The organism is Bradyrhizobium sp. Mp27, assembly GCF_029953005.1.
Classification (GTDB): Bacteria; Pseudomonadota; Alphaproteobacteria; order Rhizobiales; family Xanthobacteraceae; genus Bradyrhizobium; species Bradyrhizobium barranii.
In genome coordinates this window covers 1-114,155 of sequence record NZ_JASAUS010000005.1, presented here as the reverse complement: position 1 = coordinate 114,155, position 114,155 = coordinate 1, and the positions used below count along the sequence as shown (strand labels likewise).

The following is a 114,155-nucleotide window of genomic DNA, read 5'->3' as shown; positions in this document are numbered from 1 at the left end:
ACGTCGTGTCCCAGATCAAGGTCGGCGAACACGGGCAGGCCTATGTGGTCGGCCCCGAGGGACGCCTGATCGCGCATCCCGACATCAGCCTGGTGCTGCGCAACACCGACATGTCGGGCCTCGCGCAGGTGCGCGCCGCGCAGGCCGGAGGCGGCACGATCTCCGACGCACTTCCTGAAGCGCGCAACATCCAGGGGCAGAAGGTGCTGACCGCATCGGCCCCGATCGAGCCGCTGCATTGGACCATGCTCGTCGAGCTGCCGGTCGAGGAGGCCTATGCGGCGCTCTATGCCTCGCTGCAGCGACTGGCGATCGTGCTGCTGGCAGCGTCGATCTTCGCGGTGCTCGCCGGGATTTTCCTCGCGCGCCGCATGGTCGGCCCGATCCAGGCGCTGCGCAGTGGCGCCGAGCGGATCGGCGGCGGAGACTTCTCCCAGCGCATCTCGATCCGCACCGGCGACGAGCTCGAAGGACTCGCCGACCAGTTCAACGACATGGGCGGGCGCTTGCAGGAATCCTATGCGGGCCTCGAGAACAAGGTCGAGCAGCGGACCGCAGAACTGCGGCAATCCCTGAACGATCTCCGCGCAGCACAGGATCGGCTGATCCAGACCGAGAAGCTCGCCTCCCTCGGTCAGCTCACGGCGGGGATTGCCCACGAGATCAAGAACCCGCTCAATTTCATCAACAATTTCTCCGCGGTCTCGACGGAATTGATCGACGAGCTCAATGAGACCCTGCAGTCGGTCTCTTTCGAAGGCAAGAGCAAGGAGGAGGTCGACGAGCTGACCGGCATGCTCAAGAGCAATCTCGAGAAGGTGGTGCAGCACGGCAAGCGCGCCGATTCCATCGTCAGGAACATGCTGCTGCATTCGCGCACGGGTTCCGGCGAGCATCGTCCCAGCGATATCAATGCCGTCGTCGAGGAAAGCCTCAATCTCGCCTATCACGGCGCGCGCGCGGAACGGCCCGCCTTCAACGTCACGCTCGAGCGCGAGTTCGATCCCGGGGCCGGGATGGTCGATGTCTATCCGCAGGAGATCGCGCGCGTCTTGCTCAATTTGATCTCGAACGGCTTCTATGCTGCGGCCAAGCGCAAGGAGAGCGCGGCGGATGGCTTCGAGCCCACCGTGAACGCGGCCACCAAAAACCTCGGCGACAAGGTCGAGATCCGGATCCGCGACAACGGCACAGGGATTCCGCCCGAGGTGAAGGCGAAACTGTTCAATCCGTTCTTCACCACCAAGCCGGCCGGCGAGGGCACCGGGCTTGGCCTGTCCATGAGTCATGACATCGTCGTGAAACAGCACGGCGGCACGATCGACGTGAACACCGAGCCCGGTGTATTCACCGAATTCATCATCACACTGCCGCGCAAGATGGCGGCGGACGACACTCCCGGAGGCAAGAGTTGAACGTTTACATCCTGGTCGTCGATGACGAGCCCGACGTGGAGGCGCTGTTCCGGCAGCAGTTCCGGCGTGACCTGCGCGCCGGACGCTTCCAGATGGAATTCGCGCCGTCCGCGTCCGATGCGCTCAGGCTCGCCTCCGAGGTGCGCGACCCCTCGTTGATCCTGATCCTGTCCGACATCAACATGCCCGGCATGAGCGGGCTCGACATGCTGCCCAAGGTGCGCGCCGAGCATCCGGACGTTCCCGTCATCATGATCACGGCCTATGGTGACGCCGAGACGCGCCGGAAGGCGATCGAGCGTGGCGCCATCGGGCTCCTCACCAAGCCGATCGATTTTGCGCTGCTGCGGCAGGAGATCGACACGAGGCTCGAGCAAGCCGCATGACTTCGACCATCCTCTTCGTCGATGACGAGCCAGACCTCGAGGCGCTGATCCTGCAAAAGTTCCGCAGGCAGATCCGCGACGGGCTCGTCGACATCATGTTTGCACGCGACGGCGTCGAGGCGCTGGAATCCCTCGAGCAGAACCCGCATGTCGACATGGTGGTCTCCGACATCAACATGCCGCGGATGGATGGGCTGTCGCTGCTGGCGAAGCTCCAGGAGGCCGAAGACAAGAAGTCGACCATCATCGTCTCGGCCTATGGCGACATGAGCAACATCCGCACCGCCATGAACCGCGGCGCGTTCGACTTCCTCACCAAACCGATCGACTTCGCCGACCTGGAAGCTACGATCGAGAAGACCATTCGCCATATCGAGATGCTACGGGAGGTGCGGCGCCGTCAGATGGAGGCGGAGCGGGCCCATGCCGCGCTGTCGCGCCATTTCTCGCCCGAACTCGCCAAGCGTCTGGTGGCGGGCGGCGAGGGTGAGGGGATCGAGGTGCAGTGGCGCGATGTCGCGACCATCTTCACCGATATCACCGGGTTCACCTCCCTGGTCGAGAGCGCGCCGCCCGAGATGCTGGGCGCGCTCCTCAACGAATATGTTGGCGGGATGACCGAAACCATCTTCGCGCATGAGGGGACGGTCGCAAAAATCATCGGCGATGCGATCCAGGTGCTCTTCAATGCGCCCGGCGATCAGCCGGACTATGCGACGCGTGCGGTCGCCTGCGCCCATGACCTCGATGCCTGGGCGCAGGATTTTTGCGCGCGCCAGAGGGCCGTGGGCGTGAATTTCGGCACCACCCGCATCGGCATTCACGCCGGGCCGGCTCTGGTCGGCAATTTCGGAGGCAACCGCTTCTTCGACTACACCGCGTATGGAGACACCATCAACATCGCCGCGCGGCTGGAGGCGGCGAACAAGCATCTGGGAACACGCATCTGCGCCAGTGCCAGCGTCGCCAAGGCGGCCGAGCATTTTCAAGGCCGTCCCGTCGGTGATCTGATCCTGCGCGGACGCAGCGAACCGCTGCGTGCGTTCGAACCGCTGCCGCAGGAAAAATTCGAAGCGCCAAGGACGGCGCAATATTCCGAGGCTTTTGCCAAGATGGAGGCCGGCGACGTCGCGGCCATGCCGGCATTTGCCGCGCTGGTCGGGGTGCACGCCGATGATTCCCTGGCCGGCTTTCACCTGAAGCGCCTGCTCAACGGTGCCAAGGGCGTCCGCATGAAACTGGAATAGGAGTTCGACATGATTGGTGATTTCTCCGCCGGCAACTATCGTTTCATTCCGTCCGTGTTCCAGTATTCGGCGGGTGCTGCCGCTGACGACGGCTACGAGATCGAGCGGGTTCGGTTCGACCGCCTGGTGCCGCTGGCCGAGGGATTTGCGCTCGCGGCGAAGTATATCCAGGAAGCAGGCCGGCCGCTGACGGCGTTCTGTGCCTGCGAGTTGCGCTCACCGGCGGCCTTCAGCGAGGAAGGCTTTCGCGCATTCAACCTGCATTATGTGAAGACGCTGTCGGAATGGGGCATCTTCGACGGCACCACCAATCCGGTGGCGCGCAGCAATGTCTGTCCGGAAATCGATCCGCCGTCTGAGCCGTCGTTCTATGCCTTCTCCTTCACGCGTCCGACAACCTCGAAGAGCCCGAGCTTCGCAATTGCCGGTGGCGCCGAGGCGCGCGAGGGCGGCGGGACCTATGTCGAGCGCACCGTGCGCTATCGCGACCTCAGTCAGGAGGGTCTTCGCGAGAAGGTGCGGTTCACCACGACGTCGCAGATGGAGAACCGGATGACGGCCTTCGGCTTCGGCTGGAAGGACACCACCGGCGTGCAGGCCTATTCCGTGCACGATTTCCACCACGCGCTGGTCGACGAACTGGTCCGCCGCGGCGCGCTGCGTTCCGGCCTGACCTGGCACTTTGCCCGGCCGCCGGTGGTCGACCTCGAATACGAGATGGATTGTCGACGGGTGCTGCGCGAGACGGTGATCTAGCGCTGGCGCGGGTCGAGCGCGTCGCGCAGGCCGTCGCCGAGCAGGTTCAGCGACAGCACCACGAGGAAGATCGCGAGCCCCGGCCAGATCGCCATCCACGGCGCCTGGGTCAGGAAGCGCTGCGCCGCGTTGAGCATGCTGCCCCAGGACGGTGCGGGCGGCTGCTGGCCGAGGCCGAGGAAGGACAGCGCGGCTTCGGCGATGATGGCGGCGGCGATAGACAGTGTGGCCTGCACCAGCAGCGCGGGCAGGATGTTCGGCAGGATATGCGAGAAGGCTATCCGCCATGGCGGATTGCCGAGCGCGCGCGCAGCCTCGACATAGTCTTCGGCCTTGACGCTCAAGACCTGCCCGCGCGTCAGACGGATGAAGATCGGCGTGGCCGAGATACCGATTGCGATCATGGCATTGCCGAGGCTGGGACCGAGGAAGGCTGCCAGCGCAATCGCGAGGATCAGGAACGGGCAGGCCAACATCGCATCGGTGATCCGGCTGATCAGCGCGTCGACAAATCCGCCGCGATACCCGGCGAGGAGACCAAGAGGGACACCGATCCCGAGCGCGATCGCGACCGAGATCAGACCCGCCATTAGCGAGGCCCGCGCGCCGTAGATGATGCGACTGAGGATGTCGCGGCCGAGATCGTCGGTGCCGAACCAGTGGGCGGCGGTGGGCGGCTTGCGCACCAGGCTCCAGCTCGTTGCTATGGGATCATAGGGCACGACCAGCGGCGCAAGGGCCGCAAGCAGGATGAAAGCCGTGATCACGACAAGCCCGAAGACCGCAGCCTTGCGCTTGAACAGGCGGCGCCGCGCACGGCGGGCCGGGCTGTCCAGCTCGTAGGCCTGGGTGGCGGGACTGGCTGGCAGTGCGGCGTCGGTCATCGTCTAACCTCGCAGCCGCGGATTGACGAGGACATAGGCGACGTCGGCGACGAGATTGAGCGTGATGTAGACCGTGGCCGTCACCAGTACCACGCCCTGCACCACCGCGTAGTCACGGTTGAAGACGGCATCCACGATCAGCTTGCCGAAGCCAGGAATGGAAAAGATCTGCTCGGTCAGCACCGCGCCCGACAACAGCGTGCCGAGCTCGAGCGCACCGAGGGTGATGATCGGCGTCAGCGCGTTGCGCATCGCGTGCTTGAGGATCACCGAGCGCTCGGAGAGACCTTTCGCGCGCGCGGTGCGGACATAGTCGCTCTCCAGAACCTGGAGCATGGCGCTGCGCGTGTGCCGCATCAGGACCGCCGAAATTGCGTTGCCAAGCACGAAGGCCGGCATGATGGTGGCGGCCAGGCTCGCGCGCCAGTCCTCGGTGAGCGGCACATAGCCCGAGGCCGGCAGCCAGCCCAGGTGAATCGAGAACAGGAAGATCATGAGGATTCCGAGCCAGAAATTCGGCGTCGAGATTCCCCAGAGCGCGAACAGATTGGCGCCATAGTCCCAAACCGTGCCCTTCTTCACCGCGGAGACGATGCCGGCGGGAATGCCGATGAGGAATGCGATCAGGATCGCCATTGAGCCGAGCTGGAGCGTCACCGGCAGTTTCTGTGCGATCAGCTCGCGCACCGGCATCTTGTTGCGCAGCGACTCGCCGAAATTGCCTGAGAGAACGCCCTTGAGCCAATAGACGTACTGTACGGGGATCGGCTGATCCAGCTTGTACTGCTGGCGGATCTGTTCGATCACGGCGGGATCGCGCTCCTCGCCGGCCATCACCAGCGCGGGATCGCCCGGCAGCAATTGCTGGAGCGAGAAGATCAGCACCGACACGAAGAAGAGTGTCGGCACGATCTGCGCGATTCGGTGGGCGAGGAAATTCAGCATGGCTCCACGCGTTTCCCGAGTGATGCCGCGATCACTTGAACTTCAGCCCGACCACGCGCACGAGGCCATCAGGCATCTGCCGGTAGCCCTCGAGCTTCTTCGTATGCGCGATCAGGAGCGTACGATGATAGATGTAGATGATCGGCAGGTCGTCGAGCAGGATCTTGGTCATCTTTTCGTAGATCGCCTTGCGCTCCTCGACGTTGGACGTCATGCGTCCATCTTCCATCAGCTTGTCGGCCTCGGGGTTCGCGTACACGCCGTCGTTTTGCGGCGCCTTGCTGCGCATGAAGATGTAGGAATTGCCGTCGGGATCGATGCGGCCGCTCCAGTTGATCTGGAAGATCTGGAACTCGCCGGCCTGGGCCTGCTTGAAGGTCGTCGCGAATTCGACCGCGCGGATCTTGATGTCAAAACCCGCTTCGGCGGCCATGGACTGGACGACCTGGGCGACGGCTTCGTTCTCCGCGCCCTTGGGGATCATGTAATCAACGGTCACTGGTGTGGTAACGCCGGCTTCCTTCAGCAGCGCCTTGGCCTTCGCGATGTCGCGACCGCGGACCGGGAATGCCTTCTGGTAATAGGGATGCTTCGGGCTGACCCACTGGTTGCCGGGCGTGAACTCGCCGTTGAAAACGACCTGGTTGAGGGCTTCGCGGTCGATCGAGAGATCGAGTGCCTGGCGGACCTTCGCCGACTGGCTCAGCGGCCCCTTGGTCTTGTCGTTTCCGATATTGACGGTCAGGCCGAGATAGCCGAGCTCCGGCGCGGTCGACAGCACGAGGCGGGAATCGGCACGCACGTCCTTGATATCGGTGGCGAGCACGCGCTCGATCAGATCGAGCCCGCCCGACTTCAGGTTCGCGAGCCGCACCGTCGCGTCGACAATCGGCAGGAACACGACGCGGTCGATATGGATGTTGTCCTTGTTCCAGTAGTCGGCAAACTTCTCGAACACCATGCGGTCCTGTTGGACGCGCTCGACGAATTTGTAGGGGCCGGCGCAGACCGGATGCAGGCCGAACTTGTCGCCGGCTTCCTTCGCCGCCTTCGGCGACACCATCATGCCGGAGCGGTCGGTGAGCTGGGCGATCAGTGGCGAGTAGGGCGTCTTGAGCACCAGCTTGATGGTCAGGGGATCGACCACCTCGACGTGGTCGACGCTGGCAAGCTCGGACTTCCGGAACGAGGTCGGCAGCGTCATGTGACGCTCGATCGAGAATTTTGCGGCTTCCGCGTCCAGCGGCTCACCGTCATGGAATTTGACGTTGGGCCGGAGCTTGATCGTCATCTCCTTGCCGTCGGCCGAAGTCTCGTAGGACAGCGCGAGCTGCGGCACGATGTTGAGCTTCTCGTCGATGTCGAACAGCTTGTCGCAGAAGGCGGAGAAGACGATGCGGCCGACATAGGTGCGGCCGATGCTGGGATCGAGGATATCGGGGTCTTCGGCGATGCCGATGCGAAGCGTGGTCTGAGCCTGGGCTGTGCCCACGAGCGACGTCAGCAGGGCCGACGCCAGGATTGTCAAACGCATGAAACTCATCGCTCTCAACCTCTGTTTTGCGGCTATGCCGGGTCCGTTCCCAATGAACTAACCCCGCTGCCGCGGACTGCTTCCGGGCCGCCGCTGAAAGCGGCGACCAATTTTTCAAGGACCGGCGAGAAGCCGCCGTCGGACGGGACGATCGCCGCGGAGGACGGCAGTTCCGACGTTCGGTGACAGGCCGTTGCATGTCCGATGCCATCCGGCACGAGCTGCGGCATTTCACTGCGGCAGCGGTCGATCACGTAGGGGCAGCGGGTGTGGAAGCGGCAACCCGGCGGCGGATTGAGCGCGCTCGGGATCTCTCCCTGCAGCACAATCCGGCTGCGCTTTGCCCGCGGTTTAGGCATGGGGATCGCGGACAGCAGCGCACGACTGTAGGGATGGCGGGGTGCCGCGAACAGGGCGTCCGCCTCGGCGGTCTCGACGATCTGGCCGAGATTCATCACGGCGACATGGTCGGCGATGTGCTTGACCACAGCCAGATCGTGCGAGACGAAGATGTAGGCCAGCCCAAGCCGGTCCTGCAGCTCGCGCAGGAGGTTGAGGATCTGCGAGCGGATCGAGACGTCCAGCGCCGAGACCGGCTCATCGCAGATGATCAGTTTTGGTTCGACCGCGAGCGCGCGAGCGATGGCGATGCGCTGGCGCTGGCCGCCGGAGAATTCGTGCGGATAACGCCGCTGGAGCCGCGGCTCGAGGCCGACCAGCCGCAAGATTTCCGCGACGCGCTCGCGCCGTTGCGCCGGCGGTACCAGATCGTGCAGCGCCAGCGGCTCGGTGAGAATCTGGCCGACCGTCATGCGCGGATTGAGCGAGGCGTAGGGGTCCTGGAAGATGATCTGCGCCTCGCGGCGGAAGGCGCGGAGCGCCCCGGCGTCCAGCGAGAGCAGGTCACGGCCAGCGAAACGCACCGTGCCTGCATCCGGCTCGATCAACCGCAGCACCAGGCGACTGACGGTGGATTTGCCGCAACCGGATTCGCCGACCAGGGCCAGCGTCTTGCCGGCGTCGAGAGAGAAGCTGACGCCATCGACCGCTTTGACATGCCCCAGTGCCCGACCGAACAGCGAGCGCCCGGCGACAAAATGCTTGACCAGGCCTTCGACCTCGAGGAGAGCGGTCATCGCTCGTGCTCTCCGCAAAACTCGGTCTCGTGTCCCGGGCGCGGCGCAGCGCGTAGTGTTGCGACGCTGAACCGGGACCCAGTCTGTCGCCGCATAGGCCCCGGTTCAGCAGCGCACCGCTGCGCTTCGCTTGTGCTGCGCTGCGCCCGGGGCACGAGAGGAGAGAACGAGGCCATCACGACACCAGAAGTTCGAGCGGTGCGCGGATGCAGCGCGAGAGGTGGCCGGGGCTGACCTCGACCAGCGGCGGCGGCGCCTCGGTGCAGGCGTCCAGCACGAAGGGGCAGCGCGCGGCGAAGCGGCAGCCGGCGGGTGGCTGCGCCATGTTCGGCACCATGCCCTCGATCGTGGCAAGCTGCTCGGCGCGGTGGTCGAGCCGCGGGATCGAGCCCAGCAGGCCGACGGTGTAGGGATGCTGCGGCATGGCGAACAGCTCGTCGACCGGCGCGCGCTCGACGATCTCGCCGGCATACATCACCGCGACCTCGTCGCAGACTTCGGCGACGACACCGAGATCGTGGGTGATCAGGATGATGGCGGCGCCGCTCGCCGCCTTCAGTTCGCGCATCAGCTCCAAAATCTGCGCCTGCAGGGTGACGTCGAGCGCGGTGGTCGGCTCGTCCGCGATCAGGAGTCGCGGGTCGCAGGCCAGCGCCATCGCGATCATCACGCGCTGGCGCATGCCGCCGGAGAGCTTGTGCGGATATTCGTCGATCCGCCGCTCGGGCGAGGGGATGTGAACGCGCCGCAGCAGCTCGACCGCCCGCTCGCGCGCGCTCTTCCGCGAGCCGCCACGGTGACGCAGGATCGTTTCGGTGATCTGGTCGCCGATGGTGAAGCTCGGATTGAGCGACGTCATAGGCTCCTGAAAAATCATCGCCAGCCGGTTGCCGCGGAGGTCGCGCAATGTCTGGTCAGGAGTCTTCAGCAGGTCGAAGCCGTCGAAGCGGATGGCGCCGGATATCTCGGCACTTTGTTTTGGCAGCAGTCCCATGATCGCCAGCGACGTCACGCTCTTGCCGCAACCGGATTCGCCGACGAGGCCGAGCGTCGCGCCATTGGCGACGCTGAGATCGACGCTGTCGACGGCGTGGGTCACGCGGCCGTCGTCGCCGTGGAAGCGGATGCGCAGATCCTTGATCTCGATGAGAGGGCTTGCGCTCATGATTGCCTTGCTCGGCTCGCAGCGATGCTGGCGTCGATGACGCTGCGATCGGTGTTGCCTGCCGGGTTCTGCCGCGTCGGCATGGAGGAGCGGAAATGCACCCAGAGTTCCTGACTGACGCGCTCCAGTCGTTCGAGCTCGCCCAGCGGGTCGGGATGATCGTCGGCGCGAATGTCCAGCGCCGGCCATTCCTCCTCGCCGTGGATCTGGAGTGCAGCGGATTGCTTGCCGCGCTTGTCGCCGCCGGCGGCCTCGCCCGCGCGCATGGCGGCGAGCAGGCGGCGCGGGAAGGGCAGGCTGTCATTGGCGATATAGGTCTTAGCGGTCTCGTCGAGCACGTCGGCGCCGGCCAGCATGTTGCCGGCGATGTGTCCGCACCAGTCGACGCAGTCGCGCCCGGTATGCGCGGCGATCGCGCCGCTGGCGTCCATGATGTGGATCTGGCGGCTCTCGCGGCCGTCGTCGGTCGCGAGCAAGGTGGCGAGAACGTCATGCGCGTTCAGGCCCTCGCGCAGCAGCTTGACGCCGTCGATGCCGTAATAGGGATTGACGAAGGCCTGGGTCGCGATGGCGCCGAGGCCGGCCGCGATGTAGGGCACGCGCGCGCCGACGGCGAAGAAACGGGTCGCTACCGCGATGCCGAACTGGCCGGTGGCAGGATCGCGCGCGATGATCGACCAGGTCATATGCTGCCTTCAGCGCCCTGCGGCGTAGCCCTGCATGCCGCGCGGGTTGGCGGCGGCGCGGCGGCGCACCCCGACGCGCGAGGCCGCGGTGAGGCGACCTTCCGACCAGTCGGGGCCGACCTCGACAATGTGTCCGCGCTCGCGAAGGTTCTCGATCGTCGCCTTCGGCACGCGGTTCTCGACCACGAGCACGCCGGGGCGCGCGGTGCGCGGCCAGAACGAGATCGGGAAATGCTCGGAGTGCCAGGCCGGCGCGTCGATCGCTTCCTGGAGATTGAGGTTGCAATGGACGTGGCGCAGGAAGAACTGCGTGATCCACTGATCCTGCTGGTCGCCGCCGGGCGAGCCCCAGGCGAGATACGGCTCGCCGTCGCGTAGCGCCATGGTCGGCGACAGCGTCGTGCGCGGCCGCTTGCCCGGCGCCAGCGCGGCGGGATGGTCTTCCTCCAGCCAGAACATCTGCGCGCGGCTGCCGAGGCAGAAGCCGAGCTCTGGAATGATCGGTGAGGATTGCAGCCAGCCGCCGGATGGCGTCGAGGACACCATGTTGCCGGCCTTGTCGATGATGTCGAAATGCACGGTGTCGCCGCGCACTTCGCCGAAGCGCCCGACTGTCGGCTCGCCCGCGCCAAGTGCGCCGACCGCCTCACGCTGCCCCTCGGCGCGGCGGAGCTTGACCACGCCGCCAAAACCTTCGACCGAACCGGGGAGGAAGTCGAGCGAGGCCTTGTCGGTGACAAGCTTGCGGCGCTCGTCGTTATAGGCGTCCGACAGCAGCGTCGCGATCGGGATCTCGCTGAACTTGGGATCGCCGTAGAATTTTTCGCGGTCGGCAAACGCGAGCTTGGCGCATTCGATCTGGAGGTGGATGAATTCCGGCCCGGTGGGATCGAGCCCGTCGAGCGCAAAGCCCTTGAGCAGCGCGAGCTGCTGGAGCGTCACCGGACCCTGGCTCCAGACGCCGGCCTTGCAGACGGTGTAGCGGCCATAGTCGTAGGTCAGCGGTGCCTCGATCGTCGGCTGCCAGCGCGCCATGTCGTCGGCCGAGAGCACGCCGCGATGCGGCGAGCCGCTGACATCCATCACTTCCTGGGTGCGGCAGAACTTGTCGATGGCTTCCGCAACGAAACCTTGCGACCAGGCCTTTCGCGCGCGCTCGATCTCGGCGTCGCGGTCACCGCGGCCGCTCTCGGCTTCGTTGAGAATGCGGGCGTAGGTCGCAGCCAGCGTCTTGTTGGTGAAGAGCGTGCCGGGCCTCGGCACTTCGCCATTGGGCAGATAGACCGCGGCCGAGGTCGGCCAATGCTTGCGGAACAGTCGACGGTCTGGATCGTGGCGCAGGCGCGCTCGACCAGCGGATAACCGTCGCGCGCGTAGGAGATCGCCGGCTCCAGCACGTCGCGCACGCGCATCGTGCCGTAGTCGCGCAGCAGCATCATCCAGGATTCGAACGTGCCGGGGACGCAGGCCGCGAGCAGGCCGGTGCCGGGCACCATGTCGAGGCCTTCGCTCTTATAATGCGCAATGGTGGCGCGCGCCGGCGCCGGGCCCTGGCCGCAGATCACCTCGGTGCGTGCGCGTTCGACGTCATGCACGATGATGGGCACGTCTCCGCCCGGGCCGTTCAAATGCGGCTCGACGACCTGGAGTGTGAACGCTGTGGCGACGCCGGCGTCGAAGGCATTGCCGCCCTTTTCCAGGATGGCCATGCCGACAGCGGTCGCGATCCAGTGTGTGGTGGCGACGACCCCGAATGTGCCCTCGATCTCGGGGCGCGTCGTGAAGGGATCGGGATTGACGTTGCTGGCCATGGGATTTCGCTACCTTATTTGTCGCGCGCGCAATTGATCACAGGCGATGCCGTGCCGCCAATGCGTGGACCGCATGGCACGCGCGCGTCACGCCGGGATCGGCGCGGTGTTCACCGCATGGCAGGCGACGCCGGCGATCAGTTCCGGGGCTTCCTTGCGGCAGAGATCGTACGCCAGCGGGCAGCGCGGATTGAAGGCGCAGCCGGGCGGCGGATTGATCGGGTTCGGAATCTCGCCCTTCACCGGAATGCGCTGGCGGCCCGACATTGCGAGATCGGGCACGGCGCCCAGCAGCATCTTGGTGTAGGGCATGCGCGGTCGGGCGAACAGCTCGCGTCCCTCTGCGATCTCGACGATGCGGCCGAGATACATCACGCCGACACGGCTCGCCATGTGGCGGACGACGGCGAGGTTGTGGCTGATGAACATGTAGGTCAGGCCGAACTTGTCCTGGAGGTCGCGCATCAGGTTCAGGATCTGCGCCTGCACGGAGACGTCGAGCGCCGAGGTCGGCTCGTCGCAGACGATGAACTCCGCATCGGAGGCGAGCGCTCGCGCGATCGCGATGCGCTGGCGCTGGCCACCGGAGAACTCGTGCGGAAATTTCAACCGGTCGTCGGGATGCAGACCCACAAGGCTGAGCAATTCGCCGACGCGCGCCTGGATATCGCGCTCGCCCTGGATAAGGTCGAAGGCGCGGATCGGCTCGGAGATGATGGCATCGACGCGGAAGCGCGGGTTCAGGCTCGCATAGGGATCCTGGAAGATCATCTGGATGCGGCGGCGCAGTTTTCGCCGCGCTTGCGCCTGCCGTGGATCGGTCATCGAGATGCCGTCGATCAGCACGTTGCCGGAGCTCGGCGGCAGCAGGCCGACGACCATCCGCGCCACCGTGGTCTTGCCCGAGCCGGACTCGCCGACCAGCGCAAAGGTCTCGCCCTTCCTGATGTCGAAGCTAACGTGATCGACAGCCTTGAGATATTCGAGATGCCCGCCTTCGAGCACGCGGTTGAGCCAGGGTTTTGAGACGTCGAAGACGCGGCGCAGATTTGTGGCTTGGACGAAGGGGGCGCTCATGCCGCGCTCTCCGCCGGCACGGTGTCGTAGAGATGGCAGGCAACGGATTGTGTGCCGCGCGATAGTGGCTCCGGCCGTTCAACCCGGCAACGATCGAAGGCGAAGGCGCAGCGCGGATTGAACGAGCAGCCGCGCGGGATCGCCGACAGGCGCGGCATGGAGCCGGGGATCTGCACCAGGCGCTTGTCGTCCCCGGCCAGCGTCGGGATCGCGCCCATCAGGCCCTTGGCGTAAGGGTGCAGCGGATTCCTGACGACGTCCTGTACCGGGCCGATCTCGGCGACGCGGCCGGCGTACATCACCGCGACGCGGTCGGAGGTCTCCGCGATCACGCCCATGTCGTGGGTCACCAGCATCACGGCGGTGCCGTGATCGCGCCCGAGCCGCTTGATCAGCGAGATGATCTGCGCCTGTACGGAGACATCGAGCGCGGTGGTCGGCTCGTCCGCGATGATCAGTTCGGGCTCGGCGCAGATCGCCAGCGCAATCACCACGCGCTGGCGCATGCCGCCGGAGAATTCGTGGGGATAGCCGTCGATGCGCTTTTCCGGTGCGGGAATGCCGACCTCGGCGAGCAGGTCGATGGCGCGACGGCGGGCGGCCGTCTCGGACAGGTTCAGGTGGGTTTTAATCGTCTCGATGATCTGGTCGCCGACGCGGTACAGCGGATTGAGCGAGGTGAGGGGATCCTGGAAGATCATGCCGATCCGTTTTCCCCGGATGCGGCGTATCTCCTCGGCGGGCAGATTGTCGATGCGCTGGCCGGCGAGACGAATCTCGCCGCCGGCGATGCGGCCGGGCGGATCGATCAGGCCGATCACCGCCAGGCCGGTGACGGACTTGCCGGCGCCGGATTCGCCAACCACGCCGAGCACCTCGCCCTTGGCGATGTCGAACGAGACGCCGTCGATCGCGCGCAGCGTGCCGCGGCGGGAGGCGAACTCGACCTGAAGATTGCGCACGGAGAGAACGGGTTCGGTCATCGGAGCTTTGGGTTGAGTGCGTCGCGCAGCCAGTCGCCGAGCAGGTTGATGGACAGGATCAGTGCGGCCAGCGCGATGCCGGGGAAAGCAACGATCCACCATTCGCCGGCGAACAGATAGTTGTTGCCGATGCGGATTAGCGTACCGAGCGATGGCATGGTCTCGGGCATGCCCGAACCGAGAAAGGACAGCGTCGCCTCGGTGATAATGGCGAGGGCGAGGTTGATGGTGGCGATCACGAGGATCGGCCCCATCGTGTTCGGCAGCACGTGGCGCAGCATGATCACGGGCGCCGGCAGGCCGATCAGCTGCGCGGCGGCCACATAATCCTTGTTCTTCTCGACCATCACCGAGCCGCGCACGGTGCGGGCATATTGTACCCAGAAGCTCAGGCCGATCGCGAATACCAGCACGCCCAGCATACTCATCTCGTCGAGCTTGTTGCCGAACACCGATTTGGCGATGCCGTTGATCAGGAGCGCGATCAGGATCGCAGGGAAAGAGAGTTGCACGTCGGCGATACGCATGATCAGGCCGTCGACGGCGCCGCCGAAATAGCCGGCCGTCAGCCCAAGCAGGATGCCGAGCGCGCCGGAGAAGACCACGCCGAGCACGCCGACCAGAAGCGAGATGCGCATGCCGTAGAGAATCGCGGACAGCACGTCGCGACCCTGTTCGTCGGTGCCGAGCAGGAACGGGCTCTGGCCGTCGGCGGTCCACAGCGGCGAGATGCGCGAATTCATCAGCTGAAGCTGCGCCGGATCGAACGGATTTTGCACCGACAGCAATGAGGCGAAGATCGCGAGCAGGAAGAACAGCAGCGTCACCGCGGCCGCGATCATGGTGATCTTGGAGCGGCGGAACGAGTAGAACAGATCGCTGTCGAGGGCGCGTTTGAACCAGCCCGGCGCGGCGTGCGCGCCGCGGGCTTCGACTTTGTGCGGAACGACGGCGTCGCTCATCTCTAATGCGCCCGGCTGACCGTCGAGCGCAGCCGCGGATCGACGATGGTGTAGAGGATATCAACCACGAGATTGATGGTGACGAAGATCAGGGACACCATCATCAGATAGGCCGCCATGATCGGGATATCGACGTTCTGAACGGCCTGCACGAACAGGAGGCCCATGCCCGGCCACTGGAATACGGTTTCGGTGATGATCGCGAATGCAATTACCGAGCCAAATTGCAAGCCGGCAACGGTGATCACGGGAATCAGCGTGTTGCGTAGCGCGTGGCCGAAATGGATTGCGCGGGTGGTGAGGCCACGGGCGCGGGCGAAGCGGATGTAGTCGGTCCGCATGACCTCCAGCATCTCGGCGCGGACGAGACGCATGATCAGCGTCATCTGAAAGAGGCCGAGCGTGATCGAGGGCATGATCAGCGCTTTCAATCCCGACAGCGTCAGCAAGCCCGTGGTCCACCAGCCGATACGCACGACATCGCCGCGGCCGAAGGACGGCAACCAGCCGAGCGTCACCGAGAACAGGTAGATCAGGAGGATGCCGATCAGGAAGGTCGGCAGCGAGATGCCGATCAGCGAGACTGCCTGGAAGACATGTGCGAGCCAGCTGTCGCGGCGCAGCGCGGAATAGACGCCCATCAGGATGCCGCTGACCATGGCGAAGATGGTGGCCACGATGGCCAACTCGAGCGTCGCCGGCATCCGTTCAATCAGCAGATTGGTGACCGGCAGGCGGAACTGGTAGGATACGCCGAACTTGAACTGCGCGGCGTTACCCATATAGCGGCCGAACTGCACGAGTACGGGATCGTCGAGGCCGAGCGACTTGCGGATCGCGGCGCGTTCGGCGCCGGAGGTATCCATCCCGACCATCTGGTTCACGGGATCGCCGGCGAAGCGGAACATCGAGAACGCGATGATCCCGACGGCGATCATGACACCGATGGCCTGGATTGCCCGGCGCAGTGTGAAAGCGAGCATCTGTTCCTTTCACATCTCTTCAACGGCACGCATCATCGCGTTAGCCCTAAACAACAAGTCCCGGAAGCCTTGGCTTCCGGGACTTCGCAACTTCTCAACAACCTACTCGTCCTGTTTGGTCGCCCAGTAGAGCAGGACCTGGTTGTCGGCGCGCTGGGTCAGTTTCACCTTCTTCGACACGCCCCAGGCGAGCGCCTGCTGATGCAGCGGAACGTAAGCGTAGTCCTTGATCGCAAGCTCGTAGGCCTGCTTGATCAACTGATCGCGCTTGGCCACATCCGGCTCAAGGAGGACCTTGTCGGCGAGCTCGTCGAACTGCTTGTTGCAATAGCCGGCGAGATTGGCTTCGCCGCGGTTCGGATCCTTGGGATCTTCGCGGCAGCCCATGATGTCGTGCATCACGTTGTGGGAGTCGAGCGTGTCCGGCGTCCAGCCGAGCATGAAGAACGAGGTCTTGTAGCCGCCGGGCTTCAGCACCTTGGCGAAATATTGTGCCTTGGGCTGCGCCAGCAGGTTCACCTTGATGCCGATGCGGGCGAGCATGCCGACGACGGCCTGGCAGATCGCGGCGTCGTTGACGTAGCGATCATTCGGGCAATCCATCGTCACCTCGAAGCCGTCGGGATAGCCGGCTTCGGCAAGGAGCTTCTTGGCAGCGTCGGAATCGGGCTTCGGCCGGGTGAAGTCCTTGGACAGCGGATAGAGCTCCGGTGCGATCATCAGCGCAGACGGCGTGGAGAGGCCGCGCATGACGCGGTTCTTGATCAGGTCGACGTCGATCGTCTTGTAGACGGCTTCGCGGACGCGGATGTCCTTGAACGGGTTCTTGCCCTTGATGTTCGAGTACAGGAGCTCGTCGCGCGACTGGTCCATGCCGACGAAGATGGTCCGTAGTTCGGGTCCCGTCAGCACGGTGGCATTCGGGCTCGAATTGACGCGCTGGATGTCCTGCACCGGAACCGGCTCGATCACATCCACCTCGCCCGACAGCAGGGCCGCGACGCGCGTGGCTTCGGATGCGATCGGCGTGAAGATGATCTCCTTCAGATTATGTTCCGGCTTGCGCCACCAGTTCGGATTGGCCTTGAAGACGGTCTTCACGCCCGGCTGATGGCTCTCGATCATGAAGGGGCCGGTGCCGTTTTCATGGAGCGAGGCGTAGCTTGGGGTCGTGGCGGCTGCCGGCGTCGGTGCCACCGCATCGTTCGCCTCTGCCCATTTCTTGTCCATGATGTACCAGGTCGCCCACAGCGCCGTCAGGATGGGATTGGGCGCGGTGAGGATGAAGTCAACGGTGTAATCGTCGACCTTGACGACCTTGGCATCGGCCGGAATACGGCTCAGCAGGTTCGAGCCCTTCGCGCGCACGCGCTCGGCCGAGAACACCACGTCATCAGCGGTGAAGGGGTCGCCGTTGTGGAACTTTACGCCCTTGCGCAGATGAAAGCGCCAGCGCGTCGGCTCCGGCGTCTCCCAGCTTTCGGCAAGCGCCGGGATGATCTTCAGGTCCTTGTCACGCGTGACGAGGCCTTCATAGACGTGGCCGAGATGCGCGTGAGTTGTCGACTCGTTCAGCGTGTAGGGGTCGAGCGATTTGAGCTCGCCCTGGTTGGCATAACGCAGCGTCTGGCTCGACGCCGGCGAAACCGCCAACGCAAGCGCACCGGCGAGCGTCACCGCAAACAGACTTCGTCCGACTGACATTCTTGACCCTCTCCACTCGCCCGCGCCGTCATTCTTGATTGTTCGGCGGGGCCGATCGATCCATGTTGCCCAGAGTTCTCGACCCGTGCAAGCGCCATTCCAGCAAGGAACGCGCCAAGTTGCACCGCTGTGCAGCAATGCTGACCGACAATTTAGGAGTGAGAGGCATGCCGGCGACATTCGACTTTCGACGGGCGGGGGGAATAAAAGCGGAAACGGCCCCGCAGGCTGCCCGGCGGAGCGATTTGATTGACCATGTCCGCCGATTGCGGAAGCCGGCTTCCAACCGCCTGTCTCAGGTCGCTTGCGTTGCACACCGTCTCGCGGTGATACTGCGACAGGCCGCTCGAATCTCATCTGGAGGGGACATGAAAGTTAATATCGAAATCGACTGCACCCCCCTCGAGGCCCGCCAGTTCTTCGGTTTGCCCGACGTGTCGCCGATGCAGACGGCGGTGATGGACAAGCTGCAGCAGCAGGTCCTGAGCAACATCGAGAAAGTCTCGCCGGAATCGCTGATCCAGAGCTGGTTCACCTTCGATCCCAAGATCGCCGAGCGGTTTCAGGACATGTTCGTCACCATGGCTGGCCTCGGCAGCCCGCGCAGCGGCGACAAGAAGAAATAAATGTCGCCCGGGCCGGACGAGCCGCAGGCGTCGGGCCGGCTTCGTCCGCCGAGCTTCGGCCTGCTGCTGGCCGAAGCCCGTGGACTTTTCGAATTCAACGCCAGCGTAATGCTGTCGCCGCTCCTGATGCGCGCGCCCAGGGGCGACGGCCATCCGGTGCTGACGCTGCCGGGCTTTCTCGCCAGCGATCTCTCCATGGTGCCGATGCGGCGCTATCTCAGCGAGCTCGGCTATGAGGCGCATGCCTGGCGGATGGGGCGCAATCTCGGTGGGCTGGGGCGGATGAGGGAGGCCTTGCGCACGCGCCTTGCCGAAATCCACGCCACGAGCGGACGCAAGGTCAGCCTGGTCGGTTGGAGTCTCGGCGGCGTCTATGCCCGCGATCTCGCGCTCCAGGCGCCCGAGATGGTCCGTTACGTCGTCACGCTCGGCAGCCCGTTTGCCAACGACGTGCGGGCGACCAACGCCACGCGGCTCTACGAAGCGTTGTCCGGCGATCGTGTCGAGGATTTTGCCGAACTGCGCGAGGCGATCGCCGGCGATCTGCCGGTGCCGGCGACGTCGATCTATTCGCGCGCCGACGGTGTCGTGAACTGGCGAACCTGTTTGTTGCGTCCCTCCGACCGTGCCGAGAACATCGAGGTGCACCTGGCGAGCCATATCGGGCTCGGCGTGAACCCCGCTGCGCTGTGGGCCGTGGCGGACCGCCTGGCCCAACCGGAGGGGGAATTCTGGCCGTTCGACCGGGCAGGGCCGTTTGCCATTGCATATGCCCCGCCGGAACGGGCAGTATCGGCCTGACGAGAAGCGCCGGCAAAGGCGCCCGTCAAAACGAGCGGAGGGAACTATGGCTGACGGTAAGAAGCTGTCGTCGCTGGACGCATCATTTCTCTATCTGGAAACGCCGGAGATGCCGATGCATGTCGGCAGCATGGCGATCTTTCGCCTGCCTGACGATTACAAGGGCGACTTCTTCGAAGACTTCAAGGCGATGATCGTCTCGCGCCTGCACATCGCGCCGATCCTGAAGGCGCGGCTGGAGAAGGCGCCGCTCGATATCGATCATCCCTCCTGGGTCGAGGACGACCAGTTCGACATCGACCGCCACATCTTCCGCGCCAGCCTGCCGCAGCCGCGCGACCGCGCCACGCTCGAACGCATCGTCGGCTGGATGCACGCCAAGCTCTTGAACCGCGCCCGGCCGCTCTGGGAGTTCTACGTGTTCGAGGGCATGAAGGACAACGAGGTCGGGCTCTATTCCAAGATGCACCATGCCGCCATCGACGGCGGCGCCGGGGCGGCGCTGACCAACATGATCTACGATATCTCGCCAACCCCGCGGAAGGTCGATCCGCCGACGGCGGGCAGCAAGCCCGGACAGGAGGCGCGCGACATCGCCGCCAACCTGCTCGATTCCTATCAGCAGCTCTTCACCCAGCCGCTCGATGCCTCGGCGGCCGCGAAGAACCTGCAGCTGCCGCGCACCGGCAAGAGCGACATCGGCTCGATCCTGTTCGACAATGCGATGTACCAGATCGAGAGCGCGGTGCGCTTCGCCGGCAACATCCCGACCATGGTCAAGAGCGTCTCCGACGTGCTCGGCAAGATCTCCGATCCGAAATCCCGGGAAAGCCTCGCCAGCATGGTGTCGCCGCCGACCATGCTGAACAAGACGATTTCCTCGGAACGCAGCTTTGCCGGCGTCTCGATCTCGCTGTCGCGTTCAAAGGCGCTCGCCAAGCAGGCCGGCGGCAAGCTCAACGACGTGGTGCTGGCGCTCGCCTCCGGCGTGGTCCGGCGCTACCTCCAGCAATATGGCACGCTGCCGGCGAAATCGCTGACCGCCGCCGTGCCGATCTCGCTGCGCGAGGAAGGCAACACCGAGGCCAACAACCAGGTGTTCGGCATGATCTGCTCGATCGCGACCAATATCGACGATCCCAAGGCGCGGCTGGAGGCGATCATCGCGCAGTCGACCAAGTCCAAGGAGATGTCGCATCCGTTGCGGGCCCTGATGCCGCAGATTTCCAACATCTCGATGCTGGGTGCGCCGATGATGGTGCAGGTTCTGGCGCTGCTCTACAGCCGCTCGAACCTGTCGGATGTGCTGCCGCCGGCGGCCAACATCACGGTGTCCAACGTGCCGGGGCCGCGGCAGACGCTCTATGCCGCCGGCGCGGAGCTGTTGCACATCTTCCCGGTGTCGATCTCGACGCATGGACAGGCGCTCAACATCACCGTGCAGAGCTATCGCGACCAGCTCGACTTCGGCTTCATCGTCGGCGCCAACATCATTCCGCACGTGCAGGTGATGTGCGACATGCTGCCGGAGGAGTTCGCCGCGCTGGAGGCGGCCTACGCGCCGCCGGCGGCCGACGTCAAGGGCGCCGCAGAGTAGGAATATTGCGATGATTGAGATGCCACCGCTCAAGTTCGTGCAGACGAACGGAATCCGCATGGGCTACTACGAGGCGGGCCCGGTCAGCGACAAGCCGCCGATGGTGCTGTGCCACGGTTGGCCGGAACTCGCCTTCTCCTGGCGTCACCAGATCAAGGCGCTGAGCGAGGCCGGCATCCGGGTGATCGCGCCGGACCAGCGCGGCTACGGCGCGACCGACCGGCCCGAGCCGGTCGAGGCCTACGACATCGAACATCTGACCGGCGACCTCGTCGGGCTCCTCGATCATCTCCAGATCGACAAGGCCATCTTCGTCGGTCACGACTGGGGCGGCTTCATCGTCTGGCAGATGCCGCTGCGGCACATCGACCGGGTTGCGGGGGTGGTCGGCATCAACACGCCTCATACCAACCGTGCCTGGGCCGATCCGATCGAGCTGCTGCGCGCTCGCTTCGGCGACAAGATGTACATCGTGCAGTTCCAGGATCCGGCGCGTGAACCCGACAGGATCTTCGGCAGCCGCGTCGAACAGACATTCGATGCGTTCATGCGCAAGCCGGCGCCGCGCCCGCCCGATGCGCCAGCAGAAGAAGTGATTGCCGGCGTGGGCGCTTCTCCGCGGGTGAATCTGGCGTTTCCGCAGATGATTGCGGCTTACGACGCGAAGCACGATCCGCGCACGCCGATCCTGTCGCCGGAAGAGAAAAAGGTGTTCGTCGACAATTTCACTCGAACGGGCTTCACCGGCGGCATCAACTGGTACCGCAACATGTCGCGCAACTGGACGCGCGCCGAAGGGCTCGATCATACGGTGCGCGTGCCGTCGCTGATGATCATGGCCGAGAACGACGCGGTATTGCCGCCGTCTTCCGCCGACGGCATGGACAAGCTGATTCCCGATCTCGAAAAATATCTGGTCCGCGACAGCGGCCATTGGACGCAGCAGGAGAAGCCGGAAGAGGTCAGCGCCAAGTTGATCGAATGGCGTAGAAGGCGGTTTGGTTAGCGCTCGTCGTTGCGAACTCGTCATTGCGAGGAGCGAAGCGACGAAGCAATCCAGACTGCCTCCGCGGATATATTCTGGATTGCTTCGCTTCGCTCGCAATGACGAACATTGAGGCAGGGGGACTACATTTAAATGTCATCCAAGAACCGTCTGGACCCGATTCCGCAGCCGCCGACCAAGCCGGTGGTCGGCAACATGCTGTCGCTGGATTCGGCCGCGCCGGTGCAGCACCTGACCCGGCTCGCCAAGGAACTCGGGCCGATCTTCTGGCTCGACATGATGGGCTCGCCGATCGTCGTCGTCTCCGGCCACGATCTCGTCGACGAGCTCTCCGACGAGAAGCGCTTCGACAAGACGGTGCGTGGTGCGCTGCGCCGCGTGCGCGCGGTCGGCGGCGACGGCCTTTTCACGGCCGACACCCGCGAGCCGAACTGGAGCAAGGCGCACAACATCCTGCTCCAACCGTTCGGCAACCGCGCCATGCAGTCCTATCACCCGAGCATGGTCGATATCGCCGAGCAGCTCGTCAACAAATGGGAACGGCTCAACGCCGACGACGAGATCGACGTCGTCCATGACATGACCGCGCTGACGCTGGACACGATCGGCCTGTGCGGCTTCGAGTACCGCTTCAATTCCTTCTACCGGCGCGACTACCATCCCTTCGTCGAGTCGCTGGTGCGCTCGCTCGAAACCATCATGATGACGCGCGGCCTGCCGTTCGAGCAGCTCTGGATGCAGAAGCGGCGCAAGACGCTCGCCGAGGACGTCGCCTTCATGAACAAGATGGTCGACGAGATCATCGCCGAGCGCCGCAAGAGCGCGGAAGGGATCGACGACAAGAAGGACATGCTCGCCGCGATGATGACCGGCGTCGACCGCTCGACCGGCGAGCAGCTTGACGACATCAACATCCGCTACCAGATCAACACGTTCCTGATCGCGGGCCACGAGACCACCAGCGGCCTGCTGTCCTACACGCTCTACGCTCTGCTCAAGCACCCGGACATTCTCAAGAAGGCCTATGACGAGGTCGACCGCGTCTTCGGCCCCGACGTCAATGCGAAGCCGACCTACCAGCAGGTGACGCAGCTCACCTACATCACGCAGATCCTCAAGGAAGCGCTGCGGCTGTGGCCGCCGGCGCCGGCCTATGGCATCTCGCCGCTGAACGACGAGACCGTCGGCGGCGGCAACTACAGGCTCAGGAAGGGCACCTTCATCACCATCCTGGTGACGGCGCTGCATCGCGATCCCTCGGTCTGGGGTCCAAATCCCGACGCGTTCAATCCCGAGAATTTCAGCCGCGAGGCGGAAGCCAAACGACCGGTCAATGCCTGGAAGCCGTTCGGCAACGGCCAGCGTGCCTGCATCGGACGCGGCTTCGCCATGCACGAAGCCGCGCTCGCGCTCGGCATGATCCTCCAGCGCTTCAAGCTGATCGACCACCAGCGCTATCAGATGCTTCTGAAGGAAACGCTGACGATGAAGCCGGAAGGCTTCAAGATCAAGGTACGTCCGCGCGCCGATCGCGAGCGCGGCGCCTATGGCGGCCCTGTCGCGGCTGCGTCCTCGGGCCCGCGGGCGCCTCGTAAGCCGACGACGCGGCCCGGCCACAATACGCCGATGCTGGTGCTATACGGCTCCAACCTCGGCACGGCCGAGGAGCTCGCGACGCGCATGGCCGACCTTGCCGAGATCAACGGCTTTGCCGTGCATCTCGGACCGCTCGACGATTACGTCGGCAAGCTGCCGCACGAGGGCGGCGTGCTGATCATCTGCGCCTCCTATAACGGTGCGCCGCCTGACAACGCGACGCAATTCGTCAAATGGCTCGGCGACGATCTGCCGAAGGATGCCTTTGCCAATGTGCGCTACGCCGTGTTCGGCTGCGGCAACAGCGATTGGGCGGCGACCTATCAATCGGTACCGCGCTTCATCGACGAGCAATTGTCGAAACATGGTGCGCGCGCGGTCTATCCGCGCGGCGAAGGCGATGCGCGCAGCGATCTCGACGGCCAGTTCCAGAAATGGTTCCCGGCGGCCGCCCAGGTCGCGACCCAGGAATTCGGCATCGACTGGAATTTCACCCGCACCGCGGAGGACGATCCGCTCTATGCGATCGAGCCTGTCGCAGTAACCGCCGTCAACACCATCGTCGCGCAGGGCGGTGCCGTCGCGATGAAGGTGCTGGTCAATGACGAACTTCAGAACAAGTCTGGCGCCAATCCGTCCGAGCGTTCGACGCGCCATATCGAGGTGCAGCTGCCGTCCAACATCACCTATCGGGTCGGCGATCACTTAAGCGTCGTTCCGCGCAACGATCCGACGCTGGTGGATTCGGTTGCCCGCCGCTTCGGCTTCCTGCCGGCTGACCAGATCAGGCTTCAGGTCGCCGAGGGCCGGCGCGCGCAGCTGCCGGTCGGCGATGCCGTCTCGGTCGGACGCCTGCTCAGCGAGTTCGTCGAGCTGCAGCAGGTGGCGACACGGAAGCAGATCCAGATCATGGCCGAGCACACCCGCTGCCCGGTCACCAAGCCGAAGCTGCTGGTCTTTGTTGGCGAGGAGGCCGAGCCGCTCGAGCGTTATCGCACCGAGATTCTGGCCAGGCGCAAATCGGTGTTCGACATGTTGCTCGAATATCCGGCCTGCGAACTGCCGTTCCACGTTTATCTGGAAATGCTCTCGCTGCTGGCGCCGCGTTACTACTCAATCTCCTCTTCGCCGTCGGTGGACCCGGCGCGGTGCAGCGTCACGGTCGGCGTGGTCGAAGGGCCGGCTGCCTCCGGACGCGGTGTCTACAAGGGCATCTGCTCGAACTATCTCTCCAATCGCCGCGCGGGCGATGCGGTCTATGCCACCGTGCGCGAGACCAAGGCCGGCTTCCGGCTCCCGGATGAGTCATCGGTGCCGATCATCATGATCGGCCCGGGCACCGGACTGGCGCCGTTCCGCGGCTTCCTCCAGGAGCGCGTCGCGCGCAAGGCGAAAGGCGCCGCCCTCGGTCCGGCCATGCTGTTCTTCGGCTGCCGCCATCCCGACCAGGATTTTCTCTACGCGGAGGAGCTGAAGGGGCTGGCGGCAAGCGGCATCACCGAGCTCTTCACGGCATTCTCGCGTGCAGATGGACCGAAGACCTATGTGCAGCACATGCTTGCCGCACAGAAGGACAGGGTCTGGCCGCTGATCGAGCAGGGCGCGATCATCTATGTCTGCGGCGATGGCGGCAAGATGGAGCCCGACGTGAAGGCCGCGCTCGTCGCGATCCATCGCGAGAAGAGCGGCAGCGATGCCGCCACGGCTGCGCGCTGGATCGAGGAGATGGGCGCGAAGAACCGGTATGTGCTGGACGTCTGGGCGGGAGGGTGATTGTCGTCCGATCGTGCTAAAGCTCTCGCATGATTCCCTGGGAAAAGATCGACACCGCCAAAATCCCCGGCTCCGACGAAGAGCTCCGCCTGATGCGGCGCGGCAAGGAGTTCTCCATCAAGCTCGGCACCAACGAGCTGATGAACAACCGCCTGTCGGGCTCTGAGGCCGCGCTCGCGACACTGGCGGCGAAGCAGATCGAGAAGGTCGCAAAGCCCGTTGTCCTCATCGGAGGTCTCGGGATGGGCTTTACGCTGCGCGCGGCGCTCACTGTGCTCGGGAGCAGGGCGAAGATCGTGGTCTCCGAGCTCGTGCCGGCAGTGGTCGCCTGGGCTCGGGGCCCGATGGCGGAGGTCTTCGGCGACAGCCTCGACGATGTCAGGGTGAAGATCCGGGAAACCGATGTCGGCGAAATCATCCGCGCGCAGCGGTCGGCCTTCGACGCCATTCTGCTCGACGTCGACAACGGGCCGGAGGGGCTGACCCGGAAGGGCAATGACGCACTCTACAATGCGAGCGGGTTGAAGGCGGCGAAGACGGCACTGCGGCCGGGCGGCGTGCTCGCCGTCTGGTCGTCGGGGCCCAACCCGGCCTTCACCAAGCGCCTTGGCAGCGCCGGCTTCGATGTGAACGAAGTCAATGTGCGCGCTACCGGACGAGGCGGCGCCGCGCGCCATGTGATCTGGATGGCGAGGAAGAACTAGGCGGCGATTTGTAGCCCGGATGGAGCGAAGCGAAATCCGGGGCGGTCGATCCGCAAAGAGTGGTCCCGGATTACGCTGCGCTCCATCCGGGCTACGGCTCTAGAACATCGTATTGTTGTTCGCCGGATTTTCCGGGATGTCCTGAACGACGTCCCAGTGCTCGACGATCTTGCCGTTCTCCAGCTTGAAGATATCCACGATCGCGCGGCCCCTGCTGCCGGGCTCGCGAACGGAGTGAACGTGCAGGATGACGAAGTCGCCATCGACGAATGAGCGCTTGATCTCGCTGTGCGAGTTCGGGAACTTTTCGCGCAGGAAGCCGATGAACTTGCGAAAGCCGTCCGGACCATCGGGCGCGTTTGGGTTGTGCTGGACATAACGGTTGCCGACATAGGCGAGGGCAGCGTCGGCGTCCTTCTGGTTGAGGCCCTTCTCGTAGAAGGCCAGCACGGCGGCGCGGTTGGCTTCTTCCTGCGCGCTGGCGGCCAGCGCAGCGCCGTTGCCGAGGGACAGCATGAAAGCCGCAATCATTGCGACGGACCGGACGATGAGATGCATGTGAGCTCCGAGAGGCCGCAGCCTCTGTCTTGCGATTGAGGAAGGCCTGTATAGCTTTCGCGCCGGCTTGCGTTAAGAGAGTAACCGGAAGCTCACATGGTCACCGCGAGGAGACCGGTCGCGTTTACGCCGCCTGCGCCGCTGCCCCATGAGCGTGCTTGTCGATGGCGCGGATGATCTCGGGCCAGAAGCGCATCGGCAGCGCATGGCCCATGCCGTCGATCATCAACAGCTTTGCGCCGGGAATCGACTCTGCGGTGTCCTTGCCGCCTTCGGGACGCACCAGCGGATCGACGGTGCCGTGAATGACCAGCGTCGGTGTTTTCACGCCATGCAGCCGCTCCTTGCGGCTGCCGGAGGCGAGTACGGCGCGGAGCTGGCGGCCGACGCCGGCCGGATTGAGGCCGCGTGCGAACACGCGCTCGGCACGATCAGGGTCGAGCGCTTCCTCTTCCGGAAAGGACCCGGCGCGCAGCACCTTCCAGGTCTCGCCGAAGCGGACGATGAACTCCTCCTTGCTGCGTGGCGGCGGTGCCATCAGCATCGCGGAGGCCTCGCGTGTCGGCGGCGGCACGCGCGGATTGCCTGTCGTCGACATGATCGAGGTGAGCGAGCGCACGCGCTCTGGAAACGACAGCGTCACCTCCTGCGCGATCATGCCGCCCATAGAGGCACCGACCAGATGCGCGGACTTGATGCCGAGCGCATCCATCAGGCCGACCGTGTCCTTCGCCATGTCGATCAACTTGTAGGTCGCGGCGACGGGAATCCTGAGAAAGCGCAGCTTCAGCAGCTCGAGCGGCGTCAGGCGTTTGCCGCCCGTCAGATGGCTCGACTTGCCGATGTCGCGATTGTCGAAGCGGATCACGCGAAAGCCATGCGCGGCGAGCTGCTCGCAGAACGCATCGTCCCAGTGGATCATCTGCGCCCCGAGCCCCATGATCAGCAGCAGCGGCTCGGCGTTGTCGTTGCCGAAAATCTCGTAGCAGATGGCGATGCCGTTGGCGCGGATGGTCTGGGGCGGCTGATGGGTGGTCACGGGCGCGTTCCCTTGGCTTCTGATCCATCGTGTATCGCATGGTTTCACGCCGCAAAGAAGCCGTGTGCGTCGCACTGAGCGACCTGCCGGTTGACCGGCATCGCGCAACGGTGTGGTATGGCCAAAAAGAAGGGCATCGCAGCTCTCGATACCAGGAGGACGCCGATGACCGACAAGATCAACGACCCCGTCGCCGTGTGGCAGAAGATGATGGGCGAGATGGAGAAGGGGTTCAACTCCTTCGCCAACCAGGCCATGTCGTCGCCCGAGTTTTCACAAGCGATGAATCGGGCCGGTGGCGTTGCTGCAGGTGCTCAGAAGCAGGTCGGCGAGCTCATGGAAAAATATCTGGTCTCCATGAACCTGCCCAGCCGCGAGCAGGTCACTGGCCTTGCCGAACGGTTGCAAGCCATCGAAGGCCAGATCGGTGAGATCAAGTGGATGCTGAGCCAGATGGCGGCAGGTTCCGGCGTATCCCAGGGCTTCGATACGGCATTGCGACCGCCGCGCACCAAGCGCCCGCCGTCCGAGGGCGGAGAGCAGACATGAATGCAGCCACCGGACTAGATTTCGCATCGATCCCGGATCGCATCCAGTCCGAGGTGCAGCGGGCCATCCAGCGCAGCATCAAGGGCGTCGAATATTTCTCGACTTCGGGCCCTTCGCTCGGCTCGACGCCAAAGGACGTGCTGCATTCGCGCGGCACCATGAGCCTCTATCACTACCGGCCGATGTCCGACGAGATCTACCGCGTGCCGGTCTTGATCGTGATGGCGACCACCAATCGCGGCTACATCCTCGATCTCGTGCCTGGTCAGAGCTTCATCGAGTTCCTGCTCAAGCGCGGCTACGACGTCTACATGCTGGACTGGAGCGCGCCGCGACCGGAGGAGAAGAGCCTGCGCATGGAGGACTATGTCCTCGACTTCATCCCGGATTGCGTCCGCCGCGTGCAAGCGGATTCCGGCGAGCAGGACGTCTCCGTGATCGGCTATTGCTTCGGCGGCGTGCTGTCGCTGCTCTACGGCTCGATCCACAAGGACGGGCCGATGAAGAACCTGATCTGCTTCACCACGCCGATCGACTTTCGCGAGATGAAGCTGTTCTCGAATTTCTCCGACCGCCGCTATTTCGACGTCGACCGTCTCGTCGACAGCGTCGGCAACGTGCCGCCGGAGATGATCCTGTCCTCGTTCGAGATGCTGCGGCCGGCCTCGCGCACGGTGAGCCAGATCCAGCTCTGGGAAAACATCTGGAACGATGAGTTCGTGAAGTCGTACCGCATGTTCGACCGCTGGGCGACCGACACGCTGCCGCTTGCGGGTGAGTATTTCCGCGCCATCACCAAGGATCTGATGTGGGACAACAAGCTGTTCAACGACACCATGTCGGTCGGCGGCCGCGCGGCGAAGCTCGAAGACATCAAGGTGCCGTTCCTGCATGCGGTCGCCGAGCACGATCACATCGTGCCCTATGACGCCGCAAAACACCTGATCGCCAAGATCGGGTCCGAGGACAAGGAAGAGGTGATGCTGAAGGGCGGTCACGTCTCGCTGGTCGCCGGCGCCAACGCGGTGAAGCGGCTGTGGCCGAAACTGGACTCCTGGCTGGGGAAGAGATCGACATGAGCGAGCAGCGTTCCTATCCGCGTCAGGTCAAGACCGACGCCGGCGATATCGAGATCCGCCTGATGTCGCCTGCGGACGAGGCCGCGATGCTGGCCTTCGGCAAGGGCCTGCCGACCCATGATCTGTTGTTCCTGCCGCGCAACATCAGCGAGCCGAAGGTGCTCTCGGCCTGGGTCAAGGAGATCGAGCGCGGCGCGATTACCAGCCTGCTCGCAGTCAGGGACGGCAAGGTCGTCGGCTGTGGCACGCTGGTGCGCGACCCGCACTCCTGGTCGCCCCATGTCGGCGAGATCCGGATGGTTGTTTCCCTCGACGTGCGCGGGAAGGGGGTCGGACGGGCGCTGTCGCAGGAGACCTTTGCGCTCGCGCTCGGCGCCGGCCTGGAAAAGCTTTCGGTCCAGATGACAGTCGACCAGCAGGCGGCGATCGCCCTGTTCGAGAGCCTCGGCTTCAAGGCCGAGGCCCTGCTGCGGGACCATGTCAGGGACGTTGACGGCAAGACCCATGACATCGTCGTGCTCGGGCACAATATTGAGCAGGTGCAGGCCCAGATGGAGGCTTATGGGTTGCCAGGCGCCGTCCAGCACTAAAAGTGCCGTCCAGCATTAGGCGCGGCCGGTTCGTTCTCCGGGAACCCGCCTGGCCAGGGAGGCGCCAAATTGCCTCCCATTAAGACTGTTCACGATGTCGTGATATCGCAGTGCAATACGAATATTGCATCGCACCATTAATTATGTCATGTAAGCCGTGCCCCGGGCCAATGAGGACGGGGTGAGCCCATAGCTCAACCCAATGAGGATGGAGAGAACCCCATGACCACCGAAACCAACACTGCCTTCGAGGGCTTCAAGGACGCTTTCAAGAACATCCAGAACCTGGAAGTTCCCGAGGCCGCCCGCGAGTTCGTCAAGAAGTCCGCCAACACCGCCAAGGACCGTGCTGCCGAGGTGTTCGCTGGCTCCGAGCGCGTGACCGCCGCCGTCGAGAACGCGGTGACCGAGTCCGTTACCGAGGCCGGCAAGATCAGCCGCAACATCCAGCAGGCGATCTACGAGGACGCCGAGGCGTTCTTCTCGGGCATCGACAAGCTCGCATCCGCCAAGTCGATCAGCGAAGCCGTCGAGATCCAGTCGAGCCTGCTCCGCGCCCGCGGCGAAGTCTTCGTCTCGCGCGCCAAGGCGACCGCCGACTATGTCGGCAAGCTCGCTGCCAACGGTGCGAAGTCCGCTCAGGACAACTTTGCCAACGTCTACACCAAGACCGCTTGATACGGCGCCCTGAGTACAAACTTAAATTTGAGGCCCGCTTCGGCGGGCCTTTGTTTTTTGCGCTGCCGTCATTGCGAGCGAAGCGAAGCGAAGCAATCCAGTTCGTCTCCGTGGAAAGACTCTGGATTGCTTCGCTTCGCTCGCAATGACGAGTAGGGTGATGCAGTGATGACCCCGCCCGCCACCTTCTCCTTCGACACCCCCGGTGACGCCGAACGCGCGGCGGAGCTTCGCCGCGTGAAAGCACTGGCGACGCTGGTGCTGGCCTCGACGCTTGCCCTGTTCGTCGTCGCGAAATGGCTTCTGCCAGTGCATCCCGTGTTCGGCTTCATCGCGGCCTTCGCGGAAGCGGCGACCATCGGCGGGCTCGCCGACTGGTACGCGGTGGTCGCGCTGTTCAAGCGGCCGCTCGGCCTTCCGATCCCGCACACCGCGATCATTCAGAGCAATCAGGCCCGAATCGCCGACAAGCTCGGCGAGTTCATCCAGGTGCATTTCCTCGAGGCCGGCCCCGTCGAGGCCAAGCTGAGGGAGATCGATTTCGGCTCTTTCGTCGCCGACTGGCTGCGCGACCGCAAACGCAGCGATGATCTCGCGCGTTTCGCGCTGCGCCTGCTGCCGGAGGCCGTCTCCGCGACGGAAAGCTCGGGTCTGATGACCTTCATCATTCGCCGCATGTCCTCGCAGCTCCAGGCGATCGACCTTGCGCCGCTCGCGGCCGGCACGCTGCGCGGCTTCGTCGCGGAGGGGCGGCATCAGATCCTGTTCGATGATCTCTTGCGCGTGATGCACGAGACACTGAACCAGAACGAGACCATGGCGATGATCCGCGAGAAGGTGCGCGCGGAGTTGCCGACCCTGCTCAGGCTCTATCGCGCCGACAAGTTTCTGGTGAACAAGATCGTGGCGTCCGCCACCGCTTTCTTCAATGAGGTGCGCAGCGATCCCAAACATCCGTTTCGCGGCGAATTCGATCGCATGGTGCTGGGCTTCGTCGATCGGCTCGGCACCGATCAGGCCTATATCGATCGTATCGACGGATTGAAGCGCGATCTGCTCGCCCGGCCCGAGCTTGCCGATCTCGCCCGCACCGTCTGGGCCAACATGCGCTCCTTCATCGAGCGCAGCGCGAGCGGCGAGACGCAGGTGCTGCAGCATCATCTTGCCGGCATGTTCGTCGCCGCGGGCGAGGCGCTCGCTGGCGATGCCGAGCTCCGCGGCGAGATCAACAAGGGCCTGGTGGCAGTGCTGCGCAGCTTCGTTGCGGATCAGAAGAGCGGTGTCTCGACCTTCATTTCCGACCAGGTCAAGGCGTGGGATATGGCGCAGCTGATTTCGCTGATTGAAATCAACATAGGCCGCGACCTGCAATACATTCGCTTCAACGGCTCGCTGATCGGCGGGCTCGCAGGTCTTGCGCTCTACTCCGTAGAATTCCTGCTTCGCTGGTTGTGACTTTTGCGTCACTGACGCTGGCATTCACGCGCGGGCCTATTGTCGCCTTGGGCTTCACCCGCTTGAATGTTCGGAACCGGTCGCCTAGCTGATTCATGCTGCGTTGCGGAACGTTCAAGAAGCCGGACTGTTGGAATTCATACCCATTTGCCGGCATCGCAACCGGTAGCCTTTTCAGCAATTCTGCCCAGGGGACCATTGATGACCGCTACTGCCCAGACGCTGCGTCCGCCGTCCCGTACCCTGATGTTCCTGGAAGGGCGTGCGATCCACGAGTTCGGCGCATTCCTCGGCGCGCTACCGCTGCTGAGCCTTGCGCCCCGCGGCGATGGGCATCCGGTGCTGGTGTTCCCGGGCCTCGTGGCCTCCGACGCGTCGACGCGCGCGCTGCGCTCGTTTCTGACCAGCAAGGGCTACGCGGCAAGCGGTTGGCGCCAGGGCCGCAACTACGGCCTGCGCGAGGGCGTGCAGCATGCGATGGTCGATCTCGTGCAGGAGCTCAGCGACAAGCATGGCTGTAAGATCAGCCTTGTCGGCTGGAGCCTCGGCGGTCTCTATGCGCGCCAGCTCGCCAAGATGATGCCGGCGCGCGTGCGCCAGGTGATCACGCTCGGCAGCCCCTTCGCTGGCGATCCCCGTTCGACCAATGCCTGGCGCGTTTATGAATGGGCGAGCGGGCGGAAGTCCGACGAGGTCGATCCGCAATTCGGCGGCGAGCTCGCAGTCCCGCCGCCGGTGCCGACCACCGCCATCTTCAGCCGCACCGACGGCGTCTGCGCCTGGCAGGGCTGTATGGAGAAGACGGGCGCGCAGACCGAAAGCATCGAGGTCGAGAGTAGCCATTGCGGTATGGGCCATCATCCCGCCGCCGTCTACGCGGTCGCCGACCGCCTCGCGCAGAAGGAAGGCCAGTGGCGGCCGTTCGACCGCAGCGGCTGGCGCAGCATGGTCTATCCCGATCCGCATCGGTAAGCGCTTCTTCACCTCGCCCCGCTTGCGGGGAGAGGTCGGATCGCATCGGAGATGCGATCCGGGTGAGGGGGACTCTCCGCGAGTCCGTCTATCACTGAGTTTGCTGATGCAGCCCCTCACCCCGACCCTCTCCCCGTAAGACGGGGAGAGGGGGAAGAACGTACGGTGCCCGCGAAAGCGTCGCGCCCGTCCATTGTCGCGCCCGCACCAAACGCGCTATGCCTCGCGCATGGCGCATCCATTGTCCCGCATCATCGACCTGCTCAAGCGTGAGCCGTCACGCACGGGCTCCATCGTCATCACCGTGTTTGGCGACGCCATCGTGCCGCGCGGCGGCTCGGTGTGGCTCGGCACGCTGTTGGAGTTCTTCGCGAGCCTGGACATCGATGCCGGCGTGGTCCGCACCGCGATGTCGCGCCTTGCTGCCGATGGTTGGCTGATGCGCGAAAAGGTTGGCCGTAACAGTTTTTATCGCCTGGCCGACAAAGGAAGTCAGACCTTCGAGGCCGCCGCGCGCCACATCTACGATCCGCCATCGTCGGACTGGACCGGGCGCTTCGAGCTGCTCCTGATCGGCAATGGCGAGGATCGCGACGTCTCGCGCGAAGCGCTGCGCAACGCCGGCTTCGGCAGTCCGCTGCCCGGCGTGTGGGTCGCGCCATCAGGCGTGCCGGTGCCGGATGAGGCTGCCGGAGCGATCCGTCTTGAAGTCTCGGCTGAGGATGACAGTGGCCGCCGTCTGCTCAGCGCGAGCTGGCCGTTGGACCGCACCGCCGACGCCTATCTGAAATTCATGAAGACGTTCGAGCCGTTCCGTGCCGCCATCGCGCGCGGTGCGGATCTGTCCGAGGCCGACGCCTTCACCGCGCGCATCCTGTTGATCCACTACTACCGCCGCGTCGTGTTGCGCGATCCGCTGCTGCCCGAGAGCTTACTGCCGGGCGACTGGCCTGGCAGGGCAGCACGTGAACTCTGCGGCGAGGTCTATCGCGCGCTGCTTGCGCCGTCTGAACAATGGCTTGATAGCCATGGAACCAATGAAAAGGGGCCACTGCCGCCGGCTCGAAAGCTCCTGGAGCGGAGGTTCGGGGCCTGATATATATATATATGTTACAGAAATATCTTGCATGAAGTAATTTATGTTATATATTGCCTCCCAATAAACGGGAGGATGCGCATGTATACCCAGGCGCTGAACACGGCCGAGACCGACGATCGCGGTCTTGAGGACGCGGCCAAGGCTGCGGAGTTCCAGGCCCGCATTGATGCCGAGGAGCGCATCGAGCCGAACGACTGGATGCCGGCGGCCTATCGCAAGACGCTCACCCGCCAGATCTCCCAGCACGCCCATTCCGAAATCGTCGGCATGCTGCCCGAAGGCAACTGGATCACGCGCGCGCCGACCCTGCGCCGCAAGGCCGCGCTGCTCGCCAAGGTGCAGGACGAGTGCGGCCACGGACTCTATCTCTACGCCGCCGCCGAAACGCTCGGCACGTCGCGCGAAGAGCTGGTCGACGCCATGCTTGCCGGCATGGCCAAATATTCCTCGATCTTCAACTATCCGACGCTGACCTGGGCCGATATCGGCACCATCGGCTGGCTGGTCGACGGCGCCGCGATCATGAACCAGATCCCGCTGTGTCGCTGCTCCTATGGCCCTTATGCGCGCGCGATGATCCGCGTCTGCAAGGAGGAGTCCTTCCACCAGCGCCAGGGCTACGAGATCATGCTAACGCTGTGCCGCGGCTCGGATGAGCAGAAGGCGATGGCACAGGATGCGCTGAACAGGTGGTGGTGGCCGGTGCTGATGATGTTCGGCCCGCCTGATGCCACGAGCCAGCACAGCGACACGTCGACGAAGTGGAAGATCAAGCGCTTCTCCAATGACGAGCTGCGCCAGAAGTTCGTCGATGCCACCGTGCCGCAGGCGCAATATCTCGGCCTCGCCATCCCCGATCCCGGCATGACGCAGGACGCCGAAGGGCACTGGCGCTACAGCGAGATCGACTGGACTGAATTCAAGCAGGTGCTCGCCGGCAACGGCCCGTGCAACCGCGATCGGCTTGCAGCGCGTCGCAAGGCGCACGATGAGGGCGCCTGGGTGCGCGAGGCGGCAGCCAGCTATGCCGCAAAGCGTGCGCAGCGTCAGACCGCACAAGCCGCGGAATAAGGAGATCACGATGGCCACGCCGAACACACCGCTGTGGGAAGTCTTTATTCGCAGCCGCAACGGGCTCGCGCACAAGCATGTCGGCTCGCTGCATGCGAATGACGCCACCATGGCGCTGCAGGCCGCGCGCGACATCTACACCCGCCGCGGCGAGGGCCTGTCGATCTGGGTCGTGCCGTCGACCGCGATCACCGCGAGCGATCCCGCCGAGAAGGGCATGATGTTCGAGCCGGCGGAATCGAAGATCTACCGGCATCCGACGTTCTACGAGGTGCCTGAGGAAGTGGGGCACATGTGATGCTTGTGGCCAACATCCAGGTCGCGGAAACACCGCTGGTGCTCTACGCGCTACGCCGCGCCGACGATGCGCTCATTCTCGGTCATCGTCTGTCGGAATGGTGCGGACATGCGCCGATGCTGGAAGAGGACATGGCGCTCTCCAACATCGCGCTCGATCTGATCGGCCAGGCGCGTGAACTCTACACCTACGCAGCCAAAGCCGAAGGCAAGGACAACAACGAGGACAAGCTCGCCTATTTGCGCGACGTCAGGCAGTACCGCAACCTGCTGCTGGTCGAGCAGCCGAACGGCGATTTCGCCCAGACCCTGGCGCGGCAGTTCTTCTATTCCGCCTTTGCCGACCTCTATTGGCGCGCGATGATGGCCTCGCGCGATACGACGCTCGCGGCCATTGCCGCCAAGTCCGAGAAGGAGAGCGCTTATCATCTGCGCCACGCCTCGGAATGGATCATTCGGCTCGGCGACGGCACCGGTGAGAGCCACGCCAGGGCGCAGGCCGCGATCGATCACCTCTGGGCCTTCACCGGTGAGATGTTCGCCGTCGATGACGGAGAACGCGCCCTGATCCATGCCGGTATCGCGATTGATCCCGGCAGCTTGCGCGGTCGCTGGCTGACGACGCTCTCCGATGTCGTCAGCGAAGCAACACTCACGCTGCCGCAAAATGACTGGATGCAGCAGGGCGGCCGCGCGGGCCGGCACAGCGAGCATCTCGGTCATCTCCTGTCCGAGCTTCAATCGATGCAGCGTACTTTTCCGGGGCAGACATGGTGACGGTGCTGGAGCGCGACAGTGAGCTGCGCCGGCGCGCCTGGGACGCCGCGGCGGGCGTCGTTGACCCCGAAATTCCAGTGCTGACCATCGCCGATCTCGGTGTGCTGCGCGACGTCGTTCTCGACGGCGATCATGTCGAGGTCGCGATCACCCCGACTTACTCGGGCTGCCCGGCCATGAACATGATCGCGTTCGAAATCGAGCTTGCGTTGGAACGCGCCGGTTTTCGCCAGCCGAAGGTCCGCACCGTGCTGTCGCCGGCCTGGACCACCGACTGGATGAGCGAGGAGGGGCGCCGGAAGCTGCACGCCTACGGCATCGCGCCACCGCAGGCGTCAAGCTCACGCCGCGCGCTGTTCGGCGAGCAAGCCGTCGCGTGCCCGCAATGCGGCTCTGACAAGGCCGAGCTACTGTCCGAATTCGGCTCGACCTCCTGCAAGGCGCTGTGGCGCTGCAAGGCCTGCCGCGAACCCTTCGATTATTTCAAGTGTCATTGATCATGTCCGCAGCGGCACCGCGCTTTCATCGCCTGACCGTCAACGACCTCCGCCGCGAGGCGGCCGACGCCGTGTCGATGACCTTTGCAGTCCCCGGCGAACTCGCGGGCGATTACGCTTTCGCGCCCGGCCAGTACCTCACGCTCCGCACCATGCTGGATGGCGAGGAAGTCCGGCGCTCCTATTCGATCTGCTCGGGTCCTGATGATGGCGAGATCCGCATTGCCGTGAAGAAGGTCGACGGCGGAGCATTTTCGAACTGGGCGGCGGACGAACTCAAATGCGGCGACGAGCTCGACGTCATGACGCCGACCGGACGCTTCGGCGTGATCCCGCCGGCAGATAGCGGACGCATCCATGTCGGCTTTGCCGCAGGCTCCGGCATCACGCCGATCCTGTCGATCGTCAAGGGCGTGCTCGCGCGCGAGCCGGACAGCCGCTTCTTCCTGTTCTACGGCAACCGCGCCACCGACAACATCATGTTCCTGGAGGCGCTCGAGGAGCTCAAGGATCGCTTCATCGATCGCCTCTCGATCTTCCACGTCATCTCCGGCGAGGAGCAGGACATCCCGATCCTGCATGGCCGGCTCGACGGCGACAAGGTGAGGGTGCTGCTGCGCTCCCTGGTGCCGGCGGCAAGCGTCGATCATGTCTTCATATGCGGCCCCCTTGGCATGAGCGAGGATATCGAGGCGACTTGCAGGGATATCGGCATCGCGGAGGAGCGCATCCACGTCGAGCGCTTCGTCTCCGAATTCGGCGGCAAGCCGCGACCGAAGAAGATCGTTGCACCCGACGCGCCGCCGAAGGCGATCGCCTCGCTGATCATCGACGGCAAGCGTCGCGACGTTCCGGTTGCCGAGGACGAGGCGATCCTCGATGCCGCGCTGCGCGCCGGCGTCGATCTGCCCTTCGCCTGCAAGGGCGGCATGTGCTCGACCTGCCGCGCCAAGCTGGTCGAGGGCGAGGCGCCGATGGACATCAACTATTCGCTGGAGCCCTGGGAATTGAAGGCCGGCTTCGTCCTGACCTGCCAGGCGAAGCCGTCGTCGGAGCGGGTCGTGGTCGATTACGATCACGTTTGACAGCTATGGCCAGGCAGCAGAGCATTATGGCCAAACATTTGGCCGGGAGAAGCGCGTGAACGTCAAAGCCAACCTGTTGCCCGAGGATATTGCCCGCGCCTGCGCCGACGCGATGTGGGCGGAGGACGATGCCTCCAAGGGTCTCGGCATGGAGATCGTCGAGATCGGTCCGGGCTTCGCGACGCTGGCGATGAACGTGCGGCCGGACATGGTCAACGGCCAGCGCATCGCCCATGGCGGCTTCATCTTCACGCTGGCCGATTCCGCCTTTGCCTTTGCCTGCAATTCGCACAATGAACGTGTCGTGGCGGCACAGGGCCAGATCACCTTCATCAAGCCGGGCAAGCTTGGTGACCGCCTCGTTGCAAAAGCGCGCGAGGTCAGCCGTGGCGGACGCTCAGGCATCTACGATGTGCGCGTGAGGGTGGGCGACACCGTCATTGCGGAATTCCGGGGGCATTCGCGTGTCATTCCCGGCACGTGGCTGCCGACGCAAGATCAATAAAAGAACCAAACAATAAAAAGAACCAACCAATGTGGGGAAACGAGCATGGCTCTGACGAGGCTCAAGGAAGGTGGCAACACCTATAGTGCCGAGATGGATGCTCATGAGCGCGCGTCGCGTGATGAGATCATGGCGCTGCAAAAGCAGCGGCTGGTCTGGTCGCTGAAGCATGCCTACGACAACGTCGCGCATTATCGCCAGGCCTTCGACAAGGCCGGCGTGCATCCGTCCGACTTTCGCGAACTCTCTGATCTCGCGAAATTCCCGTTCACCGTGAAGACGGATCTGCGCGACAATTATCCGTTCAACATGTTCGCCGTACCGCGTGAAAAGCTGGTGCGCGTGCATGCGTCGTCCGGCACCACGGGAAAGCCGATCGTGGTGGGCTATACGCAGCGCGACATCGACACCTGGTCGGAGGTGATGGCACGCTCGATTCGCGCCGCCGGCGGCCGCACCGGCATGATCATCCACAACGCCTATGGCTACGGCCTGTTTACGGGCGGATTGGGCGTGCACTATGGCGCCGAGAAACTTGGTTGCACCGTGGTGCCGATCTCCGGCGGCATGACCGAGCGGCAGGTGCAGCTCATCAACGATTTCCGGCCCGACATCATCACGGTGACGCCGAGCTACATGCTGGCGATCCTCGACGAGTTCAAGCGCCAGAAGCTCGACCCGCGCCAGTGCTCGCTCAAGGTCGGCATCTTCGGCGCCGAGCCCTGGACCAACGCGATGCGCGGCGAGATCGAAGAGGCCTTCGACATGGACGCGACCGACATCTATGGCCTCTCTGAAGTGATCGGCCCCGGCGTCGCGCAGGAATGCATCGAGACCAAGGATGGCCTGCACATCTGGGAGGACCATTTTTACCCCGAGGTGATCGACCCCGTGACCGGCGCTGTGCTGCCGGATGGCGAGAAGGGCGAGCTGGTGTTCACCTCGCTGACCAAGGAAGCCTTCCCGGTGATCCGCTATCGGACCCGCGACCTGACGCGGCTGCTGCCGGGCACGGCGCGGCCGGGCATGCGGCGGATGGAGAAGGTGACGGGCCGCTCCGACGACATGATCATCCTGCGCGGCGTCAATCTGTTCCCGACCCAGATCGAGGAGGTGTTGCTCGCGACCGACTGGTGCGGCGGGCATTTCATTCTTGAACTCACCCGCGAAGGCCGCATGGACGAGCTGACCATCATCGCCGAGGCGCGGCCGGAAAGCTGGGACGGCCGGGGGCTCGTCGATCACGCCGACCGCATCTCCACCCACATCAAGAACACCATCGGCATCAGCTCCAGGGTGCAGGTGGTCGCGCCCGCCACGCTGGAGCGCTCGCTGGGCAAGGCCAAGCGCCTCTACGACAAGCGGCCGAAGGACTAGCTGTTGCTCCTCATTGAGGAGCGCCGAAGGCGCGTCTCGAACCATGAAGGCCCGGATGCTGCAGCGCGGGCCTGCATCCTTCGAGACGCCGCTCGCGCGGCTCCTCAGGATGAGGGGAGGCAGTTGACTTGACCGGGCCCAAAGGCGACAAGGCCCGCGAGAAATCGTGGGTCTTTCGATGTCATCAGCCGATCGCAAAACCGTCGAAGCGCGTTGCGTCCGCCTCAATGCCAAGGCCGATAATGCTGCGGCGATCGCGCCGCTGATCGAGCGTTATCTACTCACGCGCGGTCCGAAGGATCTCCTGATCGAGATAAGGGCCGCCGCCGTCAACCCCTCCGATGTGAAGGCTGCGACCGGGCTGATGCCCTATGCCGTCTTCCCCCGCACGCCCGGCCGCGATTATGCCGGCGTGGTGATTGACGGGCCGGCCGATACGATCGGCCGCGAGGTGTTCGGCTCCTCCGGAGATCTCGGCATCCGCCGCGACGGCACCCACGCCAGCCATCTCGTCGTCGAAGCCGACGCCGTGGTGGACAAGCCGAAGACGGTCTCCTGGGAGGAGGCCGCCGGCATCGGCGTGCCCTTCGTCACCGCAATGGAAGGCTTTCGCCGCGCCGGCGTTCCGAAGCCCGGCGAAACGGTGCTGGTGTTCGGCGTCAACGGCAAGGTCGGTCAGGCCGCCGTCCAGATCGCCACCTGGCAGGGCGCGCGCGTCATCGGCGTGGTGCGCAAGGCAGAAGCCTATGAGGGCCATGCCAACGCAGCCATCGAGGTGATTGACGCCTCGGCGACCGATGCCGCCACGCGCGTGCGCGAACTGACCGGCGGCAAGGGGGCCGACATCGTCTTCAACACCGTCGGCGATCCCTATTTCCAGGCCGCGCACAAGTCGCTCGGGTTGCGCGGCCGCCAGATCCTGATCGCCGCGATCGACCGCATCGTGCAGTTCAACATCCTCGAATTCTACCGCGGGCAACACACTTATGTCGGCATCGACACGCTCGGGCTGTCCTCGGCCGCAACCGGCGCGGTGCTGCGCGACCTCGGCCCCGGCTTTGCGAGCGGTCACCTGAAGCCGTTCCCGATCAAGGCGAATGCCGTCTATCCGCTGGAGCGCGCCAAGGAGGCCTATGTCGCGGTCGCCGGTTCGTCGCGGGATCGCGTGATCCTGAAGCCTTGACCATGGACTCGTCCACCCAACTCGTCATCCTTGCCGGCCTCGTCATCGGGCTCATCTATGGCGCCGTGGGCTTGCTCAGCGGGTTCTGCCTGATGAGCGGCATGCGCGGCTGGCTGGCCGAGGGAGACGGGCGGCTGGTGCGGACCTTTGCGATGGCGATTGCTGTTGCGGTTGCGGCGAGCCAATTCCTTGCCGGTAGCGGCATGGTCGATCTCGGCAAGTCGATCTATCTGCAACAATCCATCTCGGTGCCGGTGCTGTTCCTGGGCGGCCTGTTGTTCGGCTACGGCATGGTGCTGTCGAATGGTTGCGGCTCGCGGGCGCTGGTGCTGCTCGGCCGCGGCAATCTCCGCTCCTTCGTCGTCGTGATCGTGCTCGCCATCGCCGCGCAGATGACGCTAAAAGGCCTGATCGCGCCGGCGCGCATTGCGCTGGTTCAGGCCTCGCAAACGACCGTCAACGCCAATTCGCTGCCGTCACTGCTGGCGACGCTCGGTCCCGGTGAAGCGGTCTCGCGCGCGCTGGGCGCTGCTGTAATCGCCGTTGCGCTGATCCTGTTTGCGTTCGCGCACCCGGCGTTCCGGCGTTCGCCGGGCCAGATTGCAGCCGGTGTCGTCGTCGGGCTTCTGGTCGCCAGCGGCTGGTTCGTCACCGGCTATCTCGGCGCCGACGATTTCAATCCGGTCCCGGTGACCTCGCTGACCTTCGTCGCGCCGATCGCCGATAGCCTGCAATACGCCATGCTCTCGACCGGCCTGACGCTCAATTTCGGCATCGCCACCGTGGCCGGCGTCCTCGCCGGCAGCCTCGTCACCGCGCTCGCCACAGACCGCTTCCACCTCGAAGGCTATTCCTCACCGCGCCACATGCTGCGGTCCGCCGGTGGCGCCGCGCTGATGGGGATCGGCGGCGTGATGGCGTTCGGCTGCTCGATCGGTCAGGGGCTCACCGGCGTATCGACGCTTGCTCTGGGCTCGTTCGTCGCGGTCGCCGGCATCCTGCTCGGCACGACGGCCGGCCTGCGCGGTGCACTGCGGGTTCAGCCGCTCGCGGTGGCCTGACCGCGCAGCAGCCGGTCGCCCAGCGTCGCAAAACCGATGCCGGTGACGATCAGTCCGGCCGCGACAGCAAGACTCATGTCGATTGGCTCGCCCAGCAGGATCGCCGCGCTGGCGATGCCAACGAGCGGGGTCCCGGTGGTGCCGAGCGACGTTGTCAGGGCCGAGATGCTCTTGTTGACCATCGACATCGCCCAATAGGCCAGCGCCGTTCCGATCAGCCCCGAATACAGGAACAGCAACACGAGCTTCCACGACCATTCCGCGTGCGGCAGGCCATCCGTGACCACCGCCGATCCGGTCAGCACGATGGTTGCAACGAGCACCTGCCAGATCAGGAGCTGGAGCGGCGACGCGATCCAGCGATGCGCGCGGATATAGATGATGTTCGCAGCCCATGAGATCGCGGCCAGGATGACCATGCCGGCGCCGAGCACGACGTTGCCATTGGTCCAGTCGATCGATGTCGGGTTCAGGATCACGGCAAGGCCGATCAGTCCGAGCAGGGCGCCGGCGAGTTTTGGCGCGGTCAGCGTATCTTTCGCCAGCAGAGGTGCGGCGATCGCGACCCAGAGCGGCGTGGTGTAGCCGAGCACGATCGCCTTGCTCGCGGGCAGGAAGCGCACACCGGCCGCAACCAGGACCGAGAACACCGTCATGTGCAGCAGCGCGACGCTCAGGATCACCGGAATGTCGCGCCGCTCTGGGATCATCAAATTGTTGCTCAGCCCGAGGATCACGAACAATCCGGCCAGCGCGATCCAGCTCCTGATCGCCGAAGTCCATAACGGCGGAAGGAACTGGACGAGTTGCTTCGTCACCGACCAGTTCACCCCCCAGGCCAGCACGACGATGAGGAACAGCCCGACGGCCGCGCGGGAGGAGAGGGAGTTCATCGCAAAATCCTTGAAGCAGTCCAGTCCGGCGGATAGCATCCGGAGTGGCACCTGAAAAAGTGCCAGACTGGAAAGGAATATGGTGCCAGTTTTGGAAGGGGTGATCTCCGCCCTGATCGAGCTGAAGCGGACCGACGACGAGGGGCTGACGGCGCAACTGACGAGCCAGCTGCGAAACCTGATCGCGACCGGTCGACTCGGCAAAGGCCGCGCGCTGCCGTCGAGCCGCCGGCTTGCGAGCGATCTCGGCGTCTCGCGCAACACCGTTACTTATGCCTTCGAGCAGCTCGCCGCCGAGGGATATCTCGAGGCGTCGCACGGGCGTCGTCCCATGGTTACGGTCGACGGCGGCCGTAACGAAGAGGCGGGTGCCGTCGCACCGAGCGTCCGCTCTGGCAAGCCGCGGCTCTCGCCCTGGGCGTCGAAGCTCAAGCAGACCGACTGGCCGATGTCCTATCAGGCGCCGCTAAAACCCTTGCGCCCGGGGCATGGAGATGCGCGGGAGTTTCCGCACGAAGTGTGGGCCCGCTGCCTGCGTCGCAGCGCGGTGCGCGCAGCCAAGCGCGAGCTTGGACCGGTCAATCGGACGCGCCTGCGCCAGGCGCTGGCGCATTATCTCGCCGCCAGCAGGGGCGTCCGCGCCACCGCAGACCAGATCCTGATCCTGCCGAGCGCGCAGGCCGCGCTGACCCTGATTGCGGCTGCGCTCATCACGTCCGGCGACGATGTCTGGGTCGAGGACCCCGGCTATCCCGGCGCTGCGGCCGCCTTCCGCGCGTCCGGCGCGCGCGTGATGGGGATGAAGCTGGACGAGCAGGGCATGCAGCGGATGCCGGGCATCGCCGCGCCAAGGCTCATCTTCATGACGCCCTCGCATCAGCACCCGACCGGGCGGCTGATGTCGCTCGCGCGCCGCACCGAATTCCTGGGCATGAGCAGGCCAGGCGAGACCTGGATCGTCGAAGACGATTACGACGGCGAATTCCACTATGACAGCCGGCCGGTGCCGGCCTTGCAGGGGTTAGACGCCCATGGCCGCGTGTTCTATGTCGGAACGTTTTCGAAGGCGATGACGTCGGATATCCGGCTCGGCTATGTCGTCGCGCCACCAGGGTTGGTCGGCACCCTGGAGATCGCACAGCGGCACATCGGGCTGATCGCCTCCAGCCACATCCAGGAAGCGCTGGCGGAGTTCATCGCCGACGGGCATTTTCTCGCGCATCTGCGCCGGATGCGCCGGCTCTATCACGCGCGCCGCGATCACCTCGTCGAGGGACTGGAGCGCCATCTGGGCGAAGTTCTCTCCGCCGAAGTGCCCTCGGGCGGCATCCAGCTGGTCGCCCGCCTCAAGCGCGGTCGCGCCGATCAGGCGGCGGTGCAACGGCTGGTCGAGGCAGGCGTTGAAACGCGGGCCCTGTCCAGCCTGGCGCTCGGCCGTCCACGCGACCATGGCCTGCTGCTCGGCTTCGCGGCCTGGCGCGAGAATGAGATCAGCGCGGCGGTGCGGACGATGGCGTCGTGCTTCTAATGCAGGCGCGCTAGTCCACCGCCTTCGTCACGATGCGGATCTCCGAGGTCAGCGTCCGGTGCACCGGACACTTGTCGGCGATCTCCATCAGCTTCTTGCGCTGCTCCGCATCGAGCGCGCCGTCGATCGCGATGTCGCGCTCGATCTGGTCGAGCATGCCATCGCGCGTCTCGCACTCCGCGCAGTCCTTGGCGTAGATTTTCGAATGCTTCAGCGTGACCGTGACGCGATCGAGCGGCAGCGATTTGCGATCGGCATAGAGGCGCATGGTCATGGAGGTGCAGGCACCAAGGCCGGCCAGCAGGAAGTCATAGGGGCCGGGGCCGGCATCCTCGCCGCCGGCCGCAATCGGTTCGTCCGCCACCAGATGGTGCGGGCCGACGGTGATGGCCTGGTTGAACTTGCTCTTGCGGGTTTCCTGCACCACCACTTTGCGCGGCTCTTCCGCGAGATCCATCGCCTTCGCGGGCTTCGCGGTGTCGATGTAGCGGCTGGCCCAGGCCGTGATCACGTCGGCCGTGTAGAGGGCGTCGGCCGGTTTGGTCAGGAGATGATCGGCGTGGTCGAGCGAGACGAAGCTCTTGGGGTGTCTTGCCGCAACGAAAATCTTGGTCGCATTGTCGATGCCGACGGTGTCGTCGACAGGTGACTGCATCACCAGCAGCGCCTTGTGCAGGCCGGTGATGTCTTTCATCAGTTCTTGCTCGGCGATGTCGTCGAGGAATTCGCGCTTGATGCGGAACGGGCGCCCCGCGAGCGAGACCTCGACTTCGCCCTGCGCGCGGATGCTGTCGAGATGCTCGCTGAATAGACCGGTGACGTGAGCGGGATCGGATGGCGCCGCGATGGTCACGACAGCCTTGGCTTCCGGAATCCCTCCGGCGGCGGCGAGGATCGCGGCGCCGCCGAGGCTGTGGCCGATCAGGATCGACGGCGCGGTGCGGACCTTGCGCAGATGATCGGCGGCGTGCAGGAGGTCGGCGACGTTGGAGGAGAACGTCGAGTTGGCGAAATCGCCTTCGCTGGAGCCGAGCCCGGTGAAGTCGAAGCGCAGCACCGCAATGCCCTTGGCGGCGAGCGCGACCGAGATGCGTTTTGCCGCCAGCGTGTCCTTGCCGCAGGTGAAGCAGTGCGCGAACAGCGCGAAGGCCGCGGGCTCGCCATCGGGCAGCTCCAGCGCGGCGGCTAGTTGATGGCCACCTTCGCCGGTGAATTGAAAGCGTTCGGTCGGCATGGGCTTCCCCCGTCCTTGCTTGAACCTAGTCGGCTGAATATCGCTGCTCGGCCCAGGGATCGCCGCGGTTATGATAGCCGCGGACTTCCCAGAAGCCCGGCGCGTCCTCGGTCAGGAATTCGATGGCCTGAAGCCATTTGGCACTCTTCCAGAAATACAGATGCGGCACGACGAGCCGCACTGGGCCGCCGTGCTCTTCGGTCAGCGGCTGACCCGACCAGCTGTGGGCGAGCAGGGCGTCCGCGGCGGCAAAGTCTTCCAGCGTGAGGTTGGTGGTATAGCCGTCATGGGAATGCAGGACCACGAAGCGCGCATCCTCGCGCGGCTGGCAAGCCGCAAGCAGTTCGCGCGTGGCGAGGCCTTCCCACTCATTGTCGTAGCGCGACCAGGTCGTCACGCAATGGATGTCGGAGGTGATCTGCGCCTGCTTCTGCGCCGCGAATTCGGAAAATGTCCAGAACACGGGGGTCTCGATCGCGCCGTAGACGTCGAGCCGCCAGCGCTCGCGCGATACCGGCGGCACGACTCCGAGATCGAGCACCGGCCAGTCCTTGGTGAGATGCTGGCCCGGCGGCAGTCGCTGATCCTCCGGTCGCGTAACGCGGCCCGTGAGGAAGCGGCCTTCGCGCGCCCATTTCTCCTTGGTGCGCGTCAGCTTGCTGTCGGGCGGCTCGTTGTCGTCGGCCATGAGCTACTCGTGGCGGTGCATCGCGGAGGCGTGCTTGGTGTCACGCATGGTGGAATAGATGATCAGCGACAGGCAGATGACACCTGCGAGATAGTAGTAGAACCACTCCTCGTGCCCGATGCTCTTGAAATAGAGCGCGATCGCCGGCGCCGTGCCGCCGAAGATCGAGACCGTGATGGCGTAGGGCAGGCCGACACCGAGGGCGCGGACATTGGTCGGGAACAGCTCAGCCTTCACCACCGCGTTGATCGAGGTGTAGCCGGCGACGAACAGCCAGGCGCAGCAGATCAGGATGAAGGCCATGAAAGGCGACTTGGTCTCCTTCAGCGTCATCAGCAGCGGCACGGTCGCGAGCGTACCCGCGACGCCAAAAAAGATCAGCAGGGGCTTGCGCCCGATCTTGTCGGAGATCGCGCCGTAGATGGGTTGCAGGATGGTCGCGAAGATCAGCGTGCCGAAGATCACGAAAGTGGTCTGGTCCTCGGTCAGGCCGACCGAGAGCTTGACGAAGGTCTGCATGTAGGTGGTGAAGGTGTAGAACGCCGCGGTCCCGCCCGCGGTGAGGCCGACCACCAGCAGCAACTCGCGGGGGTAGCGCAGCAAATTGGTGATCGAGCCGGTCGGCTTCACCACCTTCTTGGCTTCCTCGAAGGCCTCGGTCTCGTGCAGATTGCGCCGCATCACCGCGGCAAAGATCGCCAGCGCCGCGCCGATCGCAAACGGGATGCGCCAGCCCCAGGCTTTGAGCTCCTCCGGCGTGAGGAAGACCTTTTGTAGGAGCAGCAGCACGATGATCGCGGTGAGCTGGCCGCCGATCAGGGTGACGTATTGAAAGCTCGAATAGAAGCCGCGATGCTTGGGATCGGCGACCTCGCTGAGATAGGTCGCGCTGGCACCATATTCGCCGCCGAGGCTCAGGCCCTCGATGACGCGCGCGAGCGCCAGGATCACCGGCGCGGCGAAACCGATGGTCGCATAGGTCGGCGTCAGCGCGATGATCAGCGAGCCGAAGCACATGAAGACGACGGATAACGTCAGCGAGATGCGCCGGCCGAAATGGTCCGCGATGTAGCCGAACAGCCAGCCGCCCAGGGGGCGCATCAGGAAGGTCGCCGCGAACACCACGGCGACGTTCAGTTGCTGGACGACGGGGTCGTTGCCGGGGAAGAAGGCCGGAGCGAAATAGAGCGCGAACGCCGTATAGGCGTAAAAATCGTACCACTCGACGAGATTGCCGATCGAGCCGATGAAGATCGCCTTGATCCGCCGCTCGGCGTCGGCGAGGTCGATGTGATCAGAGGCCGGTAGGGTTGCTGCTTGCTCTGTCACGTCCGGCCTCTCTCCGTTGGTCTTGGAAAGGCCTACATCGCCTTTCCGAACAGAAATGGCAACTGGCGGGGGCCTCTCACCGTGCCCTGTGACCAGGTCACCGTGCCTGCCGGGTCGAGGGCGAAGTCCGGAATCCGCTTCAGCCATTCCTCCAGCGCAACCTGCATCTCCATGCGTGCAAGGTTGGAACCGACGCAGCGGTGGATGCCGAGGCCGAAGGCGGCATGGCGATTCTCCCGGCGGTCGATCACGACTTTGTCAGCGTCGGGAAACATCTTGGGGGCACGGTTGGCGGCCGGGAACGACAGCAGCACCATGTTGCCCGCCTTGACCGGGCAGCCCGAGATCGTGGTCTCCTTGACCACCTCGCGGGCCATGGTCACCGGCGAATAGGCCCGCAGAAGCTCCTCCACGGCGATCGGGATCAGCCCGGGCTCGGCGATCAGCCGTTCGCGGTCGGCCGGCGTTTTCGCGAGATGCCAGAGCGAGGAGCCGATCGCACTCCAGGTGGTGTCGATGCCGGCGATCAGGAGCAGCCGCAGCGAACCCAGCACGTGGGAGTCCTCGAGCGGATTCCCGTCCTTGTCTCGGGCGTTCATCAGATAAGAGATGAGGTCGTCGGTCGGCTTCTGCTTGCGCTCCTCGATGTGGGCGCTGAAGTAATCGCTCATCTCGTGCACGGCCTGGAGGAGCATGTTCTCGTCCTTGATGCCGAGCTCCAGGATCATGTGGATCCAGTTGATGAAGAGGTCGCTGTCGCTCTCGGGAATGCCGAGCATGTGGGCGATGGCCTGAACCGGGATGTACTTGCTGTAGCGCGCCGCGGCGTCGACCCTGCCGTAGGCGATGAACCCGTCGATCAGCTCGTTACAGATCGCTCGCATCCGTGGCTCGAGCTTCTTCATCGCGTCCGGTGTGAACGGTGGCAGCAGCAATTGCTTGGCCGGCTTGTGCACGGGCGGATCGGACGTGATCGGTGGGGCTGCATTCCGGGAAACCTCCGGCCGGACGTCACGGACGATGATGCGGCGCGAGGAGAAATGCTCGGTATCGTTGGCGATCTCGCGCACCGCCTCGTAAGTCGTCGGCATGTAGCAGCCCGAGGAACCGTTCGGTGTGCACCACGGGGCTCGCGGCGCGCAGCTCCTCCCAGATCGGGAAGGGATCGTCCGTCCATTGCGGATCGGTGTGGTCGAAATCATGGACCCAGTCGGTCACGGGGGGATGGGCGGCGGGCTGGCTGACGTCGGACATCTCGGAATCCTTGGGCTCGTGTTCACTGGAAGCACGCAGGGGCGGCGGAGGCCGCGCTACTCCTCGATCACATCGATCGCAATTTCCGGGCAGTTGGATTTGGCAAGCCAGGCCTTGTCTTCGAGCCCGGGCGGCACGGTGCCGTCGCCGGCCTCATGGGCGTTGCCGTATTCGTCGAGCTCGAACAGCTCCGGTGCGAGCGCCTTGCAGCGCGCGTGGCCCTGGCATTTGTCGGGATCGACGTGAACCCTCAGTCGCTCTGTCATGGCGGCTTCCTCGGTCGTATGCGCGGAGCCCGAAGGCTGGCGCGTTCCTCATGTCAATGTTGTCGGCGGCATTTGCCGCTTATTCTAAGTTATATGCTATTACATTCGCGACAGGCTTCCCCTGTCAAGCGCAAACTTATAGGCTTCGCCGTAACATGCGTTCACAACTCGCCCGCAAGCCAGAGAACACCTACCACCATGGCGATCTCCGTGACGCCTTGATCAAGGCCGCGCTGCGCGAGGCGGAGCAGGGCGGCGCCGAGGCGATCAGCATCAAGGCGCTTGCCAAACAGCTCGGCGTCTCGCAGCCGGCGCCGTATCGGCACTTTGCCGATCGTGATGCGCTGCTAACGGCGGTGACGGCAGAGGCGTTCCGGCAGCTCAGTGCACTTCTGCGCGAGGCGATGGCGAAGCCGTCGAAGCAATCGAAACTGTCGCGGCTGGCGCAGGCGACACTCGATTTCGGTCTGCGCCGCAACGGCATCTATCGCCTGATGTTCGCTTCCCGCACCGTGTCATGCGCGGCAAATGGCAGCGAGCTGCACGACGCCACCCGCGAGACTTTCGCGCTGGTGATCGAAGCCCTCGAGGCGCCGGCGGTCGGCTTCTTGCGCGAGCGGCAAGCCCTCAAGATCTGGGCGGCGTTGCATGGCGTGGTGATGCTGGCCGAGCAGGGCCTGTTCACCGGCGAGGCCGCGCATGCCACGCGCGAGGAACTGGTCGAGGACTTTGTGAACGAAACCAAGGCCGCGCTCGCCGCTGCGATCAAGGATGCGCAACGTCGGAAAAAGGCCGGCGCCTAGGCCTTCGCTTTCAGCAGCCTCATCAGCTTGTCGACCGCGCTGTCCGGAGTCGTCACGACCGGGCGGCCGGTGACCTCGGCGACCAGCGGCGCGGTCGCCGCGATGCTGAATTGCGCAAGCGCAATGACGTCGCAATCGCGCAGGTCCTTTGACGCCTCGACAATCAGCCGGTCGTGTGCGGCGCGATCGCCGCGATCGAGCGCGGCCAGCGCGCCCTCGGCGAGTTTCGGCACGACCTGGGCCGAGGCCGGAAACTCCGGTGGCATCGAGGCCAGTGTCGGCGGGAAGGTCGAGAGCAGGCCGATCCGCTTGCCCATGGTCACGGCCTGCTTGATCATCGCCTCGTTCGGCTTCAGCACGGGCATCGGCACATGTGCGCGCGCGACGGCCTCGATGCAGGGGCCGAAGGCCGAGCAGGTGAACAGGATTCCGTTCGCCCCGGTCGCTGCCGCATAGTCGCCGAGCGCGAGGAAGCGCTCGGTCATGGCATCGTTGAGCACGCCGTCGCGGGCCAGATCCGCCGACAGGCTGTCATCGAGCAGGTTCATCAGCCGTGCCTCCGGCCACGCCTTCGCGAACGCGGCCTCGATCGGCGCGATGGAATGCTTGAGGGCGTGGATCAGGGCGATGCGCATCGGTGTCTCTTCTCCCTCTCCCCGTTCTTACGGGGAGAGGGTCGGGGTGAGGGGCTCTATCCACGTTGAAGGTGAGGGACGAATTCGCGGAGGCTCCCCCTCACCCGACCGCTGCGCGGTCGACCTCTCCCCGCAAGCGGGGAGAGGTGAAGCACCGTTTACTTGAACGGCACCGCGTACATCAAGCCGCCCTTGCTCCAGAGGCCGTTGAGGCCGCGGTCGAGCTTGAGCGGGCTCGCCTTGCCGACATTGCGCTCGTAGATCTCGCCGTAATTGCCGGTGGCCTTGATCACCGTCACCAGCCATTTGTTGTCGAGACCGAGCCGCGAGCCGAGGTCGCCGGAGGCACCCAGCAGGCGCTGGACCGCCGGCGTCTGTGACTTCGCCATCTCGTCGACATTGCCTTGCGTGACACCGAGCTCCTCGGACTCGATCAGCCCGTAATGCAACCAGGTGATGATGTCGCTCCAGACTTCGTCACCGTTGCGGGTGAACGGGCCGAGCGGCTCCTTGCTGATGGTCTGCGGCAGCACGACGTAGTCGGCCGGATTCGGTGCCGCGGTCGTCACCGCGCCGGCGAGCGCGGAGGCGTCCTGGGTCATGGCATCGCAGCGGCCGCCGAAGAAGGTCTGGTACATGGTGTCGACGCGGTCGAACACCAGCGGCTTCCAGTCGATGCCGTTGGCGCGGCCGTAATCGCCGAGCGTGACTTCATGCGTGGTGCCCTGCGCGACGCAGACCGTGGCGCCCTTGAGGTCCTTCAGCTCCTTGACGCCGAGGTCCTTCTTCACGACAAAACCCTGGCCGTCGTAGAAGTTGATCGGACCCTGGCGGAGGCCCAGCGTCACGCCGCGCAGAAAGGTCTGCGTCGAGTTGCGGTAGAGTACGTCGATCTCGCCCGATTGCAGCGCGGTGAAGCGATTCTGCGCGGTCAGCGAGACGTAGCGCACCTTGCTGGCGTCACCGAGCACGCCGGCGGCGAGCGCGCGGCAATAATCGACGTCGAGACCCTTGTAATTTCCCTGCGAGTCCGGCGCGGAGAAACCGGCAAAGCCGGCGCTGACGCCGCAGATCAGCGTGCCGCGGCTCTTCACCGTGTCGAGCGTCGCCGCCGACGCGACAACCGTCGATGCCGCGAGCATGCCGGCTACGATAACCACTTTCCTCATCATATGACTCTCCCCTCAGTGATTGACACTACGCAACACGTTGTCGACGGCGGTGCCGAGCTTGTCGACGATCAGATCGATCTCGGCAGCCGAGGCGATATAGGGCGGCGCCAGCAGCACATGGTCGCCACGGACGCCGTCCACGGTACCGCCGCCGGGATAGCAGCCGAGCCCGTTGGCGAAGGCTTCCGCCTTGATCTTCTGGTTCAGCTTGAACGCGGGATCGAACGAGGTGCGGCCGGCGCGGTCGGCGACGAGCTCGATCGCCCAGAACAGGCCGCGGCCCCTGATATCGCCGACATGGCGGTGATTGCCGAAGCGCTCGGTCAGCCGCTGCTCGAGTTGCTTGCCGCGCTCCTTGACGCGGTCGAGCAGGCGGTCCTCGCGGATCACGTCCTGCACCGCGAGCGCGGCCGCGCAGGCGAGGGGATGCGCCAGATAAGTGTGGCCATGCTGGAACGCGCCGGAGCCCGAGCGGATGGTGTCGATGATCTTGCCGCTCGCGAGCATCGCTCCGATCGGCTGGTAGCCGCCGCCGAGGCCCTTTGCGATCGCCTGGATATCAGGAGCGACGCCCTCCTGCTCCCAGGCGTGCGTCGTACCGGTGCGGCCCATGCCGCTCATGACCTCGTCGAGGATGAGCAGCGCGCCATGCCGGTCGCAGATCTCGCGCACCGCCTTGAAGTAGTCGTCCGGTGCCGTCACCGCACCGGCGGTGGCACCGACGACGGGCTCGGAGAGGAACGCGGCGACGGTGTCGGGGCCAAGCCGCTGAAATTCGGCTTCGAGCTCCGCGGCCAGTCGTGCCACGAACTGCGCATCGGATTCGCCCTCGTGCTTCTCGTGATAGGCAAAGGCCGGCGTCACATGGCTGAAGGCACCGGACAGCAGGGGCGCATAGGGCGCGCGCCGCCAGGCATTGCCACCGGCGGCGAGCGCGCCGAGCGTGTTGCCGTGATAGCTCTGCCGCCGCGCAATGAAGTGCTGCCGCTGCGGCTCGCCGCGCTCGATGAAATATTGCCGCGCGAGCTTGATGCTGGCTTCGATCGCCTCCGATCCGCCGCTGACGAAATATGCGTAGGCGAGACCGCCGGGTTCATGCCCGACCAGCGTCTCGGCCAGCGCCTCGGCCGGCTCGGAGGAGAAGAAGGCGGTGTGCGCATAGGCCAGCGTCGAGGCTTGTTTTGCCATCGCCGCGATCACGCGCGGATGCTGATGGCCGAGGCAGGAGACGGCTGCGCCGCCGGAGGCGTCGATCACGCGCCGCCCGTCCTCGGCGAAGAGATAGACGCCTTCGCCGCCGATCGCCTTGGGCGGCGTTTCGCGCAACGAACGGTGCAGCACGCGGCTGGTGCGAGCGGCCATGGGTCAACCTTTCTCTGGGACGTAAGTGGAGGCCGCGGCGAGCCGCGCCTCGGTGGTTTCCAGGCGCTTCTTCGCGGCCGTGCCGCCGAGCGAGAATGTGACCGCCGCGAGCGATTGCGCAATCGCGATGGCGCCCGTGAGGCTCGGGAAGAAGCCGGGGGAAGAGGCCGCCTCGAACAGCAGCACGTGGTCGGCGCCTTCGGCCATCGGCGCCGAGAGGCTGTCCGCGATCGCGATCAGCGCTGCGCCGGCACGATGGGCGGCCTGCGCAACACGGACGCTCGCATGCGTGTAGGGCAGGAAGCCGATGACGATGACGGCTTCGCCGGGACGAAAGGCGCCGAGATCGAGATCGTCGGGGCCGGATGCGCCGACGAGTTGCACCTGTTCGGGACGGAACAGCCGGAGCTCGTAGTTCAAGAGCTCCGCGACGCTCCGGCAGCTCCGGTAACCGGCAATCCAGATCCGCTTGGCGTCGTGCAGCGCGCGGGCAGCATCCGCAATCGGCTGGGCCGGAATGCGCAGAAGGCCGGCGCCCTCGGCCTCGAGCTTGTCTGTGACGAGCGCGACGTCGGCGTTCGGGCCGTGACGGCGGCTCTTGGCGCGGCCGGAGAAAGGTGAGATCTGCGACGGCCGCCGCGCTTCGGTAAGTGCCGCGCGCAACTGGTCCCAGCCAGAATAGCCGATGGCCTTGGCAAGCCGCGTGAATGCGGCCGGGTCGGCGCCGGCCTCGGCGGCGAGATCGCGCATCGAACGGGTGGTGGCGTCGTAGTCATTGGCGGCAACGAAGCGGCCGACCTCCTGCAGGCGCAGGGGGAGCGAGGGCAACGCAATGCGCAGTTCGCTCAAGGGCGAGGATTTCGCGGGCTCGGCCATGAAACATTTGTTGCACGCTTTTCAGATTGGTGCAACAGTTGACGTGCGCCGCCGGAAATCGTTGCTCGCCAGAAGGATTTTTGTGCTGTGACTTCAGACAGTCCAAGACCGCCGCCCCGCCGTCGCTTCTTCGGCGGATTTGGCCGCCGAGAGCTGCAAGGCCTGTTCTGGCAGGTGCTCGTCGTCGGGGTCGTGCTTGGGGTTGTCGCCTTCCTCTGGTCCAACACCGTCACCAATCTCTCGGCCCGCCGCATCACGACCGGCTTCGCTTTCCTCGGCCGCGAAGCCGGCATGCCGATCGCAGACAGCCTGCTCTCTTATAATCCGAGAGACACGTACCTGTGGGCCTTCGTCGTCGGCATCGCCAACACCTTGCGCGTCGCCGTGATCGGCATCGTGCTCGCGACGATCCTGGGCACGCTGATCGGCATTTCGCGTCTCTCCGCCAACTGGCTGTTGTCGCGGCTCGCCGCTGTCTATGTCGAAACACTCCGCGACATCCCGCTGCTCTTGCAGCTTCTGTTCTGGTACGTGTTGATGCAGGCACTGCCGGCGGCGCGCGCGGCCTGGCGGCCGGTTGATGGCGTGTTCCTGTCCAATCGCGGCCTGATCCTGCCGGCGATTCCGCTGGGCTCGCAGCAGCTCTGGGTGCTCGGTACAGCCGTGCTCGGGCTTGCCGTGTTCTATCTCATCAGGCGATGGTTGATCGCGCAGCAGATGCGCGACGGTAAGCCGCGGCCGGCCTGGCCCTTTGCGGTTGGCCTCATCGTCGCGCTGCCGGCGGCAATGTCCGTGGCGCTTGGTGTGCCCTGGAAGATCGAATGGCCGGAGCTGCGCGGCTTCAACTTCATCGGTGGGCTGACGCTCGCGCCGGAGTATTTCGCGCTGCTGATCGCGCTCGTGACCTATACCTCGGCCTTCATCGCCGAGATCGTGCGCAGCGGCATCCAGTCCGTGCCGCGCGGACAGTGGGATGCCGCCAATGCGCTCGGCTTGCGCCGCAGCTTCATGCTGCGCCAGATCATCCTGCCGCAGGCGCTGCGCGTCATCGTGCCGCCGATGACGAGTCAGTATCTCAACCTGACAAAGAACTCTTCGCTCGCGGTCGCGATCGGCTACCAGGACGTGGTCTCAGTCGCGAACACCACGTTGAACCAGACCGGGCAGGCGATCGAGGCGATCGCATTGATCATGGCGGTGTTCCTGACCATCAGCCTCGGCATCAGCTTCTTCATGAACTGGTACAATTCGCGCATCGCGCTGGTGGAGCGCTGATCATGACGGCGATCACCGACATTCCGGACGCCCCGCGCGCTGCCCGCCGTCCGCAGATGGGCAATCCGGTGCTGTGCTGGCTGCGCACCAATTTGTTCTCGTCGATCCCCAATGCCATTCTTTCGATCGTGCTGCTGGCGATCCTCGCCAAGGGCATCTTCAGCTTCGTGCAGTGGGGCATCGCGAACGCGGTGTGGCTCACGCCGGCAAACGACTCCAGCGCCTGCCGCGCCGCACGCGGCCTCGGTGCCTGCTGGGCGATCATCCCCGAAAAATATCGCTTCATCCTGTTCGGCACCTATCCGTTCGACGAGCAGTGGCGGCCGGCGCTGTCGGTCGTTCTGTTCATCGCGCTGTTCTATCTCTCCACCCGCCGCGCCCTGTGGCGGCGCGAGCTGGCCTATATCTGGATCGGCGCGCTCGCGCTGATCAGCGTGCTGATGTGGGGCGGGGTGTTCGGCCTGTCGTTCGTCTCGCAGGACCGTTGGGGCGGATTGCCGGTGACGCTGATTTTGGCGACGTTCGGATTGGCCTTTGGTTTCCCGCTCGGCATCCTCGTTGCACTCGGCCGGCGCTCAAAGCTGCCGGCGATCCGCTCGCTCAGCGTGCTCTATGTCGAGTTGATCCGCGGCGTGCCGCTGGTGAGCCTGCTCTTCATGGCGAGCGTGATGTTTCCGCTGTTCATGCCGAGCGGATTCAACATCGACAAGCTGTTGCGTGCGCAGATCGCCATCATCCTGTTCGCGGGCGCTTACCTTGCCGAAGTCATCCGTGGCGGCCTCCAGGCCGTGCCGCGCGGGCAATATGAGGCCGCCGAGGCGCTGGGGCTGTCCTACTGGCGCAAGCATCGCCTGATCGTCCTGCCGCAGGCGATCCGCCATGTCATCCCGCCGCTGGTCAACACCTTCATCGCCTTCTTCAAGGACACCAGCCTGGTCCTGATCATCGGCATCTTCGACCTGCTGACGACGGCCAAGACCGCGATCATCGATCCGGCCTGGCAGCAGTTCTCGGTCGAGGTCTACATCTTCGTTGCCGCGATCTACTTCGTCTTTTGCTTTGCGATGTCGCGGTACAGTCGCGGCCTGGAGGCGAATACCGCCTCGAGGTGAGCGGCTTTCCCCGCCGCGGGAGCGAGCCAGAAGCGCTGGAAGCCTATACCGGAGCGCGAAATGCTTATGCCGCGCCTATATCGCGTGCCTGGATTCAAACTCGCAATCCTACGCGGCGAGATCCATCTGCAATTTGCTGGTGGCACTCACAAGAGGCACGTCACATCATGATGAAATCAGTTCTCGCAGCGTCGGCCATGCTGGTCGCGCTTTGCTCCGCCGCCTCTGCTCACGAGGCAATGAAACACTCGCACATGGCTTCGGCGGCCACCGTCCAGATGTCGCAAACGCATCCGAACTCCTTCGCCTTCACCGCTCCAACGGATGAGGCCGGATACGATGCGCATCAGTATCACGGCGGGCCGAAAGCGAACGACTAGGGTCTGACCGGCGCACGGCGGGGACGGTCAAGTCCCCGCCACGCGGCTGGCGTTATGCTTTCACCTTGGGATCGATCGGCGTGGAGCCGCGCAGACCCAGAATATCCTCCAACACCTTCGCGCCGGCGATCACCTGCGCATCCGCGCGCGGGGCACCGACGACCTGCACGCCGACCGGGAGGCCAGCCGTCGTGAAGCCGCAGGGCAGCGACAGCGACGGGCAGCAGGCGAGCGTGATGGCGTAGACGATGCCGAGCCATTCGACATAGTTCTCGAACTTCTTGCCGGCGCATTCGGCGACATAGCGATGCTCGATCGGGAAGGGCGGCACGATCGTGGTTGGCGTCAACAGCAGGTCGTAGTTTTTGAAGAATTCGATCGCGCGCGCGGTCATGCCGACGCGTTGCGCCTCGGCGCGCGCGAGTTGCTCGACAGTGAGCTTGAGGCCCTCCTCGATGTTCCAGATCACCTCGGGCTTCAGAAGGTCGCGCTTGGTTCGCAGCAGATTGGCCTTGGTGATCGCGAAATCGAAGGCGCGCAGGACGTGGAAGCATTCATGCGCCTCGCGCCAGTCCGGATGCGCTTCCTCCACGATCGCGCCCGCCTCCGCAAAGCGTTCAGCGGCCTTGCGCGTGATCGCCTTGACCTCGGGATCGACCGGCGTGATGCCGAGATCGGGTGAATAGGCGATGCGCTTCGGCTTCTTGCCGGACTGCGCCGCCGACAGGAACGAGGTCGCAGGTGCGGGCAGCGACAGCGGGTCGTCTGCATAGTCGCCGCTCATGGCATCCAACAACAGCGCAAGATCCTCGACGTTGCGCGCCATCGGCCCCACCACGCCGAGATTGCGGTCGATTGCCGATTTGGGCGTATGTGCGACGCGGCCGATGCTGGGTCGCATGCCGACGACGCCGCAGAACGCCGCGGGGCTGCGCAAGCTGCCGCCCATGTCGGAGCCCTGGGCGAGCCAGGCCATGCCGGTGGCCAGCGCCACCGCGGCGCCGCCGGAGGAGCCGGCCGCAGACTTCGTCGTATCCCAGGGATTGAGCGTCGCGCCGAACACCTCGTTGAAGGTGTTGGCGCCGGCGCCGAATTCCGGTGTGTTCGACTTGGCGTAGACGACCGCGCCATTGCCTTCGAGGTTCTCGACCATGAGATCGGACTGCTTGGGCACATTGTCCCTGAAGATCGGCGAACCCTGCGTGTTCAGCACGCCGGCGACATCGGTCAGGTCCTTGATCGGCACCGGCAAGCCCGCGAGCAGCCCGCGCGCGCCGGCCGGCTTCTGCATCAGCGCCTTGGCGTTGTCCCGCGCGCGATCGAAGCATAGCGTCGGCAGCGCGTTGACCTTGTCGTCGACCTCCTTGATGCGCTTCTCCACCACATCCAACAATTCGAGCGGCGAGACATCGCCGGAGCGCAGCTTGTCGACGACGGTGCAGGCCGTTTCTCGGATCAGGTCTTGAGACAACTATTTTACTCCTGTGCCTATTGTGTCGTCATTGCGAGCGCAGCGAAGCAATCCGGACATCCACAGCGGATGCATTCCTGGATTGCTTCGCTGCGCTCGCAATGACGGGAAACTAACCCCAGCCCGCGCTGATGCCGCCATCCACGGTATAGATGACCCCCGACGTATATCCGGCGCGATCAGACGCCAGGAACGCCATGAGATCGCCGATCTCGCGCGCATGCGCGGGACGGCCGAGCGGCAGGCTCTTCTGGAATTCCTTGTAGCGGCTCTCATCGCCGAACTGGTGCTTTGCCCGCGTCTTGAGCAGGGTGACGTGGCGATCGGTGCCGACCGGGCCGGGATTGATGCCGACCACGCGGATGTTGTCGGCGAGGCTCTTGCCGCCGAGCGCGCGGGTGAAGGCCATCAATGCGGCGTTGCCGGCGCTGCCGCAGATGTAATTGGCGTCGAATTTTTCGCCGGCCGCGCCGATGTCATTGACGATGACGCCGCCGCCCTTCGCCTTCATCTGCGCGTAGATCTGCCGCGTCAGGTTGATGTAGCCGAACACTTTCAATTCCCAGGCGTGCCGCCAGGTCGCCTCGTCGATCTTGTCGATCGAGCCGCCGGGGATGTCGCCGGCATTGTTGACGAGCACGTCGATGTCGGCGGCTTCCCTCGCGAGCCGCGCCACGTCCTCGGCCTTGCGCAGGTCCACGATGCTCGTCGCGGCATCGATCTGGTGCGCGGAGCGCAGGCGGTCCGCCAGCGCCTTGAGCTGGTCGCCGCTGCGGGCGGCGAGCAGGAGGTTTGCGCCTTCCTCGGCAAACGCCTCGGCGGCGGCTGCGCCAATGCCTTTGGACGCGCCCGTGATCAGGACGCGCTTGCCACGCAGATGCAGATCCATGAAGGGTACTCGCTTGGTGGGAACATCAGGATCAAACCAGTAGGCGCTCGGCCGCGCCACGGTCAACATTGCAGTGCAGCGTTGCACTGCCGCCGAGTTTGGTCCATTGCAGTGCGGTCAAAAATGCGGCGTCTGCCAGACCAACCAAGGACGTTCTCGATGAGCAAGAAACAATACCGGATTGCAGTCATTCCCGGCGACGGCATCGGCAAGGAAGTGATGCCCGAAGGCCTGCGCGTTCTGGAGGCAGCGGCGAAGAAGCACGGGGTGTCCCTGCATTTCGACCATTTCGACTTCTCGTCCTGGGACTATTACGAGAAGCACGGCCAGATGATGCCCGACGACTGGAAGGAAAAGATCGGCAAGCATGACGCGATCTATTTCGGCGCCGTCGGCTGGCCGGCCAAGATTCCGGATCACGTCTCGCTGTGGGGCTCGCTGATCAAGTTTCGCCGCGAGTTCGACCAATATGTGAATTTGCGCCCGGTGCGGCTGATGCCCGGCGTGCCGTCGCCGCTGGCGAACCGCAAGCCCGGCGACATCGATTTCTGGGTGGTGCGCGAGAACACCGAAGGTGAATATTCCTCCGTCGGCGGCCGCATGTTCCCGGACACTGACCGCGAGTTCGTGACGCAGCAGACGGTGATGACCCGCGTGGGCGTCGACCGCATCCTGAAGTTCGCCTTCGAGCTCGCGCAGTCGCGGCCGAAGAAGCACCTGACCTCGGCGACCAAGTCGAACGGCATCTCCATCACCATGCCCTATTGGGACGAGCGCGTGGAGGCGATGGCCAAGAAGTTTCCGGGCGTGAAGTGGGACAAGTACCACATCGACATCCTGACCGCGAACTTCGTGCTGCATCCTGACTGGTTCGACGTTGTGGTCGGCTCGAACCTGTTCGGCGACATCCTCTCCGATCTCGGCCCGGCCTGCACCGGCACCATCGGCATCGCGCCATCGGGCAACATCAATCCCGAGGGCGATTTCCCCTCGGTGTTCGAGCCGGTGCACGGCTCGGCGCCCGACATTGCGGGGCAGGGCATCGCCAACCCGATCGGCGCGATCTGGTCCGGCGCGATGATGCTCGAGCACCTCGGCGAGAAGGAAGCCGGCAAGTCGATCGTCGATGCGATCGAACGCACGCTGGCAGAGCGGACGCTCCGCACCAAGGACCTCGGCGGCAACGCCGACACGACCGCCTGCGGCAAGGCGGTCGCGGATATGGTGGATTGAGGCGAGGCGAACTGCGTAGGGTGGGTTAGCCGAAGGCGTAACCCACCGCTGTTCATATCCGCAGAGACAGAAGAGGTGGGTTACGCCGAGCAACTGCGCTTCGCGCATCCGCTCAGCTAACCCACCCTACACATACGATTTCCGCGCCGGATCGAAGATCGGCGGATAATCGTTCTCGTCGAGCAGATCGAGAAGCGGATCGAGTCCCTCAGACTTGATCAGCGCGAGCTCGCGATCGGAGATCAGGTTCACGGTCAAAATCTCCACCGGATCGCCCGCAATCTCGAGCGCCTCGGCGATGGACTTGTCCGGGCCGATGATCGGCGTCAGAAACAGGAACGTCTGAAATTCCGTTCCGGCCATGGGCGGCGCGGGCATCGCGACCCGGTGACCAAAACCGAACCAGGTCGTGTCGATGAACGGCAGATTGGCGAGCCAGCGCAGATTGGCGCAGATCTCCGGCGTCGGCTCGCGGACGTACCACATCAGCTCGGCACGCGGCTTCGTGTCCCCATGCACCCCCGGCATCCGCTGCTCGCTCATACCGTTGGTGAGAAGGACATAGCCTTCGTCGGAGCCTTCTTCGCACACCGGCACGAAATCGCGGCCAAAGGCGTGGATGTCGATGCGGCGCTCCGCGCTGTCGGTGAAGCTGCGCTCGGGCTCGCCAAGCTCACTTTCATAGATCGCGAGCCGATGCCGGTAGAAGTCGGTTTCGGGTAGCGGCTCGCTCGAGCCGGACATGAGCTTTGCAAGACGGGAGAGCATGTGAACCTCGGGGGCGGATGTGGACCGGGATATCCGCGTTGTCGTGAGACGACGCGGGCCGGTTCAAATCCGCTCCACGAGTGCGGTGATGCTTCGCTTTAGTCCAGACCTCGTTGCGCGATAGTGCACTTGGCCGGGCTATTCTCAGCGATGCGCTTCGTTCCCGACTAGCCCGCGATCTTCTCGATCGCAGCCTGATCCAGTCCGAACTTCGTCCCGGCCTCCAGGATTTCCTGCCAGGTGGTCGGGTCGACCGGAATGCCTTCGGCCAGACGCTTCTTCCTGGTCTCGCGCTCGGGATCGCCGGCGATCTTCACCTTGTCGACGCCGGGAGCGGGCGGCGAGCCGGTGTGCCAGGCAACAAAACTCTCGACCTCGCTTGCAAGGTTGTCGCCGGTGCCGAGCTTATTCGGGTCGATGACGATCGAGAGCATGCCGTTGAGGACGTTGTACTTGCCGTCGGACGGGCCCTTGACCACCTGCCCGCCGGAGAGTGCGCCGCCGAGGATTTCGCACACCAGTGCGAGGCCGGAGCCCTTGTGCTCGCCGAACGGCAGGATGGCGCCGTGCGGCGGGATCACGGTGTAGCGCGGGTTGGTGGTCGGCTTGCCTTCGTTGTCGATGATGGTGCCGGGCTCGAGTTCGACGCCCTTGTTGTGGGCGACGCGGGTCTTGCCCTGCGCGATTCTGCTGGTGGCGAAGTCGAGCACGATCGGGTCCTTGCCCCTGCGCGGGATGCCGACGCAGAACGGGTTGGTGCCGTGGCGCGCATCGCTGCCGCCCCAGGGCGCCACGATCGGGCGCGAGATCACGTTGACGAAGTGGATCGAGACCAGCCCGTGGTCGATGCACTGCTCGGCCCAATGGCCGATGCGGCCGATGTGGTGCGAGTTGGAGAGGCCGACGAGACACACGCCGTTGCGCTTGGCGCGCTCTGCCGCCAGCTCCATCGCTTCGTGGCCGATCACCTGGCCATAGCCGGTGAGGCCGTCCAGGGTGAGAAGCGGACCGGTGTCGAGCACGATCTTGACGTGCGCGTTCACGGCGAGGCCGCCCGTGGTGACGCTCTGGACATAGCGCGGGATCATGCCGACGCCGTGCGAGTCATGTCCTCTAAGATTGGCCTCGACGAGGTTGGTGGACACGAGCTCGGCTTCGCGGTCCGTAGACCCGCCCGCCTTGACGATGGCACGGACGACGTTGGTGAGCGGCTGTGCCTTGATGGTGCGATAGTCGGCCATTGTTGTTGCTTTTATCCCTTCACGATCCGGCGGCAATGGACCCATGCCGCTTCAATCAGGTTCTCGCTCGCTTCCGGCGTGCGGAAGGCCGAATGCGCCGACAGCGTCACGTTCGGCAGTTTTGTCAGCGGATGATCGCCGGGCAGGGGCTCGATGTTGAAGACGTCGAGGCCGGCATGGCGGATGTGGCCGGATTTCAGCGCGTCGATCATCGCCTGCTCGTCGACGACCGCGGCACGCGCGGTGTTGATCAGGATGACACCGGGCTTCATCGCAGAAATCTTCTCGCGCGTGATCATGCCGCGGGTCTCGTCGTTGAGCAGCAGATGCAGCGATACCACGTCGCTTCTGGCCAGCAGCGTGTCGAGATCGGTGAACTCGACGCCCGGATGGCTCTTGGGCGACCGGTTCCAGGCGATCACCTTCATGCCTGAGCCGACCGCAATGCGTGCGACTTCCGCGGCGATGCCGCCGAAGCCGATCAAGCCGAGCGTCTTGCCGGTGAGCTGCATGCCATCCTCGCGCAGCCAATTGCCGACGCGCATCTCGCGGTCCATCATCGCGATGACGCGGGCGGAGGCCCACATCAGCGCGATCGCGGACTCCGCGACTGCCGTGTCGCCATAGCCCTTGATCAGATGCACGGAGATGCCGAGCTCGGCGAGCTCTTCCGGATTCATGTAGCTGCGCGCGCCGGTGCCGAGGAACACGACGTGCTTGAGGCCGGCGCATTTCTTCGCGACCTCGGTCGGCAGCGCGGTGTGATCGACGATCGCGATCTCCGCACCATCGAGAACTTCAGGATATTGCTCGGGCTTGATGTCGGGATCCCTGTGGATCCGCACCTCGGGGTCGCCGGGCTTCTCCAGCCGCTCCATGATCACGGCGAGGGCTTCGTTGGCGTCGACGAAAACTCCGCGCATGGCTCTCTCCGATCAGGACGCGACGCCGGCGATCGCCAGCACGGTATGCATCAGCACGTTGGTGCCCGCGGCGCAGTCGGGCTGCGTGGCGTCTTCCAGCTCGTTGTGGCTGATGCCGTCCTTGCAGGGCACGAACACCATCGCCGCCGGCATGACGGTGTTGAGGTTGCAGGCATCGTGGCCGGCGCCGGAGGTGATGCGGCGCGAGGAATAGCCGAGCGTCTTCGCCGCGTTCTCAACCGCCGCGATCAGCTTGGGATCGAAATGCGTCGGCGGCTTGCGCCAGACCAGGTCGATCTTGACCTCGACCTTGCGGCGCGTGGCGATCTCGGCAATGGCGGCGCGCAGATCGCGATCGAGCGCGTCCATGATGGCGCCATCCGCACTGCGGCAATCCATGGTGAAGGCGATCTCGCCGGGAATGACGTTGCGCGAGGGATTTGCGATCACGGCTTCGCCGATGGTGCCGACTGCTTTCGGCCCGTGCTTCCTGGCAATGGCCTCCATCGCCAGCACGATTTCGGAGAGCGTCGCGAGCGCATCGCGCCGCAGCGGCATCGGCGTCGATCCGGCATGGCTCTCGAAGCCGGAAATCTTGCCGTCATACCAGAGCACGCCCTGGCCGGAATCGACCACGCCGATGGTCTTGCCTTCGGCCTCGAGGATCGGACCCTGCTCGATATGCAGCTCGACGAAGCAGCCGAGCTTCTGGAAGCCGACCGGCTTGTCGCCGCGATAGCCGATGCTGTCGAGCGCCTGGCTGACGGTCGTGCCGTCGATGTCCTTGCGCGACAGGATATCGTCGGTGGTGAAATCGCCGACGTAAGCGGCGGACGCCATCATCGCCGGTGCGAAGCGCGAGCCTTCTTCGTTGGTCCAGTTGACGACGCAGATCGGCGCTTCGGTTTCGATGCCTGCGTCGTTCAGCGTGCGGATCACTTCCAACGCGCCGAGCGTCCCCAGAATGCCGTCATACTTGCCGCCTGTCGGCTGGGTGTCGAGATGCGAGCCGATGCCGACGGGCAGCTTCGACATGTCGCGGCCCTTGCGCAGGCCGAACTGTGAGCCGAGCGCATCGGTGTGCACCTCGAGGCCGGCGTCCTCGCAAGCCTTGCGGAACCAGTCGCGCACCTGCTTGTCTTCGCTGCTCAGCGTCAGCCGCCGTACGCCGCCCTTGGCCGTCCCGCCAAACTGGGCGGTCTCGTGGATGGAGCCCCAGAGGCGGGCGGAATCGATCTGCAGATTGGTGGCGGCTCGGCTCATGCGGTCGGTCTCTCTTTTGTCCGGCGCCTTTTTCAATGACGCGCCGGCGCGGACTCGTCAACCGCGAGGCTGCTCTGCGCAATCTGCCGTGCGAGCTCGGCGACGCGCTCCACCGCGACGACGTCAGGCGAGGCGAGCCAGCTCGCCGTGAATGTCAGCGGCGCTATAGCGAGATCGGTTTCGAGCAGTTGCAACCGCCCGTCGGCGAGCTCGTTCTCGACAATGGCATCGGGGATCACGGCGATGCCGAGCCCTTCGACTGCCATGTGGATGACCGTCGCCAGCGACGCGGACGCATGCAGCCGGATCGGCGGCAGCTCCGGCCGGTCGAAGACTTCGCGCACGACCTCGTAAGGCCTGGTCTTGCGCGGGAAGGTGATGATCGGAAAGCGCGCGAGGTCGGCAGGCGTCACCGGGCCGTCGCCGAGTCCGAGCGAGGGGCTTGCGAGAAAGCCGATCGGATAATCCGCGAGCACGCGATTGTGGACGCCCGAGGCCGACAGCGGCCCCACCACGAAGGCAAGCTCGATCTCCTGCGCGAGCAGGCGCGCAGTGAGGTTCGGCGTGATGTCGACCTCGATCTCCAGCGACAGGTTCGGATAGACTTCGTTCATGCTCTTGACGAGCCGCGGCAGCCAAGTGTGCACGATGGTCTCGGCTACGCCGAGGCGCATCACGCCGCGCATCGCCGAGCGGTCGCCGATCTCGGCGATCATCGCCGCCCTCAGACCGATCAGCTTCTCGGCATAGACCATCATCTGCCGGCCGCTCGGCGTCGGCGAAGCAACGCGATGATCGCGGTTGAGGAGCTTCACGCCCATCTCGCGCTCGAGCTGGGCGATGCGCTGGGAGATCGCCGGCTGGGTCGTATTGAGCCGTGCTGCGGCGCCGCGAAAGCTGCCGAGCTTCACAACCCAAAGGAAGGTTTCGATCGACCTGAAGTCCAGCATGAGAAGGATTTTCCCCGATCGATAAATCTAATTTATCAAGATCGATTAGAAAGGAAGATTAGACTTTATAGCATGCTTGGTGTTGGCTGTCTTTGTCGAGTTTATAGGCAGGTCGATCGAATGACTGTTTTGGTGGCAGCGCAGCAAACTGAAACGCCCGACACGCTCCCGAGCCGCCAGGCGCGGCTCGCCTATCGCGGCGGCCAGGTCGGATCTACCGCCGGCGTCGCTACCGGCTTCGTCCAGGGCAATCTGGCGATCCTGCCGGCCGAATACGCCAGCGCCTTTCACCGCTTCTGCCAGCTCAATCCGAAGCCGTGCCCGATCATCGGCATGTCCGACGTCGGCAGCCCGCACATCCCCGCACTCGGCGCCGATCTCGACATCCGCACCGACGTGCCGCGCTACCGCGTCTGGCGCGACGGCGAGGTGGTGGACGAGCCGACCGACGTGACCAAGCATTGGCGCGACGATCTCGTGACCTTCGTGCTCGGCTGCTCGTTCTCGTTCGAAGAGGCGTTGCTCGACGAGGGCATGCCGATTCGCCACATCGAGCAGAACGTGCGCGTGCCGATGTACCGCACCAACATCGCCTGCGGCGAGGCCGGTCCGTTCGCCGGTCCCATGGTGGTGTCGATGCGTCCGTTCAAGCCGGCCGATGCAATCCGCGCGGTGCAGATCACCTCGCGTTATCCCGCCGTGCACGGTGCACCCGTGCATCTCGGCCATCCGCACCTGATCGGCATCAAGGATCTCGCCAAGCCGGATTACGGCGATCCCGTGCCCGTTGCCGACGACGAGATCCCGGTGTTCTGGGCCTGCGGCGTGACGCCGCAATCGGTGATCAACGCCGCCAGGCTGCCGTTCGCGATCACACATTCGCCCGGCCTGATGCTGGTGACGGATCTGAAGAACCGGAACATGGCCGTGATTTAGTAGGCAGCGTTTGCTGCTTCTTCGGGCTTTACCGCATCCATCAATCGCTCCATTCGATCAGTCGAAATTTAGTAACAGGGGACTTTGCCATGACGATCTCTCGCCGCGACGTGCTGCTTGGTGCCACCGCCACTGCCGCGCTGGTGCCGCTCGCTGCACGCGCCCAGACCTCCGAGGTCGTGATCGGCGTCATCTATCCGTTCTCCGGCGGCAGCGCGCAGCAGGGCGTCGACGCGCAGAAGGCCTATGAGACCGCGCTCGAGGTCATCAACAAGGACACCGATTTCGATCTGCCGCTGGCCAAGGGCGAGGGTCTGCCCGGCCTCGGCGGTGCAAAAGTCCGCCTCGTGTTCGCCGACCACCAGGCCGATCCGCAAAAGGGCCGCGCCGAGGCCGAGCGCCTGATCACGCAAGAGAAGGTCTCCGCGATCATCGGCACCTATCAGAGCGCGGTCGCCGTCACCGTCAGCCAGATCTGCGAACGCTACCAGATCCCGTTCGTCTCCGCCGACAACTCCTCGCCGAGCCTGCATCGCCGCGGCCTCAAATATTACTTCCGCGCCGCCCCGCATGACGAGATGTACTCGGCTGCGATGTTCGACTTCTTCGATGCCTTGAAGAAGAAGGGCACCAAGATCGAGACGCTGTCGCTGTTCCACGAGGACACCATCTTCGGCACCGATTCCGGCAACGCCCAGGCCAAGATCGCCGGCGAGCGCGGCTACAAGATCGTCACCGACATCAAGTATCGCGCCAACTCGCCCTCGCTCTCGGCCGAGGTGCAGCAGCTCAAGACCGCCAATGCCGACGTGCTGATGCCGTCGAGCTACACCACGGACGGCATCCTGCTGGTCAAGACCATGGCCGAGCTGGGCTACAAGCCGAACGCGATCGTGGCGCAGGACGCCGGCTTCTCGGAGAAGGCGCTCTATGATGCCGTCGGCGACAAGCTCGAAGGCGTGATCTCTCGCGGCACCTTCTCGCTCGATCTCGCGCAGAAGCGTCCCATGGTCGGCAAGATCAACGAGATGTTCAAGGCGCGCTCGGGCAAGGACTTCAACGACCTGACCTCGCGCCAGTTCATGGGCCTGATCATCCTGGCCGACGCCATCAACCGCGCCAAGTCGGCCGACGGCGAGAAGATCCGCGATGCACTGGCCGCGACCGACATCCCGGGCGAGCAGACCATCATGCCCTGGAAGCGCGTCAAGTTCGACGATGCCGGCCAGAACAACGACGCCGACCCGGTGCTGCTGCAATATGTCGGCGGCAAGTTCGTCACCATCTTCCCGCCGCAGGCCGCGATCGCCGAAGCGATCTGGCCGATGAAGTAAGATTGGGAAGCGGGAGCTCGGACGTAGCTCCCGCCCTCATCCTGAGGAGCGGGCGTAGCCCGCGTCTCGAAGGACGAGGGCTGGGCCATCCTTCGAGACGCGCGCTGGTGCGCGCTCCTCAGGATGAGGATCTATTTCGGGGGACGACTTTTGACAGCTCAAGCCATTATCCAGAGTCTCGCGAGCGGCCTTCTGATGGGCCTGCTCTACGGACTGATCGCGGTCGGCCTCGCGCTGATCTTCGGCCTGATGGACGTCACGAACTTCGCCCATGGCGAGTTCCTGATGATCGCGATGTACCTGTCCTTCTTCCTGTTCGCGTTCTTCGCGATCGATCCCCTGCTGTCGGCCCCATTGGTCGCCGCAGCGATGTTCGTGTTCGGAGCGGTGGTCTATCTACTCCTTGTACGCTTCGCCATGCGGGCCAAGGCCAATGCCGGCATGGTGCAGATCTTCACGACTTTCGGCCTTGCGATCGTGATGCGCGGCCTCGCACAGTACTTCTTCACGCCGGACTATCGCAGCATTCCACAGTCCTGGCTCGGCGGTAAAACCATCTCGGTCGCCGGCATCTTCTTGCCGGAGCCGCAACTGGTCGGCGCGCTGGTCTCGATCGCGGCCTTCGCCGGGCTCTACCTCTTCATCCACCGCACCGACTTCGGCCGCGCGCTGGAAGCCACCCGAGAGGATCCCGGCGCCGTCGCGCTCGTCGGCATCGACAAGAACCGCGTGTTCGCGTTCGGCTGGGGCCTCGGCGCCGCGCTGGTCGGTCTCGCCGGTGCGATCATGGCGGTGTTCTTCTACATCTATCCCGATGTCGGCGCGTCGTTCGCGCTGATCGCCTACGTCACCGTGGCGCTCGGCGGCTTCGGCAGCGTGTTCGGCGCCTTCGCCGGCGGCATCATTGTCGGCCTGGTCGAAGCGGTGACCGCGCTGGTGTTGCCGCCATCGCTGAAGTCCGTCGGCATCTATGCCGTCTATCTCCTCGTCGTCTTCATCCGGCCGCGCGGCCTGTTCGGATCGATGTGATGGACAAGGCTTTTGCAGCGCGGCGCCGCCGCGACCTCATCATCGCCGCAGTGCTGGCCGGGCTCGCGGCGCTGGCTCCGCTGTTGATCAAGGATGTTTACGTCCAGAACATCCTGATCCTGACCCTGATGTATGCGGCGCTGTCGCAGAGCTGGAACATTCTGTCCGGCTATTGCGGACAGATCTCGCTGGGGCACGCGCTCTATTTCGGCATCGGCGCCTACACCACCGAGCTGCTGTTCACCAAGTTCGGCGTGCTGCCCTGGTTCGGCATGCTCGCCGGCGGCGTGATTGCGGCAATCATCGCAATGGGGCTCGGCTATCCCTTCTTCCGCCTGCGCGGCCATTACTTCGTGATCGCGACCATCGTCATCGCCGAGATCGGACTGCTCTTGTTCCAGAACTGGGAATGGGCGGGGGCTGCGATGGGAATCACCGTTCCCGTGCGCGGCGACAGCTGGCTGAAATTCCAGTTCATGCGCAGCAAACTGCCGTACTTCTATTTTGCGCTGGTGCTGTGCAGCCTCGCCTGGTTCGTCACCTGGTGGTTGGAGGACTCCAAATGGGGCTTTTGGTGGCGCGCGGTGAAGGACAATCCGGAAGCGGCCGAGAGCCTCGGTGTCGTCGTGTTCAACTCCAAGATGGGCGCGGCCGCGGTCTCCGCCTTCCTCGTCGCCATTGGCGGCGCGTTCTATGCACAGTTTCTCGCCTATATCGACCCTGAAAGCGTGATGGGCTTCCAGTTCTCGCTGCTGATGGCGTTGCCGGCCGTGCTCGGCGGCATCGGCACCCTCTGGGGCCCGGTGCTAGGGGCGGCCATCCTGATCCCGATGACCGAGCTGACGCGCTCCTATATCGGCGGCTCCGGCCGTGGTGTTGACCTGATCGTCTATGGCGCCCTGATCGTCGCGATCTCGCTGGCCCTGCCGCGCGGTCTGGTGAGCCTGTTCTCCCGTTCAAAAGCGAAGGGAGCCACGCGATGACTGCGCTCCTTGAAACCCGAGGCGTCTGGCAGCGGTTCGGCGGCCTCGTCGCCAACAGCGATGTCTCGATCTCGGTCGGCCGCGGCGAGATCGTCGGTCTGATCGGGCCGAACGGTGCCGGCAAGTCGACGCTGTTCAATCTCATCGCCGGCGTCCTGCCGCCGACTCAAGGGTCGATCTGGTTCGACGGCGAGGATGTCACCAACATGCCGGCGGCCGAGCGCTGCCAGCGTGGCGTCGGGCGCACCTTCCAGGTGGTCAAGAGCTTTGAGACCATGACTGTCATCGACAACGTCATCGTCGGTGCTCTCGTGCGCAACACCGTGATGCGCGAGGCACGCCGCAAGGCGCATGAGGTGCTCGAATTCACTGGCCTTGCCGCGCGCGCCGACGTGCTCGCGAGCGACCTCGTGCCGGCCGAGAAACGCCGCCTCGAAGTCGCCCGTGCGCTGGCGACCGAACCGAAGCTGCTGCTGCTGGACGAAGTCCTCACCGGCCTGACGCCGACCGAGGCGCAGACCGGCGTCGCGCTGGTGCGCAAGGTGCGCGATGCCGGCATCACCGTCCTGATGGTCGAGCATGTCATGGAGATCGTGATGCCGCTGGTCGACCGCGCCATTGTGCTCGACCTCGGCAAGGTGCTGGTCGAGGGTAAGCCTTCCGACGTCGTCCGCGATCCCAAGGTGATCAGCGCATATCTGGGAGATCGTCATGCTGTCGGTGCATGAAGTCACGACCGCCTATCAGGGTCTGGTCGCGATCTCCGCGGTCTCGATCGAGGTCCAGAAGGGCGAAATCGTCTGCGTCGCCGGCGCCAATGGCGCGGGCAAGTCGACGCTGCTCAAATCCATCGCCGGCGCCGAGCGCCCGCGCTCGGGCACGGTGACGTTCGACGGCAAGCGGCTCGACGGCATGGCGCAGCATCACGTCACCGCCACCGGCATCGCCTATGTGCCGGAGAACCGCCGCCTGTTCCCGCGCCTGTCGGTGCGCGACAATCTGCGCCTCGGCAGTTATCTGTACCGCGGTGATGCCGACCGCGAGGGGCCGCTCAATCTCGTGTTCACGCTGTTCCCGCGTCTCCAGGAACGTTTGGAGCAGCGCGCCGAGACGCTCTCCGGCGGTGAGCAGCAGATGCTCGCGATCGGCCGCGCGCTGATGACGCGCCCGCGGCTGTTGATGCTGGACGAGCCCTCGCAAGGCATCATGCCGAAGCTGGTCGACGAAATCTTCCAGGCGGTGCTGCGCATCCGCGACGCCGGCATGACCGTGCTGATCGTCGAGCAGCGCATGGCCGAGTGCCTCGAAATCGCCGACCGCGCCTACATCCTGCAAACCGGCCGCGTGCTGATGCAGGGCCCGGCAGCGGAGATCAGGGGTAATCCGGACGTGCGCAAGGCATATTTGGGGCTGTAGTTACTACCTGGTCGGTGTCATCGCCCGCGAAGGCGGGCGATCCAGTATTCCAGCGACGCTAGTTGGATACGGAGAAGCTGCGGCGTACTGGATTCCCCGCTTTCGCGGGGAATGACTGTGGTGGATGAGGCGGCGTTAGTCCGCCCATGACGACGCGCCGCTAATGCTCGTGCCCATGCTCCGGCAGCGCCACCCCGAACACCTTCACCAGATCCTTCACCTGCTCCGGCGACAGATACCGCGGGTTCATCCCGCGCAGCAGCAGGTACAGCTTCGCCGTCTCCTCCAGCTCCTCCGTCGCGAACACCGCGGCTTCCAGCGTATCGCCGGCGACCACCGGGCCGTGGTTAGCGAGCAGCACGGATGAATATTTGCCCGCCAGTCCCTTGATCGCATCCGCAACCGCGGGATCGCCGGGGCGGTAATAGGGCACAAGCGCGGTGGCGCCGCATTTCATCAAATAATAAGCGGTCATCGGCGGCAGCGCCGCGCGCGGGTCGATCTCGGGCAGCATCGAGAGCGCGACCGAATGGGTGGAGTGCAGATGCACGATCGCCCGAGCGCTTTCGCGCGTATCGTAGAGCGCGGTGTGCAGCGGAACTTCCTTGGTCGGCGCATCACCCGAGAGGAGGCGCCCCCGTGCGTCCAGCCGCGACAGTCGCGCCGGGTCGAGGAAGCCGAGCGAGGCGTTGGTGGGGGTGACGAGCCAACCGCCGTCGTGCATCTTGACGCTGATATTGCCGGAAGAGCCCGGCGTCAGCCCGCGCTCGAACAAGGATCGTCCGAAGCGGCAGATATCCTCACGCAGCCGGGTCTCGTTGCTCATAGCCGTCATGCCCGCTTGTCTCATGCTTTGGCAGCGCGGCCAAGCCGTGTTATTCGGATCAGTGAGCCGCCGCAAAGGGCGGCCGTCCAGGAAACGTTCGCAAGGGTCAGTCGCATGTCCGCCTCCACGTCACAAAATCAGCGTATCGCCGTCATCGGGCTCGGCTCGATGGGGTTCGGCATGGCGACCTCGCTGAAGCGCGCCGGTCATGCGGTGACCGGCTGCGACGTCTCGGCTGACGCCGTGGCGCGTTTCGTGAAGGACGGCGGCGCGGGCGCCAGCACGCCGGCGGAAGCGGCCAAGGGCGCCGACATCGTCGTCAGCGTCGTCGTCAATGCCGCGCAGACCGAGACGATCCTGTTCGGCAAGGATGGCGCCGCCGAGACCCTGCCGAAGGACAGCGTCTTCCTGTCCTCCGCCACCATGGACCCGGATGTGGCCCGTCGCCTCGCAAAACAGTTGGAGGCGACCGGCCGTCACTATCTGGATGCGCCGATCTCCGGCGGCGCGCAGCGCGCGGCCCAAGGCGAGCTGACGATCCTCGCCTCCGGTAGTCCCGCTGCCTTTGCAAAGGCACGGCCGGCGCTCGATGCCATGGCGGCAAAACTCTACGAGCTCGGCGATGCCGCGGGGCAGGGCGCCGCCTTCAAGATGATCAACCAGTTGCTCGCCGGTGTGCATATCGCCGCCGCCAGCGAAGCGATGGCGTTCGCCGCCAAGCAGGGCCTCGACATCCGCAAGGTCTATGAGGTGATCACGGCTTCCGCGGGCAATTCCTGGATGTTCGAGAACCGCATGCCACACGTGCTCGACGGCGATTACACGCCGCGCAGCGCGGTCGAGATCTTCGTCAAGGACCTCGGCATCATCCAGGACATGGCGCGCAGCGCCCGATTCCCGGTGCCGGTCTCTGCGGCCGCGCTCCAGATGTTCCTGATGACATCCGCTGCCGGCATGGGCCGCGATGACGACGCCTCGGTGGCGCGCATGTATGCGCAGGTCACCGGCGTAAAACTTCCCGGCGACAAGTAGAGCCAAGAGGATTCCAATGCCCCGTTTCGCCGCCAATCTCTCGATGATGTTCACCGAGGTGCCGTTCCTCGACCGTTTCGACGCCGCCGCGCAAGCGGGCTTCACCGCGGTCGAATTCCTCTTTCCCTACGAGCATCCGGCCGAGGTGGTCGGCGAGCGGCTCAAGCGCAACGGTCTGACGCAGGCGCTGTTCAACCTGCCGCCGGGCGACTGGAACGCCGGCGAGAAGGGCTTTGCTGCTCTTCCCCAGCGCTTCGCCGATCTCAAGGCGAGCCTGGAGACCGCGTTGCCGTACGCCAAGGCGACCGGTGTCAAGCGGCTGCACTTGATGGCCGGCATTGCCAACCGCGGCGAGCGCGTCGCGATCGAGGCGTTCTACAAATCGGTGGCGTGGGCTGCGGAGTTCTTCGCTCCGCACGGCATCGACATCGTGCTCGAGCCGATCAATGCGCGCAATGTGCCCGGCTACTTCCTCAACGATTTCGGCTTCGCGCGCGATCTAATTCAAGAGCTGAGGCTTCCGAACCTGAAGCTCCAGTTCGACATCTATCACTGCCAGATCATCCACGGCGACGTCACCATGCGCCTGCGTGAGATGATGCCGATCATCGGGCACATCCAGATCGCCAGCGTTCCCTCGCGCAACGAGCCCGACGGCGAGGAGCTGAACTATCCGTTCCTGTTCACTGAACTCGACCGGCTCGGCTATACCGGCTTCGTCGGCTGCGAATACAATCCGCGCGGCAAGACCACCGATGGCCTCGCCTGGTTCAAGCCTTACGCGGGAGTGAAGCCGTGACGCTCGCACTGGGTTGCGTCGCCGACGATTACACCGGCGCCTCCGATCTCGCCAACACGCTGACGCGCGCGGGCCTGCGCACCGTGCAGACCATCGGCGTGCCCGCGGACGATCTCACGCTGCCCGAGGTCGACGCCGTCGTGGTGTCGCTGAAGAGCCGCTCGATCGAGGCGGGCCTTGCCGTGTCGCGCTCGCGCGCGGCGGAGAAATGGCTGCGTGACCGCGGGGCGCGCCATGTGCTGTTCAAGATCTGCTCGACCTTCGATTCCACCGATGCGGGCAATATCGGTCCGGTGATGGACGCGCTGCGCGCCGATAGCGGCGAGGCCGTCGCGCTGGTGACGCCGGCCTTCCCGGAGACCGGTCGCACGGTCTATCAGGGCAATCTGTTCGTCGGCGCCGTGCCGCTGAACGAGAGCCCGCTCAAGGACCATCCGCTCAATCCGATGCGTGATTCCAACCTGGTGCGCGTGCTGGCACGCCAGAGCAAGACGCAGGTCGGCCTGGTCGACCTCGCGACCGTCACCCGCGGCGCAGAGGCCGTGCGGACTCGGCTTGCCGAATTGTCAGGCAAGGGCATCGGTGCCGCGATCATCGATGCCGTGTTCGACCGCGACCTCGAGACCATCGGCCTCGTCGCTGCCCAGCATCGGCTGTCGGTCGGCGCCTCCGGCATTGGCCTCGGACTGGCGCGGGCTCTGGTCTCGACGGGCAAGGTCAAGTCGGCCGCTGGCAGCGGCGGCTCGGACGCCGCCGTCGGCGGACCGGCAGCCTGCCTCGCCGGAAGCTGTTCGCAGGCGACGCTTCAGCAGATCGCCAATGCCGAACGCGTCATGGCGGTACTCCATCTCGATCAGGACCGTATTCTTACGGGAGCGGACGAAGTGCAGCGCGCGATCGCCTGGGCCAAGCCGCGTTTAGCCGACGGTCCGGTCCTGATCGCGTCGAGCGCGACACCGGATCAGGTCGCCGCCCTGCAGGCGCGCCACGGCCGCGATGCGGCCGGTCACGCCATCGAGCAGGCGATGGCCGACATTGCGGAAAACCTAGTCAAATCAGGCGTCCGTCGGCTGGTCGTGGCTGGCGGCGAGACCTCCGGCGCCGTCGTCGATCGCCTCGGGATTCCCGGCTTCCTGGTCGGCGCGGAGATCGCTGCGGGCGTCCCGGTGCTGCGCGCCGTCGGCGCTGAAGCAGGCGATATGCTGCTCGCGCTGAAGTCCGGAAATTTCGGCGGGCCGGAATTCTTCGCGGACGCGCTTGGGCTCATGCGCTGAGCGCGGGGCGTTCTTAGCTGCCTGTTCATTTCTTTCAGGCTCCGTACTCGAACGGAGTCGTAGTTAACATCTGCTCAGTCGCTCTGTTGTCTGATGTCGGCGTCGCTCCTTTTGGTTGATTGTTAAGACGTCCCGGACGCGCGCCCGCGCCAGCACAACGAGACCCGATTATGTTCGCCACCATCTCCATTCGCGCCAAGATCATCAGTGTCGTGGCGTTCCTGCTGGTCGCGATGACCGGCATGGGCCTGCTCGCCGTCACGAAGATGCGGTCGATGAACGCCAACACCACCGACATCACCACGAGCTGGCTGCCCAGCGTCCGGGTGCTCGGCGAACTCCGCGCCAGCGTCATCACCTACCGCAACGTCGTTCGCCAGCACATGCTGTCCGAGACCCTCGAGGAGAAGCTCGCCAACGAAAAGACGGCCGGCACCGTCATCGAGGCGCTCGCCAAATCCCGCAAGGCCTACGAGCCGATGATCACCTCGCCCGAGGAGCGCCGGCTGTACAACGAATGGGCCAAGCTCTGGGACGATTACAAGAAGGGCACCGAAGACGTCATGGCGCTCTCGCGCAAGGAGGCCGGCAAGGTCCCGCATGACGCCCAGGAGCTGAACACCAAGACGGTCAACAAGATCGGCCTTGCGTCGGATGAGGTCCTGACGAAGGACATCGAGCTCAACACCAAGGGCGGAGATCAGGCTGCCCAGGATGCCGCCGACAGCTACTACTATGCCTTCATGCTGGTCTCGATCATCCTCGGCGCCGCCGTGATCATCGGCATCGGCGTCAGCTTCTACCTGGTGCAGGACGTCTCCGCCGGCATCAACTCGATCATCCAGCCGATGCAGGCGCTCGGCAAGGGCGACCTCTCCGCCGAAGTCCCGCATCGCGGCGAGAAGACCGAGATCGGCGCCATGGCCGATGTGCTCCAGATCTTCAAGGAAGCCTTGATCGCCAAGAAAGCCGCCGATGAGGCCGCCGCCGCCGACGCCGAAGCCAAGATCGAGCGCGGCCGCCGCGTCGACGGCATCACCCGCGACTTCGAAACGATGATCGGCGAGATTGTCCAGACCGTGTCGTCGGCCTCGACCCAGCTCGAAGCCTCCGCCTCGACGCTGACCTCGACCGCCGACCGCTCCCAGCGGATGGCGACCACGGTCGCCGCGGCCTCGGAGGAAGCCTCGACCAACGTGCAGTCGGTGGCCTCGGCCACCGAGGAGATGGCCTCGTCGGTCGGTGAGATCAGCCGCCAGGTGCAGGAATCAGCGCGGATGGCGGGCGACGCCGTCGGCCAGGCTCGTGCCACCACCGAGCGCGTCAGCGAGCTGTCCAAGGCGGCCTCCCGCATCGGCGACGTCGTCGAGCTGATCAACACCATCGCCGGCCAGACCAACCTCTTGGCGCTGAACGCCACCATCGAGGCGGCGCGTGCCGGCGAGGCCGGCCGCGGCTTCGCGGTGGTCGCCTCCGAGGTGAAGGCGCTCGCCGAGCAGACCGCCAAGGCGACCGGCGAGATCGGCCAGCAGATCTCCGGCATCCAGGCGGCGACCAACGACTCCGTCGGCGCCATCAAGGAGATCTCCTCGACCATCGAGCGTCTCTCCGAAATCTCCTCGGCGATTGCGGCTGCGGTGGAAGAGCAGGGCGCAGCGACCCAGGAGATCGCCCGCAACGTGCAGCAGGCGGCGCAGGGCACCCAGCAGGTCTCCTCCAATATCACCGACGTGCAGCGCGGCGCGACCGAGACCGGCACGGCCTCCTCGCAGGTGCTGTCGGCAGCGCAGATGCTGTCCAACGACTCGAGCCGCCTCAAGACCGAGGTCAGCAAGTTCCTGACCAACGTCCGCGCGGCCTGAGCCGGGACACGATCGCAGTTCTGAAAGCGGCGCCTGCGGGCGCCGCTTTTTTAGGTGGGGTAAGCCGCTTCCGTAATCTTCCGGCCGCAGGCTGCATATCTGGAATGCGATTTCGCAGTGCGATAGCAGGGAAGTGACCGCACGGGGCGGCGCTGTCGTTGGCCATTTCCGCAGTGTTCGGGTAAATCAGCCTCAGGAACCCGTGGGGCGTGTTCCCTGTCCCCGATTTGGAATTGCCTGACCGATGATTGCTCTGGTCCGTATTGCCCTGAGCCGACCCTACACGTTTGTCGTGCTCGCGCTTCTGCTCCTGATCATCGGGCCGCTCGCGGCCCTGCGGACGCCGACCGACATCTTCCCGGACATCCGCATCCCCGTAATCGGCGTGGTCTGGCAGTACACCGGCCTGCCGCCGGACCAGATGTCCGGCCGCATCACCACGCCGTTCCAGCGCGCGCTGACGACGACCGTCAACGACATCGAGCACATTACCGCCAACTCCTATAACGGCTTTGGCATCATCAAGATCTTCTTCCAGCCGAACGTCGACATCCGCACCGCCAACGCGCAGGTCACCGCGATCTCGCAGACGCTGCTGAAGCAGATGCCGCCGGGCGCAACGCCGCCGCTGATCCTGAACTACTCCGCCTCGACCGTTCCGATCATCCAGGTGGCTTTGTCGGGCGATGGCCTGACCGAGCAGAACCTCGCCGATATCGGCATCAATAATCTGCGCACCCCGCTGGTCACGGTGCCCGGTGCGGCGATCCCGTATCCGTTCGGCGGCAAGCAGCGCCAAATCCAGATCGACCTCGATCCGACCGCGCTCCAGGCCCGTGGCCTGTCGGGCCAGGACGTCGCCAACGCGCTCGCAGCCCAAAACCTGATCACGCCGGTCGGCACCCAGAAGATCGGCCAGTTCGAATACAACATCCAGCTCAACAACTCGCCGCTGAAGATCGACGAGCTCGGCAATCTGCCGATCAGGACCGTCAACGGCGCGATGGTCTATGTGCGCGACGTCGCGACCGTGCGTGACGGCAATCCGCCGCAGACCAATATCGTCCACGTCGACGGCAACCGCTCGGTGCTGATGATGGTGCTGAAGGCGGGCGCGACCTCGACGCTCGATATCATCGCCGGCATCAAGCAGAAGGTGATCGACGTCAAGGACCAACTGCCGGACGCGCTGAAGATCGGCTTCATCGGCGACCAGTCGGTGTTCGTCCGCGGTGCGATTCAAGGCGTCGCGATCGAAGGCGTGATCGCGGCGCTGCTGACCAGCGTCATGATCCTGCTGTTCCTCGGCAGCTGGCGCTCCACGGTCATCATCGCGGTCTCGATCCCGCTCTCGGTGCTCGGCGCCATCATCATGCTGTCGGCGATCGGCGAGACGCTGAACATCATGACGCTCGGCGGCCTTGCGCTCGCGGTCGGCATTCTCGTCGACGACGCCACCGTGACCATCGAGAACATCAACTACCATCTGGAGCAGGGCAAGCCGGTCGAGCAGTCGATCCTCGACGGCGCCAACCAGATCGTGACGCCGGCCTTCGTCTCGCTGCTCTGTATCTGCATCGTGTTCGTGCCGATGTTCTTCCTCTCCGGCGTCGCCCGCTTCCTGTTCGTGCCGATGGCCGAAGCCGTGATGTTCGCGATGATCTGGTCGTTCATCCTGTCGCGCACGCTGGTGCCGACCATGGCGAACTATCTGCTGCAGGCGCACGTCCATCACGAGGGCGGCCCGCCGAAGTCGCGCAATCCGCTGGTCTGGTTCCAGCGCGGTTTCGAGGCCCGGTTCGAGCGCATTCGCGGCGGCTACCATGACTTCCTCGGGCTCGCGCTGGCGCACCGCGCAGTGTTCGTGATCGGCTTCCTCTGCGTGGTCGGCGCGTCCTTCGCGCTGGTGCCGTTCCTCGGGCGCAACTTCTTCCCGGCGGTCGATGCCGGCAATATCCTGATGCATGTCCGCACCCAGGTCGGCACCCGCGTGGAGGAGACGGCGAACCAGCTCGCCGACGTCCAGAAGGCGATCCGCAAGCTGATCCCCGGTGAAATCGAGACGTTGACCGACAACATCGGCATGCCGATCTCCGGCATCAACATGACCTACAACAACACGGGCGTGATCGGCCCGCAGGACGGCGACATCCAGATCAAGCTGAAAGAGGGCCACAAGCCGACGGAAGAGCACGTGCGCGTGCTCCGCGAGCAGCTGCCGCGCCTGTTCCCCGGCGTCAGCTTCGCGTTCCTCCCCGCAGACATCGTCAGCCAGATCCTGAACTTCGGCGCGCCGGCGCCGATCGACCTGCAGATTCGCGGCGCCAACATCAACGCCAACTTTGCCTACGCCAACAATCTGCTGGCGAAGGTCCGCAAGATTCCCGGCGTTGCCGATGCACGCATCCAGCAGTCGCCGAACAACCCGACCTTCAACATCGACGTCGACCGCACCCGCGCTCAATATGTCGGCCTGACCGAGCGCGACGTCACCAACAGCCTGGTGGTCAATCTCGCCGGCTCCTCGCAGGTGGCGCCGACCTACTACCTTAATCCGGACAACGGCGTGTCCTACTCGATCGTGATGCAGACGCCGCAATACCAGATCGACTCGCTCAGCGCGCTGCAGACGCTGCCGATCACGGCCGCCGGCAATTCGCAATCGCCGATCCTCGGCGGCATCGCCGACATCAAGCGCTCGACCTCGAGCGCGGTGGTGTCGCAATACGACATCCAGTCGCTGGTGCAGATCTTTGCCACGACCTCGGGCCGCGATCTCGGCGCGGTCGCCGCCGACATCCGCCAGGTGATCGCCGACACCGCCAAGGACGTGCCGAAGGGCTCTTCCGTGGTGCTGCTCGGCCAGGTGCAGACCATGAACAGCGCCTTCACCGGTCTTCTGTTCGGCCTGCTCGGTGCGGTCGTGCTGATCTACTTCCTGATCGTCGTGAACTTCCAGTCCTGGTCCGATCCGTTCGTGATCATCACGGCGCTGCCGGCCGCGCTCGCCGGCATCGTCTGGATGCTGTTCATGACCGAGACGACGCTGTCGGTGCCCGCCCTGACCGGCGCGATCATGTGCATGGGGGTTGCCACCGCCAACAGCGTGCTGGTGATCTCCTTCGCCCGCGAGCGCTACGAGGAGCTCGGTGACCCCATCGCCGCCGCACTCGAGGCCGGGTTCGTCCGGTTCCGTCCGGTGCTGATGACCGCGCTCGCCATGATCATCGGCATGGCGCCGATGGCCCTGGGGCTCGGGGAGGGCGGCGAGCAGAATGCGCCGCTTGGCCGTGCCGTGATCGGCGGCCTGATCTTTGCAACTTTCGCCACGCTGATGTTTGTTCCCGTGGTGTTCAGTATGGTACACAAGAAACAAGGCGCCAAAGCCGCCGCCCCATTGGAGACTCCGCATGTCGCCCACTGAACCCCGCTCCCCGGTGTCGCACCGGAAACTGGGCATCTTCGGCGTGGTGGCGCTGATTGCGGCAGGCCTCGTCGTGGGCACCGGCATTCGCGCCCGCGAGGAGCAGGGCTCCAAGCTGAAGGAATGGACCGACGATCAGGCCGTTCCTAGCGTTGCGGTGACCCTGCCGAACGCAAAATCCCTCAACGGCACCATCGACCTGCCGGGCCGGCTCGAGGCCTATTACCGCGCGCCTATCTTCGCGCGCGTCTCCGGCTATCTGAAGAGCTGGAGCGTCGACATGGGCGCGCGCGTCAAGGCGGGGCAGGTGATCGCCGAGATCGAGGCGCCCGACCTCGACCAGCAACTGCTTCAGGCTCGCGCCGACCTCGCCAGCCAGCAGGCCAGTGCCAGGCTCTCGGAAGCAACGCTCAACCGGCGCAAGACGCTAGTCGCCTCCAACTTCGTCTCCGCGCAGGAGATCGACGAGCGCACCGCCGATCTCTCCAACAAGAACGCGGCCGTCCACTCAGGCCAGGCAAATGTCGAGCGGCTTGAAGCGCTGGCCGGCTACAAGAAGATCACGGTGCCGTTCGATGGCGTGGTCACGGCGCGCGATACCGACGTCGGCGCGTTGATCAATGCCGGCGGCGGCTCCGGCCCGGCGATGTTCGTGGTCTCCGACATCACCAAGCTGCGCGTTTACGTCAACGTTCCCCAGAACTACGTGTCGGCGATCAAGATCGGCGCCAAGGCCACCATGGTCATGCCGGAATACCCGAACCGGACATTCCAGGCGACGGTCGAGGCGTCTTCGCAGGCCGTCGACGTCGCCTCGGGCACCACCCGCATGCAGCTTCGGCTCGACAATTCCAACGGCGAGTTGATGGGCGGCTATGCCAGCGTGAAGCTCAACCTTCAGCGCGACACCGCGCCGCTGAGCATTCCAGCCAGCGCCCTGATCTTCAACGGCAGCGGCCTGCGTGTTGCGACCGTCGGCCCCGACGACAAGGTGCAGTTCAAGACCGTGACCATCGCACGCGATCTCGGCAAGGAGATTGAACTCGCCTCGGGCATCGCACCCGACGACCGCGTCATCACTGCTCCGCCGGATGGTCTTTCCGACGGCGACCAGGTTCGCGTCGCCGGCGGTGCTGGTGCCAAGGGCAAGCCAGCGACCGCGTCGGAGAAGCAGGCGCCGAAGGGCTAGCGCGGTCTCGTGCCCCCGGACGCGGCGCAGCATGAAATGATGCGCCGCTGAGCCGGGGCCCATCTCTCCTCAAGGCACCGTGTTGCTTTCTGGGTCCCGGCTCTGCGGAGCGGCATTCCATGCCGCACCGCGTCCGGGACACGAGAGCTAGCTACGCCACCCGCCACTCCGGCACGCCATCCGCGGCCATCGTGATCTCGCCGAGCAACCCTACCGGCGTGCGATCCATGTTGAGCAGATGCGCGAGAGTCGCCGTATCGCTGGCCGCGATACGCCCCAGCGTACGTCGATCATCTTCCGTCCGCAGCATCACCACGCCGTGTTCGATCTCGCCGCCGCGGCCATAGAGCACCGTAAAGCTCTCGACCTTGCCCCTGCCTGAAACTTCCGTGACGAACTCGGGCACCGCGCGCTTGTTGCGGTCGGCCTCTGCCTGGACGCTCGTCTCCTGCGCCAGCGCGGCGCGCGGCGTCTTCGATACCACCAATGCGTGGTGCTTGGTGACGAAGCCGCCCTGGCCGTAGAGCAGCCCGAGCTTGGCACCATCGCGCACACGCCGCACCATCGCGCAGGCCGCGTGCGTCATGTAGGTGTTGAGCGGCGCACCGAAGAAGGTGAGGCCACCGGTCACGGTCGGCTGTACATCGGCGCCGAGGCCCAGCGTCCGCCGCGCCATCTTGGGCACGCAGGGGAAGCAGCTATAGAGCTCGATCGCGTCGAATTTTTTGCCGTCGCCGCCGGCGAGGTCCATCGCCGCCTTCAGCACCGCATTCTGCGGATGGCTTTCATGGAACTGATCGCGCAGGAGATAATCGCGCGGCTCTTCGGCCGAGGCGCCGCCAAGCGGGTAGACCAGCTTGTCCTCGGCGATGCCGGCCGCGCGCGCCTTGGCGAGGCTGGTGAGCAGCAGCGCGCCGCCCATGTTGACGCTGGGATTGGCGACCATGAGCTTGTTGTAGGGCCAGGCGATCAGCCGGTTGTCCGCCGTCGGCGTCGTGATCTCGTCCGGCGCATAGCGCCGCTTCAGCCAGGCGTTGGGATTTTCGGCGGCGGCCTCGGAGTAGCGCGACCACAGCGTGCCGGACTCTGCCATGGCTTCGCGCGGCGTCTGGCCCCAATGGGCTGAGGAGGCGGACTCATAGAATGGATAAACGGTGACGGGACGGAACACGCCAGCTTCACCGCCAGCGGCTTCTGGAAAGCCGCCCCACGCTTGGGCTCCTCGACGTCATGGGCGAACGGCGTCCAGGGTAGCTTGAGCCCGGCGCGCTCCGCCTTGGTCGCGGTCGACTGTGCCTCCGCACCGCAGACTGCCGCCACCGTGCATTCGCCACGCGCAATGCGCTTTGCTGCCTCGTGGAGGTAGCGGATCGGGCTCTCGCCGCCGACCGGGCCGTAATAGCAATGCGCCGGCGCAATGCCGAGTCGCTGCGCCAAAAGCTTCTCCGGATCGCGATAGCGCCAGCTCAGGAAGTTGACGACGTCGAGCGACTGCACCTCGCCAAGCAGCTTTGCGCCGGCGTCCTGCTCGGCCCGCCGTAGCGCTTGCTCGAGCAGATCCAGTGGCTCGAGGCCGTCGGTGATCTCCTTGGGTCGGTCGATGATCTCGCCGATGCCGACGATGACGGGGATGAGGTCTTCGGGGGTAGTGGTCTTGGTCATTTCTTCTTGCTTCACGTTTCAGATCTTGGGCACGCCGTCGTCCTTCGAGGCCTTCGCTGCGCTACGGCGCCTCAGGATGACGGCTACGGGGACAACGTCATCCTGAGGTGCGAGGTCGGCGGCGCAACGCGCCGTCGGGCGAGCCTCGAAGGATGGGCCGCGGGCACTACTCCGCTACCAGCGCATTCATGTGCTCGACGGCCTCGGCAAATTCTTCCTTGAACTCCTGCACCACCGCGCCGGCCGACTTCACGCTGTCGATCAGACCGACGCCCTGGCCGACGAAATAGCTGACGAGGTCGCGCGCCTTGGCATTGCCGCTCGCCGCCGCGCGGTCGATCGCGTTAAAGGCGTCGCGGCTGACGATGCTTTGCAGCGGCATCGGCAGCGCGCCGGGGCTTTCCGGCGCGCGGTCCCAGGCATCGGTCCAGACCGAGCGGAGCTGGCGTGCTGGCTTGCCGGTGCGCCCCTTCGAACGGATCGCGTCGCGCGAGGACGCCGCGATCATCTTCTCGCGGAAGATCTCCGTGGTCTCGGCCTCGACGGTGGCGAGCCACACCGAACCGGTCCAGGCGCCGGCCGCGCCCATCGCCATGCAGGCGGCCATCTGCCGTCCCGTCATGATGCCGCCGGCCGCGAGCACCGGCACGTCGCGGATCTTCTTGATCGCCTTGATCACCTCCGGCACCAGCACCAGGGTCGAGACCTCGCCACAATGGCCGCCGGCCTCGGTGCCCTGCACCACGAGAATGTCCACCCCGGCCGCGACCTGGCGCAACGCATGTTCCTTGGCGCCGACGAGGGCGGCAACAGGCACGCCGTGCTTCCTGCCCATCTCGATCATCGCCTTCGGCGGCACGCCCAGCGCGTTGGCGATCAAACGGATCGGATGGTTGAAGGAGACCTCGAGCAGCTGAAGTGCCGTCTTCGCGTCGAACGGTTGCGGCTGGTTGTCGGCCACATCGGTTGTCGTCAGCTCGATATCGTATTTCTTCAGGAGGTCGCGGGTGTAGGCGCGGTGCTCCTGCGGCACGCGCGCCTCCAGGCTCTTCCAGGTGACGTCCTTCTCGCCTGCGGTCGAGATGTTCTCGGGGATCAGCACGTCGATGCCGTAGGGCTTGCCGTCGACATGATCGTCGATCCATTTCAGCTCGCGTTCGAGCGTGTCGGGCGTGTGCACCGTGGCACCCAACACGCCAAAGCCGCCGGCACGGCTGACGGCGGCAACGACGTCGCGGCAATGGCTGAAGGCGAGCAGCGGGAACTCGATGCCCAGCATGTCACAGATCGGCGATTTCATGGCTCTCTCCCGGCAGCCGTCGCGTTGCTGTTGTTGCTTTGCTTGAGCGAAGGCGCTTCGACGCTAGCCCATCGTCGCCAGCGATGCCAATCCAGATTTGGCCGCGCATCTTGCGTGCAGACGCCACGCGGCGGATGAGCCATTCCGCTGCACAAAATAAACAGACCGGAGCCCGCCGATTTGCCTCTTGCGCTTTTGCGGGCCTGTGAGAATGCTGGCGCAAACAAAGAGAAAACAGCGAGGGAGCGCCAACCGATGTCGCAAGCGCAAGCGAGTCCGGCCCGAACCGTGAAGGCCCAAGCCTTGAAAGCTTACGACGTGGTCGTCGTTGGTGCGGGCTTTGCCGGCATGTACATGCTGCACCGTCTGCGCGGTCTTGGCTTCTCGGCGCGCGTCTATGAGCAGGGTGGTGGCGTCGGCGGCACCTGGTACTGGAATCGCTATCCCGGCGCGCGCTGCGATGTCGAGAGCATGCAGTATTCCTACTCGTTCTCGGAAGAGCTGCAGCAGGAATGGGACTGGAGCGAACGCTACGCGCCGCAGCCGGAGATCCTGAACTACGCCAACCACGTCGCCGATCGTTTTGACCTTCGCCGCGACATCCAGTTCGACACCCGCGTCGAGCGCGCGGCGTTCGACGCGCGCGCGAAGTGCTGGTCGGTGACGACGTCCGATGGCCAGACGGTTGAGGCGCAGTTCGTCGTGCTCGCGACCGGCTGTCTCTCGAACGCGCGCAAGCCCGACATCAAGGGCCTCGAGAGCTTTAAAGGACCTGTCTACCACACCGGCAGCTGGCCGCATGAACCGATCGATTTCACCGGTCAGCGCGTCGGCCTCATCGGGACCGGTTCGTCGGGTATCCAGTCGGCCCCCATCATTGCCGAGCAGGCCCGACATCTCACCGTGTTTCAGCGCACGGCGAATTTTTCGATCCCTGCGCGCAACGCCGCGCTGACCGACGAAGAACGCAACAACTTCCGCAAGACCTATCCGGAGATCCGCCGCTTCGCCCGCGAAGTCGCACGCAACGGCATTTTCGCCGAGCAGCCCGATCGCGGCGCACTCGACGACAGCGACGAGACCAGGAATGGCAAATATTCGGCCCGTTGGGACCGCGGCGGGCTCACCTTCATGTATGTCTACAACAATCTCGGCCTCGAGCGATCCGCGAACGATACCGCGGCGAACTTCGTGCGCGGCAAGATCGCCGAGATCGTGAAGGATCCCGAAACCGCGAAGCTGCTTCAGCCGAACAGTCATCCGATCGGCACCAAGCGCATCTGCATCGATACGGATTATTTCGCGACCTTCAACCGGCCGAACGTCTCGCTGGTCGACATCAAGACCAATCCGATCGAGGAGATCACCGCGAATGCCGTGCGTGTCGCGGGCAAGGACCACGAGGTCGACGCGCTGGTGATGGCGACGGGCTTCGATGCCATGACTGGCTCGGTCGCGAAGATCGACATCAGTGGCCCGGGCGGACGGACGCTGAACGAGAAATGGGCGGAAGGCCCAAAGACCTATCTCGGGCTGATGAGCGCGGGCTTTCCGAACCTCTTCATCATCACCGGCCCCGGCAGTCCGTCGGTGCTCTCGAACATGATCGTCTCGATCGAGCAGCATGTCGACTGGATCGCCGATTGCCTCGGCCACATGCGCAGGCAGGGTGTTGCCACCATGGAGGCAAGCGGGGAGGCCGAGGACAAGTGGGTCGCCCATGTCAACGAGGTCGCCCGCGGCACGCTCTATCCGCAGGCCAATTCCTGGTACATGGGCGCCAACATCCCAGGCAAGCCGCGCATCTTCATGCCCTATATCGGTGGCGTCGGCGTCTACCGCCGGATCTGTGACGAGGTCGCGGCGAAGGGATATGAGTGGTTTTTGCTGGGGCGGGCCGAGCAGCCGCAGGCCGCGGCGTCCTAGGTGTCCCGCCATTCCGGGGCGTCGCGGGGCGGCGGGCCCGGAACGACGGGGGGGAAGTGGCCTGCCATGACGAAACGTAGAGTTGCCACGCCCGGCAATGCATTTCTGCGCCCTTGCCATCGGCAATTCGCGGGCTAATTAATGCAGGCGCATCTTTTTGCCGGAGCCCCCGCATGACCGACGCCCCCGCCTACGTGCCGCCCAAAGTCTGGACCTGGAACAAGGAGAATGGCGGGCAATTCGCCAGCATCAACCGGCCCATCGCCGGTCCCACCCACGACAAGGAGCTGCCGGTCGGCAAGCATCCCTTCCAGCTCTATTCGCTGGCGACGCCGAATGGCGTGAAGGTCACGGTGATGCTGGAGGAACTGCTGGCGCTCGGCCACAAGGGCGCCGAATACGATGCCTGGCTGATCAGGATCGGCAATGGCGACCAGTTCGGCAGCGGCTTTGTCGACATCAACCCGAACTCGAAAATTCCCGCGCTGGTGGACCGCTCCGGTCCCGAGCCTGTCAGGGTGTTCGAATCCGGCTCGATCCTGGTCTACCTCGCCGAGAAGTTCGGCGCCTTCCTGCCGAAGGATATCAAGAGCCGCACCGAAGCGATGTCCTGGCTGTTCTGGCAGATGGGCAGCGCGCCCTATCTCGGCGGCGGTTTTGGTCACTTCTACGCCTATGCGCCGACCAAGATCGAATACGCCATCGACCGCTTTGCGATGGAGGTCAAGCGCCAGCTCGACGTGCTCGACCGGCGCCTTGCCGACAACGAGTACCTCGCGGGCAATGAGTACACCATCGCCGACATCGCGGTGTGGCCCTGGTATGGCGCGCTCGCCAAGGGGCTGGTCTATGGCGCCGGCGAATTCCTGTCGGTGCAGGACTACAAGCACGTGCAGCGCTGGACCGATCAGATCGCCAAGCGTCCGGCCGTCAAGCGCGGCCGCATGGTCAACCGCGTCTCCGGCGATCCCGCCAGCCAGCTCCACGAGCGCCACGACGCCGGCGATTTCGACACCAAGACCCAGGACAAGATCGGCGAGCCAGCGGCGACGTAGCGCTGTGCTCTCTTCGCCTCTCCCCGCACGCGGGGAGAGGCCGGAATCCGCGCTGAAAGCGCGGATTCCGGGTGAGGGGGACTCCCCGCGAGTCTAACTCCCACCGCCCCCGCGAAGACTCCCCCTTACCCCAACGCTCTCAGCGCGAGCGAAGCTCGTCGCGGCCCCGCAAGCGGGGCGAGGGACTGCACCTTCGCTGGGCGCCCGCTACTTCCCCTTCGCCCCTTCCGCGGCCGGAAACACCACGCGATCATCCGTGCGGCAGTAGCGATCCGCGAACATGCGGCCGATCGGGTGATAGCGGTCCATGTGCACCCGCATCGCCTTGTCGTCCCAGAGCTCGTCGCGGATATGGAAGTGGATGCCTTCGCCCATGATCAGCCGGCGATCGTCGTTGACGTCGATCATCTTCCAGAGCTTGCACTCCATCGCCCAAGGCGTGTCGGCGAGCCGCGGCACGGCGATCTTCGCCGACGGTGCGAGCTTCAGCCCGAGATAGTCAGGCTCACCCACTTCGGGGGGGAAGTCGCCGCTCGACTCGTGCATGGCTTTCGCCAGCGGCTCGTCGGCGAGGTTGACCACGAACTCGCCGGTGCGCTGGATGTTGAGGAACGTGTCCTTGTCCTGGCCGTTGGGCTTGCGGTTCGCCGCGAACATGCACAGCGGCGGATCTTCGCAGAAGGCATTGAAGAAGCTGAACGGCGCGGCGTTGACGCCGCCGGTCGGCCCGACCGAGGTCACCCACGCAATCGGCCGTGGCAGGATGAAGGACGTCAGCACCTTGTAGCGCTCGCGTGGCGTCAGGTCGCTGGCGGCGTATTCCATGGTGGCTCCTGGTGGAATGAAGGTCTCGTAGGGTGGGCAAAGCGAAGCGTGCCCACCACCTCTCGCATAAGCCGCAGCTGGTGGGCACGGCGCGCGAAGTGCACGCCTTTGCCCACCCTACGGCACTTCCCGAGCGGGGAGAGGCGAGGTCTTACGCCATGCTCAGCTCGTGGCGTCCCACCACCATCCAGTGCACCTCGTCCGGACCGTCGGCGAAGCGCAGGTGGCGGACATCCTGATACATCTCGGCGAGCGGGGTCCAGTGCGAGATGCCGGTGGCGCCGTGCATCTGGATCGACTGGTCGATGATCTTGCAGGCGCGCTCCGGCACCATGGCCTTGACCATGGAGACCCAGACGCGGGCCTCCTTGTTGCCGAGCACGTCCATCGCCTTGGCCGCCTTCAGCACCATCAGCCGCATCGCCTCGATCTCGCAGCGGGCCTGCGCGATGATCTGCATGTTGCCGCCGAGATGAGCGATCTTCTTGCCGAAGGCCTCGCGGGTGAGACCACGCTGCACCATCAGATCCAGCGCCTTCTCGGCCTTGCCGATGGTGCGCATGCAGTGATGGATGCGGCCCGGGCCGAGGCGAAGCTGCGAGATCTCGAAGCCGCGGCCTTCGCCGAGCAGCATGTTCTCCTTGGGCACACGGACGTTGTTGAAGCGCATGTGCATGTGGCCGCGCGGGGCGTGGTCCTGGCCGAACACGTACATGGGCCCGAGCACCTCGACGCCGGGCGTGTCGCGCGGCACCAGGATCTGCGACTGCTGCTTGCTCGGCGCCGCATCCGGATTGGTCTTCACCATCACGATGAGGATCTTGCAGCGGGGATCGCCGACGCCGGAGATGTAGTATTTCTCGCCGTTGATGACCCATTCGTCGCCGACGAGCTTTGCGGTCGTCGAAATGTTCTTGGCGTCGGAGGAGGCGACGTTCGGCTCGGTCATGACATAGGCCGAACGGATCTCCCCGTTCATCAGCGGCTTCAGCCACTTCTCCTTCTGCTCCTTGGTGCCGACGCGCTCCAGCACTTCCATGTTGCCGGTGTCCGGCGCCGAGCAGTTCATCGTCTCGGAGGCCAGCGGGCTCTTGCCGAGTTCGGAGGCGATATAGGCATAGTCGAGATTCTTCAGGCCCTGGCCGGTCTCGTCGTCGGGCAGGAAGAAGTTCCACAGACCTTCCTTCTTGGCCTTGTTCTTGGCGACCTCGAGCACCTCGAGCTGCTTCGGGGTGAAGCTCCAGCGATCCTCTTTGCCTTCGCCGGCCTTGGCGAACTCGATCGACATCGGCTCGACGGTGTCGCGGATGAATTTCCTGACGTGATCGTAGAGCGGCCGGACCTGGTCCGACATGCGCAGATCGTTGAGCTCGTCGCCGGGATTGAGGGTGTAGTTGGTGGTGCGGGGTATGTAGGCGTGCTTTGTCATTGTTCCTCCCGGGGTCACTGAGATCGCGTTGGGCCGCAGAATAGTCGCAGCGCGGCCAAAGCGCGAGCGCACATTTTTTCAGGCGACCCATGCCATGCGATGGAATATCGCGAGGGCGTTTGAAATGTTGTTTGAATGGCGTGAGGAAGCTCGGTGTACGCGTGCCACATTTCTCCGCTGTCATCGCCCGCGAAGGCGGGCGATCCAGTACTCCGTGACGGTGGTGATTGAATCGAGAGGCTTCGGCGTACTGGATTCCCCGCCTTCGCGGGGAATGACAGTGTTTACTGGCCGCCTAGTTCGGCAGCCGATGCATCGCGCAGATCTTGTTGCCGTCGAGGTCGCGCAAATAAGCGATGTAGAGCTTGTTCCCTGCGCCCTCGCGGATGCCGGGTGGATTCTCGATCGGCGTTCCGCCGGCGGCGACGCCGGTGGCGTGCCACTTGTCGACCTGCTCAGGCGAGTTGGCGGCAAAGCCGATGGTGCTGCCATTCGCACACGTGGCGGCCTCGCCGTTGATCGGCTTCGTCACCGAGAACACGCCGGTCTTGGTGATGTAGAAGATGCGATGGCCGTCGACCCTGGCCGGGCGCACCTCGAGCGTGCCGAGCAGCTGGTCGTAGAACGCCTTGGCCTTGTCCAGGTCGTTGGTGCCGATCATGATGTGTGAGAACATTTGCCCATTCCCCTCAGAGTTTGTAGCCCGGATGGAGCGCAGCGAAATCCGGGTCTTGCTTGTTTTTGAAAATCCCGGATTACGCTTCGCTCCATCCGGGCTACGAGATTCAAAACGCCGTATAGCCGCCGTCGATCACGAACGTATCCGCGGTGTGATACGACGATGCCTTGCTCATCAGATACACCGCGATGCCGCCGAAATCGCTGGCCTCGCCGAAGCGCCGCATCGGAATGCGCGGCATCACATTGGCGACGAACTTCTCGTTGGCCATGATGCCCGCGGTCATGTCGCTCTTGATCCAGCCGGGCAGGATCGCGTTCGCGGTGACGCCGTGACGCGCCAGCTCGACGCCGAGCGCGCGCACCAGCGCGTTGATCGCGGCCTTGGTCGCGGCATAGTGCTCATTGCGCGCAGTGCCGAAGATCGAGGCGAGGCTCGATGTCGCGACCAGCCGGCCGAAGGGATCGCCCGCATTGGCGCGCTCGGTCATGTGTTTTGCGGCGGCCTGGAAAGCGTGGAACACGCCGTCCAGATTGGTCGCAAACATCGTGCGCCACTCTTCCTCGGTGCGCTCGATGAAGGAGCGCCGGCCGCCGCCGCCGATACCGGCATTGGCAAAGCAGCCGTCGACCCGGCCGAAAATGTCGAGCGTCGCCTTCATCGCGGCATTGACCGAAGCCGGATCGGTGACGTCGCAGACGCGGGTGTCGACCTTGCCGGAGAGGCCCGTCATGCTCGCGGCAGCAGCCTTGTTCTTGTCAGGATTGCGGCCCCAGATCGAGACGTTGCAGCCCTGGCCGGCGAGCGCCTGCGCGATGCCGAGCCCGATACCGCCATTGCCGCCAGTGATCACGGCGACGCGGCCGCTGAGGTCGAAAAGGTTCATGGCGCGTTTCCTGTTTTTGGCACGGGCGCGCGCCAGCCTGTGCGCGCAAGATTGTGCGATACGACGACAAGGTATGTTCGGACCACCATGGACAAGGCCGCGACAAAAATCAAATATGCGCCCCGGCAAAACCAATTCCGGTCTGCGAAACATCGCTAGTACCAACTGACGAGGAAACCATGCAGTTCAAACACGTCACGCTCGATTTCGATGGCTCGGTCGCGATCCTCCGGCTCGACCATCAGGAGGTGATGAACGCGGTCTCCATGGACATGCTGGGCGGCCTCTCCGATGCCCTCGACGCGATCGAGGAGAAGAAGGGCGAGGTGCGCTGCGTGGTACTGACCGGCGCGGGGCGGGCGTTCTGCACCGGCGCGAATCTGCAAGGGCGCAACAACCAGTCGAAGAAAACCAAGGCCGGCCTGACGCTCGAGACCGGCTTTCATCCCTTCCTGCGCCGCATCCGCAATCTGCACTGCCCGATCGTCACTGCCGTCAACGGCCCGGCGGCCGGCGCCGGCATGAGCTTCGCGCTGCTCGGCGACATGATTTTGTGTGCGCGGTCCTCTTACTTTCTTCAAGCCTTCCGCCGCATCGGCCTCGTGCCGGATTGCGGCTCGACCTGGCTGCTGCCGCGCCTGATCGGCCGGGCGCGCTCGGTCGAATTGTCGCTGATGGGCGAGCGCCTGCCGGCCGAGAAGGCGCTGGAATGGGGCCTCGTCAACCGCGTCTATGACGACGGCGTGCTGATGGAGGAGGCGATGAAGCTCGCGCGTGATCTGGCGAGCGGCCCGACCGTCGCGCTGTCGCTGATCCGCAAGCTCTACTGGGACAGCCCGGAAAATTCGTTCGAGGATCAGCTCAACCTCGAATTCCAGTGCCAGCTGCGCGCCGGCGACACGGACGATTTCCGTGAAGGCGTTGGCGCGTTCCTGGAGAAGCGCCCGGCGCAGTTCAAAGGCAAATGATCGAGGCCGAGCTCTCCCGCAGCGTCGCGCGCTGGTGCGAAGGGGCGACCGGCGTCACCGGCGCGGCAAAACTGTCCGGCGGCGCCAGTCAGGAAACCTGGCGCTTCGACATCAAGCATCCCGATGGGCCGATCGGCGCGATCCTGCGCCGCTCGCCGAAGGGCTATGGCGCCGCGCCGACGCGGGCGGCGGGCCTTGCGGCTGAGGCGCAGCTGATGCAGCTCGCTTTCGAGGCCGGCGTGCCGTCGCCGCGCGTCATGCATGTGCTGGCGCCCGACGAAAATCTCGGCACTGGCTTCATCATGCAGCGGGTCGAGGGCGAGACCATCGCCCGCAAGATTCTTCGCGATGATGAGTACGCGACAGCGCGGCCGCGTCTCGCGCGGCAGATCGGCGGCGTGCTCGCCGGCCTGCACAGGCTGCCGCAGGACAAGCTGCCCGAACTGCGCAGCCGGTCCGCGACCCAGGAGATCGGCGAGTTCGAGCGCGACTATCGCAGCCTGAACTGGCCAAAGCCCGTGTTCGAGCTGGCACTGCGCTGGCTGCGCGACCATGATCCCGGCCCCTCCGCCGAGACGACGCTGGTGCACGGCGATTTCCGCAACGGCAATCTCATCATCGGCGCCGACGGCGTCCGCGCCGTGCTCGACTGGGAGCTCGCCCATCTCGGCGATCCCATGGAGGATCTCGGCTGGGTCTGCGTCAACTCCTGGCGCTTTGGTGAGATCGACAAGCCGGTCGGCGGTTTTGGCACACGCGAGGAATTGTTCGCCGGTTATGAGGCCGCGGGCCGCAAATGCGATCCTGCGCGCGTCAAATTCTGGGAAGTGATGGGTACGCTACGCTGGGGCATCATGTGCGGCGGCATGATGCAGCGGTTCCGCGAGGGGCCCGACCATTCGATGGAACGCGCCATGATCGGCCGCCGCGCCAGCGAGACCGAGATCGATCTGTTGCGGCTGCTGGCACCGCGCGGGAGCTGACACATGCAGGACGAACCGACCCCGATCGAGCTGACCAAGGCGGTCGCCGATTTCCTCCGCAACGACATCACGCCGCTGATCTCCGGCCATCAGGCCTTCAAGCTGCGCGTCGCCATCAACATCCTCGACGTCGTCACGCGGCAGCTGACGCAGGAGGAAGGGAGTGACGCGAAGGAGGTGGCGCGGCTGCGTGCGCTGCTGGGCATGGACGGCTCGGTCGCCGATCTCAACCGCGCGCTCGCCGATCGCATCGCCAAGGGTGAGGTTGATCTGGCAACGCCTGGCCTCGCTGAGCATCTCTGGCAGACAACGATGGACAAGCTCGCGGTCGACCAGCCGAACTATGCGTCCTATAAGCGCGAGCTAGAGCGGTAGATGGGCTTCGTAGCCCGGATGGAGCGAAGCGTAATCCGGGACGGTCGCGCAAAAAGATGCAGTTGCCCCGGATTGCGCTTCGCTCCATCCGGGCTACTCAATCTTTCGCAACCGTCATTGCGAGGAGCGTAGCGACGAAGCAATCCAGACTGTCTCCACGGAGGCAGTCTGGATTGCTTCGCTGCGCTCGCAATGACGGTGTTGAGAGGGGCCTGCACTCTCTCTGTTTCGTCATGCCCGGGCTTGTCCCGGGCATCCACGTTCTTCGTCATGCGCGTCAAGACGTGGATGGCCGGGACAAGCCCGGCCATGACGCGGAAACAGGCGATTCCTACTTCCCCACCCATTTCGGCGGCCGCTTCTCCGAGAACGCCTTCGGGCCCTCGATATAATCCTGCGAGGCCACCATCGCCTTCACCGCCGGATATTCGCGCTGCTCCTCGATCGCCTGCTCCAGCGAGACGGCGAGGCCCTTCTGGATGGTCTGCTTCGACGCCCGGATCGACATCGGCGAGTTCTTGGTGATCATCTCGGCCCAGCGCAGCGCGCCCGACAGCGCCTCGCCCTGCGGCACCACCTCGTTGACGAATCCGAGCTCATGGCCCTCCTTGGCGCTGACATGGCGCGCGGTGAGGATCATGCCCATGGCGCGCTTCAGCCCGATCTGGCGCGGCAGGCGATGCAGGCCGCCGGCAAGCGCAGCAAGGCCGACGCGCGGCTCGGGCAGGGCGAAGGTCGCGTTCTCGGACGCGATGATCAGGTCGCAGGCGAGCGCGATCTCGAAGCCGCCGCCCATGGCGACGCCGTTGACCGCAGCGATGATCGGCTTGTCGCAGTCGAAGCGCGAGGTAAGGCCGGCAAAGCCGCCCTTGTCCCAGCCGCGCTTTCCGCCCGCCGCCTGCCACTTCAAATCGTTGCCGGCGCAGAACGCCTTGTCGCCGGCGCCGGTGACGATCGCGACCCACTGCTCGGGATCGGCTGAGAAATCGTCAAACACCTTCTGGAGCTCGAAATGCGCGTCGGTGTGCAGCGCGTTGTAGACCTCGGGCCGCGACAGCGTGATGATCGTGATTGGCCCCTTGCGTTCCACCTTTGAGAATTTCAGATCCATCGCGCGCTCCCGCATTTTCTCGTGAAGGAATATTGCGGACATACTAGCGCGCGTCGGCGCCGCGACACCATCGAATTGCGCGGGCGCGCCTTGCGCCTGTCACACGCCTTGCCTTGCTTGACTTGCGCGCGCACTTCTCACCTTAATCGCGCGAAGCAAAAGCGCGGTTAGCGCCTTAACGCAAAACGACAAAACTACTCCGGGAGAGAGCCGTGGATTTCTCATTGCCTGCCGATCTCGTCGCCTATCTCGGAGAGCTCGATCGTTTCATCGAACGCGAGATCAAGCCGCTCGAACAGGCCGATGACAACATCCGCTTCTTCGACCATCGCCGCGAATGGGCGCGCACCGATTTCGAGAACGGCGGCCTGCCACGTCATGAGTGGGAGGCGCTGCTGCGCAAGGCGAAGGATCTTGCGGATGCCGCCGGCCATCTGCGCTTTCCGGTGCCGAAGCAATATGGCGGCAAGGACGGCTCCAACCTCTGGATGGCCGTGATCCGCGAGCACTTTGCCGCCAAGGGTCTCGGCCTGCACAACGATCTCCAGAACGAGCACTCCATCGTTGGCAATTTCCCCGTTGTCACCATGCTCGATCGCTATGGCCGCGACGACCAGAAGGCGATGATCGACGGCTCGATCAAGGGCAAGTACCGCATCACCTTTGGATTGACGGAGCCGCATCATGGCTCGGACGCCACCCACATGGAGACGCGCGCAGTGCCCGCGACCCGCGACAACGTCAAGGGCTGGATCATCAACGGCGAGAAGATGTGGACGACCGGCATGCACGTCGCCACGCATTGCGCGCTGTTCGCGCGCACCTCGGGCAATGACGGCGATGCCCGCGGCATCACCTGCTTCCTGGTGCCGGCCAAGAGCCATGGCGTGAAGGTCGAGGAGTACATGTGGACCTTCAACATGCCGACCGACCATCCCCGCGTCAGCTTTACGGACGTGTTCGTGCCGGAGGATGCCCTGTTCGGCGAATTCGGCCGCGGCCTGTCGCTCGCACAGTGCTTTGTCCACCAGAACCGCATCCGCCAGGCGGCAAGCTCGCTCGGCGCTGCCGTCTACTGCATCAACGAGAGTGTCAAATACGCGCGCGAGCGAAAGCCGTTCGGCAAGGCGCTCGCCGAGAACCAGGCGATCCAGTTCCCGCTGGTCGAGCTCGCGACCCAAGCCGAGATGCTGCGCCTGTTGATCCGCAAGACCGCCTGGGAGATGGACCAGCTCAACGAGGAACAGATCGAGCGCACGCTCTCCGACCGCGTCTCCATGTGCAACTACTGGGCAAACCGCCTCTGCTGCGAATCCGCCGACCGTGCCATGCAGGTCCACGGCGGCATGGGCTATTCACGCCACAAGCCGTTCGAGCACATCTACCGCCACCACCGCCGCTATCGGATCACGGAGGGGAGTGAGGAGATCCAGATGCGCAAGGTGGCGGGGTTTTTGTTCGGGTATATGGGGCCGGGGAAGCATTGAGCGGTTGCTGCGAAGCATCGCTGCCGTAGGGTGGGCAAAGCGGAGCGTGCCCACCGTTCTTGTTGCAAACGAAGAATGGTGGGCACAGCGCTTTGCGCCTTTGCCCACCCTACGGCACCGTGGGATCAATTCACCCGTCGGTCCTTCCCCGCCCAATACGGCTCCCTCAACTGCCGCCGCAAGATCTTGCCTGAGGGATTCCTCGGCAGCGCCGGCAAGAACTCCACGCTTTTCGGTGTCTTGAACCCGGCAATGCGTTCGCGGGTGAAGTTGATGATGTCGGTGGCGGTCGCCTGCTTGCCGGGCTTCATCACCACGACGGCCTTCACGGCTTCGCCCCATTTGTCGTCGGGCACGCCGATCACGGCCGCTTCCGCGACATCAGGGTGATCGCACAGCGCGCTCTCGACCTCGGCCGGGTAGATGTTCTCGCCGCCGGAGATGATCATGTCCTTGATGCGGTCGTGGATGTAGAGATAGCCGTCCTCGTCCATGTAGCCGGCGTCACCGGTGCGCAGCCAGCCATCGCCGCGCAGCGTCGCCGCAGTCGCCTCCGGCAGGTTCCAATAGCCGGCCATGTTCGAGCCCGAGCGCGTCGCGATCTCGCCGACCTCGCGCGGCGGCAGCGGTTTGCCGTCCGCATCCAGGATCGCGATCTCGACACCCGGCAGCGCCTTGCCGGCCGAGCGCATCCGCTCGAGGCCCTCGACATGGTCCTCCGGCGGCAGCGCGACGATGGTGCCTGTGGTCTCGGTCATGCCATACATCTGCACGAAGCCGCATTTGAAGATTTCGATGCATTCCTTCAGCAGCGCCGCCGGAATCGGCGAGGCGCCATACAACATGTATTTCAGCCGCGAGAAATCGACCGTCTTCGCGTGCGGCTGCCGCACCACGAACTGCATCGCCGCGGGCACCATGAACAGCTTTGTGATGCCCGACTGCTCGAAGAAATCCAGCACCTTGGTCGGATCGAACTCGCGCGCGATCACGCCGCGGGCGCCGTGATAGAGCCCCATCACGCCCCAGCCGGAGCCGCCGATGTGGAAGATCGGCATCGCCACCAGCGATACGTCGTCGGTGGACCACCGGTTCCACTCCGGCTTGTCCTCGGCATTGCCTGTCTGTACGAGGTTGAGGAAGTTCGCATGCGACAGCATCGCGCCCTTGGGCTTGCCTGTGGTGCCTGACGTGTAGAGCTGGATTGCGATATCCCTGGTGTCGATCGGCACCCTGGGATCATCGCCGCTCTGCGCATCGCGCCAGGCCGTAAAATCCTGCCATTCCGGCGCGCCGCCTTCGGTGGTGATGACAGTGCGCACGCCAGGCAGCTGGTCCTTGATCTGGCGGACCTGCGCGATGAACTCCGGCCCCACGAACAGCACAGGCGCCCTGCAATCCGCAACGATGAACGCGACCTCGGGCCCCGCGAGCCGCCAGTTCACCGGCGCCATCACCACGCCGGCCTTCATCGCGCCCATCAGCAGCTCGAAATAGAGGTCGCTGTTCTTGCCGAGATAGGCGATGCGGTCGCCCTTCTTCACGCCCATCGCGATCAACGCGTTGGCGACCTTGTTGGTCTTGACGTTAAACTCGGCAAAGCTCGTGACGCGGCCTTCGAACTCGTAGGCGGTCGCGTTGCCGCGGCTGATCGCGCGCTCGCGCACCATGTCGGCGAGATTCGCCAATGGCTGTGTGGTGGACATGTCTCTCCCGTGGCGTCTTGTTTTTATGTCTGGGAGTGTGGCGTCATCCGCGGGTGAAGACAAGATGGGAGAGGCCCGGCTGTCGTCCCGGACAAGCGAAGCGCAGAGCCGGGACCCATAGCCACAGGGAGAAGTTTGGCGAAGACTCGGAGTTACCGGTCTCGCGTCAAACTTCTCCCTGGGGTTATGGGTCCCTGCTTTCGCAGGGACGACAGGTGAGGGCGGAGTGAGAGCGTCAGCGCTTCACACGTTCGCTTTCGCGAGACGACAACTAGCCCCGCTTCGCCCGATCCTTCTCGTTCTGCGCCATGATGCTCTCGCGCGCGGTTTTCCAGTCGTCGTCGCCCCAGTCGCGGAGCTGGTAGAAATTGCCGCCCATAGCCAGCGCCTGCGCGCCGTCCATCGCGATGGTCTCGCCGCTGATCCAGTCGCAGCCGCCGGAGATCAGGAACACCGCGAGGTTCTGCAATTCCTCCATGGTGCCGACGCGGCCCATCGGGTTCATCGCCTTGGTGCGTGCGCCGGCTTCGTCGCCGGGCTTGATGCGCTTGCTCATGCCCTCGGTCGGGATCTCGCCCGGCGCGATCGTGTTGAGGCGGATGCCGTAGCGGCCCCATTCGGTCGCGAGAGACATCGTCATGGCGTGGATCGCCGACTTGCTCATCGCGGACGGCACCACGTAAGGCGAGCCGTTGCGCACCCAGGTCGTGGTGATGGAAACGACATTGCCGGGCTGCTTCAAGGCGATCCAGCGCTTGCCGACCGCATGGGTCACATAGAACGTGCCGTGCATGACGATGTTGGCGACGGCATCGAAGCCGCGCGGCGACAGCTCCTCGCTGCGCGAGATGAAATTGCCGGCGGCGTTGTTGATGAGATCGGTGAGGGGAGCGTCACGAAAGATGGTCTCGATCATCTCTTCGACCGCGAGCGCGTTGCGGATGTCGACGCCGTGGCTTGTGACGCGGCCACCATGCAGGTCCATCAGCTCAGTCGCGGTCTCGTCGCACACGATCTTGCGCCGGCCGCAGATGTGCACCTCTGCTCCAAGCTGGAGGAAGCGCGCCGCCATCGACTTGCCGAGCCCGGTGCCGCCGCCGGTCACGAGAATGCACCGGCCGGCCAGAAGATTTTCCTTGAACATGGCTGTTTCCTCCGCAGGCATTGTCAGTTAATTGGTCGATTGACTAAATCCGGCCGCCGGCTTCCTGTAAAGCGGCACTGAACAAGAACAGGGGAGAATTCATCCATGGAAGAGCGCGTCTCGATCTCGATCTCGGAAGGCGTCGCCGACGTGCGCCTGGTGCGCGCGGACAAGATGAATGCGCTTGATCAGGCGATGTTCGAGGCCCTTGTTGCCGCAACCGACCGGCTTTCGAAGGAAAAGGGCGTGCGCGTCGTCGTGCTCTCGGGCGAAGGCCGCGCCTTCTGCGCCGGTCTCGACATGGGGCGTTTTGCCGCCATGAAGGAGACAGGCGGCAACGGAATTCCGGGTGGCGAAAATCGCGATCTCACCAAGCGCACGCATGGCCAGGCGAACTTTCCGCAACAGGCGGTATGGGGCTGGCGTCAGTTGCCGGTTCCGGTGATCGCGGCCGTGCACGGCGTCGCTTTCGGCGGTGGGTTCCAGCTTTCGCTCGGTGCCGACATGCGCTTTCTCTCACCCGATGCGCGGATGTCGGTGATGGAGATCAAATGGGGCCTCGTGCCCGACATGGCAGGCACGCCGATCCTGGCCTCGCTCGTGCGCGATGACATCCTGCGCGATCTCACCTACACCGGCCGCATCTTCTCCGCGCAGGAGGCAATGACGTACGGCCTCGCGACGCGCATCTGCGACGACCCGCGCGCCACGGCTCTCGAAGTCGCGCGCGAAATCGCCGGCAAGAGCCCCGATGCGATCCGCGCCGCAAAGCGCCTGCTCAACAATCTCTCGGTCGATCCCGGCCCGGCGCTGCTCGCCGAATCCGTCGAGCAGCAGAAGCTAATCGGCAGTGCGAACCAGACCGAGGCGGTGCGCTCCAATCTGGAGAAGCGTGCGGCGAGGTATGTGGACTGACAGGCTCTCCGTCATGGCCGGGCAAAAGCGCGAAGCGCGCCTTCGCGCTAGATGTCCCGGCCATCCACGTTCTTGGTCCGAAGCGGCAAGCAAGAACGTGGATCACCGGGACAAGCCCGGTGATGACGACTAACTGACAAAGTCGCTAAACAACAAAGAAAAACAAAAATGAGCGAAACGTCCCCATTCCTCGGCATCGTCTCCGGCGAGCGCCGCCGTGCCCACGCCGAAGTCGCCAACCGCGCGGATCGCATCGCGAGCGGCCTCGCCAAAATCGGTGTCAGGCAGGGCGATTGCGTCTGCATGCTGATGCGCAACGACATCGCCTTCCTCGAAGCGGCCTACGCCGCGATGCGGTTAGGCGCCTATGGCGTGCCGATCAACTGGCACTTCAAGCCGGAGGAGATCAACTACATCCTCGGGGATACCGGCACGTCCGTGCTGATCGGACATGCCGACATGCTGCACGCCCTGCGCGATGCGATCCCGAAAGGCGTCACCGTGCTCAGCGTGCCGACGCCGCCGGAGATCCTGTCCAACTACAAGATCAATCCAGATCATCTGAAGACGCCGGACTTCGCGATTGATTTCGAATCTTGGCTGGCGCAACACCAGCCCTATGACGGCCCGGTCGTGCCGCAGCCCATGAACATGATCTACACGTCAGGGACAACGGGCCATCCCAAGGGCGTAAGGCGCGATGCGCCCACGCCGGAACAGGCGGCGGCCGGCGAGCGCATGCGCGCGATGATCTATGGATTGAAACCCGGCGCCCGCGCGATTCTGCCGGGTCCGCTCTATCACTCCGCACCAAACTCGTTCGGCATTCGCGCCGGCAAGCTCGGCGGCGCGCTGGTGCTGATGCCGCGCTTCGAGGCCGAAGAGTTTCTGGAGCTGATCGAACGGTACAAGATCGACACCATCTTCATGGTGCCGACCATGTTCATCCGCCTGATGAAGCTGCCGGAGACGGTCCGCAGGAAGTACGACGTCTCCTCGCTGCGCCACATCATCCATGCCGCCGCGCCATGTCCGGCCGACGTCAAGCGCGCCATGATCGAATGGTGGGGGCCGGTGATCTACGAATTCTACGGCTCGACTGAATCCAGCGCCGTCACCTTCGCGACCTCCGAGGACGCGCTCAAAAAGCCCGGCACAGTCGGCAGGATTTCGCCCGGCGCCGAGCTGCGCTTCATCGGCGATGACGGCCGCGTGCTCCCCGTGGGCGAGATCGGCGAGATCTATTCCCGCATGGCCGAAATGGCTGATTTCACTTACCACAACAAGCCGGAGAAGCGCGCCGAGATCGATCGCGACGGTTTCATCACCTCCGGCGACGTCGGCTATATCGACGAGGACGGCTACGTCTTCATCTGCGACCGCAAGCGCGACATGGTGATCTCAGGTGGCGTCAACATCTATCCGGCCGAGATCGAATCCGTGCTTCACGCCGTACCCGGCGTGCATGATTGCGCCGTGTTCGGCATCCCCGATGCCGAATTCGGCGAGGCGCTGATGGCCGTGGTCGAGCCGCAACCGGGTGTCACGCTCGATGCGTCCGATGTCCGCGCAAGGCTGAAGACGTCGCTCGCCGACTACAAGGTGCCCAAGCACATCGAGATCCGCAGCGGGCTGCCGCGCGAAGACTCCGGAAAGATCTTCAAGCGCCGCCTGCGCGATCCCTATTGGGAGCAGGCGGGGCGGAAGATTTGAGGGCCTTGTAGCCCGGATGGAGCGAAGCGCAATCCGGGGCGGTGCTCGCGTCAAAAAGACCCCGGATTTCGCTGCGCTCCATCCGGGCTACGAACACAGGAACGAATGATTAGGACCGACGCCGCAAACGAAGTCCTCTATGAGGTCGCCGACCACATCGCGGTGATCACGCTGAATGCGCCGGAGCGCATGAACACGATCTCCGGCCCGATGCTGAACGATTTGGCGCGGCTGCTGACCGAGGCCAATGAGGACCGCAACGTCCGCGTCGTGATCCTCACCGGCAAGGGGCGGGCATTCTGCGCCGGCCTCGATTTGCGTCGGGAGCGCGACGGCAATGGCCTCAGTGCCGCGTCTTCGCCGACCACGATCAATCTGCGCAACACGCCGCCGACCGTGCTTCAGGCGATGGACAAGCCGACCATCTGCGCCGTCAACGGCGGCGCCGCCGGTTATGGTATGGACACCGCGCTCGGCTGCGATATCCGCATCATGGCGGAATCCTCGAAGCTTGCGGCGGCCTTCGTCAAGCGCGGCGTCGTGCCGGAATCCGGCGGCACCTGGCTGCTGCCTCGGATGCTCGGCTGGGCCAAGGCTTCCGAGCTGATCTTCACCGGCCGGACGCTCAGCGCCCGCGAGTGTCTGGAATGGGGCCTCGCCAACGAGGTCGTGCCGGATGCCGACTTGATGGGCCGCGCCCGCGCCATCGCCCGCGAAATCGCAGCCAACGCGCCGCTCGCGGTGCAGGCCTCCAAGCGCATGATGCGGATGGGCCTCAACGAGAACTTCTCCGATCACGTTCACCACGTCTACCTCCAGCTTCTGCCGCTGTTCAAGACACAGGACATGGCCGAGGGCATGAAGGCGTTCATGGAGAAGCGTGAGCCGAAGTTCGAGGGGCGGTAGCGGTCGTTTGAAGCCCGTATGGAGCGAAACGTAATCCGGGGCCCTTCGAGGCCGCTGAACGCTCCGCGACTTCGGCGGTCGTGCTATACAGACGGGGTCATTAACCTCCGGATCATCCCATGGCTCCCGTTTCCATCCTGCTCAACCTGCTCTGGATTCTCATCGGTGGTGCCTGGATGGCGTTCGGCTGGCTGGTTGCCGCCGTCATCATGGCCATCACCATCATCGGCCTGCCCTGGGCGCGGGCAGCGTTCAACATCGCCGTCTACACGCTGCTGCCGTTCGGCTCGAGAGCGGTCAACCGCTACGAGGTCACCGGCACGAGCGACATCGGCACCGGCCCGCTCGGGGTGATCGGCAACATCATCTGGTTCGTGCTCGCCGGCTGGTGGCTGGCGCTCGGCCACGCCCTGACCGCGCTGGTTCTCGCCATCACCATCATCGGCATCCCCTTCGCATGGGCCCATCTGAAGCTCGCGGGCATCGCGCTCTGGCCGATCGGCAAGGTGATCGTGCCGGCCTAGCGCAAGGAGCGATCGTCCCTTTCAGTGTGCGCCGCCCCCAACTTCATCTTGCGCTGCGGCAAAAAACTTGCACACTCGGCTGAGCCGGGCAGCGAAGCGAGCTCGAACAAGGAAGCGAGCCATGTCCCTCCAGACCGTGCCACCCGACGCCATTGACAACCGCGCGAACCGCGCTGAGGACGCCCAGGCGCTGGAGGCAGATGCGCGGCTGCGTGACGACATCCGCCTGCTTGGACGTATCCTGGGCGACACCGTGCGCGACCAGGAAGGCGCGGAATTGTTCGACCTGGTCGAGCGGATCCGCCAGACCTCGATCCGGTTCCACCGCGACGAGGACCGGCTCGCCCGCCGCGAGCTCGAGCAGATCCTCGACAGCATGTCGACCTCGGAGACGGTGCGGATCGTCCGCGCCTTCAGCTATTTCTCCCACCTCGCCAACATCGCCGAGGACCAGAACAACATTCGCCAGATGCGCGCCCGCAGTGCCGCCCAGAGCACCGGTTCCGGTGTGCTGGCAGAGACGCTGGCCCACGCCAGGGACGCCGGGATCAGCTCCGACATGCTGCGCAATTTCTTCAAGACCGCGCTGGTCAGCCCGGTCCTGACCGCGCACCCGACCGAGGTTCGCCGCAAGAGCACCATGGATCGCGAGATGGAGGTCGCCAGCCTGCTGGACCGCCGCGAGCGCGTTGCGCTGACCGCGGACGAGGCCGCCGCCAGCGACGAACAGCTTCGCCGCGAGGTGCTGACGCTGTGGCAGACCAATCTCTTGCGCCGGACCAAGCTCACCGTGCTCGACGAGGTCGCGAACGGCCTGTCGTTCTACGATTACACCTTCCTGCGCGAGGTGCCGCGGCTGGTCAACGTGCTCGAAGACCGGCTGGAGGAGGCTGGCGAGGCGGCTGCAAGCGAGCTCGCCTCGTTCCTGCGCATGGGCAGCTGGATCGGCGGCGACCGCGACGGCAATCCCTTCGTCACCGCCGACGTGATGCGCGGGACGCTGCGGCTGCAGTCGAGCCGGGTGATGCAATTCTATCTCAACGAGCTGCATGTGCTCGGCTCGGAGCTGTCGATCGCAGCGCACCTCGCCGACGTCTCCGAGGAGCTGCGGACGCTGGCGGAACGCTCGCCCGACACCTCGCCGCACCGGAGCGGCGAGCCTTATCGTCTCGCGGTCTCCGGCATCTATGCGCGCCTGACGGCGACGGCCGAAAAGCTCGAGGTCGAGATCACGCGCCGGCCGGTCGGCAAGGGCAGGCCTTACGAGACCGTCAGGGAGCTGCAGGCTGATCTCGACGTGCTGCACCGCTCGCTGATCTCCAACAATGCCCGCGTCATCGCCCGCGGCCGGCTGCGGCTGCTGCGGCGTGCGGTGGATTGCTTCGGCTTCCATCTGGCGCGGCTCGACATCCGCCAGAATTCTGCCGTGCACGAACGTACCATCGCCGAGCTGATGGACGCGGCGAACCCCGGCATGTCCTATCTCGCTCTGGGCGAGGACGCGCGCATCTCGCTGCTCACCAACGAGCTGCGCTCGACGCGCTCGCTGGTCTCGCCATTCGTCAAATACAGCGACGAGACCATGGGCGAGCTCAACGTCTTCCATTCCGCCGCGGAGGCGCATGCGAAGTTCGGCTCGGACGCCATTCCCCAATGCATCATCTCGATGTGCAAGGGCATGTCCGACATGCTCGAAGTGGCCGTGCTGCTCAAGGAGGTCGGCCTCGTCCATCCCTCCGGGCGCAGCGCCATCAACATCGTGCCCCTGTTCGAGACCATCGAGGATTTGCAGGCCTCCAGCGCCATCATGGACCGCATGCTGTCGCTGCACGATTACCGCCGCCTCGTCGACAGCCGCGGCAGCGTACAGGAGGTCATGCTCGGCTATTCCGACAGCAACAAGGACGGCGGCTTCGTCACCTCGGGCTGGGAGCTCTACAAGGCTGAAATCGGACTCGTCGACGTGTTCGAGCGCCACGGCGTGCGGCTGCGCCTGTTCCACGGCCGCGGCGGCTCGGTCGGCCGCGGTGGTGGCCCGAGCTATGACGCCATCATCGCGCAGCCCGGTGGGGCGGTGAACGGACAGATCCGCATCACGGAGCAGGGCGAGATCATCTCGTCGAAATATTCCAACGCCGAAGTCGGGCGCAACAATCTGGAGATCCTCGCGGCCGCGACGCTGGAGGCAAGCCTGCTGCACCCGCGCCAGAGCGCGCCGCGCCGCGAATATCTCACCGCGATGGACGAGCTTTCAAATTTGGCTTTCAAGGCCTATCGCGGCCTCGTCTACGAGACCGACGGTTTCGTCGATTATTTCTGGGCGTCCACCGTCATCAACGAGATCGCGACGCTGAACATCGGCAGCCGTCCGGCCTCGCGCAAGAAGACCCGCGCGATCGAGGATCTGCGCGCCATTCCCTGGGTGTTCTCCTGGGCGCAATGCCGCCTGATGCTGCCGGGCTGGTACGGCTTTGGCAGCGCGGTCGAGCAATGGATCGCGGAGCATCCCGACAAGGGCATGCCGTTCCTGAAAGAGCTCTACAGGGAATGGCCGTTCTTCCGCATGCTGCTCTCGAACATGGACATGGTGCTGGCGAAAAGCTCGATCGCGATCGCCTCGCGCTATGCCGAGCTCGTGCCGGACGAAGCCTTGCGCGAAAAGATCTTCGGCCGCATCCGCCGTGAATGGCATTCCTGCATCGAGACGCTGCTCGACATCATGGGCCAGGACCGGCTGCTCCAGGGCAACCCGCTGCTGGAGCGCTCGGTGCGCCACCGCTTCCCCTATCTGGATCCGCTCAACCACGTGCAGGTCGAATTGCTGAAAGAGCATCGCGCGCAGAACCCGGACGAGCAGGTGCTGCGCGGGATTCAGCTGACGATCAACGGCATTTCGGCCGGATTGCGGAATACCGGGTAGTAGGGCGAGTAGCGAACAGAAGGCGTGCGCTGCCGACTATTCGCTACCCACCATTCGCTATTCGTTGATGTTCACGGCTTTAGTGCGCCCTGCACACCGGTGTACACAGCATAGAGCGATGTCGAGCCACAGATATAGAGTCTGTTTCGCTGCTGCCCGCCGAAGCTCAGGTTGGCGACGGTTTCCGGGATGTGAATTTTGCCAAGCAGTTGGCCGTTGGCCGTATAGCAGCGCACGCCGTCTTCGTTCGGATCGCCCCAGCCCACCGAACACCAGACCCGTCCTTCGGTGTCACAGCGGACGCCGTCGGTGATGCTTGGCTTTGGCATCTCGGCGAAGACCTTGCTGGTCGACACCTTCCCCGCCGCCACGTCGAGGTCGAACACGCGGATATGCGATGGGTTGTCCGGTCCGTCCGTGAATCCGGTCTCGCAGATGTAGAGCTTCTTCTCGTCGGGCGAGATGGTGATCCCGTTGGGCTCCACAAAATCGTCGATGACGACCTTGACGTCGCCGGTTTTCGGGTCGACGCGGTAGACGTTCTTCTTCTCCTGCTCGGGGTCGGCCTTGATGCCCTCATAGAAGCCACCGATGCCGTAGGCCGGATCGGTGAACCAGATCGCGCCATCGGCGGTAACGACCGCATCGTTCGGCGAGTTCAGTCGCTTGCCATTGAATTTGTCGGCAATGATGGTGATCGAGCCGTCGAGTTCGGTCCGTGTCACGCGCCGACCGCTATGCTCGCAAGTGATCAGGCGTCCTTCGCGATCGATGGTGTTGCCGTTCGAATTCATCGAGGGCTGACGGTAGACGCTGACGTGACCGTCATCCTCCGAGAAGCGCATGATGCGGTTGTTGGGAATGTCGCTGAACAGCAGGTATCGTCCGGCCGCGAAATACACGGGACCCTCGGCCCATCGGAAGCCGGTTGCAACACGCTCGACCGCCATGGTGCCGGCGAAGGCCGGGAAGTCGGCAGGCCCGAACGTTGGCGGCCCCTTCTTCGCGGATTCCAGACGGGAGTCCGGGTAGCGGCTGCCGGGCAGAGGTCCCAAGGGCAATGGCGCCGTCGACCTCGTCGGCGTAGCGGTCTGGCCGAACGGCGTAACGGAGGCGGCCAGGGCTGCGTTCATGGTGACGCCCGTCGCGGCCACTGCAGCCGCCGCGCGCTTCAGGAGGGTGCGGCGCCCGAGGCAAGGCTCGTCAGTATCGGCAGAATTGGTCAGTGATTTTGTCATAGTCGCCTCCCGTTTTTTGTTGGAAGGAAACCATTCGCCCGCAATCGGGCGTAATGCGGGCGATCTCCGGCCGGACAACCGGAGATCGCAATGCAACAATTGCTGGGAAAACGGCTAGACGGGATCCCAGGGGAAGATGTCGGCGGAACGATCGAGCTTGTAGAACGAGCCCTTCAGTGCCGGCATGCCGTGTTCCGCGATCGTTTGCGGCGTCCAGCCCTCGCTGCGATGAACAGAGCGCAGCGGGCGGTTCTGGCTGAACAGGAACAGCTCGTTCATGCGTGCGCCGAAGATCTGTCCGGAGACGTCCTTGGCGGCATCGGAGAGCAGATAGGCGCAGATCGGCGCGATCTTCTCCGGGCCCATCTGCTTGATCTTCTCGACACGCGCCTTCTCGGCTTCGGTCTCGGTCGGGATGGTGCCGATCATGCGGGTCCAGGCAAACGGCGAGACGCAGTTGGAGCGGACGTTGAAGCGGCCCATGTCGAGCGCGATCGACTTCGACAGTCCGATGATGCCGAGCTTGGCCGCGGCGTAGTTGGCCTGGCCAAAATTGCCGATCAGGCCGGAGGTCGAGGTGAAGTGCACGAAGGAGCCGCTCTCCTGCTCGCGAAAGATCCGCGCCGCGGCGTGGCTGACGTAGAACGAGCCCATCAGGTGAACCTTGATGACGGCCTCGAACGCTTCCACGCTCATCTTGTGGAAGATCATGTCGCGCAGGATGCCGGCATTGTTGACGACGCCGTCGAGCTTGCCGAAATGATCGGTCGCGGTCTTCACGATCTTGCTGGCGGGGACGGCTTCCGCCACCGACTCGAAATTGGGCACCGCGATGCCGCCGCGCTTCTTGATCTCGTCGACCACCTCCTCGGCAGGCGAAGCGCTGGAACCGGCGCCGTCGGCGGCAGCACCGGGGTCGTTGACGACGACCTTGGCGCCCTCCGCCGCGCAGAGCAGCGCGATCTCGCGCCCGATGCCGCGGCCTGCGCCGGTGACGATGATGACCTTGTCTTGCAGTGATTTGCTCATGTGGGTTCTCCGCTAGCCGTTCCAATTTCCGCCGTCATTCCGAGATGCGCCGCAAGGCGCAGGCCCGGAATCCATACTCCCGATCGTGGTTATGGATTCCGGGCTCGTCGCTGACGCGCCGCCCCGGAATGACAGTCGTTACCTCTCGTTCGTAAACACGATGGTGCCTGATGCCGCGAACATGCCGCCGACGCCGTGACACACCGAAATCTTCGCATTCGGCACCTGTGCCGGCGCAATCCCGCGCATCTGGCGCACGCTCTCCTGGAGCGCGTACATGCCGTACATGCCCGAATGCATGTAGGACAGGCCGCCGCCATTGGTGTTGAGCGGCAGCTTGCCGCCGGGGCGCGTGTTGCCATCAGCGATGAATTGGCCAGTTTCCTCGTGCGGCATGAAGCCGAGGTCGCCAAGGCCGAACAACGGCAGATGCGCAAACGCATCGTAGATCATGAGATGGTCGACATCCCGGTGCGCGATGCCGGCTTCCCTGAACGCCAGCGGGCCGGCAGTCTTGAACGCGCGCGAGGAGTTGAAAGTCTCCATCTGGCTGACCATCGGCGTTTCCACGCTCTCGCCAGTGCCCATGATGTAGACGGGCTTCCTCGGAAAATCCTTGGCGCGGTCGGCCGAGGTCAGGATCAGGGCGCCGCCGCCGTCGGTGACGAGGCAGCACTGCAAGAGCCGGAACGGATAGGCGATCATGCGCGAGTTGAGCACGTCGGCGACCGTGATCGGGTCCTTCATCATCGCACGCGGATTCTTCGCCGCCCATTCCCGCTGCACGACCGCCACCGAGGCGAGCTGCTCGTGGGTGATGCCGTAGGTCTTCATGAAGCGCAGCACGGGGATCGGGAACATGCTGGGCGGACCGTAGACGCCGAACGGCGCCTCGAACTGCCCTTGCAGGCTGTCGGCGGGGATCGAACGCGGCGCCTTGCCGATCATCGACTTGCCGCTCTCGGCATGCGTGATTAGCACGGTCTTGCAGAGACCTGCCTCGATCGCCGCAGCGGCATGGCGAACGTGCAGCATGAACGAGCAGCCGCCGACCGAGGTGCCGTCCACCCAGGTCGGCTTGATGCCGAGATAATGGCAGACCTGCTGCGGCGTTTCGACCGCGGTGGCAAAGCCGTCGATGTCGGAGAGTTTCAGCCCGGCATCCGCGATGGCGTTGAGCGCCGCATCCGCGTGGAGCTGGAGCTGCGACATATTGGGGATGACACCGAGTTCGGTGGTCTCGGCCGCGCCGACGACGGCAACCTGGTTGCTGCGCACGGCTTACCCCTTCGCCGGACGGAACACGGGGAGGGTGATCTTGTCGTCGAGCGCCTCGAAGGCGACTTCGAGCTTCATGTCGAGCTCGAGCGCCTCCGGCGTCTGCGGACAATCGATGATGTTGCTCATCATCCGCGGTCCTTCGGCAAGCTCGACCACCGCGATCGCATAAGGCGGCGTGAAGCCGGGAGCAGCGGGACGATGATTGATCACGTAGCTGTAGAGGAAACCCTTGCCACTCGCCTTGAAGATGCTGACCTTGCGCGAGGCGCAGGACGGGCAGAACGGACGCGGCGGGAAATAGACATGCGCGCAGGCGTCGCAGCGCTGCAAACGCAATTCGCCCGCTTTCGTGCCGTCCCAGAAATGCTGGGTCTCCGGCGTCGGTTTCGGGCGCGCGCGCTGCGGTTCGGCCATGTCGGAAAACCCTCCCAAAGGCAATGCTTGATAAGGCCTGGGCTTCACGCCTGGCTGTTTCGATTGTGATGCGACAATCGACCATCGCGCGTCAACGGTCCAGCAATGCGCATGCATGCCATCATGCGCACAGTGCTTGTGTCGAACCGAGGCGGCGCTATAGATTGCGCGCGCAATATTCCGTGAGACAGACATGCCCGATTTTCCGACACTGGCGAAGCTCGCCGACGACCTCGAAAGCGGCCGCACGACCTCCCGCAAGCTGGTCGAGGCATGCCTCGCCAGGATCGCCGACCCTGCCGGCGAGGGCCAGCGCACTTTCATCCACGTCGACAAGGACGCCGCGCTCGCAACCGCGGATGCGATGGACGGCTTGCGCAAGGTCAAGGCGGCGCCGTCGCGCTATGCCGGTATCCCGGTCTCGATCAAGGATCTCTTCGACATCAAGGGCCAGGTCACGCGCGCCGGCTCCCGCGCGCTCGACGATTCTGCGCCCGCCGATCAGGACGCCGCGACGGTGGCGCGGCTGCGCAAGGCCGGCTTCGTCGTGATCGGGCGGACCAACATGACCGAGTTCGCCTATTCCGGCATCGGCATCAATCCGCATTACGGCACGCCGAAGGGCGCCTGGAACCGAGCCGAGGGACACGTGCCCGGCGGCTCGTCCTCGGGCGCCGCGGTGTCCGTGCTCGACGGCATGGCGCATGGCGCGCTCGGCACCGACACCGGCGGCTCCTGCCGGATTCCGGCCGCCTTCAACGGCATCGTCGGCTACAAGCCGACGCAGCGCCGCGTGCCGCTGGACGGCTCCGTGCCGCTGTCCTTCTCGCTCGACAGCATCGGGCCGCTGGCGCGATCGGTCAGCTGCTGTGCCATTCTCGATGCCGTGCTCGCGAACGAGCCGATCGTCCCGCTGAAGCCGCGACCGGTAAAGGGCATGCGGCTCGCAGTGCCGACCACGATTGCGCTCGACGATCTCGACGCGGACGTGGCCTCGACGTTCGAGCGCGCGCTCAAGAGCCTCGCCGATCACGGTGCGATCATCGAGCGCATCGAGATGGCCGAATTTCACGACATCGGCCCGATGAACGCCAAGGGCGGCTTTGCGGCGTCCGAAAGCTACGCCTGGCATCGCTACCTCATCACGGCCAAGGGCGACGTCTACGACCCCAGGGTCTCCGTGCGCATCATGCGCGGCGAGGCGCAGAGCGCGGCCGACTACATCGATCTCCTCAACGAGCGCCGCTCGCTGATCGCCCGCGTCAATGCGCGCGTCGCGCCCTATGACGCGCTGGTACTGCCCACCACCGCCAACACGCCGCCGAAGATTTCCGATCTCGCCGATGACAAGGCGTTCACCAGGGAAAACCTGCGGGCGCTGCGCAATTGCACCCTCATCAACATGATCGACGGTTGCGCCATCTCGCTGCCCGCGCATCGCGAGGGCGACGTTCCCATCGGCCTGATGCTGGCGGGCGCGGGCGGATCTGACCGTCGTATTTTCGAGCTTGCTGCCGGCATGGAGGCCGTAATTCGTGTTTGACCTGACTTTCACCGTCGACGCCCAGGACACCACCACGCCGCTGACATTGGCGATCGACCAGATGGTCATTGCCGGCTGGACCGGCCGCGATCCCGTCGCGCGCGACAAGCACATCGCCGAGCTGCAAGAGATGGGCATCGCCCCGCCGGCCTCGACGCCGATCTTCTATCGCGCCTCGGCGCGGCGGCTGACCCAGGAAGACCGCATCGAATGCTGCGGCGGCGATTCCTCCGGCGAGGTCGAATTCGTGCTGATCGGCTGGCAGGGCCGCATCTTCGTCGGCTGCGGCTCCGACCATACCGACCGCAAGGTCGAGGCCTACAACGTCACGGTCTCCAAGCAGATGTGCGACAAGCCGGTCGCATCCACGCTCTGGGAGCTCGAGGACGTCATCGGCCATTGGGACAGGATGATCCTGCGTTCCTACGCCACCATCAAGGGCGAGCGCGTGCTCTACCAGGAGGGCACGCTGGACGCGATGCTGCCGGTCGCCGACCTCATCGCGCGCGGCTTTGAGGGTGGCAAGTTCCCCGACGGCTGCGCCATGTTCGGCGGCACCTTCGCCGCCAAGGGCGGCATCCGCCCCGCCGACCGCTTCGAGTTCGAGCTCGAGGACCCCGTGCTGAAACGGACGATCAAGCACGGCTACGACGTGACGACGCTGCCGGTGCGAGGCTGATACCTCTCCGCCGTCATTGCGAGCGACTTGTCCGCCATAGCTCGAAGAGCGACGGCGGAAGCGGAGCAATCCAGGCTGGTTCCGCGGAGGGACTCTGGATTGCTTCGTCGCAGGGGCTCATCGCAATGACGGCGAGATCATCGGGAATCGGGTGGTTGCGGCCGCCAGGACTTGCGACACACTCTCCGTCATTCCGGGCTCGCGCCCAAGAGGGCGCGCCCCGGAATGACAGATGTGGATAGGATGATCGCCATGGCCGTCGCCAAACGTATTGCCGCACCTGATTCTGGAACCGACCTCGCCGCCCATGTCGACACCCTCGACTGGCCCCAGATCACGGCCGAGCTCGACGCCCAGGGCAGCGCCGTCCTGAAGAATCTGCTGACGCCGGACCAATGCCGCGCCATCGCCGCGCTCTATCCTGATGATGCAGGCTTCCGCAGCCGCATCGTCATGGGCCGCCACGGCTTTGGCCGGGGCGAGTACAAATATTTCTCCTATCCGCTGCCCGATCTGATCGCGCAGCTCCGCCCCGCGCTCTATGCGCATCTTCAGGGCGTTGCCAATCGCTGGAACGAGGCGATGGGGATCGATATCCGTTATCCCGCCGCGCATGCGGCATTCCTCAAGCGCTGCCACGAGGCAGGCCAGGCGCGACCGACGCCGCTGCTGCTGCAATATGAGGCGGGCGACTTCAATTGCCTGCACCAGGACCTCTATGGCGAGCACGTCTTCCCGCTCCAGGTCGCGATCCTCTTGTCCGAGCCGGGACGCGATTTCACCGGAGGCGAGTTCGTGCTGACCGAGCAGCGCCCGCGCATGCAGTCGCGCGCCGAGGTCGTGCCACTGATGCAGGGCGATGCGGTCGCTTTTGCCGTGCATCACCGCCCGGTGCAGGGGACACGCGGCATCTACCGCGTTAATCTCCGCCATGGCGTCAGTCGGATCAGGTCCGGCCAGCGCCACACGCTGGGTGTGATCTTCCACGATGCCAAATGAGCGCTGCGATTGACGGGTGATCTGTTCGACACGGCCGCCGAGGCACAGCCGTCGCGTGAGGAGATCGCCGACGGCGCCGTGCTGCTGCGCGGCTTCGTCAAGCCGATCGAGAGCGAGCTGATTGCGGCCGTGCGCGCGATCTCAGCGCAGTCGCCGTTCCGGCGCATGACCACGCCCGGCGGCTATCAGATGTCAGTGGCCATGACCAATTGCGGCGAGCGCGGCTGGATCACCGATCACACCGGCTATCGCTATGATCCGATCGATCCGCGAACCGGCGCGCCCTGGCCCGCGATGCCGCCGGTGTTGCGCGATCTGGCCCGGCGCGCGGCGGAGCAGGGCGGGTTCACCGGCTTTGCGCCCGACGCCTGCCTCGTCAACCGCTACGAGCCCGGCACGCGGCTGTCGCTGCATCAGGACAAGGACGAGCTGGACTATTCGGCGCCGATCGTCTCGGTCTCGCTCGGACTGCCCGCCACCTTCCTGTTCGGCGGCCTGGCGCGCAGCGACAAGCCGCGCCGCTTCCGGCTCGTCCATGGCGACGTGGTCGTCTGGGGCGGGCCGAGCCGGCTCGCCTATCACGGCGTCGCTCCGCTCGCCGATGGCGAGCATGCGCTGCTGGGAGGGAAGCGGATCAATCTGACGTTCCGCAGGACGCGGTGAATCAAGCTGAGTGCTTGCTCGCAGGAAATCGGCTAGACTTGGGGCTACCCGAGTACGAAAGTCGAGGGGCCCATGCAGCAAATACCGGGATGGCTGAGCACGGCGCTGATCGGTGCTGTGATTGCAGCCTTAGGGTATGTCTCGAAGCTTGCGATCGAAAGTGCTCTTCAATGGAGGGCGGCCCGTACTGCGCGGCGCGCTCAGCTTGTTCACCTGCTATCCCTGCTGCTGGCGACGAGGAAGGCCTTCATTATACAGAACGCGTTGGCACGGCGGCTCTGCGACGAAATCACCCGTGCTCATCCGGAGCTAGCCCGTCCTATTCGTGAGAGTGCGGCTTTTGGGCCCGATTGATGCGGCCGCACATCTTGTCTGACGAGGCGCACAGGATTGCCTTCGGCTTTTCGCCGCCTGACGACCGGTACTTTGCAACGCGCTTGAGGGATGGGTTGGGCGAACGGGGGCGGACGCCCCGCCGGTCAAGGACCGAGCGGCAG

At 64.7% G+C, this 114,155-nt stretch carries 101 protein-coding genes and 3 pseudogenes (1 of these 104 running past the window's edge); 59 read left to right on the top strand and 45 right to left on the bottom strand.

All coding sequences use genetic code 11. The features are described 5' to 3' along the window. The 4 genes in view from QJT78_RS05555 to QJT78_RS05540 are tightly spaced (at most 9 nt apart) and all read left to right on the top strand, a layout consistent with a single transcriptional unit that may run on beyond the window. Positions 1–1,415, top strand: the 3' portion of a protein-coding gene (locus QJT78_RS05555) for a HAMP domain-containing histidine kinase (protein ID WP_028146824.1). The gene continues 634 nt to the left of window position 1, outside the view; only the last 1,415 of its 2,049 coding nucleotides appear in the window; its start codon lies off the left edge, out of view; the stop codon is at positions 1,413–1,415. After that, positions 1,412–1,801 carry a response regulator gene (locus tag QJT78_RS05550; RefSeq protein WP_014496960.1) on the top strand — a complete coding sequence of 130 codons (390 nt, stop codon included), beginning with the start codon at positions 1,412–1,414 and terminating at the stop codon, positions 1,799–1,801. The genes QJT78_RS05555 and QJT78_RS05550 overlap by 4 nt, the downstream gene beginning before the upstream one ends. Beyond that, the gene (locus QJT78_RS05545; protein ID WP_028146825.1) at positions 1,798–3,048 is read left to right on the top strand and encodes an adenylate/guanylate cyclase domain-containing protein; all 1,251 of its coding nucleotides are present in this window, start codon (positions 1,798–1,800) and stop codon (positions 3,046–3,048) included. Before QJT78_RS05550 ends, QJT78_RS05545 begins: the two co-directional genes overlap by 4 nt. A 9-nt stretch (positions 3,049–3,057) precedes the next feature. Then, entirely contained in the window at positions 3,058–3,804 is a 747-nt protein-coding gene (locus QJT78_RS05540) for a hypothetical protein (protein ID WP_028146826.1), read from the top strand. Here the strand turns inward: QJT78_RS05540 and QJT78_RS05535 are convergent. The 12 genes and pseudogenes from QJT78_RS05535 to QJT78_RS05480 all read right to left on the bottom strand — a co-directional run bounded on the left by QJT78_RS05535 (position 3,801) and on the right by QJT78_RS05480 (position 17,674). After that, complete coding sequence (locus QJT78_RS05535) at positions 3,801–4,688, bottom strand: ABC transporter permease (RefSeq protein WP_038942054.1); 888 nt, start codon at positions 4,686–4,688, stop codon at positions 3,801–3,803. The two genes, QJT78_RS05540 and QJT78_RS05535, sit on opposite strands and share 4 nt — an antisense overlap. 3 nt (positions 4,689–4,691) lie before the next feature. Further along, positions 4,692–5,633 (bottom strand): ABC transporter permease, encoded by a 942-nt coding sequence (locus QJT78_RS05530; protein WP_028146828.1) that lies wholly within the window; start codon positions 5,631–5,633, stop codon positions 4,692–4,694. 31 nt (positions 5,634–5,664) lie between these two features. Then, positions 5,665–7,176, bottom strand: a complete 1,512-nt coding sequence (locus QJT78_RS05525) for an ABC transporter substrate-binding protein (RefSeq protein ID WP_028146829.1) — start codon at positions 7,174–7,176, stop codon at positions 5,665–5,667. Positions 7,177–7,199: 23 nt separating this feature from the next. Next, a complete protein-coding gene (locus QJT78_RS05520; RefSeq protein WP_028146830.1) occupies positions 7,200–8,303 on the bottom strand; it encodes a dipeptide ABC transporter ATP-binding protein in 1,104 nt (367 codons plus the stop codon). Between the two features lie 175 nt (positions 8,304–8,478). Beyond that, positions 8,479–9,468, bottom strand: coding sequence for an ABC transporter ATP-binding protein (locus QJT78_RS05515; protein WP_028146831.1), 990 nt, complete (start codon positions 9,466–9,468; stop codon positions 8,479–8,481). Then, positions 9,465–10,154: a DUF1028 domain-containing protein gene (locus QJT78_RS05510; protein WP_038942055.1), complete on the bottom strand. Its 690-nt coding sequence runs from the start codon at positions 10,152–10,154 to the stop codon at positions 9,465–9,467. The genes QJT78_RS05515 and QJT78_RS05510 overlap by 4 nt, the downstream gene beginning before the upstream one ends. Positions 10,155–10,163: 9 nt before the next feature. After that, a pseudogene (locus tag QJT78_RS05505) lies at positions 10,164–11,965 on the bottom strand (gamma-glutamyltransferase family protein). A gap of 87 nt (positions 11,966–12,052) precedes the next feature. Further along, positions 12,053–13,042 (bottom strand): oligopeptide/dipeptide ABC transporter ATP-binding protein, encoded by a 990-nt coding sequence (locus QJT78_RS05500; RefSeq protein ID WP_028146834.1) that lies wholly within the window; start codon positions 13,040–13,042, stop codon positions 12,053–12,055. Then, positions 13,039–14,025: an ABC transporter ATP-binding protein gene (locus tag QJT78_RS05495; RefSeq protein ID WP_038942057.1), complete on the bottom strand. Its 987-nt coding sequence runs from the start codon at positions 14,023–14,025 to the stop codon at positions 13,039–13,041. The genes QJT78_RS05500 and QJT78_RS05495 overlap by 4 nt, the downstream gene beginning before the upstream one ends. Next, entirely contained in the window at positions 14,022–14,987 is a 966-nt protein-coding gene (locus tag QJT78_RS05490; RefSeq protein WP_028146836.1) for an ABC transporter permease, read from the bottom strand. Before QJT78_RS05490 ends, QJT78_RS05495 begins: the two co-directional genes overlap by 4 nt. A 2-nt stretch (positions 14,988–14,989) precedes the next feature. Next, on the bottom strand, positions 14,990–15,970 hold the full coding sequence (locus tag QJT78_RS05485; RefSeq protein WP_028146837.1) for an ABC transporter permease: 981 nt from the start codon (positions 15,968–15,970) through the stop codon (positions 14,990–14,992). Between the two features lie 102 nt (positions 15,971–16,072). Next, positions 16,073–17,674 carry an ABC transporter substrate-binding protein gene (locus QJT78_RS05480; RefSeq protein WP_038942058.1) on the bottom strand — a complete coding sequence of 534 codons (1,602 nt, stop codon included), beginning with the start codon at positions 17,672–17,674 and terminating at the stop codon, positions 16,073–16,075. Positions 17,675–18,042: 368 nt separating this feature from the next. Between QJT78_RS05480 and QJT78_RS05475 the strand changes: the two genes are divergently transcribed. The 6 genes from QJT78_RS05475 (at position 18,043) to QJT78_RS05450 (ending at position 25,777) form a co-directional block, all read left to right on the top strand. After that, entirely contained in the window at positions 18,043–18,300 is a 258-nt protein-coding gene (locus QJT78_RS05475) for a DUF6489 family protein (protein WP_028146839.1), read from the top strand. Then, positions 18,301–19,101 carry an alpha/beta hydrolase gene (locus QJT78_RS05470; RefSeq protein WP_028146840.1) on the top strand — a complete coding sequence of 267 codons (801 nt, stop codon included), beginning with the start codon at positions 18,301–18,303 and terminating at the stop codon, positions 19,099–19,101. 46 nt (positions 19,102–19,147) lie between these two features. Then, the gene (locus QJT78_RS05465) at positions 19,148–20,698 is read left to right on the top strand and encodes a wax ester/triacylglycerol synthase family O-acyltransferase (protein ID WP_028146841.1); all 1,551 of its coding nucleotides are present in this window, start codon (positions 19,148–19,150) and stop codon (positions 20,696–20,698) included. 10 nt (positions 20,699–20,708) lie between these two features. Beyond that, positions 20,709–21,704, top strand: a complete 996-nt coding sequence (locus tag QJT78_RS05460) for an alpha/beta hydrolase (protein ID WP_028146842.1) — start codon at positions 20,709–20,711, stop codon at positions 21,702–21,704. A 132-nt stretch (positions 21,705–21,836) separates the two neighbouring features. After that, positions 21,837–25,073, top strand: a complete 3,237-nt coding sequence (locus QJT78_RS05455; protein ID WP_028146843.1) for a cytochrome P450 — start codon at positions 21,837–21,839, stop codon at positions 25,071–25,073. A gap of 29 nt (positions 25,074–25,102) precedes the next feature. Further along, on the top strand, positions 25,103–25,777 hold the full coding sequence (locus QJT78_RS05450; protein ID WP_028146844.1) for a spermidine synthase: 675 nt from the start codon (positions 25,103–25,105) through the stop codon (positions 25,775–25,777). 99 nt (positions 25,778–25,876) lie between these two features. On the opposite strand, the gene QJT78_RS05445 is transcribed toward QJT78_RS05450, so the two are convergent. Together QJT78_RS05445 and QJT78_RS05440 are read right to left on the bottom strand one after the other, a co-directional pair. Further along, positions 25,877–26,335 (bottom strand): nuclear transport factor 2 family protein, encoded by a 459-nt coding sequence (locus QJT78_RS05445; protein WP_028146845.1) that lies wholly within the window; start codon positions 26,333–26,335, stop codon positions 25,877–25,879. A 124-nt stretch (positions 26,336–26,459) separates the two neighbouring features. After that, entirely contained in the window at positions 26,460–27,374 is a 915-nt protein-coding gene (locus QJT78_RS05440; protein WP_028146846.1) for an alpha/beta hydrolase, read from the bottom strand. 165 nt (positions 27,375–27,539) lie between these two features. On the opposite strand from QJT78_RS05440, the gene QJT78_RS05435 reads away from it, so the two are divergent. The 16 genes from QJT78_RS05435 (at position 27,540) to QJT78_RS05360 (ending at position 41,649) form a co-directional block, all read left to right on the top strand. Beyond that, complete coding sequence (locus tag QJT78_RS05435) at positions 27,540–27,923, top strand: hypothetical protein (protein WP_028146847.1); 384 nt, start codon at positions 27,540–27,542, stop codon at positions 27,921–27,923. Further along, positions 27,920–29,002, top strand: a complete 1,083-nt coding sequence (locus QJT78_RS05430) for an alpha/beta fold hydrolase (RefSeq protein WP_028146848.1) — start codon at positions 27,920–27,922, stop codon at positions 29,000–29,002. Before QJT78_RS05435 ends, QJT78_RS05430 begins: the two co-directional genes overlap by 4 nt. Then, on the top strand, positions 28,999–29,592 hold the full coding sequence (locus QJT78_RS05425) for a GNAT family N-acetyltransferase (RefSeq protein ID WP_028146849.1): 594 nt from the start codon (positions 28,999–29,001) through the stop codon (positions 29,590–29,592). Before QJT78_RS05430 ends, QJT78_RS05425 begins: the two co-directional genes overlap by 4 nt. Before the next feature lie 222 nt (positions 29,593–29,814). Then, positions 29,815–30,270, top strand: coding sequence for a phasin (locus QJT78_RS05420; protein ID WP_028146850.1), 456 nt, complete (start codon positions 29,815–29,817; stop codon positions 30,268–30,270). 168 nt (positions 30,271–30,438) lie between these two features. Beyond that, complete coding sequence (locus QJT78_RS05415) at positions 30,439–31,725, top strand: DUF445 domain-containing protein (RefSeq protein WP_028146851.1); 1,287 nt, start codon at positions 30,439–30,441, stop codon at positions 31,723–31,725. A 201-nt stretch (positions 31,726–31,926) separates the two neighbouring features. Beyond that, a complete protein-coding gene (locus QJT78_RS05410; protein WP_028146852.1) occupies positions 31,927–32,697 on the top strand; it encodes an alpha/beta hydrolase in 771 nt (256 codons plus the stop codon). A gap of 229 nt (positions 32,698–32,926) precedes the next feature. After that, positions 32,927–33,793 (top strand): phenylacetic acid degradation operon negative regulatory protein PaaX, encoded by an 867-nt coding sequence (paaX, locus tag QJT78_RS05405; RefSeq protein ID WP_281460191.1) that lies wholly within the window; start codon positions 32,927–32,929, stop codon positions 33,791–33,793. Between the two features lie 81 nt (positions 33,794–33,874). Next, positions 33,875–34,867 carry a 1,2-phenylacetyl-CoA epoxidase subunit PaaA gene (gene paaA, locus QJT78_RS05400; protein ID WP_028146854.1) on the top strand — a complete coding sequence of 331 codons (993 nt, stop codon included), beginning with the start codon at positions 33,875–33,877 and terminating at the stop codon, positions 34,865–34,867. 10 nt (positions 34,868–34,877) lie between these two features. Further along, a complete protein-coding gene (gene paaB / locus QJT78_RS05395) occupies positions 34,878–35,165 on the top strand; it encodes a 1,2-phenylacetyl-CoA epoxidase subunit PaaB (RefSeq protein ID WP_014496929.1) in 288 nt (95 codons plus the stop codon). Continuing rightward, positions 35,165–35,941: a 1,2-phenylacetyl-CoA epoxidase subunit PaaC gene (gene paaC, locus QJT78_RS05390; protein ID WP_028146855.1), complete on the top strand. Its 777-nt coding sequence runs from the start codon at positions 35,165–35,167 to the stop codon at positions 35,939–35,941. The genes paaB and paaC overlap by 1 nt, the downstream gene beginning before the upstream one ends. Further along, positions 35,935–36,438, top strand: coding sequence for a 1,2-phenylacetyl-CoA epoxidase subunit PaaD (paaD, locus tag QJT78_RS05385; RefSeq protein ID WP_028146856.1), 504 nt, complete (start codon positions 35,935–35,937; stop codon positions 36,436–36,438). Before paaC ends, paaD begins: the two co-directional genes overlap by 7 nt. Positions 36,439–36,440: 2 nt before the next feature. Continuing rightward, a complete protein-coding gene (paaE, locus tag QJT78_RS05380) occupies positions 36,441–37,523 on the top strand; it encodes a 1,2-phenylacetyl-CoA epoxidase subunit PaaE (RefSeq protein WP_028146857.1) in 1,083 nt (360 codons plus the stop codon). 55 nt (positions 37,524–37,578) lie between these two features. Then, positions 37,579–38,028 carry a hydroxyphenylacetyl-CoA thioesterase PaaI gene (gene paaI, locus QJT78_RS05375; RefSeq protein ID WP_028146858.1) on the top strand — a complete coding sequence of 150 codons (450 nt, stop codon included), beginning with the start codon at positions 37,579–37,581 and terminating at the stop codon, positions 38,026–38,028. Between the two features lie 45 nt (positions 38,029–38,073). Then, positions 38,074–39,405, top strand: coding sequence for a phenylacetate--CoA ligase PaaK (gene paaK, locus QJT78_RS05370; RefSeq protein WP_038942062.1), 1,332 nt, complete (start codon positions 38,074–38,076; stop codon positions 39,403–39,405). Between the two features lie 178 nt (positions 39,406–39,583). After that, positions 39,584–40,588 (top strand): zinc-binding alcohol dehydrogenase family protein, encoded by a 1,005-nt coding sequence (locus tag QJT78_RS05365; protein WP_028146860.1) that lies wholly within the window; start codon positions 39,584–39,586, stop codon positions 40,586–40,588. A 2-nt stretch (positions 40,589–40,590) separates the two neighbouring features. Continuing rightward, positions 40,591–41,649: a YeeE/YedE family protein gene (locus QJT78_RS05360; protein ID WP_038942063.1), complete on the top strand. Its 1,059-nt coding sequence runs from the start codon at positions 40,591–40,593 to the stop codon at positions 41,647–41,649. Here the strand turns inward: QJT78_RS05360 and QJT78_RS05355 are convergent. Continuing rightward, entirely contained in the window at positions 41,628–42,542 is a 915-nt protein-coding gene (locus tag QJT78_RS05355) for a DMT family transporter (RefSeq protein WP_028146862.1), read from the bottom strand. The genes QJT78_RS05360 and QJT78_RS05355 overlap by 22 nt on opposite strands. Before the next feature lie 79 nt (positions 42,543–42,621). On the opposite strand from QJT78_RS05355, the gene QJT78_RS05350 reads away from it, so the two are divergent. Next, a complete protein-coding gene (locus tag QJT78_RS05350) occupies positions 42,622–44,070 on the top strand; it encodes a PLP-dependent aminotransferase family protein (RefSeq protein WP_196238281.1) in 1,449 nt (482 codons plus the stop codon). A 10-nt stretch (positions 44,071–44,080) separates the two neighbouring features. Here the strand turns inward: QJT78_RS05350 and QJT78_RS05345 are convergent, their stop codons facing one another. The 5 genes and pseudogenes from QJT78_RS05345 to QJT78_RS05325 all read right to left on the bottom strand — a co-directional run bounded on the left by QJT78_RS05345 (position 44,081) and on the right by QJT78_RS05325 (position 48,841). Further along, positions 44,081–45,304 (bottom strand): bifunctional alpha/beta hydrolase/OsmC family protein, encoded by a 1,224-nt coding sequence (locus QJT78_RS05345; RefSeq protein ID WP_038942066.1) that lies wholly within the window; start codon positions 45,302–45,304, stop codon positions 44,081–44,083. 25 nt (positions 45,305–45,329) lie between these two features. After that, positions 45,330–45,992, bottom strand: coding sequence for a sulfite oxidase-like oxidoreductase (locus QJT78_RS05340; RefSeq protein WP_028146865.1), 663 nt, complete (start codon positions 45,990–45,992; stop codon positions 45,330–45,332). Between the two features lie 3 nt (positions 45,993–45,995). Continuing rightward, a complete protein-coding gene (locus QJT78_RS05335; protein WP_028146866.1) occupies positions 45,996–47,321 on the bottom strand; it encodes an MFS transporter in 1,326 nt (441 codons plus the stop codon). Positions 47,322–47,353: 32 nt separating this feature from the next. Further along, a pseudogene (locus tag QJT78_RS05330) lies at positions 47,354–48,575 on the bottom strand (cytochrome P450). A 56-nt stretch (positions 48,576–48,631) separates the two neighbouring features. Beyond that, entirely contained in the window at positions 48,632–48,841 is a 210-nt protein-coding gene (locus QJT78_RS05325; protein WP_007607931.1) for a ferredoxin, read from the bottom strand. Between the two features lie 155 nt (positions 48,842–48,996). Here QJT78_RS05325 and QJT78_RS05320 point away from each other — a divergent pair, with 155 nt between their 5' ends. Continuing rightward, positions 48,997–49,644: a TetR/AcrR family transcriptional regulator gene (locus QJT78_RS05320; RefSeq protein WP_028146867.1), complete on the top strand. Its 648-nt coding sequence runs from the start codon at positions 48,997–48,999 to the stop codon at positions 49,642–49,644. Here QJT78_RS05320 and QJT78_RS05315 read toward each other — a convergent pair. The 4 genes from QJT78_RS05315 to QJT78_RS05300 all read right to left on the bottom strand — a co-directional run bounded on the left by QJT78_RS05315 (position 49,641) and on the right by QJT78_RS05300 (position 53,689). Further along, positions 49,641–50,279 carry an aspartate/glutamate racemase family protein gene (locus tag QJT78_RS05315; RefSeq protein WP_038942067.1) on the bottom strand — a complete coding sequence of 213 codons (639 nt, stop codon included), beginning with the start codon at positions 50,277–50,279 and terminating at the stop codon, positions 49,641–49,643. The genes QJT78_RS05320 and QJT78_RS05315 overlap by 4 nt on opposite strands. A 158-nt stretch (positions 50,280–50,437) precedes the next feature. Then, positions 50,438–51,451 carry an amino acid ABC transporter substrate-binding protein gene (locus QJT78_RS05310; RefSeq protein ID WP_028146869.1) on the bottom strand — a complete coding sequence of 338 codons (1,014 nt, stop codon included), beginning with the start codon at positions 51,449–51,451 and terminating at the stop codon, positions 50,438–50,440. A gap of 12 nt (positions 51,452–51,463) precedes the next feature. Continuing rightward, the gene (locus tag QJT78_RS05305) at positions 51,464–52,813 is read right to left on the bottom strand and encodes an aspartate aminotransferase family protein (protein ID WP_028146870.1); all 1,350 of its coding nucleotides are present in this window, start codon (positions 52,811–52,813) and stop codon (positions 51,464–51,466) included. 3 nt (positions 52,814–52,816) lie between these two features. Beyond that, positions 52,817–53,689 (bottom strand): SIS domain-containing protein, encoded by an 873-nt coding sequence (locus QJT78_RS05300; protein ID WP_038942069.1) that lies wholly within the window; start codon positions 53,687–53,689, stop codon positions 52,817–52,819. An 87-nt stretch (positions 53,690–53,776) separates the two neighbouring features. On the opposite strand from QJT78_RS05300, the gene QJT78_RS05295 reads away from it, so the two are divergent. The 3 genes from QJT78_RS05295 to QJT78_RS05285 all read left to right on the top strand — a co-directional run bounded on the left by QJT78_RS05295 (position 53,777) and on the right by QJT78_RS05285 (position 56,456). Next, positions 53,777–54,964 (top strand): ABC transporter permease subunit, encoded by a 1,188-nt coding sequence (locus QJT78_RS05295; RefSeq protein WP_028146872.1) that lies wholly within the window; start codon positions 53,777–53,779, stop codon positions 54,962–54,964. A gap of 2 nt (positions 54,965–54,966) precedes the next feature. Then, positions 54,967–56,076, top strand: coding sequence for an amino acid ABC transporter permease (locus QJT78_RS05290; RefSeq protein ID WP_028146873.1), 1,110 nt, complete (start codon positions 54,967–54,969; stop codon positions 56,074–56,076). A gap of 197 nt (positions 56,077–56,273) precedes the next feature. After that, on the top strand, positions 56,274–56,456 hold the full coding sequence (locus tag QJT78_RS05285) for a hypothetical protein (RefSeq protein WP_155257697.1): 183 nt from the start codon (positions 56,274–56,276) through the stop codon (positions 56,454–56,456). A 52-nt stretch (positions 56,457–56,508) separates the two neighbouring features. Here the strand turns inward: QJT78_RS05285 and QJT78_RS05280 are convergent, their stop codons facing one another. Both QJT78_RS05280 and QJT78_RS05275 read right to left on the bottom strand, forming a co-directional pair. Then, positions 56,509–57,927, bottom strand: coding sequence for an amidase family protein (locus tag QJT78_RS05280; RefSeq protein ID WP_028146875.1), 1,419 nt, complete (start codon positions 57,925–57,927; stop codon positions 56,509–56,511). A 112-nt stretch (positions 57,928–58,039) separates the two neighbouring features. Continuing rightward, positions 58,040–58,816, bottom strand: a complete 777-nt coding sequence (locus tag QJT78_RS05275; RefSeq protein WP_014496907.1) for an SDR family oxidoreductase — start codon at positions 58,814–58,816, stop codon at positions 58,040–58,042. Positions 58,817–58,975: 159 nt separating this feature from the next. On the opposite strand from QJT78_RS05275, the gene QJT78_RS05270 reads away from it, so the two are divergent. Continuing rightward, positions 58,976–60,049, top strand: coding sequence for a tartrate dehydrogenase (locus tag QJT78_RS05270; RefSeq protein ID WP_028146876.1), 1,074 nt, complete (start codon positions 58,976–58,978; stop codon positions 60,047–60,049). 126 nt (positions 60,050–60,175) lie between these two features. Here QJT78_RS05270 and QJT78_RS05265 read toward each other — a convergent pair whose 3' ends face one another. The 5 genes from QJT78_RS05265 to QJT78_RS05245 form a co-directional block, all read right to left on the bottom strand. Then, the gene (locus tag QJT78_RS05265; protein WP_028146877.1) at positions 60,176–60,817 is read right to left on the bottom strand and encodes a suppressor of fused domain protein; all 642 of its coding nucleotides are present in this window, start codon (positions 60,815–60,817) and stop codon (positions 60,176–60,178) included. 167 nt (positions 60,818–60,984) lie between these two features. Further along, a complete protein-coding gene (locus QJT78_RS05260) occupies positions 60,985–62,058 on the bottom strand; it encodes a malate/lactate/ureidoglycolate dehydrogenase (protein WP_028146878.1) in 1,074 nt (357 codons plus the stop codon). Between the two features lie 11 nt (positions 62,059–62,069). Beyond that, positions 62,070–62,981: an NAD(P)-dependent oxidoreductase gene (locus QJT78_RS05255; RefSeq protein ID WP_028146879.1), complete on the bottom strand. Its 912-nt coding sequence runs from the start codon at positions 62,979–62,981 to the stop codon at positions 62,070–62,072. A gap of 12 nt (positions 62,982–62,993) precedes the next feature. Then, positions 62,994–64,244 carry a Zn-dependent hydrolase gene (locus QJT78_RS05250; protein WP_028146880.1) on the bottom strand — a complete coding sequence of 417 codons (1,251 nt, stop codon included), beginning with the start codon at positions 64,242–64,244 and terminating at the stop codon, positions 62,994–62,996. Between the two features lie 32 nt (positions 64,245–64,276). Further along, the gene (locus tag QJT78_RS05245; protein WP_028146881.1) at positions 64,277–65,194 is read right to left on the bottom strand and encodes a LysR family transcriptional regulator; all 918 of its coding nucleotides are present in this window, start codon (positions 65,192–65,194) and stop codon (positions 64,277–64,279) included. 120 nt (positions 65,195–65,314) lie between these two features. Between QJT78_RS05245 and QJT78_RS05240 the strand changes: the two genes are divergently transcribed. The 6 genes from QJT78_RS05240 (at position 65,315) to QJT78_RS05215 (ending at position 70,892) form a co-directional block, all read left to right on the top strand. After that, positions 65,315–66,130, top strand: a complete 816-nt coding sequence (locus QJT78_RS05240) for a putative hydro-lyase (RefSeq protein WP_028146882.1) — start codon at positions 65,315–65,317, stop codon at positions 66,128–66,130. A gap of 89 nt (positions 66,131–66,219) precedes the next feature. Beyond that, entirely contained in the window at positions 66,220–67,464 is a 1,245-nt protein-coding gene (locus tag QJT78_RS05235; RefSeq protein ID WP_028146883.1) for an ABC transporter substrate-binding protein, read from the top strand. Positions 67,465–67,614: 150 nt separating this feature from the next. After that, positions 67,615–68,493, top strand: a complete 879-nt coding sequence (locus QJT78_RS05230; protein ID WP_014496898.1) for a branched-chain amino acid ABC transporter permease — start codon at positions 67,615–67,617, stop codon at positions 68,491–68,493. After that, complete coding sequence (locus tag QJT78_RS05225; protein WP_014496897.1) at positions 68,493–69,476, top strand: branched-chain amino acid ABC transporter permease; 984 nt, start codon at positions 68,493–68,495, stop codon at positions 69,474–69,476. Before QJT78_RS05230 ends, QJT78_RS05225 begins: the two co-directional genes overlap by 1 nt. Next, positions 69,473–70,204, top strand: coding sequence for an ABC transporter ATP-binding protein (locus tag QJT78_RS05220; RefSeq protein WP_028146884.1), 732 nt, complete (start codon positions 69,473–69,475; stop codon positions 70,202–70,204). Before QJT78_RS05225 ends, QJT78_RS05220 begins: the two co-directional genes overlap by 4 nt. Next, on the top strand, positions 70,188–70,892 hold the full coding sequence (locus tag QJT78_RS05215; RefSeq protein ID WP_014496895.1) for an ABC transporter ATP-binding protein: 705 nt from the start codon (positions 70,188–70,190) through the stop codon (positions 70,890–70,892). The genes QJT78_RS05220 and QJT78_RS05215 overlap by 17 nt, the downstream gene beginning before the upstream one ends. Positions 70,893–71,052: 160 nt before the next feature. Here the strand turns inward: QJT78_RS05215 and QJT78_RS05210 are convergent, their stop codons facing one another. Further along, complete coding sequence (locus QJT78_RS05210; protein ID WP_028146885.1) at positions 71,053–71,727, bottom strand: aldolase; 675 nt, start codon at positions 71,725–71,727, stop codon at positions 71,053–71,055. Here QJT78_RS05210 and ltnD point away from each other — a divergent pair. The 6 genes from ltnD to QJT78_RS05180 all read left to right on the top strand — a co-directional run bounded on the left by ltnD (position 71,611) and on the right by QJT78_RS05180 (position 81,298). Beyond that, positions 71,611–72,750, top strand: a complete 1,140-nt coding sequence (ltnD, locus tag QJT78_RS05205; protein ID WP_335337531.1) for an L-threonate dehydrogenase — start codon at positions 71,611–71,613, stop codon at positions 72,748–72,750. The genes QJT78_RS05210 and ltnD overlap by 117 nt on opposite strands. Before the next feature lie 16 nt (positions 72,751–72,766). Then, entirely contained in the window at positions 72,767–73,549 is a 783-nt protein-coding gene (otnI, locus tag QJT78_RS05200; RefSeq protein WP_028146886.1) for a 2-oxo-tetronate isomerase, read from the top strand. Beyond that, the gene (otnK, locus tag QJT78_RS05195; RefSeq protein ID WP_028146887.1) at positions 73,546–74,823 is read left to right on the top strand and encodes a 3-oxo-tetronate kinase; all 1,278 of its coding nucleotides are present in this window, start codon (positions 73,546–73,548) and stop codon (positions 74,821–74,823) included. The genes otnI and otnK overlap by 4 nt, the downstream gene beginning before the upstream one ends. Before the next feature lie 170 nt (positions 74,824–74,993). Continuing rightward, positions 74,994–76,685 (top strand): methyl-accepting chemotaxis protein, encoded by a 1,692-nt coding sequence (locus QJT78_RS05190; protein ID WP_038942077.1) that lies wholly within the window; start codon positions 74,994–74,996, stop codon positions 76,683–76,685. Between the two features lie 244 nt (positions 76,686–76,929). Next, positions 76,930–80,109 (top strand): efflux RND transporter permease subunit, encoded by a 3,180-nt coding sequence (locus QJT78_RS05185; RefSeq protein WP_038942078.1) that lies wholly within the window; start codon positions 76,930–76,932, stop codon positions 80,107–80,109. Next, on the top strand, positions 80,096–81,298 hold the full coding sequence (locus tag QJT78_RS05180; protein ID WP_281460190.1) for an efflux RND transporter periplasmic adaptor subunit: 1,203 nt from the start codon (positions 80,096–80,098) through the stop codon (positions 81,296–81,298). Before QJT78_RS05185 ends, QJT78_RS05180 begins: the two co-directional genes overlap by 14 nt. A gap of 151 nt (positions 81,299–81,449) precedes the next feature. Here the strand turns inward: QJT78_RS05180 and QJT78_RS05175 are convergent. Both QJT78_RS05175 and QJT78_RS05170 read right to left on the bottom strand, forming a co-directional pair. Then, positions 81,450–82,960, bottom strand: a pseudogene (locus tag QJT78_RS05175) (acetyl-CoA acetyltransferase). A gap of 166 nt (positions 82,961–83,126) precedes the next feature. Then, the gene (locus tag QJT78_RS05170; protein ID WP_028146892.1) at positions 83,127–84,260 is read right to left on the bottom strand and encodes a nitronate monooxygenase; all 1,134 of its coding nucleotides are present in this window, start codon (positions 84,258–84,260) and stop codon (positions 83,127–83,129) included. 255 nt (positions 84,261–84,515) lie between these two features. Here QJT78_RS05170 and QJT78_RS05165 point away from each other — a divergent pair, with 255 nt between their 5' ends. Next, on the top strand, positions 84,516–86,186 hold the full coding sequence (locus QJT78_RS05165; RefSeq protein WP_028146893.1) for an NAD(P)/FAD-dependent oxidoreductase: 1,671 nt from the start codon (positions 84,516–84,518) through the stop codon (positions 86,184–86,186). A gap of 173 nt (positions 86,187–86,359) precedes the next feature. Beyond that, positions 86,360–87,241 (top strand): glutathione-dependent disulfide-bond oxidoreductase, encoded by an 882-nt coding sequence (gene yghU / locus QJT78_RS05160; RefSeq protein WP_028146894.1) that lies wholly within the window; start codon positions 86,360–86,362, stop codon positions 87,239–87,241. Positions 87,242–87,448: 207 nt separating this feature from the next. Here the strand turns inward: yghU and QJT78_RS05155 are convergent, their stop codons facing one another. The 4 genes from QJT78_RS05155 to QJT78_RS05140 all read right to left on the bottom strand — a co-directional run bounded on the left by QJT78_RS05155 (position 87,449) and on the right by QJT78_RS05140 (position 91,060). Beyond that, entirely contained in the window at positions 87,449–88,066 is a 618-nt protein-coding gene (locus tag QJT78_RS05155; protein WP_038942081.1) for a flavin reductase family protein, read from the bottom strand. A 151-nt stretch (positions 88,067–88,217) separates the two neighbouring features. Further along, a complete protein-coding gene (locus QJT78_RS05150; protein ID WP_028146896.1) occupies positions 88,218–89,495 on the bottom strand; it encodes an acyl-CoA dehydrogenase family protein in 1,278 nt (425 codons plus the stop codon). A 295-nt stretch (positions 89,496–89,790) separates the two neighbouring features. Beyond that, on the bottom strand, positions 89,791–90,171 hold the full coding sequence (locus QJT78_RS05145) for a VOC family protein (RefSeq protein ID WP_028146897.1): 381 nt from the start codon (positions 90,169–90,171) through the stop codon (positions 89,791–89,793). Between the two features lie 109 nt (positions 90,172–90,280). After that, complete coding sequence (locus QJT78_RS05140) at positions 90,281–91,060, bottom strand: SDR family oxidoreductase (protein WP_028157159.1); 780 nt, start codon at positions 91,058–91,060, stop codon at positions 90,281–90,283. A gap of 179 nt (positions 91,061–91,239) precedes the next feature. On the opposite strand from QJT78_RS05140, the gene QJT78_RS05135 reads away from it, so the two are divergent. From QJT78_RS05135 to QJT78_RS05125, 3 genes are read left to right on the top strand one after another with little or no spacing between them, the layout of a single operon-like run. Next, complete coding sequence (locus tag QJT78_RS05135) at positions 91,240–92,028, top strand: enoyl-CoA hydratase/isomerase (RefSeq protein WP_028146899.1); 789 nt, start codon at positions 91,240–91,242, stop codon at positions 92,026–92,028. After that, positions 92,025–93,011, top strand: coding sequence for a phosphotransferase family protein (locus QJT78_RS05130; protein WP_028146900.1), 987 nt, complete (start codon positions 92,025–92,027; stop codon positions 93,009–93,011). The genes QJT78_RS05135 and QJT78_RS05130 overlap by 4 nt, the downstream gene beginning before the upstream one ends. 3 nt (positions 93,012–93,014) lie before the next feature. Then, positions 93,015–93,386, top strand: a complete 372-nt coding sequence (locus tag QJT78_RS05125; RefSeq protein WP_028146901.1) for a DUF6285 domain-containing protein — start codon at positions 93,015–93,017, stop codon at positions 93,384–93,386. A gap of 331 nt (positions 93,387–93,717) precedes the next feature. Here the strand turns inward: QJT78_RS05125 and QJT78_RS05120 are convergent, their stop codons facing one another. Beyond that, positions 93,718–94,497 carry an enoyl-CoA hydratase-related protein gene (locus tag QJT78_RS05120; protein WP_028146902.1) on the bottom strand — a complete coding sequence of 260 codons (780 nt, stop codon included), beginning with the start codon at positions 94,495–94,497 and terminating at the stop codon, positions 93,718–93,720. Between the two features lie 212 nt (positions 94,498–94,709). Between QJT78_RS05120 and QJT78_RS05115 the strand changes: the two genes are divergently transcribed. Then, complete coding sequence (locus QJT78_RS05115) at positions 94,710–95,984, top strand: acyl-CoA dehydrogenase family protein (protein WP_028146903.1); 1,275 nt, start codon at positions 94,710–94,712, stop codon at positions 95,982–95,984. A 125-nt stretch (positions 95,985–96,109) separates the two neighbouring features. Here the strand turns inward: QJT78_RS05115 and QJT78_RS05110 are convergent, their stop codons facing one another. Together QJT78_RS05110 and QJT78_RS05105 are read right to left on the bottom strand one after the other, a co-directional pair. Continuing rightward, positions 96,110–97,690 (bottom strand): fatty acid--CoA ligase, encoded by a 1,581-nt coding sequence (locus tag QJT78_RS05110; RefSeq protein WP_028146904.1) that lies wholly within the window; start codon positions 97,688–97,690, stop codon positions 96,110–96,112. A gap of 271 nt (positions 97,691–97,961) precedes the next feature. Continuing rightward, entirely contained in the window at positions 97,962–98,834 is an 873-nt protein-coding gene (locus QJT78_RS05105) for an SDR family oxidoreductase (RefSeq protein ID WP_028146905.1), read from the bottom strand. A gap of 105 nt (positions 98,835–98,939) precedes the next feature. Between QJT78_RS05105 and QJT78_RS05100 the strand changes: the two genes are divergently transcribed. The 5 genes from QJT78_RS05100 (at position 98,940) to ppc (ending at position 105,812) form a co-directional block, all read left to right on the top strand. Beyond that, positions 98,940–99,749 (top strand): crotonase/enoyl-CoA hydratase family protein, encoded by an 810-nt coding sequence (locus tag QJT78_RS05100; protein WP_028146906.1) that lies wholly within the window; start codon positions 98,940–98,942, stop codon positions 99,747–99,749. A gap of 168 nt (positions 99,750–99,917) precedes the next feature. Further along, positions 99,918–101,462: an acyl-CoA synthetase gene (locus QJT78_RS05095; protein WP_028146907.1), complete on the top strand. Its 1,545-nt coding sequence runs from the start codon at positions 99,918–99,920 to the stop codon at positions 101,460–101,462. 105 nt (positions 101,463–101,567) lie between these two features. Continuing rightward, the gene (locus tag QJT78_RS05090) at positions 101,568–102,368 is read left to right on the top strand and encodes an enoyl-CoA hydratase/isomerase family protein (RefSeq protein ID WP_028146908.1); all 801 of its coding nucleotides are present in this window, start codon (positions 101,568–101,570) and stop codon (positions 102,366–102,368) included. A gap of 119 nt (positions 102,369–102,487) precedes the next feature. Beyond that, positions 102,488–102,892, top strand: coding sequence for a YccF domain-containing protein (locus QJT78_RS05085; protein WP_028146909.1), 405 nt, complete (start codon positions 102,488–102,490; stop codon positions 102,890–102,892). Positions 102,893–103,013: 121 nt separating this feature from the next. Further along, the gene (ppc, locus tag QJT78_RS05080; RefSeq protein ID WP_028146910.1) at positions 103,014–105,812 is read left to right on the top strand and encodes a phosphoenolpyruvate carboxylase; all 2,799 of its coding nucleotides are present in this window, start codon (positions 103,014–103,016) and stop codon (positions 105,810–105,812) included. A gap of 71 nt (positions 105,813–105,883) precedes the next feature. On the opposite strand, the gene QJT78_RS05075 is transcribed toward ppc, so the two are convergent. The 4 genes from QJT78_RS05075 to QJT78_RS05060 form a co-directional block, all read right to left on the bottom strand. Further along, complete coding sequence (locus QJT78_RS05075) at positions 105,884–107,050, bottom strand: SMP-30/gluconolactonase/LRE family protein (RefSeq protein ID WP_028146911.1); 1,167 nt, start codon at positions 107,048–107,050, stop codon at positions 105,884–105,886. Positions 107,051–107,164: 114 nt separating this feature from the next. Continuing rightward, on the bottom strand, positions 107,165–108,079 hold the full coding sequence (locus tag QJT78_RS05070) for an SDR family oxidoreductase (protein WP_028146912.1): 915 nt from the start codon (positions 108,077–108,079) through the stop codon (positions 107,165–107,167). A gap of 138 nt (positions 108,080–108,217) precedes the next feature. Beyond that, the gene (locus tag QJT78_RS05065; protein ID WP_028146913.1) at positions 108,218–109,357 is read right to left on the bottom strand and encodes a thiolase; all 1,140 of its coding nucleotides are present in this window, start codon (positions 109,355–109,357) and stop codon (positions 108,218–108,220) included. Positions 109,358–109,360: 3 nt separating this feature from the next. Further along, the gene (locus QJT78_RS05060) at positions 109,361–109,774 is read right to left on the bottom strand and encodes an OB-fold domain-containing protein (RefSeq protein WP_027568974.1); all 414 of its coding nucleotides are present in this window, start codon (positions 109,772–109,774) and stop codon (positions 109,361–109,363) included. Positions 109,775–109,967: 193 nt separating this feature from the next. Between QJT78_RS05060 and QJT78_RS05055 the strand changes: the two genes are divergently transcribed. The 4 genes from QJT78_RS05055 to alkB all read left to right on the top strand — a co-directional run bounded on the left by QJT78_RS05055 (position 109,968) and on the right by alkB (position 113,658). Further along, positions 109,968–111,317: an amidase gene (locus QJT78_RS05055; RefSeq protein WP_028146914.1), complete on the top strand. Its 1,350-nt coding sequence runs from the start codon at positions 109,968–109,970 to the stop codon at positions 111,315–111,317. Then, positions 111,310–111,996, top strand: coding sequence for a DUF2848 domain-containing protein (locus QJT78_RS05050; protein WP_038942994.1), 687 nt, complete (start codon positions 111,310–111,312; stop codon positions 111,994–111,996). The genes QJT78_RS05055 and QJT78_RS05050 overlap by 8 nt, the downstream gene beginning before the upstream one ends. A gap of 252 nt (positions 111,997–112,248) precedes the next feature. Further along, entirely contained in the window at positions 112,249–112,995 is a 747-nt protein-coding gene (locus QJT78_RS05045) for a 2OG-Fe(II) oxygenase (RefSeq protein ID WP_028146916.1), read from the top strand. Between the two features lie 9 nt (positions 112,996–113,004). Then, positions 113,005–113,658, top strand: a complete 654-nt coding sequence (alkB, locus tag QJT78_RS05040) for a DNA oxidative demethylase AlkB (protein ID WP_028146917.1) — start codon at positions 113,005–113,007, stop codon at positions 113,656–113,658. Positions 113,659–114,155: the final 497 nt, after the last annotated feature.

Excerpts from the sequence above, each read along its gene's own strand:
- QJT78_RS05430 (WP_028146848.1), top strand. The coding sequence starts at position 27,920 with ATGAATGCAGCCACCGGACTAGATTTCGCATCGATCCCGGATCGCATC.
- QJT78_RS05225 (WP_014496897.1), top strand. The coding sequence starts at position 68,493 with ATGGACAAGGCTTTTGCAGCGCGGCGCCGCCGCGACCTCATCATCGCC.
- QJT78_RS05125 (WP_028146901.1), top strand. The coding sequence starts at position 93,015 with ATGCAGGACGAACCGACCCCGATCGAGCTGACCAAGGCGGTCGCCGAT.
- paaA (WP_028146854.1), top strand. The coding sequence starts at position 33,875 with ATGTATACCCAGGCGCTGAACACGGCCGAGACCGACGATCGCGGTCTT.
- otnI (WP_028146886.1), top strand. The coding sequence starts at position 72,767 with ATGCCCCGTTTCGCCGCCAATCTCTCGATGATGTTCACCGAGGTGCCG.
- paaX (WP_281460191.1), top strand. The coding sequence starts at position 32,927 with ATGGCGCATCCATTGTCCCGCATCATCGACCTGCTCAAGCGTGAGCCG.
- QJT78_RS05460 (WP_028146842.1), top strand. The coding sequence starts at position 20,709 with ATGATTGAGATGCCACCGCTCAAGTTCGTGCAGACGAACGGAATCCGC.
- QJT78_RS05455 (WP_028146843.1), top strand. The coding sequence starts at position 21,837 with ATGTCATCCAAGAACCGTCTGGACCCGATTCCGCAGCCGCCGACCAAG.
- QJT78_RS05465 (WP_028146841.1), top strand. The coding sequence starts at position 19,148 with ATGGCTGACGGTAAGAAGCTGTCGTCGCTGGACGCATCATTTCTCTAT.
- QJT78_RS05500 (WP_028146834.1), bottom strand. The coding sequence starts at position 13,042 with ATGAGCGCCCCCTTCGTCCAAGCCACAAATCTGCGCCGCGTCTTCGAC.
- QJT78_RS05245 (WP_028146881.1), bottom strand. The coding sequence starts at position 65,194 with ATGCTGGACTTCAGGTCGATCGAAACCTTCCTTTGGGTTGTGAAGCTC.
- QJT78_RS05365 (WP_028146860.1), top strand. The coding sequence starts at position 39,584 with ATGTCATCAGCCGATCGCAAAACCGTCGAAGCGCGTTGCGTCCGCCTC.
- QJT78_RS05110 (WP_028146904.1), bottom strand. The coding sequence starts at position 97,690 with ATGTCCACCACACAGCCATTGGCGAATCTCGCCGACATGGTGCGCGAG.
- yghU (WP_028146894.1), top strand. The coding sequence starts at position 86,360 with ATGACCGACGCCCCCGCCTACGTGCCGCCCAAAGTCTGGACCTGGAAC.
- QJT78_RS05240 (WP_028146882.1), top strand. The coding sequence starts at position 65,315 with ATGACTGTTTTGGTGGCAGCGCAGCAAACTGAAACGCCCGACACGCTC.
- QJT78_RS05255 (WP_028146879.1), bottom strand. The coding sequence starts at position 62,981 with ATGCGCGGAGTTTTCGTCGACGCCAACGAAGCCCTCGCCGTGATCATG.
- QJT78_RS05075 (WP_028146911.1), bottom strand. The coding sequence starts at position 107,050 with ATGACAAAATCACTGACCAATTCTGCCGATACTGACGAGCCTTGCCTC.
- QJT78_RS05480 (WP_038942058.1), bottom strand. The coding sequence starts at position 17,674 with ATGTCAGTCGGACGAAGTCTGTTTGCGGTGACGCTCGCCGGTGCGCTT.
- QJT78_RS05525 (WP_028146829.1), bottom strand. The coding sequence starts at position 7,176 with ATGAGTTTCATGCGTTTGACAATCCTGGCGTCGGCCCTGCTGACGTCG.
- QJT78_RS05145 (WP_028146897.1), bottom strand. The coding sequence starts at position 90,171 with ATGTTCTCACACATCATGATCGGCACCAACGACCTGGACAAGGCCAAG.
- QJT78_RS05045 (WP_028146916.1), top strand. The coding sequence starts at position 112,249 with ATGGCCGTCGCCAAACGTATTGCCGCACCTGATTCTGGAACCGACCTC.
- paaC (WP_028146855.1), top strand. The coding sequence starts at position 35,165 with ATGCTTGTGGCCAACATCCAGGTCGCGGAAACACCGCTGGTGCTCTAC.
- QJT78_RS05185 (WP_038942078.1), top strand. The coding sequence starts at position 76,930 with ATGATTGCTCTGGTCCGTATTGCCCTGAGCCGACCCTACACGTTTGTC.
- QJT78_RS05090 (WP_028146908.1), top strand. The coding sequence starts at position 101,568 with ATGATTAGGACCGACGCCGCAAACGAAGTCCTCTATGAGGTCGCCGAC.
- QJT78_RS05510 (WP_038942055.1), bottom strand. The coding sequence starts at position 10,154 with ATGACCTGGTCGATCATCGCGCGCGATCCTGCCACCGGCCAGTTCGGC.
- QJT78_RS05435 (WP_028146847.1), top strand. The coding sequence starts at position 27,540 with ATGACCGACAAGATCAACGACCCCGTCGCCGTGTGGCAGAAGATGATG.
- QJT78_RS05540 (WP_028146826.1), top strand. The coding sequence starts at position 3,058 with ATGATTGGTGATTTCTCCGCCGGCAACTATCGTTTCATTCCGTCCGTG.
- QJT78_RS05450 (WP_028146844.1), top strand. The coding sequence starts at position 25,103 with ATGATTCCCTGGGAAAAGATCGACACCGCCAAAATCCCCGGCTCCGAC.
- ppc (WP_028146910.1), top strand. The coding sequence starts at position 103,014 with ATGTCCCTCCAGACCGTGCCACCCGACGCCATTGACAACCGCGCGAAC.
- QJT78_RS05155 (WP_038942081.1), bottom strand. The coding sequence starts at position 88,066 with ATGGAATACGCCGCCAGCGACCTGACGCCACGCGAGCGCTACAAGGTG.
- QJT78_RS05105 (WP_028146905.1), bottom strand. The coding sequence starts at position 98,834 with ATGTTCAAGGAAAATCTTCTGGCCGGCCGGTGCATTCTCGTGACCGGC.
- QJT78_RS05210 (WP_028146885.1), bottom strand. The coding sequence starts at position 71,727 with ATGACGGCTATGAGCAACGAGACCCGGCTGCGTGAGGATATCTGCCGC.
- QJT78_RS05130 (WP_028146900.1), top strand. The coding sequence starts at position 92,025 with ATGATCGAGGCCGAGCTCTCCCGCAGCGTCGCGCGCTGGTGCGAAGGG.
- QJT78_RS05535 (WP_038942054.1), bottom strand. The coding sequence starts at position 4,688 with ATGACCGACGCCGCACTGCCAGCCAGTCCCGCCACCCAGGCCTACGAG.
- QJT78_RS05515 (WP_028146831.1), bottom strand. The coding sequence starts at position 9,468 with ATGAGCGCAAGCCCTCTCATCGAGATCAAGGATCTGCGCATCCGCTTC.
- QJT78_RS05180 (WP_281460190.1), top strand. The coding sequence starts at position 80,096 with ATGTCGCCCACTGAACCCCGCTCCCCGGTGTCGCACCGGAAACTGGGC.
- QJT78_RS05415 (WP_028146851.1), top strand. The coding sequence starts at position 30,439 with ATGACCCCGCCCGCCACCTTCTCCTTCGACACCCCCGGTGACGCCGAA.
- QJT78_RS05325 (WP_007607931.1), bottom strand. The coding sequence starts at position 48,841 with ATGACAGAGCGACTGAGGGTTCACGTCGATCCCGACAAATGCCAGGGC.
- QJT78_RS05360 (WP_038942063.1), top strand. The coding sequence starts at position 40,591 with ATGGACTCGTCCACCCAACTCGTCATCCTTGCCGGCCTCGTCATCGGG.
- QJT78_RS05285 (WP_155257697.1), top strand. The coding sequence starts at position 56,274 with ATGCTGGTCGCGCTTTGCTCCGCCGCCTCTGCTCACGAGGCAATGAAA.
- QJT78_RS05355 (WP_028146862.1), bottom strand. The coding sequence starts at position 42,542 with ATGAACTCCCTCTCCTCCCGCGCGGCCGTCGGGCTGTTCCTCATCGTC.
- QJT78_RS05475 (WP_028146839.1), top strand. The coding sequence starts at position 18,043 with ATGAAAGTTAATATCGAAATCGACTGCACCCCCCTCGAGGCCCGCCAG.
- QJT78_RS05530 (WP_028146828.1), bottom strand. The coding sequence starts at position 5,633 with ATGCTGAATTTCCTCGCCCACCGAATCGCGCAGATCGTGCCGACACTC.
- QJT78_RS05095 (WP_028146907.1), top strand. The coding sequence starts at position 99,918 with ATGAGCGAAACGTCCCCATTCCTCGGCATCGTCTCCGGCGAGCGCCGC.
- QJT78_RS05265 (WP_028146877.1), bottom strand. The coding sequence starts at position 60,817 with ATGCTCTCCCGTCTTGCAAAGCTCATGTCCGGCTCGAGCGAGCCGCTA.
- QJT78_RS05315 (WP_038942067.1), bottom strand. The coding sequence starts at position 50,279 with ATGCGCATCGCCCTGATCCACGCCCTCAAGCATTCCATCGCGCCGATC.
- QJT78_RS05485 (WP_028146837.1), bottom strand. The coding sequence starts at position 15,970 with ATGCTCGCTTTCACACTGCGCCGGGCAATCCAGGCCATCGGTGTCATG.
- QJT78_RS05350 (WP_196238281.1), top strand. The coding sequence starts at position 42,622 with ATGGTGCCAGTTTTGGAAGGGGTGATCTCCGCCCTGATCGAGCTGAAG.
- QJT78_RS05470 (WP_028146840.1), top strand. The coding sequence starts at position 18,301 with ATGTCGCCCGGGCCGGACGAGCCGCAGGCGTCGGGCCGGCTTCGTCCG.
- QJT78_RS05100 (WP_028146906.1), top strand. The coding sequence starts at position 98,940 with ATGGAAGAGCGCGTCTCGATCTCGATCTCGGAAGGCGTCGCCGACGTG.
- QJT78_RS05320 (WP_028146867.1), top strand. The coding sequence starts at position 48,997 with ATGCGTTCACAACTCGCCCGCAAGCCAGAGAACACCTACCACCATGGC.
- QJT78_RS05420 (WP_028146850.1), top strand. The coding sequence starts at position 29,815 with ATGACCACCGAAACCAACACTGCCTTCGAGGGCTTCAAGGACGCTTTC.
- QJT78_RS05410 (WP_028146852.1), top strand. The coding sequence starts at position 31,927 with ATGACCGCTACTGCCCAGACGCTGCGTCCGCCGTCCCGTACCCTGATG.
- paaD (WP_028146856.1), top strand. The coding sequence starts at position 35,935 with ATGGTGACGGTGCTGGAGCGCGACAGTGAGCTGCGCCGGCGCGCCTGG.
- QJT78_RS05340 (WP_028146865.1), bottom strand. The coding sequence starts at position 45,992 with ATGGCCGACGACAACGAGCCGCCCGACAGCAAGCTGACGCGCACCAAG.
- QJT78_RS05150 (WP_028146896.1), bottom strand. The coding sequence starts at position 89,495 with ATGACAAAGCACGCCTACATACCCCGCACCACCAACTACACCCTCAAT.
- QJT78_RS05220 (WP_028146884.1), top strand. The coding sequence starts at position 69,473 with ATGACTGCGCTCCTTGAAACCCGAGGCGTCTGGCAGCGGTTCGGCGGC.
- QJT78_RS05190 (WP_038942077.1), top strand. The coding sequence starts at position 74,994 with ATGTTCGCCACCATCTCCATTCGCGCCAAGATCATCAGTGTCGTGGCG.
- QJT78_RS05250 (WP_028146880.1), bottom strand. The coding sequence starts at position 64,244 with ATGAGCCGAGCCGCCACCAATCTGCAGATCGATTCCGCCCGCCTCTGG.
- QJT78_RS05275 (WP_014496907.1), bottom strand. The coding sequence starts at position 58,816 with ATGGATCTGCATCTGCGTGGCAAGCGCGTCCTGATCACGGGCGCGTCC.
- QJT78_RS05445 (WP_028146845.1), bottom strand. The coding sequence starts at position 26,335 with ATGCATCTCATCGTCCGGTCCGTCGCAATGATTGCGGCTTTCATGCTG.
- paaE (WP_028146857.1), top strand. The coding sequence starts at position 36,441 with ATGTCCGCAGCGGCACCGCGCTTTCATCGCCTGACCGTCAACGACCTC.
- QJT78_RS05545 (WP_028146825.1), top strand. The coding sequence starts at position 1,798 with ATGACTTCGACCATCCTCTTCGTCGATGACGAGCCAGACCTCGAGGCG.
- QJT78_RS05215 (WP_014496895.1), top strand. The coding sequence starts at position 70,188 with ATGCTGTCGGTGCATGAAGTCACGACCGCCTATCAGGGTCTGGTCGCG.
- QJT78_RS05055 (WP_028146914.1), top strand. The coding sequence starts at position 109,968 with ATGCCCGATTTTCCGACACTGGCGAAGCTCGCCGACGACCTCGAAAGC.
- QJT78_RS05270 (WP_028146876.1), top strand. The coding sequence starts at position 58,976 with ATGAGCAAGAAACAATACCGGATTGCAGTCATTCCCGGCGACGGCATC.
- QJT78_RS05120 (WP_028146902.1), bottom strand. The coding sequence starts at position 94,497 with ATGGATCTGAAATTCTCAAAGGTGGAACGCAAGGGGCCAATCACGATC.
- QJT78_RS05300 (WP_038942069.1), bottom strand. The coding sequence starts at position 53,689 with ATGGCCGAGCCCGCGAAATCCTCGCCCTTGAGCGAACTGCGCATTGCG.
- QJT78_RS05060 (WP_027568974.1), bottom strand. The coding sequence starts at position 109,774 with ATGGCCGAACCGCAGCGCGCGCGCCCGAAACCGACGCCGGAGACCCAG.
- QJT78_RS05170 (WP_028146892.1), bottom strand. The coding sequence starts at position 84,260 with ATGAAATCGCCGATCTGTGACATGCTGGGCATCGAGTTCCCGCTGCTC.
- QJT78_RS05070 (WP_028146912.1), bottom strand. The coding sequence starts at position 108,079 with ATGAGCAAATCACTGCAAGACAAGGTCATCATCGTCACCGGCGCAGGC.
- QJT78_RS05520 (WP_028146830.1), bottom strand. The coding sequence starts at position 8,303 with ATGACCGCTCTCCTCGAGGTCGAAGGCCTGGTCAAGCATTTTGTCGCC.
- QJT78_RS05135 (WP_028146899.1), top strand. The coding sequence starts at position 91,240 with ATGCAGTTCAAACACGTCACGCTCGATTTCGATGGCTCGGTCGCGATC.
- QJT78_RS05490 (WP_028146836.1), bottom strand. The coding sequence starts at position 14,987 with ATGAGCGACGCCGTCGTTCCGCACAAAGTCGAAGCCCGCGGCGCGCAC.
- QJT78_RS05305 (WP_028146870.1), bottom strand. The coding sequence starts at position 52,813 with ATGGCCGCTCGCACCAGCCGCGTGCTGCACCGTTCGTTGCGCGAAACG.
- QJT78_RS05165 (WP_028146893.1), top strand. The coding sequence starts at position 84,516 with ATGTCGCAAGCGCAAGCGAGTCCGGCCCGAACCGTGAAGGCCCAAGCC.
- QJT78_RS05235 (WP_028146883.1), top strand. The coding sequence starts at position 66,220 with ATGACGATCTCTCGCCGCGACGTGCTGCTTGGTGCCACCGCCACTGCC.
- QJT78_RS05310 (WP_028146869.1), bottom strand. The coding sequence starts at position 51,451 with ATGATGAGGAAAGTGGTTATCGTAGCCGGCATGCTCGCGGCATCGACG.
- paaB (WP_014496929.1), top strand. The coding sequence starts at position 34,878 with ATGGCCACGCCGAACACACCGCTGTGGGAAGTCTTTATTCGCAGCCGC.
- QJT78_RS05140 (WP_028157159.1), bottom strand. The coding sequence starts at position 91,060 with ATGAACCTTTTCGACCTCAGCGGCCGCGTCGCCGTGATCACTGGCGGC.
- QJT78_RS05085 (WP_028146909.1), top strand. The coding sequence starts at position 102,488 with ATGGCTCCCGTTTCCATCCTGCTCAACCTGCTCTGGATTCTCATCGGT.
- QJT78_RS05260 (WP_028146878.1), bottom strand. The coding sequence starts at position 62,058 with ATGGCCGACTATCGCACCATCAAGGCACAGCCGCTCACCAACGTCGTC.
- QJT78_RS05495 (WP_038942057.1), bottom strand. The coding sequence starts at position 14,025 with ATGACCGAACCCGTTCTCTCCGTGCGCAATCTTCAGGTCGAGTTCGCC.
- paaK (WP_038942062.1), top strand. The coding sequence starts at position 38,074 with ATGGCTCTGACGAGGCTCAAGGAAGGTGGCAACACCTATAGTGCCGAG.
- QJT78_RS05290 (WP_028146873.1), top strand. The coding sequence starts at position 54,967 with ATGACGGCGATCACCGACATTCCGGACGCCCCGCGCGCTGCCCGCCGT.
- QJT78_RS05345 (WP_038942066.1), bottom strand. The coding sequence starts at position 45,304 with ATGCCGACCGAACGCTTTCAATTCACCGGCGAAGGTGGCCATCAACTA.
- QJT78_RS05425 (WP_028146849.1), top strand. The coding sequence starts at position 28,999 with ATGAGCGAGCAGCGTTCCTATCCGCGTCAGGTCAAGACCGACGCCGGC.